Genomic DNA, 115343 nt, shown 5'->3' with positions numbered 1-115343 from the left:
CCTGGAGCTTTTGAGGTGCCTTTTATTGCGAAACAATTAGCAGAGACAAAAAAATATGATGCGATTATTGGTTTAGGAACGGTTATTCGCGGTTCTACAACACATTATGATTATGTATGTAATGAGTCGGCAAAAGGTATAGCAAATGTATCGTTAACGACCAATGTGCCAGTTATTTTCGGTATTGTTACAACAGAAAATATTGAACAGGCGATTGAACGTGCGGGGACAAAATCAGGTAATAAAGGGTATGATTCGGCAATATCGGCAATTGAGATGGCGAATCTACAAAAAATGATTGGCTAAGAACATACTGAATAGGTTATCACCGTACTGGTTGCTTGAATAATTTTTATATCCATGGGAAAAATATGCCTAAGTATATTTATTAAACGTCCAAGTTTTCATAAATGTACTAAATTTGAGCAGGCTCAGTAGGAGATGAGAAGTATTTCAATGGAACAAATGATGAATTTGAAAATGTTGAAATCACTATTTCAACGCTCTGCTGATGTGATATTCCAACAGTATAAATTTCAGCAACATACCGTCCATATGATAACCTGTGACGCCATGATAGACGAAGAACTTCTTCAAACCGTTGTAGTCGAACGTGTCCAATCCTTATTTAATAGTGGTTCTGATGAAACGTTAGAAGAACTAATTGAACAGCATCTTCATGTTCCTTATTTACAAAAGGTCATGAAGAAAGAGGATATTATTACAAGAGTCTATAAAGGCCACGTCTTATTATATTTTGAGGAAGATCACTTGATTTATTCCAGTGATATTTCAAATAGACCTAATCGTGAGCCTGGGGAAACAACGCTTGAATTAGTTGTGAAAGGGCCAAGAGATGATTTTATTGAAGATGTATTTATTAATATAGCTTTACTACGAAAACGTTTACCTACAAATTCATTTAGTGTAGAAACATTAGAGATTGGTCAACGCTCTAAAACAACGGTAGCTGTGTTATATATGGAAGACATTGTGAATTTGAATATGCTAGAACAAATCCGTTTACAATTACAAAAAATTGATACAGATATTGTCGTTAATGGCGATTTGCTGATGGAGGCAATTGAACAAACGGCTAAAGTTCTCCCTAGACATGATTATACGGGAAGACCAGATTTTGCTCTTCAGGCATTAATGAGAGGACGAATACTAATAATGATCGATGGCGTTTCGTATGCCATGATTATTCCGGCCAATATTATGCTGCTCTTTAAAACAGCTGAGGACAATGAATATCCAATCATCGTCAGTTCAATGGAACGGGTGCTCCGAATATTTGGAATACTGATTAGTATGTTACTTCCTGGTTTTTGGCTTGCCGTAACCACCTATCATCAAGAACAGCTTCCATATCTTCTTCTTGCGACAGTGGTCGAGTCAAGAACGGGATTACCATTTCCGACAGTACTTGAAATAATGATGATGCTATTTATGTTTGAAATGTTTCGCGAGGCCAATTTGCGTTTGCCTAGTGCGATTAGTGGTTCAATCAGTGTTGTTGGAGGATTAATCATTGGAGATGCTGCGATTAAAGCTGGTGTGACAAGCCCTTCGATGATTGTTATCATTGCAATTTCAAGCATTGCTGCATTCACACTGGTCAATCAAGCCTTTGTGACAGCAATGAGTATTTTCCGATTAATCATCATTTTATTTTCAGCTTTTTTGGGTCTGTTTGGATTTTTTATTTCGGTCTTTTTCATTATCCTTTATGCAGCAAATATGCGTGTTTTAGGTGTGCCCTATATAAATTTTAGTGCTGATTACGAAAGTGGTGGAAATATCGGCAAGTCCTTACTACGTTTATCGCCAAAGGGCTATAGTCTACGACCGTCCTTCCTAAAACCACAAGATCGGACACGAACTGCTACTAATAAGGCAAAAAAAAATCAGGGTGTTTGACCGTTTCCTAATATTTGGCTGTAGACAAGCTCAAAAAGTCTGTTTTCTTTCTTTTTCATGGAAATAACATGAGGTCGTTGGTTTTCATTTCTGAAGGGGTCTAGCTGCATCTCTCGCTATTTCCGAAAAAGTTGTTATGCCGTGCTGTACTTCTATTACTATGCGTACGAGGATGAGAAAAAACAAAGGCCATTGAGAATCATTTTCTCAATGGCCTTTGTCTAATGGTCTCTACATTTTGTAGCTATTTGAACGGAATATGGACGATGGCAGTCGTTTCAAGATGTTTCGATGATTCAATCGAAATATCTCCATGATATTTATGGACAATTTCTTTCACGATAAATAAACCTTGCCCTCGAATTTTACCATTTTCATGCTTTTTCGTAGAGAATCCTTGTTTAAAGATTTGATTCTCATCTACAATATTCGGTCCTGTATTCGTAATTTTAAATTCATATTGTGTTTCATTTGCTTGACAACAAATCATAATTTTACGTTGCCCCTCAGGCAATTCATTGGCAGCATCAATCGCATTGTCAATTAAGTTCGATAGAATCTTGATTAAATCTGTTGTTTTAATTTTATTAAAGTCGCCCTGAGAGATGGTAAAATCCATATCAATATTATGATTCTGTGCAGTTAGCTTTTTTGTTTGTAATAATATGGATAAACCTGGATGATCAATATTTAATTTTAAAGATTTAATCGCTTGTACTTCTTTAGACAGTGATGCTAAATATTGTTTTGCTTGATCTGTTTTTTCTAATTGTAAAAGGCCATGTAAAACTTGAATATGGTTCGTGAAATCATGACGTAACGAAGACACCGAGGTAATCAGCGTTTTGATTTCTGCTTGGTAAGTATCTTCTGTAGCGCCTACTTCCTTCGCTACCTCTTTTTGGTACCATCTTTGTAAAAATAAAAAAGAACCAGCAACAATTAAAATAAAAACACCATTGAAAATAAAAATAAATAGGTTATCTTCAATGACTTTCCCTTTAATACCATTTAAAGTATCTGCGCTTATATCAATACCTAGATAACCAATTATTTTGCCTGTATCATCTTTAATGGGCGCACCAACAGATAAATAAGAACCGTGGACTGAATCATGGATTACCTCTGTAACATAGGTTTCACCATGATAGGCTTTTTCTACTTGTTGAGCAGGAACAGTACAAACCTCACCTATTTCAAATCCTTTTTTTAGTTCACTCGGCATACCCATTACCATTGCTTTTGATACTTTTGGGTTATCCACCTGTAATGTATAAACAAATAATGCACCTAGCTTTACCCTTGCATCATTTAAGTAACTTCTTACTTCCCAATAATAATCATTCTTGTGCGGATTATCTAAAAATTGCTGATAGGCAATGGTATCGATGGAAGATGCAATGGTAGTGGCAGCCTCTAGACTTTGATTAGCAATTGATTCTTCAACGGTCTTTTTAATTTTTACATAGGATGTAATGATGTTTAAACTTGTAAACAAACATAATAAAATTGTTGATAGAATTAATATAAGCTTTATTTTTGGATTTTTCATATAACTCGGGACTTCCTCATCTATTAATATTCTAGAATATTAATTAACTCTATTTTTTGTTTGTAAACCAAACAATGCTTGTTTATCCTACATAAAATAAAACACAAAATCAATATGACTTTAAAATTACACACCGTAAACACTAGTTTAATAATCCTTTACAAGAAAGTAAACTAAAAAGGTGAAATAGCACATTTTATGTCTCAGTTCCTATACTCAAGGAAAGTTCATAAAATTCCTGAAACAAAGGTCGCATAAAAAAATCCCTTGCCTGTCATACATCATCTGTTCCATATTTTTGGTAGATAAAGTACTTTATCGAAAAATTAATTGGAACGAGGAATGCAAATCCTGGTGAGGGTGTCTGCCAGAAGTGGAGATCGACAGCGTTACTTTATTTCCCTGAAAAAGAAAGAAGTTTCCTAAAAAATAGGGAGCTTTTTTCTATTTGTAAGACATACATTACAAAGAATAAAGTGATAAAATGAAGGGGATGAAAGAATTGGAAAAGGATCTCCTGCAATTATTAAAAGAAGGAGGACTTATTTTATATGCAAGGCATGGGACTGCAACAGTAGGTGTAGATCAAGCGAATGCTCTATTTCAAAGTTGTCAGTATCAAAGAAATTTATCAGAACAAGGTCGTCATGAGGCTGTATATTATGGCCAGATGCTACGTTATTGGCAAATCCCCATCCTTGCGCCTATCACAGCTAGTCCTTTCTGTCGAACGATTGAAACAGCTCAGTTGGCTTTTCCAAATGTTCAGGTACAGATCGATCCTTTTTTGTTTGAGATCTTTATGTTAGGTGGAAATTTGTCGACTGTTCAACAAAATACAATTTTAATGGCTTTTCAATCTATGATGGAAATGCAACCACCGAAGGGAATCAATAGAGTCATGATTGGCCATAGTTTTCCGAAAGATATGGGGCTAGGGGATATTTCGAGTATGGGCACCGTTATTGTAAAACCTAAGGGCTTAGGTCATGGGTATGAAATTTTGGGAAAACTGACATTAGAAGATTTAGCAAAATTAGATACAATTTGAGATGAGGGAAATGATGAATATCAAAACAGTTTCTCAATGTACATTTGAGGAAGTATTGCGGGCGTGGAACAAAGGCTTTGAAGGATACTTTGTGCCAATTGACATGTCGACAGAAATGTTTTTGCAGCGACTTGTTGGGGAGGGGCTGTCAGCTGAGCACTCCTTTGTCGTTTTTGACCATGATGAACCGATTGGTATTGTTATGAACGGCTTTCGCATTATTAATGGTAAGAAAGTGGCTTGGAATGGCGGCACAGGCATTTCACCCTTTTATCGTGGGAAAGGCGTTTCACGATTACTAATGGAGGAAACACTAGCAATCTATGAACGTGAAAATGTTGAAATTGCTGTACTGGAAGCAATAAAGGAAAATTCAGTAGCGATTGCTTTGTATGAGAAATATGGCTATGCTATAACCGATCAACTTCAATTTTTAAGTGGGGAATATGCAGCGAGAGTAGAACAAACATCAGCTATTCGAGCAGAAATAATTCGTCCAGAGCAATTACCTCATGTGCCATTTTATCAGGAAGATGTCCCTTGGCAATGTAGCTGGCATAGCGTTAAGCAAGGAGAAGCTCGGGTTTTCTATAACGAAGCAAATGATGTGCTGGGCTATATGTTATATAAAACAGTTTGGGGTAAACAGGGTGAGTTGGAGCGGGTTATTCTTTATCAATTAGAAGTATTAGACGTGAGTAATGTCAAATTACTGCCGCATTTTTTAGCCAGTTTGACAGCTCAGAAGGTGAATATATCAGCTGTTAATTTCTTAGCAAGTAATCCAGCAACAAGCTATTTAGTGGCAAATGGACTAAAGGTGACGACAGAGCAGGTACAGATGAAAAAGCAATGCTACCCATTGTTGTCAACCTACTGAAAATCCAGTATACTAATGCGATAATGAATGGGAATAGAGGATGAAGACATGACGTTTGAAGAAATATTACCACGCTTAAAAGCAGGAGAAAAAGTAATTCGTAAAGGCTGGGGCGGGGCTGAACTATATGTGAAGCTAGTCGGCCAAAGTCAACACGATGGAGAGACTTTGAATCCTTATTTTTTGATTAATGTACGTGGAGAAGGCTACACAATGTTCACGCCTACAGTATGTGATTTATTAGCGGAAGATTGGATAGTAGTTGAATAATAATAGGAGAAGTCATCTCAATTTTGAGGTGGCTTCTTGTTGTAAGGAGACATGTTATGAGATTCGAAGAATATACAAATAAAACGATTTTTATTACGGGGGCTGCATCAGGAATTGGATATGCTCAAGCACTTGCTTTTTTAGAAAATGGCGCGAATGTATTTGGTTTTGATATAGAAGCGCAAGGGTTAGTCCAATTACAGCAGCAATATCCAGAGCATTTTGCCTATATGGTTGGTAGTGTTTGTAGCCAACAAGATGTGGAACAGTCGTACGAAGCTGCTATTTCTTCATTTACACAAATTGATATTTTATGTAATACAGCAGGTATTTTAGATGGCTTTGCAAAGACGTTGGATACGGACGAAGCATTATGGGATAAAATTATGAACACCAATGTTAAAGGAACGTTTTTTGTGACGAATAAAATCTTGCCTCATATGGTTGCAAGAGGAGCTGGTACGATTGTCAATATGGCTTCTATTGCTGGACTTGTTGCTGGTGGTGGTGGAGCGGCCTACACAGCCTCTAAGCATGCCATTGTTGGCTATACAAAGCAGTTAGATTTAGATTATTGTAGAGCGGGAATACGAGCAAATGCAATTGCACCTGGAGCCATTCAAACTCCGATGAATCAGGCAGATTTTGAGGGTGACGGAGAAATGGCGAAATGGGTAGCACAGGAAACGCCGGCTGGTCGCTGGGCACAGCCTCAGGAGGTTGCAAATTTAACCTTATTTTTAGCAAGCTCAGCAGCAGATTATATGCATGGTACTGTATTACCAATCGATGGTGGCTGGTTGACTAAGTAGGATTGTTCATCAAGTTATTCTTCTGCTATAATACGCAAGTAAGCAAAATTGCTTGCACTACGGCACTTCAGATAGGGCGCTAAGCTCTCTTCCTTTGGTCGTAGTTATTACTAAAATAGCGATTAGCTATTTTACAAAGGAGAATAAAATTGCATACATCGATTGTAAAAGATTCAAGCCGTATGTCAGTGAGTGAACTGACAAAGACGGCTCTTGTTGCAGCACTATATGTTGCTGTAACGGTTTTATTGTCAGTCATTAGCTTTGGCGCTGTTCAACTACGATTGTCAGAAATGTTTAATTATCTGGCCTTGTACAATAAGCGTTATGTATACGCAGTGACATTAGGCGTCATACTAGCAAATTTTATGTCGCCCACATGGATAGTAGATGTGCCAATTGGCGGGATTGCCACCTTCCTAGTACTAGTACTTTGTAGAAGCATTACAAAGCATATCGCCAATGATATCGTAAAAATGGTAGTGACGGCATTGATTTTTGCTGTATCCATGTTTACGGTTGCAGGGCAATTAACCATTCTTTATGACCTTCCTTTTTGGGCTACATGGTTCACAGTGGGGGTTGGAGAATTATTGTCTATGACAGTTGGTGGACTATCAATATATTTATTAAATAAAAAAATAGATTTGTCCAAATAATTTATTATAGCATGATCCATACAGCAAGAAGGGACTCCCATTGGTCGATGAAGACCATTGGGAGTCCCTTCTTTATAAACTATTTGTCTTATGGGTTAATTTGAGCGTCTTGGGACGCCGCACCACTAGTATTATCAGGCTTTTCCAGAAGCATCACTGAATTGGACGTAGTTGATAGATAATTTCCTTTGCCCACAGCTAAAACCTTAGCCACATATTCTATGGATGCTGTGAGTGGTTTTCCAAATGCATCTAAATCTATATTTAGACTTTGACTTACATTGGGGAGACCATTCTGATAAATTCTAGTACTATAATTATTGTTAATGGCATCACTATCTTTGAAACCATCTGCGGCATCTTTAGGTAGCATAAACACTCTATATTCCGTTACGTTTTGTCCGTTTTTGACATCGAAGCTAATGGTAATATCGGAATATCTATTTTGTTGACCTTGAATACTCAGTTGTACATTCTCTACCGCTACAGGTGCTGAATGATCCACTAAAGTAATAGAAGAAGATGGGTAGGATAAGTTATACATTGCCTTTGACGTGCCATTACCTACAGATAATATATAGATGCGATATTCTTCGCCATTCGTTATCAGTCTTCCTTCTGTATCTTTACTACCAGTTCCCAAACTTATACTAGATTGACCTTTATTTATATCCATAAAATTAGTGGCTTTAATAGCTGCGTTCACATCAAATCCATTTGCTTTTGATGCGGGTACGACAAGTATACGGTAGCTACCAATATTGGATTCATCAGAAGGCTTCGAGAACGATATTTGTAAATCTCGACCATCTCCATAATCACCAACATCGCTTACATTAATATTACTTACCGCCTGAACAGCTTTACTTTTACTAAGTGTAATGACAGGCGAAGCAGAGGATAGAGCATAGGTATTTGGAGAATTTCCATTGGATACAGTCAGTACATAGACGCGGTAGCTAGTTCCTTCCGTAATAAAATTACCACGTACATCCCTAATCCCATCCAACGTTCTCGTTGTAGTTATATTCCCACCTTTGCTTTCAGTGATGTAATAATTACTACTATTGGCTTGTGAAAGATTAAAGCTACTGTAATAAGCTGTCGGTACAATTAGAATTCGATAATGATTGACATTTGATTCATTCGAAGGCTTTGTAAACGTTACTTGCACATCACGGCCATCTCCATTATCGTCTATATCTGCCACATTTAGATTGGATACAGCTTGCACATTAAAGTTCTTATTTAGCGTAATCGTAGATGTCGGCGCAGATAGTGCATTGCTTCCTATTCCATTCGCTACAGTTAAAACATAAATGCGGTAGCTAGTACCTTCTTTGATTGTATTACCGCGCACATCTCGAGTATTTTCAGATAACGTTTGCTCGTATGTGGATTTTCCAGATTTGTATACAGTTGTATAATTGCTGCTGGATACATTATTTGCTTCCGTCAGACTGAAGCTATTGTAATAAGCTGTTGGTACAACTAGAATCCGATAGTGACTAATAATGGACTCGTCTACAGCTTTATTGAAAGAGACAAAGAGGTCGCGTCCGTTGCCATAATCACTTACATCGTTAGCATATAGATTCGATACTGCACCCGCATTGCTGCTATATAGCGTAATCGTATTCGAGGCTGAAGATAGCGTATTATTCGCTGAGTTATTTGTTACGGCCATAACGAACACACGATAGCTAACGCCATTTTGAATGGGATATCCGTCAGTATCTCTTGCTCCTGAAGAGAGTACCTGAGTAATATTGTAGCCTGTTTTGTTTACTTGTGTGTAATAAGTGCTAGATAAGCTGTTTGCCTTTGTCAATGTAAAATTTGAATAGTTGTTAGCTCTTACTACAAAAATTCTGTAAGCGCTAAGAGTAGATTCATCGGACACTTTATTGAAGCTAACTCTTAAATCACGCCCATCCCCAAAGTCATTGATATCACTCACTTGTGTAATAATCGGAGTAGACATTGTATTTTGACTAAGTGTTACGGATGATGAGCCCGATGACAGCTTATTTCCTAATGAATTCGTGTTACTTACAGACATAACGAACGCTGTATAAGGTACGTTATTCTTAATGAGATCACCGGCAGTATCACGTGCTGTGGAAGATAAAGTTCCTGTCAAAATACTGCCGTTATTTCCCGATTTATTCACGGTTGTATAGTAGCTGCTTGATAAATTATTGGCAGTAGTAAGACTAAAATTGCTAGCATCCCTAGACTTTACGATATACATACGATAATTGGAAATATTGTTATCATTTTGCGGACGAGTGAAGCTAACTGAGATATCGCGTCCATCGCCAAAATCGTTAATATCATTCATTCTCACATTTGTTACCTCTGTAACAGACGACAAATTCGTTAAGGTAATCTTTGCGGAAGAACTCGATAAAACGCTAGAATAAGAACCTTTCCCAACCGCAAGTATACGAACTACATAAGGCTGATCATTTCTAATGAAGTCTCCATCCACATCCCTTGAATTCTGCGATAAAGTAACAGCACGATTCGAATTTGATGTAGATACTACTGTATAATTAGAAGGGGAGACCTTCAAGGCAGATGCCAAATTGAAGCTTTTGGATGCCTTCAAAACCATTACCCGATAATGATCGACGTATGATTCTGTAGACGATCTGGAAAAGCTAATCTCCATGTCACGCCCATCTCCCTGATCATTAACATCGCGTACAGATACATTGCTCGCAGGAGAAATACTGATATAGCTTGGAGTGTCAGATATAATAGTGACAGTCTGATTTTTTGAGTTCCAGTCAACCTCCTGACCAAGCGCTTCACTAACGAAGCGAACTGGTACCATAGTTCTGCCTCTTAAAATTTGTGCTGGTACATCAAGCGTAACTGACTGGCCATCAATAGTAGCTACCTTCGATTTCATTTTGAGAACTACTGTAGTATCTCCTTTATACCCTGTTACAGTTTGACTCCTTGAATCCCAATTTACATTGGCACCCAATGCCTCAAAGATTGCTCTAAGTGGCAGCATCACACGCCCTTGAATCATCGCTGGCGGCTGATCGGTCTTCAATTGAACCCCGTCCACAGTAATTGTGATGGCTTTTGCCGCTTGTGCGGTTGCCGGTTGCAGCAATAGCGGTACAATAAGCATTGCTGCAAAAAATAAAGTCCATATTTTTTTCATATATTCCACCCTTCTTCATGCCATATAACTGACGCAGCATGACAACTTATTTAACGTATCAAAGGCCTAAAAGTTTCACCATTTTACCTCTAAAAGAAAATTTAACCATTAGTTGCTATGTCGCAGTATTTCCTTGTCTACATATCGTAGAAGCTGTAAGAGAATTTTAAGAGGGAAGGTGGTAGGAGGATTAGCAAAAATAGTGGATGACACTGGCTTTATACAATAAAGAAGGCAACTCTCTCACCCATAGTCGCTTCCACTGAATGAGAGGTTGGTGACTATAGATAAAAGAATTGCCGAGAAATTAGAATGGCTTACTTTTTGGTGTTATTCCACTGTTACAGATAGTTCATTTACAAGTAGCGATGAGGAGCCATATCCTCCTGGTAGGAAGTAAAGCTCAGAGCTAGTTTCTTTAATATCCTGTAAAAACTCGAAAAAATTACCTGCTATCGTCATTTGCTTAACAGGGGAGGAAATTTTACCATTTTGAATTTGAAATCCTTTAGCAGCGACTGAAAAATCACCTGATACCGTATTCGTACCAGAATGAAGCCCAGATAATTCAGTAATTAATACACCGTTACCAACCGACTGAATTAATTCATCTAGAGATTTCTCACCAGTTGAAATATATAAAATTTGGGGCGCAATCGTTAAGGCTCCTTTATAGGAATCTTTATGGGCATGCCCTGTTGTTTCACAGTTATCTTTTTTGGCCGTTTTTCTATTATGCAGAAGTGTTTGGAGTGTCCCCTCTAAAATAATTTCCTGCTCTTTTGTTGCAACACCCTCACCATCAAAGCTTGCTCCAGACAATGCGGCAGGATGGAATGGAGTACTTAGTAGGGAAACTGCCCCTGATGCCACCTTTTGTCCCACCTTTCCCTTTAATAGAGATTGATCTTTTTGAGCATTTTCAGCTGACAGTATTGGCATAAATGTTTCTAATAATGATGCTGATGCATCAGAGCGAAGAATGATTGGATATTTTCCACTAGGAATCGATTTTTCACCTAAATTCGCAAGAGCCTCCTCAGCTGCTTCCTTGGCAATATCATCAGCATGCAGAGAAGGAAAATCACGTGTCATTTTCAAATAACGTCCTGTTTTCATCTCTTCACCCTCTTTTACAACAGTGGAGAGGAAAATCACGAGGCCGTTCTCCTTATGTGATAAGGCAAGATTTTTACTATTCACTAATGAGCGTTCAGTCGTATATTCTTGCAGGAAACAATAATCAAGAGCAATGATACGTGAATCGTATGCGCGAATTTTTTCTTCGATGGAACGAAGGAGCTCTATTTTTTCTGGAATTCCGATAGTCTCTAATTCTTCATTGTAATAGTCATAGGATGGGTATTTAGCGCTGCCATGGAAAATGGCTACGCCCTCATCTTCATCAAGTATGTTTGCATTTGCTTTTGCGCTATTAATTAAAAAGGAAATCGAATCATCGTCTAGTTTTTCTGTATAGGAATAGCCCATTTTTCCGTTGTAAAGCCCTCGTAGACTTAGCCCTCCGTCCTCAGACGTTTCGTAGCTATCTATCTCGCCCTTGTAGAGCATGCATCGAATTGATTTATTTTGTTCATAATAAACCTCCGCTTCTATAAATCCCGCTTCTTGTGCCTTGTCTAATAGTCTTTCCTGGTATTTAGCAATGTTCATTCATCATTCCCCCTTCGTTCCACCAACTGTTATTTCGCTTACCCGAATCATTGGCTGACCAACATTGACAGGAAGACTTCCGCTTAGAGAACCACACATACCTGCTCCATGAGCGAGATTATTACCTACTCGATCAACGAGCTGCAATGTTTTTGCGCCATTGCCAATGAGTGTTGCGCCCCGTACAGGGCGGTCAATTTTTCCATTTTTAACGATATAGGCCTCCATTACGGCAAAATTATAATCGCCAGTAGAAGGGGAAACTTGTCCACCTCCCATATACTTTGCGTAAATACCATACTCGGTCGATGCAATAATATCGGCTGGCGTAGATGTGCCTGGGGCAATATACGTATTTGTCATACGTGATGTGGGGTTAAATCGATAGGATTGTCGACGAGAAGAGCCAGTTGGCTGTGCATCCATACGGCGAGCATTAAATTTATCAATTAAATAGCCCTTTAAAATCCCATTTTCAATTAAAATGTTCTTTCTAGTTTTTTCTCCCTCGTCATCAATATTTAATGATCCCCACTCGTTCGGAAGTGTACCATCATCAATATATGTAACAATTTCAGGAGCGACTTGTTCACCGATACGATTGGCAAATACTGAATTATTTTTAGCAACAGCAGTTGCCTCTAAACCATGTCCACAAGCCTCATGGAAAATGACACCACCAAATTCATTATCAATAATGACAGGGAATTTACCGCTTGGACATTCATCTGCATGAAGCATTGTGACTGCGATACGTGCAGCTTCTCCTGCATAATGGTTTAGGTCTAGCTTTTCAATAAATTCAAAGCCTGCATGTGCACCTGGGCCATAGAAGCCTGTTTGTACCTCAGTACCCTCTGTAGCTGTCGCTTGCATACTAAGTCTACTGTGAACGCGTGTATCCTCAACAAGCTTACCCTCTGAATTTGCAATCAGTACGTTTTGTTGTTCATCAAAATATCGAACTTTTACCTGATGAATTCGGGGATCATAATGTCTGGCAATAGAGTCTGCTTGTCGCATAATAGCTGTTTTTCTTGCGTGTTCCACTGTATGAGGCATGCGGAGAATTTGATGAATAGGAGTGATGATTTCTTTATGCAAAGGGTGAATGGTACCCGATTTACCGCCTTTGATGGCTAGGGCTGCACGCTCTGCCGCTGCTAATAAACCTGCCTCAGAAAAATCATTGGTGTAAGTATAGATGCTTTGAAGTCCTGAAAAAATGCGGATACCAATTCCAAAATCACGCCCAGTAATACTTTGTTCAATTTTGCCGCTTTGTAAGACAAAGTCATTGACATATTTATCTTCAATAAAAATTTCTGAAAAATCCCCACCAGTTGCTAGCGCTGCTTCAAGGACATTTTCAATAATGGATTGTTTGATCATATATCTTCCTCCTTTTCTTGATTATACCAAATAATTAAAAAATTCTGCATTATTCTATTTTCCTAGATTTGAAGATAGCTTCACATAAATTTATGTATATTACGTAAAAAAATTTTTTATGACATATTTCTCTAACCATTTCACCACACTAACAGAAAGACAGAGGAAGGTGAAAAGATGCAACAACCATATAATGTCGGTGATATCGTTTATATTTTTTATCGGAATCCTCATATTCAGGATGTAGCGAATATACAGGAAGCCGCGGTGGTTAATCATCCAGAGCAACCAGAGGAGCTAGCCGTATTCCTATTTGAAACCTATTATCCGATAACGAATGATATGTTAATTTTTTCAAGTGAAATGGCGGCTGAGCAAGCCTACCACCAGTATTTTCATTGAGGGAGGATAACGATGAATAAACCATTTATCCCTCAGCTCGTCTATTTTGAGCCTGATGCGCTCCACTATCCGTTAGGTCAGGAGTTAAAAGAAAAGTTTGAGCAGATGGGAATCGAAATACGCTATACAACTTCGCATAACCAAGTAAGAAATCTCCCTGGAGACAATGATTTTCAAAAGTATCGAGTAGCCAAATCTACTTTGGTAGTGGGCATCCGGAAAACGTTAAAGTTTGATACATCCAAGCCTTCCGCTGAATATGCCATTCCATTTGCCACTGGCTGTATGGGTCATTGCCATTATTGTTATTTACAAACAACGATGGGTAGCAAGCCTTATATTCGTACGTATGTTAATGTGGATGAAATATTGGAGCAGGCTGATCATTATATGGCTGAACGTGCTCCTGACATTACACGTTTTGAGGCATCCTGTACGTCCGATATTGTAGGGATTGACCATCTCACACATACATTGAAACGTGCTATTGAGCATTTTGGACAAAGTGAATTAGGTCAATTACGATTTGTGACGAAGTTCCATCATGTGGATCACCTATTGGATGCTAAACATAATGGTAAGACAAGATTCCGTTTTAGCGTCAATGCGGATTATGTGATTAAGCATTTTGAGCCTGGAACTTCTCCATTAGCAAAAAGAATTGAGGCGGCTGGGAAAGTGGCAAGGGCTGGCTATCCGCTCGGTTTCATCGTTGCCCCCATTTATCTACATGATGGATGGCAGGAGGGGTATTATCAGATGTTTGAGCGGTTAGATGCTGAATTACCAAAGGATGTGCGTGAGGATATTACTTTTGAGTTTATCCAGCATCGCTTTACGAAGCCAGCTAAACGTGTGATTGAAAAAAATTATCCGATGACAAAGCTAGAACTTGACGAAACCGTGAGACGATATAAATGGGGGAAATATGGAATAGGTAAATACATTTATCAAAAAGATGAGGAAGAAGATATTAAAGAACATTTATATGGCTATATGAAAAAGTTCTTCCCGCAAGCGAAATTAGAATATTTTACGTAATGAGAGAGAGAGCCTTTGTCGTTCTCTCTAAATTTTTATTTATGCTACATATAGTTCATGACATTGTTTGTGACTGTTCCTATTGTATAATCCCCCCTTCAATGGTAACGCTAACAGAGAACGACAAGCAGAAGGGGAGAACAAAGATGGACTCATTTCAAGTAAATTGTTGGTCGGAGCATGAGGAACTAAAGGTGGTCATGCTTTGTGCACCTTCGATAGTAGATGTAACTGATTCAAAAATAGCTGAGCAGGTTGGGTGGAGTGAGCCTGTCAACCATCATAAAGCTATGGAAAATTTCCTGGCATTGAAGACAACGCTTGAAAACGCTGGGGTAAGAGTAATTGATTATGCCAAAGAATTAACAAAAGAACAGCAGCTGTTAAGTGAACAGCTCATTAATCGTTATTTTGTGCGCGATTTAGCCTGTGTTGTGGGGCAGCAGCTTTTACCTGGTAACGCTGGAAGCTCGTTAAGACGCCCTGAGTATCCATATGCTCATGCTATTTTAGCCAAGTGGTTTCCCGAACAATTTATAAGCAATGCACAGCCTTCTCAATCCCTTGAATGTGGGGATGTCATGCTATTAAATAAGGATGCAATCCTCATGAATCTAGGGATGAGAACTTCATTAGAGGCTGTTGAAAGCTTGAAGGAGCGCTTCTTTCAACAAGGATTTTCAGAAATTGCGGTTATTGATTTACCGAAAGGCAATGATACGCTTCATTTAGATATGAATTGTAATGTTGTGAATCATAACTTAATGATTGCTAAAAGCTTTGTGCGTTATTTTCCTGTACAGGTGTTTACAGCCCGGGGAAGTTATTTTGATATGCCCGCACCATTTTTACAGCGTCATGGTTTTGATGTTTACTGGCTGGAAACCTATAAAACCATTCCGGACATTAACTTAATTAATCTTGATCCAGAAACGTTAGTAATCAGTAAGCAGGCATCTAAGCAGCAGTTATTGAAGCATCCAATATTAAGTAAAAAGAAATTACTGGAAGTGGACATCACAGAGCTTGAAAAAGGTGGTGGAGGCATTCGATGTATGACATTGCCTTTAGTAAGAAAGTAGTGAAGGGTTGATTACATGACATCAAATACAAGTAAGGGCAGGTTGTCCTGGTGGCAGCTTTCGCTTATCGGTATAGGCTGTACGCTAGGAACAGGTTTTTTTCTTGGAACAAGTATGGCCATTCATAAAAGTGGTCCGGCTGTTTTAATTCCTTTTTTATTAGCGGCTATTTGTACGTATATTGTTTATGATGCACTTGTTAAAATGTCTGTTGAGAATCCTGATAAAGGTTCATTTCGTACTTATGCTAAACAAGCATTTGGCAGGTGGGCTGGATTTAGTAATGGTTGGGTCTATTTAATCTCTGAAATTCTTATTATGGGGAGCCAGCTTATGGCGCTCGGTATTTTTACAAAGTTTTGGTTTCCCGCATTGCCATTATGGGTTGCAGCCTCTATCTATGCTGCTATAGGGTTAGTTGTGATTCTCACAGGGATGAAGGGTTTTGAAAACTTCCAGAACATATTTGGAGCTTTAAAGGCGGCAGCGATTGTGATGTTTATTATCGTAGCCATTGTCATCATCACGAAAGGGTCACAAGCCTCTACATTGGATTCACTCTATGCGAATTATGAAGAATTTTTCTCACAAGGTATAAAAGGAATTTGGCTCGGGCTATTGTATGCCTTTTACGCCTATGGAGGCATTGAAGTAATGGGGTTAATGGTCATTGATTTAAAAAATCCAAAAGAAGCACCAAAAGCAGGCAGAATAATGTTAGTAGTTATTACGATCATTTTTTTAATGGCCATTGCACTTGCGTTAGCGCTTGTCTCTTGGAAGGACTTTACGATTGATGAGAGTCCCTTTATTACAGCCCTTCAAGGTTATCACATTCCCTTTGTGGCAGATATTTTTAATGGTGTTTTAATCATTGCTGGATTTTCAACAATGGTAGCTTCTCTCTATGCGGTGATTACGATTCTTATTACACTGGCAGAGGATCATGATGCACCCAAAATACTAGCGAAGAAAGGGAAAAGAAAAGTTCCTATGCCTGCCTTTATATTTTTAACTGGTGGCTTAGTCATAACAATCGTTATTGGCTTTCTCATGCCTGAAAAAATCTTTGAATATTTGATGACAGCAGCAGGTTTAATGTTGATTTATAACTGGCTCTTTATTTTAATAACCTATATGAAGCTTATGGAGTTATCTAAGTGGGAGCATGTGAAAAATGGGTTGGGGATGCTGCTCATAGCGGTTACAGTATCAGGTACGCTAGGAGAAAAAACAAGCAGACTCGGCTTTTTCGTGAGCCTGCTCTTTCTTGTCCTTATAGGGATGGCAACCTGGATTGTTGTGAAAAGGCAAAGTCATAAGGAAGCCTAATGGTTTGGACGTTATTTTTGCGACCTTCGTAAGAACGGACATTTGGACGGACTTTGATGATCATCACTTAAAAAATATTGCTTCCATTCATAACTATCTTCTTGACCGTACCATTTTAAATCTGGATGTCCAGGGAGTGCATCATAATGGGCTATGCGTTGACGGATGAGCTTCTTTAATTTTCGCCCAAATGCAGTAGAGTCGTTTATTTCTTCAAAAATCCAGCGTGGCTGAATGGCCATGAGCAAAGTAGAGAAATGGCGACTCCTGCGCATTTTATGTGCGGGTGTTGCGCAGGAGATAAAATAGGGCTCACCGTTAAAACAAAACTCCCATTCATTGTGTGCGGGGTCGGTTGGTATTTGTTCAGGCCAATCGAGATCGTCGATGTTAGTTAATTGGTTAAGTATGGTCCAAAACAATTGCTGATAATCCTCGACTTTATAATTACCGAGCATATCTTGAGGGGTATGAAAGAATACAGTGAGTGTTGTATATTTACCAAAAGTTTGCGAGGATTTTGTGAATTCCTTTAAACAGTGTGCTAGCTCATGAATGGATTGCTCCTTCCGTGGATCTCCAATAAAACTATAGCGCAGATGATTCGATAAAAACCCCATTCTGGCAGGTACACACGGAAAGGTATTTTCTTCATCAGCAATCGTGTTGGCAAAATCCATGTAGGCAGACTGTTGCCAAATTGGAAGTGTATCCAAATTTTCCTCAATCCACTTCCTGTCAAATATTCCTACGTCCACTTGAGTCTCCTCCTTCTATACACCTTTATTCTATTAATGAAAAAGCCAATAGGTTACGAAATCATGATGAATATGTAAGGACATATGGATCAATTATTAATTACTCAATGGATGGCATGAAGAGTAGAGTCTTGCTTAATTTAGATTGTTTTGAGCATGGGAGGAGCGGCATATAAACTAAAGATATTTGTTTTGAAAAATAGTGCAGCTTCAATGGCTGACTGATAAGAACATTGAAGCTGCACATATTATTCTTTTCGTTGAAAGACCTTTTGTTCCAGGATAGTTAGGGCAAGTTGAATATCCTTTATATCCTCCTGTGAAGCATGTTGAATAAGCTGTAAAAAGCGCTCCTCAATGCATGCAAAGGCCTCCTCCATCATTTTATCTCCCTCAATGGACAAGCGAATGTACTGCTTTCTTCGGTCCTCCGTGTCGTTATATTTTTCAATAAGGTTTTGGTCTTGTAATTTTCGCAATTCACGACTTGTGTTGGGTAAAGACATATGCTGACATTCGCTTATTTCGGTAGGCGTTACGGGCTGGCTTACTTTAATATATTCAAGAATTTTATATTGAAGCGGTGTTATATTGGCAACGGTCACGTTTTGTGACAGCTCGTGTGTCACTTGATGGACACTTGCTGTAAACGTTACGAATTGATGAAATAAACTGCTTTTATCCATTTGGATCACCTCTTATTGTCAAGATAACAAATAACTTATCTTAAAACAATTATCATTTGACAATAAAAAATGAATCGATTATTATTTAGTTATCAAATGATAAGTAATGGAGGCGTAATATGAAAACATTAATTGTCTATACATATCCAAACCATAAGAGCTTAAATTATGCATTTTTACAGGAAGTGATGAAGGGTTGTCAAGAGAATCCTGCCATTGATGAGATACAGCTACTAGATTTATATAAAGAAGAATTCGATCCGCGTTTAATTTTCCATGAGCATAAACGACGTCGGGATATGTATCGTGATCCGCAATTGGAAAAGTATCGTCAACAGCTGATTTGGGCAGATCAGATTGTATTTGTCTATCCAATATGGTGGGGGAGACCACCTGCTATGCTGTTAGGCTATATCGATCAATTGTTTGCATCGAATTTTGCGTATCGAGATACTAAAGGATTATTCCCAGAAGGACTCTTGAAAGGGAAGTCGGTTGTATGTGTGTCCACGATGAAGGGACCAACCAATTATCCGCTGCTATGGCTGAATAATGCGCATAAAATTTTGATGAAAAGAGCGCTATTTAGTTTTGTGGGAATGAAGAAAGTGAAGTTTTTTGAGTTTGGTAACATGGAAAGTAAAAAAGGGAAGCACCAGCAAAAGCTGAACAAAGTGTATCAATATTTTAGAAAGGTGGCTTACTAATAAAAAAACTCGTGCAGACATCTCTAGTCGTTTGCACGAGTTTTTGTAGTATCAATGGGCAATGTAATCAAAAAGGCTGTAAATTCACCAAGCTTGCTTTCAACGATGATGGTCCCGTGATGCATATCAATAATTTTTTTAACGATGGCTAAACCAAGCCCACTCCCACCATTTGTAGCTGTCCGTGATTGGTCGGCCTTATAAAATCGTTCAAATATATGCATTTGCTGTTCTTCGGATAGGCCTATGCCAGTATCTTGGACAATGATGGTAATGGTATTGTCATGCTGCGTCATAGACAAAGTGATTATTCCATTGTCGGGTGTGAATTTAATACTATTCGTTAGCAAATTCATCCAAACCTGATTCATTAAATCCTCATCTGCGGTAATAGTTATATTGTCTAGCTGGAGATCAAAGTCCAGTTGTTTAGCTACCCAATTAGGTTCAAGAGCCAGAATGACATTTCGCAATTGTTTATCCAGTCGATAGGTTGTTGTTTCAAATGGATGATGCTGTGATTCTAACGAAGTCAGCTTCAGTAAATTATCACTAATCTTGGACAACCGATTACTTTCCAATTCTATAATGTCTAAGTAATGTAGCCGCTTTTCTTCCGGTAGATGTATGTTCTTAAGAGCCTTCGCAAAGCCATTAATAGACGTTAAAGGTGATTGGATTTCGTGGGAGACGTTTGAAATAAATTCTTGTCGCATTCTTTCAAGCTCTCCTAATTCAATAGCCATATGATTGATGCCATGGATTAATTGACCGAATTGGTCTTCCTCATTGCCTTTTACATCTAATTGGATATTAAAATCTCCTTTCGCCATCTGTCTTAATGCTTCCACAATAGCGTCCCAGTAGTTCCGTTGTCGATTGAGCCCAATTAGGAAGATAATAGCGGCCGAACAGGCAAAGAGTACGAAAACACCGAGGACGGTGCCTAATTGCTGCCAAAAATCATGGGGTTCTGTACCTAACTGACCATACAGCCATTCCATTACATGATAAGAAATAAAAGCAAATAGAGTATTGGTAATGAGAAAGAGGAATAGAACAAATAGAACTCTGACAAGAAATTTTCGTTTTCTCATGAGGCTAGTTCCAAGCGATAGCCAAGACCGCGAAGAGTGCGGATGGCAAAGCCGCTGATCTCCTGAGGAAAACGCTCGCGTATTCTTTTTATATGGACATCTATTGTGCGTTCGTCTCCTTCATAATCATAGCCCAAAATTTCTTCAATCAATTGTTCGCGTGAAAATGTTTTGCCCACATAGCTCGCTAATGTAAATAGTAGTTCGAATTCCTTTAAACGAAGGACAATGATTTCTCCATTCAGATCCACTTCAAGTGTATGACGATTGAGTTTAACGTTGCCAGCTTCTACTACTTGAGAGAGCGCAATACGATAGCGTTTTAATATCGATTTTACACGTACAATTAGCTCGGCAGGCTCAAAGGGTTTTACTAAATAGTCATCTGTCCCTAAATGGAAACCCTTGACCTTTTGGGCGGTTTCTCCGTTTGCAGTGAGCATGAGAATAGGGAGGTCTGTATGATATGAACGAATTTCCTCACATAAAGCCCAACCATCCATTTTTGGCATCATAATGTCCATGATAACCATATCAACCTTTTCAGAGGCTAGCTTGGACAGTGCATCGACACCGTCCGTTGCTTCAATCACCTCGAGACCTTCATTTTGAAGAAATACTCTTACTAATTCTCGAATATGGGCATCATCATCTACCATTAATAGTTTGGTCATTTAAATAATTCCCTTCGTTAGTTCTCTTTAATTCGTAATTGCTGCATGGCAAACTCACGATACATGGCATGCGTCTCAAAGAGTGTTTCATGTGTGCCACACCCTGTAATCTGTCCTTTTTCTACAAATAGTATTTGATCGGCATCTACTACCGTTGATAGGCGGTGAGCAATGACTAATGTTGTGCGACCTTGCATTAAATTATCTAACGCTTTTTGTACATATATTTCAGATTTACTATCTAAACTTGATGTAGCTTCATCCAGCATTAAAATTTGCGGGTTCCGTAATAGCGCTCTCGCAATAGAAATGCGCTGACGTTGCCCTCCTGAAAGCTTGATGCCTCTTTCGCCTACTTCTGTATCAAACTTATCGGGAAGATCGTTAATAAATTGATCAGCATAAGCCATTTTGGCCACTCTTTCTAGCTCATCATCCTGTACTTCACGGTCAACACCATAACAAATATTTTCTCGAATCGTTCCAGACAACAGGGCACTTTCTTGAGCTACATAGCCAATTTGACTACGCCAGGAGTGAAGTGAAAATGTCTCGATGGGCGTTTTTCCTAGCGTAATAGTACCGCTAGTTGGTTGGTAATACCGTTCTAATAGAGAGAATGTAGTTGTTTTACCGCCACCACTTGGACCTACAATGGCCGTTACTTTGCCGGGCTCTATTGTGAAGGTTATATTGGATAAAATCGGATCCTCACCGTATGAAAAGTCAACATTGTTAACATAAATAGGCTGATCTATTTTATTAACTGTGATGCCTTCTTCGATATGCTCCTCTTCATGCTCCAATAAAGCACTAATACGTTCAGTGGCACCCATTGCTTTTTGAAGTTGAGTAAAGAACATGGTCAATTGTGTCATGGGCATGATGATTTGGATTAAATATAAAATAAAAGCCACCATATCACCAGCAGTCAGTTCACCAGAGGAAACACGAACGCCTCCATAGCCAATAATAGCAACTAGAACCGACATCAGAACGAATGAAATTAATGGTGAAATAAGTGCATGGATTTTAGCTTCTTTTAAACCAAAGTTAAAGAGATTCGTAATGCCCTTTTTCCCACGCTCATATTCTACTTGCTCCGCATTAGAAGCTTTAACTAAGCGTGTTTCAGGTAAAACTTGATTTAATACCGAAGTAAACTTAGCAGTTTCGTCTTGCATCCCTTTCGAAATCACAAACATGCGTTTTCCTAGTAGCATTAAAATAACCATCGCTAGGGGCACAGCGATTAACATCACTAATGTCATTTTCCAATCTAAAAATAAAAGAATGATAATGGAGCCGATGATGGAAATAACACCCGATAAACAGTTTGCTAGATGCTCTGTAATGAGCTCTTTAACGACTGCTGTATCATTTGTTACACGACTTAATGTTTCACCTGTATCGTTTTCGTCATAATAGGGGATAGGTAAATGCAGCAGCTTGCGCCAAAGTTGATCACGTAATTTTGCTACTACATGATGACCTACACGATTCAAATAATAGATCGATAATCCACTTGCAATGGCTTGAGCGATAAAAGCAATACCAAGCAAAATGATTTGCCAATAATTAAGCGATTCTAATGAAAAGCCGTCCACTAATTGTTTTGTAAATAATGGGACGATAAAACCTACGCCCGTAGTCGCTAAACTCATAATTAAAGCGATAACTAGGAGCCAAATAGGTGGTTCAGCTTGTTTTACTAATTGTATAAATCGTCGCCAATCTGGTTTTTTTGTAGTTTCTTTTGATGTTTCTTGCAAAGCAATAAGCCTCCTTCAATGTCTTCAAACAACGTAAATCGTTCCTATGGCTTTTACTATAGCACGCGTTTATGAACTGAATGTGAAATGAAATAAAAGGTGATGTTCAAATCATCATCACCTTCAACATAGGGCTAGTGAGCGAGGCATAGATGTTTTAGAAGAAGCGGTTTTAAGATCAGCTTTAAACAACTAGCATTATACGGGACTAAGTTTTATCAGGAAGTTTAAAATATAAAAGAGTGTTTTGCAATAGGGGAAGCCTGATATAAAAATTATTGGTGGAATAATAGTGGCTATGCCTAGTAATTAAAGGTGTTTTCTCTTGAGTATCCGATCAAGGAGATTAAAAGAAGAAGAATTGATAATCTTTGAAAACAATTTAGATATCCAATTTACAAACCAAGAAGAAGCTAAAAGAATAGCATCTTTAGCAAAAAAGTATATCTATAGCCATGCGTTGGAGCCTATTGAAAATATTGATGTAACTGCGCCTTATGAAAGCATATTTGTTAATCCATACGCGGAGTGGGTAGCGGAATTGAACAGGATCCTTAAACAAGGAGATATTGATTCCTGGACACAATTATTTAAACAGGATGTTTTTCAAGAATGGTATAGTCGCCAGGACGTAAAAAACTCCCCTGAAGCATTCTTATCATCCTACTTACAAAAAAATATTCCAATATTAAAAGATTTGACTATTATTCATGGCGAGACGAGCATTATATACGTATTAATTATAAAGATGGCCAAAGTGAAGAAAAGGTCTTACCACTCATCAAACGTGATAATCATTTTGTCATCGACATGACCATAGAAGAGTGGGAAAACTATATAAAAAGAACCGGCAGTGACTAATTGTTCCTGTCGGTTCTTTTCCCATTCTATAGATAAATAACGTTTATTCTTGTCAGGATTGCAAAAGCAAATATGCTCCTATTCTTGATAAAGATACTCTCTTCAAATCTTTACACAAAAAACCATGAGGGGTTACCTCATGGTTCAAAGTTACATTTTTATACTAATTACATGGTCAAAATAAGAACTCCATGATATCCAATAATCTTTTACTGTACTATCCCATGTGTCATGAACAATTATTTGTCGTTTCCATGATAGTGAAGACGTATCATAATATTCTTCAAATCCTACCCCAGTTACTGCATGATCACCCCAAACAGGGTGACTAGCAGTCGTAATCCAACTTGGTCTTCCTGCATTTATTTCCGCTTTGTGATAAGCAAAAGTAGCGGAATCGCCAATCGTAGGTGAATAGCCTCTATCATTCATATATTTTTTCATACCAGATTTCATATTACTTACCGAAGTTCCACCTGAACTATTAGTAGACATATACGAATCTGCTAAAACATCAATTAAATGTGAGACTGTAGTAGTACTTTGTACTAAACCACTGTATCCATTATCTCTCCAATACTTAATAATGTTTGCTCCAGATGTAGGGGCACAGCCTCTATACCAACTATAATCGGGAACTCCAGAGATTAGTTTATAAGAATAGTCAGTAGCAGCAAAGGGTGCAATCATATCTTGGCCGATAGTCCGATTAGTTTCTTCAACTAATTCCTCTATATTTTGATTATTTAATGTCCCTAGACTTCTCAATTCACTTTCTTCTAAGACTTCATTACTCTGTAAATCTTGAATGCTATCTCCAATTTTAGCGTATGAAAGCAATGGTCCAACGTAAATACCATCACCATTATTAACATTTTTATAAGGACTTGAACCTTCTCTTGTAGATTCAACTACTCCAGGGAATTCAGGGAATGCACTTACAATAATATAACCTTGATCATTACCGTTTTCATTAGTAACTTCAAATACATATGAAGTTAAATTACCATCAAAATCAAATAGTTCTACACCATCGTGTAATTTTGCCTGTTTCCATTCATCAAAAGAGTTCTCTGAAACAATATGTAAGTACTCTTGAGCACTGTCTTCTGCCTGAGTTATAGAAGTATATTCTTGCTCGGCAGCTTGTGCAGATGAAAAATGCAGAAATGCAAAAGCTAAACAAAATAAAAAAGTAAGTAATTTTTTCATTTTTTCCCCTCCTTTGTTATATTATATACATTACCATACTCTTTTTTAAAAAAATAGCAAAAAAAGAAATAATTGGATAATTTGTTACCTATTGTTTTATCTTTTCAACTAAACTATTAATCAAAGGAGAAAAAAGATGAGAAATATTTCAAAGATAATCATTGTTATTTCATTATTTTTATTATCAGCATGTAGTTCAGAGGATGAAGGGAGCGTAAGTAAGCATATTAATCAGGATGTCGAAAAAGTAAATATTGTTAACGGTGAAAATGGAGAACAAGTTGTTATCACTAATGTAAGTGAGGTTAATGAAATAGTTCAGTACTTAGACAGCATTAATGTAATTCCTACAAATAATAAGGATTTAAAAGGATATAGCTATAAAATAGACTTAATAAATGAAAACGAAACAGTAAATACTATTATTTTAGTAGGGGATTATTTGAAAATAGATAGTCAATATTTCGAATCAAAGAATGAGATAAATACAGATATATTGAAAGACTTAATGACGAAGTAAAAAAATTATAGGAATTTAAAAACTATATTATAGTACCAAATTGTTCTTGAATAATAGTTAAGTTTAAGACATTCTTTTACTTGAAACTGAAAATGATATAATTGTAATAAAAAATATTTAATTATAAAAGGGAACACCCCTAACACATGGATTTCCATCCTACTGTTAGGGGTGCTCTATTTTGATTTAAATGTAAATAAAACACAATTTGAAAAGGAAAGTGAGGAAACTATAACTGTAGAATAAACGCACTCTTAATTTTCTCAAGTTTATGTAGAGATATTTTCCTAAAATTAGGGTATTCTGAGGTGAAATGCTCTATAGCATCTTCTATTGCTTGTTTGTTCCAAATAGGATTACTTTTAATTAAATTTATATAAGTTATTCCACTAACATACCCCAAAGCCAAATTAGTACTAGTATCTTTTATCTTACAATAATTTGTGAAATAGTCTTCAAGTACCTCATGATTACGATCTAATTTTTCATGAGCTATTGTGTTAGCTCTTAATTCCCGCATAGCATATTTTAATGAGACTGCAGGGGGAATTAAAAATGGGAAAGCAATATAAAAAGGATTTTTTAACTCTTTAAACTTCCCATGAACAAGCTCATGGATAATAACAAATTTTGTACGGTGAGGATTTGTTGTCCACTGTTTTACAGTTATATTGTCTATAATAATACTGTTAAACATTGTATACATTCCACTATCACCGATGCCCTTAAAAGAAAGAGTGATTTCCTCATGTATACCTAACTTATTTTTATATAAATAAAATTGTTCACTAATTTCTTCTTTGATTAGTTTATTTTCCATTTATCCATCTCATTTCATATATAATGGCTCCTAAATTAGCATTAGTAACTACACTCTATAGTTATTTATTGTGCTTTGGTTTGTCCATTCGAGTAACTACATCCTTTTGTTCTTTCATAGATTCAGTAGTGTACAAAGAAGTTGTTTCTATATTTTGATGTCCAAGCTGATAACGTAACCCTATAAGAGTTCCACCTTCCAATTGATACTGCTTTGAAAACGTATATCTTGCTTTGTGAGGTGTGATTTCTTTTCCATAAGCATTTGTGTACTTCTTAACTAATCTAATTAATGTTTGGTTAGACATTTGCTTTACGGTGCCATTTGGAGACTTAGCAACAAAAACAAATGGATAATTTGTTTTCACACTATATAATTTAGAACGTTGCTTCAAGTATTCTTCTAGGTAGGTTAGGGCAGAAGGACGAATTGCAACTGAATCGGCAATATCACCTTTACGAATCACATCTAAGTAACAATCTTTCATGTAGACATCCTTTATTTTAAGTCCGACTAATTCATTCCCGCGTATACCGCTCCCAAAAAGTACAGCTAGTATAGCGAGATCCCTAATCTTATTCATTTCAAAATAGGGCAGTTCTCTTGATGACAAAGTGGCTGCATACTCTTCATCGATAAAATGTAATAACTCATCAATTTCATCTGATTTATAAGTTTTCTTTTCAATACGTTTACTTCTTCGAGATTTAGATTCCAGCTCTAAATCAACTGAAATTTTTAACATCACATTTCGATTAAAATAGGGCTCTTGAGTAACTATATCTTCTGTTTCAACTGTCAAATAACGAAAGAGCGATTTTAAAGCCTGTACAGCCCTCGCTACACTGGTCTTACTGCGCCGCTTTGGTTCATTATCATCCTCTCCTGAAAGTATCTCAGAAGCCATTTTATCAACGAATAACTCCACATCTAATTTTGCTAACGTAGATAATGATTCATAGTGAATATCACGTATATTTTTAGCATCTACAATACCTTCTTCAAGTAGCCAATTTAAGAATTTTTCAATATTATATAAATAACCGCTCAATGTGAGTGGTGAATATTTGGATTTCTTTTTTCGTATATACTCCTGTACATAAATAGGGAAGAGAGGAGTTGCGTCCTCTATATGTTTTTCTGCTTAACAACTTAAAGAAAGAGTAGAGGAGTAGCTATGTCTACTCCTCTTTGTTTTTTTGACGTATAATTTTATTCTTTGATTGGAGGGTATTTAATACCTTCATTGATACTTCTTCCGTCATCTAATACAATCAAATTAATTTTTTTGGTTTTGGCATTATAAAAATACTCGTATACATATGAAGACGGTTCATCTTTATATGTCACAGTAATATCATAACCTCCAAATTTATAATTTTTATTAAATTCTTTAGATTTAATATTATTTTCAATAACCCCTTGAGCCTCTATATAATTTTCAAATGCACTTTCTGCTTCCTTTAATTTTCCAGTTAATTTACTAAAATACATATATATGGTTATGATGGAAAAAGGTAAAAATAAGCAAGATTGCTAATATCTTTTTCATCCAATGCTCCTTTCTTTTTTATGTAATATATAAAAACAATAGTAATTTGGAAACTTTTACAATGTTTTCAATTTAATACATGATCGGCAAGGGGCCAAGTTTGCGGGTTATATTTATCGGAATGAAACAGGCAACAACATAACGTTTCCTGTTTTAGAAATTATTCACTTGCTTATATAGAGTAGGTTTATCGAATGAAACAATATCAATTATATGGTCTAAACAAACAATCTGATAATGGAATAGCTCTTTATAGGAGTATATATCTAAAGCTATAGTCCCTTTGCTTATAAAATCTAAATAAGCTGATTTTGTAAATAAACGTACGGAATTACCTATGAATTCATCCTCCTCACTTACAAAATGAAATGACTCATCATAAATAGAATAGGATACATAAGAATCGAATTCTATATTTATGACTGGGAGGGTCGTATCAATTTCAATAGGATAGACATCGTTAAATGTAAATTCATCAAAGCTTACATCATCACTTTTAGAACTAATGGCAGCTCTATTAATAGATATTCTCAAAGAGTTTGTCCCTGGCTCTACTATATTATCTAAAAACAAATAACCTTTCCATTGCATTAAATCTTCATAGCTCATAAAATCACCCTTCCAAATTTACAATAGAGCTTTATGGTCATTCTATCGTTAGGGTTTTATAATGTCAATTAAAAACAAAGTGCATAAGAATAAAAATTTATTGTTTTTCGATAAAAAATGATTGACTTAAAATATATCCGTGATGTATCCTATTAACGAAATCATAGGATGATTGCGGTAAAGGTTAAAAAAAGTTTTGTACAGGAATATTAGTAATTTAAGGAGAGTTATAATAATGAAAAAATACATTTTAGCTTCAACCCCATTTATTTTAGGGTTACTTAGTTTTTTGATCTTTATGATAAAAGGAAGTAGTGTAGCATCAGATGGCACACTAGAGGAGCCATTCTTTTTAATTCCTATTGGATTTTTATTATTATTTATTGGGGTAGTTTGTGTAGTAGGGCTAGCATTAATTTCACTAATAAAGAAAACTCAACATATTTAAATATTTGGTTATATAGTAGAAACAAGGACCGTTCTGTTCATCAAAAATTTCCACGGGTAAATCATAAAATCCTTGCTTCTATTGATATCATGAAGCAGATGAATAGGGACGAATGTTTTCTAGTTCGTGCGAATATAGGGCTACGGGCAGCCGTATCTATTAATTCAGCAAATGAATGATTCGTAATTGCGTATCATTCGTATGATAGATGCTACTCCTAGTCTAAGTGCGTTTCATTATTTACCGAGTGAACCGCTATGTAAGTCATGCCATGACAGCTTTTATTGACCAAATAAACATTTAGTCAACAGAGGAATTTTGAAAAATTATTAAAATAAGTTCCTTTTTTTGGAGAGTTCCCATATACTAATCATAAACCGACAGTCGGTCTAAAAGTGTGGTATAAGTTTTAGTCACAACCAAAATCTAAACTTATCACTACACTTTTTTTATACAAAAACAATGACAGACAGTCGGTCTAATTAGGGGGGAGTCATTACATGGAAACATACGTAAAAGGTAAAGGATTTTCAAAAGATTTTAAAATCCTTGTATTTGGGCAGATTATCTCTATTTTAGGTTCTGCCTTATTAAGATTTGCACTATCCCTTTTTGTTTTAGATGTGACGGGTAGGGCAGACCTTTTTGCCGTCCTTTTTGCTATTTCAAGCATACCTATACTTCTCACGCCATTCGGAGGTGCCCTTGCCGATCGTTTTAATCGACGTCATTTAATGGTGTTATTTGATGCCATTAGTTGTGTCGTTGTATTGATTTTCTATATTACATTGTGGACAGAATATCATTCAGTTCTAGGGATAGGGGTAGTTATGGTGCTCCTGTCCATCATTAGCGCTATGTATTCACCAGCGGTAATAGCTAGTATTCCATTATTAGTAAAAGAACAGCACCTTGAGCAGGCAAATGGGATTGTGAATGGGGTGCAAGCTTTAGCTGGTGTGGCTGCACCTGTCCTAGGAGGAATACTTTATGGAATGCTTGGCATCAAAATTCTTGTCCTAGTAAGTGGGCTATTATTTTTCTTTACAGCAATTGTAGAAATGTTTTTGACCATCCCTTTTGAGAAACGGGATGACGATGGACAATTAGTTTTGACTTTATTCAAGGATATAAAAGAGGGATTTAAATATGTTGTGAAGCAATCCTTTATTTTAAAATGCACGATACTGGCGGCTTTCTTAAATTTATTATTTACACCGCTCTTTATCGTAGGAGTCCCCATCATCCTTCGTGTCACATTAAATGTTAGTGATTCATTATACGGAATAGGGATGGGTATGATTGATTTAGCAACCATATTTGGAGCATTAACGATGGGCTATTTTGCTAAAAAGCTAAAAATTAATAGGCTATATGTTTGGGTATTGCTAACTGCTATTTTGGTCATTCCTATGGCTATAGCCGTTATTCCACCAATGCTTCAAATAGGCTATTATGCTTCATACTTATTATTTATTGGCTCTGCTCTTGTCATGGCAATGATGATGACTATTATTTCAATTTACGTAATGACCCTTGTGCAAAAGGAAACACCCAATGAAAATTTAGGTAAGGTTATGGCTATTATGATGGCTGTTTCACAATGTATGGCCCCCATTGGGCAAATGGGATATGGCCTATTGTTTGAGACCTTTCGCGTCAACATCTTTATACCGATTCTAATGATTTGTATGATGATGCTGCTATTAGCGCTCCTCACGAATAGATTATGGCGTGTACACACTTGAAAACAAAAAAACTACCGCTTACACGGTAGTTTCAGACTGTGGACAAACTCAATGAATTTCGAGTTTACTTACAGTCTTTTTTCTTTACAGTAAAATAAAGTAAAACCGTTGATTTCCTTTACGGCCGGGGGCGAGCTGCTTCCCAAGCTTCGTTGCTGCCGCTTCACTTTCGTACAGAACACATCCACTCCATCCAGCATCTCGACTTTCTAGCTTTTCCTGCAAGAGTCGCCACCCTTCGTTCCCATCAACCTCTACATAAAAACTCCTTATTCCTACATATATCTACCCTTTTGTAGAAAACCTCTACTTTTCAATGGTTAGTGACTAAAATCTTCTATGTCCACGTCGTCTTGGCCTACTCGTACCCGCAGGTGTGGACTTAGTTGGGAAAAGCAAAATGGGCCTGTGTTGAACATTATTTCCGATATGCACAGACTCCTCTACTAATGATTCCTTTATTTCCTCTTCCTCTGTGGAAGGAATTTGAGAAGTATTTAATAATGGTACGGGTGACTCATTATGATGTGTCGTACTAGTATTTGTTGTAGGTGTAGAAGTGGTAGTAGTAGTAACCTCATGATGGGGTGACGGCTCTATTTCAGCATGAGGCTGTTGAACAGCATGGACATCTTTCATCACAAGAATAGGTCGCATCATATCATGGTCTTCGTGCTCAAGGAAGTGACAATGCCACATGTAATTCCCCACATAATCCTTCCAATGCATAATAATTGTCGTAATTTTGCCCGCATCTACTTTCACTGTATCTTTCCAACCACGCTCATAGTCCCGTGGTTCCTCAGGGGGGCCTGTAAATGATACTATTCCCTCATTTTGATAGAGGTCTAAATCAAATGGGCGACGTTCAAGAATTTTAAATTGAATGAGATGCAAATGAATAGGATGAATAAAAGGCGTTGTATTAATAAAACTCCAAATTTCAATACTATCTAAAGAAGGTTTTTCTGTCGCTGGGTCATGGTACATTCGATTGTTCAACAACAACATAGGTCTTCCGAATTCATCAGTTGTTGCCGTCAATGGTAATTGTCTTTCAATATGTGCATGATGTGGGTGTAAATCCATTGTGACTGCCAGCCTCTCTGGAACTTCACTCGTATCTTCATATTTTAAGGGAAGTGATACTCTAAATTGCATAATGACGTTCGTATGCTCATCGATAAAATCTGTATCGGTGTTAAGTAAGGTGATTTCCTGACCCTCACAAGCTGAAAAATCGATGATGACATCTGTGCGTTCAGCAGGTAGTAACTCTACAGATTGAATCGCTTGTGGGGTTGATAAAAAACCGCCATCTGTCCCTATTTGTATCATAGACTGCTCATTTGACAAGCTGATGACATAGCCTCTTCGATTGGAGCCATTGAGGAACCGGAATCTATATTTACGTGGCTCGACGTCTAAATAGGGCCATAGCTTGCCGTTGACAACAATCGTATTACCTACGAAACCTGGAGTAATGGACGGATGTACAGTAACTGGAAATGGTGGCTCATCAGGATAAAAAAGGGAGCCATCCTCATTAAATGATTTATCTTGAATTAAAATAGGATATTCGTATTCACCACATGGCAAATTAGAACGTTCCTCAAGAGCATCTCTAAGTAAATAAAAACCTGCCAAGCCAGCATAGACATTAAGGCGTGTTAAAGCCATAGCATGGTCATGGTACCACATTGTAGTACCAGGCTGGTGGTTCGTATATTCATGAATTTCTTTATTGAACTTTGGACCGGTATGTCGATAATCTCTTGTGTACCATGCCTCAGGATGACCGTCGCTCTCCCAATCCACATTGGCACCATGTAAGTGAGTGACAGTTCTTACCTCTTGGGAATCGTTGGCGGCATGAAGTGTAAAATCCACTGGTAAAAAATGCTGTAGTGGTAATTGATTTTTATATTTGACATAAATGGTTTTATCTTTCGTCGCTTCTATAGTGGGTCCTGGATAAAGGCCGTTGTACCCCCATATTAATGTATTAGGAAAATGCTTGTGAAAGCGGTGCTCGCCCTCCATCATGACTAGCTCGTAATAATCATGTTTCTTTTGTCCTCTACAGTATTTTGGTTTTGCGGTCACCGGCTTCTGTAGAGCATCTACAAATTTTGGAATGGTAGCTGGGTCAGAAGGGTTAATTGGTAAACTCAAAACATCACATCCCTTTTCAATGTCTTTAAATGCCTAGTTATCACATCATATGGGTAAAAACAACAGTTGACTGGGACAAAAATGGAGAAAAATGTGTAATGGTATAAAAATTTAATGGAAGGGGAAAACAAAAGGACATTCAATAGCTGTCTTATAAAAGTTTTTTTTGAAATCGAGGTAATAGTTGGGATATTGCTAAAAAGTCGAACGAAGTGAATGAATATGTCTTATAATTGTTACAGAACAAAGTGAAGGATTAAATAGGGGCTTGGAAAAGTGGTGAGACAGTGGAGTTAACATTAGAGGAATTAAATAAGACAATCATGGAAATGCGCATAAAGGGGTTTTTAACAGAGGCGTTGAAACTGGCAGATCAAGGTCTTTTAGTAGCTTTAGAGGGAAAAAACTATGAAATTGTATTGGACTTGTACTATCAGAAAATTTTAGTACATCATTCTTTGGGCGATACGCTAGCCATTGTCAGCCTTATTTTCGAGTATGAGGCTATTTGTGAAAAATATGGTACTAGCAAAGATTTGATGCATTATTATTTGGCCATGTCGTTAATATACGATATGGTAGGAATTCGTGAAAAAACAGCAGAGATGACGAAACAGTCAATTGCTTATGCTCAAGAATTACAAGATTTTATGATGCTTGTTCGTTGTCATAATAATTTGTGCTATATAGAGGTAGAGAAGGGCTGTACGAAGGAAGCCCTTCAAGCGGGGTTGTTAGCAAGAGAGTATAATAAAACGCTATATGAGACACAACCAGATTTAGCAAGATTATTAGATATTCGCATCAATAATAATTTAGCAGATGTATATATTTTGGAAGGGGATTTTTTAGCAGGAAAGGCATTGCTTGATGACTCATTAACGTCTAGCATAATTTCTCAGCATAAACCTGAAAAAGTAGCAGCCTTGTTTGGCTATGGCTTTTTATATGAAAAGCAGCAGAAGCTTGAGGAAGCAGTGCAATATTATCAACAAGCAATAGATCTAGCCAAATCCTATGGTGATAAGCCCATTATGAAAAAAGTGATGCGCTTATTGTTGAATGTCCTGTACCAATTGAATTGGCGAGATGAAATTTTTGATGTCCAAAAAGAGTATATTGACCTTTCGGAACAGATGAGCGTTGATAATTTACTACAGCAAGTGTTGAATTTGGAGTTTAAGCGTCAAAAAGAGAGATTAGAAAGAAAAGCACATTATGATCCTTTAACAGGTGTCTTGAATCGCCACTTCTTAGATCAAGAGCTACATGAATGGTTACATGCTGCCAAAATAGCAGAATCCTATGTATGTATTACAGTTTTGGATATTGATAATTTTAAACTATTTAACGACAGGCATGGTCATTTGTTTGGCGATAGGGTCTTACAACTTTTAGCTAATGGCTTAAAGGAATTTTTGCGAGATGAAGACGTCAAAATTATCCGTTATGGTGGAGATGAATTCATTGTCTGTATTCGTCACCCCAAAAAGGCATACATCAAGGCACTTGTCCAAAATACACACGCCCATTTGCTAACGTTAACATTAGAAAAAGACCAGAAAAGCTATCCACTAAAAGTAAGTATGGGGGCTTGTATAAACAATCAAAAAAATTATTATTATAATGATTTATTTGAGCAAGCTGATCGTTGTTTATATGAGGCAAAAGATAATGGCCGTGCCACCCATATTTTATACGAACTATCATCATTTGAATGATTCCTATTTACTGTGTTGAATAGGAATTTTTCTATTGTTTCAGTAAATATTCTTTACAGAAATTGAAGTGCCATCACAATTTACAACGAGGCAGAATGTTACAGAATAAAATTTACTGTACCAATCATTTGAAAACGTTATTCTAGCAACGTACAATATATGAAATTAAGAAACACGACAGCATAAAATTGTTGTATAATGTTGTGGTATGAGGAAAGAAAGCAGGTTGACAAAATGGAAAGCAAAATGAATTGTAATGTAGTTAAATACACACACAAACATCCGCTATGTGTTGTGCCAAAAAAGCACGATGTGAAACAACAGGTGAATAGATGAAAAACTGGTTAATTTTCATTTCTGTCTTTATTGTTTCGTTGTCACTTGTCATTAGCATTTTAGTACTCTGGAAAGCCGAGGCTCCGTTCCGTTCAATTGAAGAGCAGGCTGAACAGTTGGCACTCGATGCCAAAGCCCTCGCAATTGTATCGGAGTCCTACACATATAATGGCAAACATTCGTATGTTACTGTGTTCGGGGTAGACGAATACGGTGATAAAAAGGCTGTCTTTGTTCCGACGAATCTAGACAAGGATTCCATGCAGGAAGTGTTATTAGAAGATGGTATTACGGAAAAGCAAGCATTATCGGTTTTTAAAAATGAAGGAAATGTACAGAAGGTCCTCCACATGAAATTGGGCTATGAGGAGCCAGGCGTTGTTTGGGAGATTACATATCTAAACGACCACGACAAACTCAACTATGTCTATATTATGTTTAAGGATGGCGACTGGTGGAAGCGCATTACGAATTTATAAGAGGAGTAGATCCCGGATGAAAAACTTATTAGCAACACGTGTAAAAACTTTAACACCATCTTCAACATTAGCTATTACTGCGAAAGCAAAAGCACTAAAAGAGCAAGGTATTGATGTCATTGGCCTTGGTGCTGGTGAACCAGACTTTAATACACCTCAAAACATTTTAAATGCTGCCATTGATTCAATGGAAAAGGGCTATACAAAATATACACCTGCTGGTGGACTTCCAGTTCTAAAAAAAGCCATTATCGATAAACTACAGCGCGATAATAACCTTTCTTATCAGCCTAATGAAGTGATTGTGGGTGTAGGTGCAAAGCATATTTTATACACGTTATTCCAAGTCATTTTAAACGAGGGCGATGAAGTTATTATTCCAATCCCTTATTGGGTGTCTTATCCTGAGCAAGTGAAATTAGCGGGCGGAGTACCTGTATACGTTGAAGGTACACGTGAACAAAGCTATAAAATTACTGCCGATCAATTAAGAGCTGCTGTAACTGATAAAACAAAAGCTGTCATTATCAACTCACCTAGCAACCCGTCTGGTATGATATATTCACGTGAAGAGCTTGCAGAACTTGCTGCAGTTGCAGAAGAAAAGGATATTTTAATCGTGTCAGATGAAATTTATGAGAAGCTTGTATACAATGGTATTGAGCATTTTTCAATTGCACAACTTTCTGATGCAGTGAAAGCACGTACAATTGTTGTGAATGGTGTGGCAAAATCTCACTCTATGACAGGCTGGCGTATTGGTTATGCTGCAGGTGATGCGGACATCGTTAAAGCAATGACTGACCTTGCATCACACTCAACATCTAATGCGACAACAACTGCACAATATGCAACTGTTGAAGCGTATAATGGCCCACAGGACGCTGTAGAGGAAATGCGCCAAGCATTCGAATCTCGTCTTGAGAAAATTTACCCACAGGTAAGTGCAATTCCTGGCTTCCATGTCTTAAAACCACAGGGTGCATTCTACTTATTACCAGATGTAGCAGAAGCTATGGCTCACACTGGCTATGATTCAGTAGACGCATTCGCTGCGGATATTTTAACAGAAGCAAACGTGGCTGTGATTCCAGGCTCTGGCTTTGGTGCACCAACTACTATGCGATTATCTTATGCTACATCTTTAGACTTACTAGAAGAGGCAGTCCGTCGTATTGATACATTTGTAAAATCAAAATGGCAAGACTAATCCCTCTAGACAACTTTGGAGGATTTCTATGAAAAAAATTATGATTAAAGATATGCCACAGCATATCGGTGAAACAGTCAAAATTGGCGCTTGGCTAGCTAACAAACGTTCAAGTGGTAAAATCGCCTTCTTACAACTTCGTGATGGTTCTGGCTTTGTTCAGGGTGTTGTCGTGAAAGAAGAGGTGGGGGAAGAAATTTTTGCAACAGCTAAGGGACTAACGCAAGAAACTTCTATGTATATTACAGGAGAAGTGAAAGCTGACGAACGTTCAAGCTTTGGTTGTGAACTAGCTGTAACAGGAATTGAAGTTCTACATACAGCGACAGATTTCCCAATTACACCAAAGGAACACGGTCCTGAATTTTTAATGGATAACCGTCATTTATGGTTACGTTCTCGTAAACAACATGCCATTATGAAAATCCGTAATGAAATCATTCGTGCTACTTACGAATTTTTCAACAATAATGGTTTTACAAAGATGGACCCACCAATTTTAACAGGGTCTTCACCGGAAGGTACATCTGAGCTCTTCCATACGAAATACTTTGATGAGGATGCTTTCCTTTCTCAATCAGGACAGCTTTATATGGAAGCGGCAGCTATGGCACTAGGGAAAGTATTTTCATTCGGTCCAACTTTCCGTGCTGAAAAATCTAAAACACGTCGTCACTTAATCGAGTTCTGGATGATTGAGCCTGAGATGGCCTTTGTAGAATTTGAAGAAAATCTAGAGGTACAGGAGCAATATGTAACGCATATTGTACAATCGGTTCTGGCTAACTGCAAATTAGAATTAGAGCGACTTGACCGTGATACATCGAAACTTGAAAATATTAAAGCACCATTCCCTCGTATTTCATATGATGATGCGATCAAGCTTTTACATGAACAAGGTTTTGACGATATTGAGTGGGGTGACGATTTTGGTGCACCTCATGAAACAGCCATTGCTAATTCATTCGACAAGCCCGTATTCATTACATGCTATCCAGTAGGCATTAAACCATTCTATATGCAACCACATCCAGATCGCGATGATGTTGTATTATGTGCTGATTTAATTGCACCTGAAGGCTATGGTGAAATTATTGGTGGTTCTGAGCGTATCCATGACTATGATTTATTAAAATCTCGTCTTGAAGAACATAACCTATCTTTAGATGCATATGCATGGTATTTAGACCTTCGTAAACATGGTTCTGTTCCACATTCAGGCTTTGGACTTGGATTAGAACGAACTGTGGCATGGATTTCTGGTACAGAACATATTCGTGAAACCATTCCATTCCCACGTTTACTGAACCGCTTATATCCATAAGCAAATCAATTTCAAAGTCGCGTAGTGAAATATCTACGCGGCTTTTCTACTTACTTAAAGAAGGAGTCAAGAGAAATATGAATGCAAATAATCATCGACTCCGTACATGGACTGAGCAGAGAATGATTCCCATCCCTCAGCTTTTTTTTCAGTTTTATAAGGAGTTAAATATAGAGGATGAAGAGGCGCTAATTGTCATGCACTTATTAGCCTTTCATATGGAAGGGTATGACTTCCCTACACCGAATGATCTAAAGAATCGTCTCACAATGCCAGAAAATGAACTAACATCCCGTTTACAACGATTAATGCAAAAGGGCTTCCTTGAAATTACTCGTGATGTGGATACAGGTGGCAAGCTCTATGAAAAATATTCGGTTTATCCACTCTGGGAGCGAATTGTGCAGATGATCGAGATGAAAGAGCAACAAAAATCTACCACAACACTTCAACAAGAAGAAGGAGAGATTTTTCGACTCTTTGAAGAAGAAATGGGACGTCTTTTATCTCCTTTAGAGCTTGAAAAAATAGGATGTTGGCTTGATGAGGACAACCATAGTCCAACACTCATTAAAGAGGCATTAAAAGAAGCTGTGTTTGCTGGGAAACTGAGTATTCGTTATATTGATCGGATTTTGTTAGAGTGGAAGAAGAAAAATATTACGACACCACAGGCTGCACAAAAGCAAAGTGAGCAGTTTCGTGAGAAGCAAACCTTTAGTAGAAATCCAGCACGCACAGTTCAGCAAGATGCACAACCAACCAATAAAGTACCATTTTATAATTGGTTAGAAGAGAGAGAATAGGGGGCGTCCGGTTTGTTAACAAAAAAACAGTGGGAGCATTGCCTAGAAGAAATGGATCGAATGTTTCCTAATGCGCATTGTGAGCTTGTGCATGACAACGCCTTTGAGCTCACAATTGCGACATTATTATCTGCACAATGTACGGATGTACTTGTTAATAAAGTAACAAAAACATTATTTCAGAAATATAAAACGCCTGAAGATTATTTGGCTGTCCCATTGGAAGAATTACAACAGGATATTCGCTCTATTGGCTTATATCGCAATAAGGCGAAGAACATCCAGGCTTTATGTCAACGTTTACTAGATGAATATAATGGCGAAATACCCGCAACCCGAGAAGCACTTGTAACATTGCCAGGTGTGGGGCGGAAAACAGCCAATGTAGTGCTATCAGTAGCCTTTGATATTCCTGCACTGGCAGTCGATACCCATGTAGAGCGTGTTTCTAAACGTCTAGGTCTTTGCCGATGGAAAGATTCCGTGCTTGAAGTCGAAGAAACGATTATGAAAAAAACACCTATGGATAAGTGGTCGAAAACGCATCATCAGTTAATCTTCTTTGGCCGTTATCATTGTAAGGCTCAAAATCCTGGCTGCCATGCCTGTCCTTTACTCAGCGATTGTCGTGAAGGTCAAAAGCGTTTGAAGAAAGGTTTGGTGAAGGAAGCATGAATAGTGAAGCTATTGCAAAAGATCAGGTAGATGCTTGGTTTGCCCAATGGACAACCCTTCAAGCGAACATCCACGAAGCCCATGATGCTCGAAACGGTACAGCAAAAGGCTTAATGGAAGAAGCAATTAAGTTGTTTGAACAACTTGTACAGGCGGCAGGAGACGAGGTGCTGCCGATTAATGGAGTTGAACGGCTTGCCTTTATCAAAGCTAAGCCAGGACAATACGCTTGTTATCGTCAGCTTGATGAATTGTTTAAGGAAACGAAAAAACGGACAGCACGTTTGCGAATTCAAGCTAGTAAAAAATAGAGTGGGTAGGATAGTTTAAGCTCTTTATAGAATGAAAAAACCGAGAAGCATCCTGTGCTTCTCGGTTTTTCGTTTATTCTGAGCTTTGTTCTTCATCATTTGGGTCTACAGGATCAGTAGGCGGCGTTGGTTGCTGACTTCCATCTGAACCACCGTTATTGCCACCGTTGTTGCCGTTATTCCCATGCCCATTGCCATTATTATTATTGCCACCGTTGTTGCCATTTCCGTTGCCGTTGCCATTATTATTACCATTATCTTGATCTCCTTCACCAGGATCTGTTGGTAAATCAATGTTTGGCTCTTCCGGATTTTCTGTTTCTACATCCTCTTCTTCCGTTGTACTAGTAATTTGGAAAGTAGTGGTACCAGGTTCACTTCGTGCACCATCCACAATGGCTACGACTGAAATCGTGTAATTGCCATCTTCCAGCGTGTTGGCCACTGTTAAACCTTTACTCTCTGTTTTACCAAGGTCAAACTTTTTACCGTCATCACGGGTTGCAGTTACTTCAAAGGAAGTCGGTAATGGTTCGTCTGTCTCTGGATTCAAGCTAGCATCATGTTCCCAAGAAATGTTGATGGACTGTGCACCTAAATCTAAGCTTGCAGATACGTTGTATGGCGTAGCCAATTCTGGTGCCTCATAAACACTCGACACTTCTGTTGGCTCAGTACCACGAACGAATAGCTCTGTTTGACGTAATTCACTTGGTGTAAAGTCACTTGCCAATTTCAATGGCTTAGACCCTACTTCAATCGTTGCTTCTACAACTGTACTTGGCTTTTTAAAGCTTTCTGTTTCAACGTTTGCTGAAATATCTTGCATAATCGATTTAAATAGATTTTGTGGTAAACGTCGTTCTTCCCACGTTGTAATTGGATCAAAATGTTTTTCATAGCCACTCCATATAGCAATGGAATAGTTTGTCGTATAACCAGCAAACCATGAATCTGGAACGCTTGTGTTCGGTAAATTATATTTATTAAAATCTTCAGCTGAATAGTTGGTTGTACCTGTTTTACCTGCGATATCTAGTCCAGGGACGTTAGCTGCAGTACCTGATGCGTCAGGTTTGTTGCCAACTACATCACGTAGCATATCTGTTACCATATAAGCTGTAGCTTCACTCATCGCTACATTAGGCTCAGGTGTATAATTTTTAGATGTTTTCCCATCACGGTAAACAATTTTTGTAATAGCGTGTGGGTCCGTATAAACGCCGTTATTTCCGAATGCTGCATAGGAAGCCGCCATTTGAATTGGGGAGATAGTAATCGCTCCACCACCAATTGCGTCTGATTCGTAAAGGTTTTCTGTTTCAATCCCTAAACGTCCAACAAACTCCTTCGCATTTTCAGTACCTACTTCTTGTAATGCTTTGACAGCGGGTACGTTACGTGAAGCATATAATGCCTTACGAGCGGTCATGGCACCCATATATCTGCCATCCCAGTTTGTAATAGTTTGTTTTGAATTGGAATAGTTCATAGGTTCATCTACAAGTGTATGGCCTGTAGACCATTTTAAATATTCAATGGCTGGACCGTAGTCCACTAATGGTTTCATGGTAGAACCAGGTTGATTTTTTGTTAAATCATCTGCATAGTTCCAGCCACGTTCGGCACCATAATGTCGACCGCCACCAACAGCTTGAATAGCACCTGTTTTCGTATCAATGACCGCTACACCTGACTGAATATCTTCTGTCGGGAAATTGCTGTCATCGTTCATGACATTTTCAACAACTTTTTGGGCATTTGGATCAAGTGTTGTATACACTTTAATACCTTCTGCCATGGCTGAACCATCACCGTTATTTTCCAATTCATTAATAACGACATCTAGGAAGGCATCGTATTTCGAACCAGCAAAGGATTGACGCGTTGCATCGTCTGCAAGACCTGCTTGGACATCAACGTTTTTAGCTTCTTCCATTTCTGTTTTCGAAATTTTTCCGTGTTGATACATTAATCCTAAAACCGTATTTCGACGTTGCTTGGCAAGATCAGGGTTTTTCAATGGATTATAAGCATTTGGTCGTTGTACTAATCCTGCTAATAATGCTTCTTCATCTAATGTTAAATCTTTTAATTCTTTTCCATAGAAATATTGGGCTGCTGTACCAAATCCATAAATACGGCCTGACATTAGCATTTTATTGAAATACATTTCAAAAATTTCTTCTTTTGAATATTTACGTTCTAATTGAAATGCTAGCCAAGCTTCCTGTGCTTTACGCTTTAATTTCTTTTCATTTTGTAAAAATGAGTTTTTGACCACTTGCTGTGTTAGGGTAGAGGCACCTTGTGCACCAAAGCCATCACGGAAGTTAGCAAGTATGGCACCACCTAGACGGTAGAAGTCCATGCCGTGATGTTTAAAAAAGCGTACATCTTCCGTTGCAAGAATAGCGTTCACCATGTCTTCGGGTATATCTTCATATTTTATATATTTGCGGTTTTCAGCACCAATTGTTGCAAATATTTCACCGTTTTTATCGTAGAACTCTGAAGACACAGGGTCTTTCAATAATTCCTCATCAAGCTTAGGAGCGGTGCTCGCATAGTAAGCAAATAAACCTGCTCCTCCAATGAAGCCTACAACACCGATGACTAATAGAGTTAAGAAAATACGTTTTATCCACATTTTAGCGGGTGTTGACGATTTTGTTGTTGTTTTCTTACCTTTTTTATTTTTTTCAGCGAGAGCCTTTTGATGCTCTCCACGTGTTCGACGACGTTCAGTCATTCTATTTCTCCTCACTTTCAAACCTGTAGCATTTTGCATCGATCAGTTGTTGGATGATGGGTAAATAATCGATACGTGGATAATAGCTAGTAGGAATTTCATACGCCTCTTCTACAATTGTTGAAAAGGGTATGGATTTACGATTGCCACTTTCCATTGCTTTCCAGGCCTTTTGTAAAACTTCATATGGCACAATAAAATATCGTTCAAAAGCTGAAAAGCGAACGATAATAAAAGCCACACCATTTTGTTCAGTCACTTGCTGCATATGGGTCATTTGATGCTCATGAATGTTTTTTAAGGGGAAACTGGTTTTGGAAGCAGTTTCCTTTGCATCAAAATCAATATAATGCCCATTCCAAACACCATTGTAGTCGGTTGTAGAGGGTGTTCGAAAATATGCTTCACGAATGACAGCAGCACTTCGTGAAGGGTACTCTACTTTGACGATTTGTACAGGGACAGGTTTCTTGTGAATAATAGCAAGTCGTCTTTTTATATAATAGTCGTTTGCTTCATTAATTTCATCTTCTAGCGTCTTTCCACGATTACTAAAAGACAAATCTTTACTTTTACTCTTTTTTTCTGTTTTCTGTACAGAAGTATTGGGGGTATACAATTTCCCATTTGGATAGCGAATTGTCATTTAGCTCACCCTTTATCAAACTGCTTTCCTATATAGTAGTTTACCATGATTTGATGGCTCTTCTCTACCTACATCCGTGTTGTCTTTGTTACAAGACTAGTAGACAGTGGATGCAATGAATAAACAAATTGCGTCGAAAAAAAGCTCATGATTGTCTTCCTCGAATCGTCAAAATAACTGATAAATTTAAACATAAAAACGTTTGAAGAGTGGTGAAATATCTACACCTTTCATTCAGGACGCCTTTTTAGTTGGAAGGTTCATTTTTAAAAATTTATCGAAAATCTTCTTCTTTCAGCTAACTTACGCTTATTTTGTCACGCATGAAGGTAATTTTATACATGCGAGGAATACTTAAGTAAAGCAAAGGGGGCGTTATTTTGAACAAGTTAGAACAATTAGTTGCGCAGTTAGATCTGGTCAATCAATTACTTTTCACGAGAGTGTCTCTGGAGAACAATGCTCAGAATATGCACTTTTTTTTGCAGCTCAAAGCAGTTAGCCAGAAAGTAAGCTTAGCAGAAAAGAACTGGCAAGTAAAGAATGCTTGTTCGCCTATTAGTAGTGAAAAATGATAGACTTTGGTACACTTATCTCATAAGCAATTGAACTAACTCAATAGCATTAAAATTGATACAGTATTTACCACAAAACAAGTAGGTAAAGGTAAGGGTATCAAGAGATGCCATATTTTCGTAGTTGAAATGATGGACAAGACATACTCATCATATATATGTACTTGCTACGAAAAATATTTGCTTACGTGTAATTGATGAGAGATGAGGTGCAAAATTGTTAGTTATTCAGCAAACATCCAAATTATTAGATGAATGTGATCGATGTGTTTCACGTTTTTGGCAAATGCGTGAGGAGGACCGTACACCTGATTTTTTTCAAGAGGTGAAACCACATGCTGATAAAATTCACCAACTGTTGAAGGAATGGCAGCAAGAGGCCAATAAATGGATTCAAGAGAATCGACCGAAATATATGCATACACAACAAATTGCTTCAACGGTAGAATCGATGGAGCAATTTGTTGTGCAATCTTTTTATAAGGAAACAAGTAAAAAACGTTTTTTAGATGCTATTCATTCTACCTCCTTTACAATGAAAAACTTCGAACGACTGGTTAAGGAGGAGGCAGTAAATGCTATCGAAGAAACGAACGATTAGCGAGCTTTTACATGAATGGAGATATGATGAAGAATTAAAAGAACGCATTCTTCATTGGCAAACACTTGAAGCCCGTCCTGCTAGTTATGCTTCTTTCCCAGAAAATTTACATCCTTCTTTAGTGAAGGCTTTAAAGGCAAGAGGGATCGAGCAACTTTATACGCATCAGCGAGAGGCCTTTGATTTGGCACAGAGTGGTACATCTTTTACGGCTGTTACACCAACCGCATCAGGTAAATCGTATTGCTATCATTTACCTGTGTTGCAAAAAATAATAGAGGATAACAACGCACGTGCCATTTATTTATTTCCAACAAAGGCTTTAGCACAGGATCAAAAAAATGACTTGAATGAACTTATTGAACAAAGTGGTGAAGAAATTTTAAGTTATACTTATGATGGTGATACGGCTCCAGGCATTCGTCAGAAGGTTCGTAAAGCAGGACATATCGTTATGACGAATCCTGATATGCTTCATTCAGGAATTTTGCCACACCATACGAAATGGGTATCGCTATTTGAAAATTTGCAGTATATCGTTATTGATGAATTGCATACATATAAAGGGGTATTTGGTTCTCATGTTGCTCATGTTATTCGTAGATTAAAACGCATATGTGAATTTTATGGTAGTAACCCTGTGTTTATCTGTACTTCAGCCACGATAAAAAATCCTAAGGAGCTGGCAGAGCTGCTAACAAATGAATCACATGCGCTCATCGCAGACTCTGGAGCACCTGTCGGTAAGAAAACATTTCTTTTCTATAATCCGCCCATTATTCACAAAACTTTTGGGGTGCGTAGAAGTGCCGTATTAGAGGTAAGTGATTTAGCAAAGAGGCTTTATATAGCTGGTATTCAATCCATCATTTTCGCTAAAAGCAGGGTACGGGTTGAAATGATTGTCACTTATTTAAAGGAACTCACACGCAATAAGCTGCTTGATGAATCCGTGCGTGGCTACCGAGGTGGTTATTTGCCATCTGAACGTCGGGTCATTGAAAAAGGCTTGCGTGATGGAACTATTCAAACCGTTGTCAGTACAAATGCGTTAGAATTAGGGGTCGATATTGGCCAGTTACAAGCATGTATTATGACAGGTTATCCAGGTAATATCGCAAGTGCCTGGCAACAAGCAGGACGTGCAGGAAGGCGGCAAGATGAGGCTTTAATTATCTATGTTGCACAATCGACTGCTCTTGATCAGTATGTGGTTAATCATCCTTTATTTTTACTTGGTAGTGCACCAGAGGAGGCACGTATTTATCCAGAAAATATGTTAATTCTAATGGATCATTTAAAATGTGCCGCTTTTGAATTACCTTTTTCTATAGAAGATACTTATGGTGAATATGACATACAAGAGTTGTTAGATTATTTAGCCGAAGAAGGCGTTGTCTTTAAGACGAGTGATAAGTGGCATTGGATGAGTGATCGTTTCCCAGCACATGATATTAGCTTACGGTCTGCTTCGCAGGAAAATGTGGTAATTATTAATCTATCTATTCCTGCCCAAACAAAGGTAATTGGAGAAATGGATCGTCATAGTGCCATGACATTATTACATGAGGAAGCGATTTATTTACATCAAGGGATTCAATTCCAAGTAGAGAAGCTCGACTGGGAAGAAAAGAAAGCCTATGTCCGTGAAGTCGACGTCGATTATTATACAGATGCCAATCTTGCCGTTGAAATGAAGGTATTAGAGGAAGATCGAAGCCGAGGATATAATGGTGGTACGATTAGCTTCGGGGATGTAGGATTAGTCGCACAGGCAACTATTTTCAAAAAAATTCGCTTTGGTACGCATGATAATATCGGATCGGGGCCCATTCATTTACCTCCAGATGAAATGCATACAAGTGCATCATGGCTTTCACTTCATCTAACAGAGCAATGGTCAGAGGCGGAATTGACAGAGGTAATGATTGGAGTAGCCTATGCCATGAATGCGTTTATTCCTTTGTTTATTCAATGTGATAGCAGTGATGTAGCAGTTGTCCCACAAGTTAAAGCATCCCATAATGAGTTGCCCACATTTTTTGTTTACGATAAATATCCTGGTGGGATTGGTTTAAGTGAAAAGGTCTATGACTTATGGGAAGATCTATTAATGAAAACCTTAGAGCATGTTTCAAAATGTCCTTGTGAATCTGGATGTCCATCATGTATTGCTCCACAAGACTCAATATTTAATGTGAAAAGTAAAGTCATTAAATTGCTTCAAATATTAAATTATCAGTATTAGTTAAATACAGCGAGGGAAGGGAGTAGACTAAATCTTCAATCCCTCTTTAATTAATTTATAAACAAATTAGGTGAATGTAAGATTAATCACCAATAATTTTTATCTAATGGTAAAATTGGTAATTAGTATGGAATGGAATTTTAAAAGGTGATTTAGAAAATTTGAAAAGTTTTTATAATTGAATACTGTAATGATCGACAGTCATATGATCAATAGTGGGCAATTTACATTGAATATAATATGTTCAAAAAAGTATTTAAATGAAAACGGTGAATTAAGGAGTAGACAGAGACTGTCATAATTTTGTCGATTTTTTATTGAACAGGGAAAGTGAATGTAATGAATATTACAAAAACAAAAAGTACTGTTTAAAGTCAAATTTTCTAATTTTATTTCATATATCTAGTTATTATGCTTGTGAAAATAAGGTCATTAAAGGTTTGTTGACATATAAATAGTGCATCGATAAAATTATTCTATCCGTGCAGCATAAAGAGGTGGAAAAATGAAACTTTATCCAATTTATGAATTTCCAGAATCCTTATATGACTTATTAATGATACTAACCAATATAGAAAAGCTGCAGCCTATGCCAATGACTGAAGTTGAAAATTTATTCAAAAAATATATTGGTAAAAGGTCTTCTAGAATAAAAATAACGATTAGAAATTTAAAATCTTTAAATATGATTATGGGAACAAATTCTATTAGTTTATCATATGAAACACAAGTATATATTGATACTAATAGTGACTTGGATGATTTACTACTTTTGTTAATTTATGAAAAAAAAGATTTATTTAAGCAGTGTAAAGACATAAGTAATATAACTGATTTTAATAAATTGAATAATATCGCTTTGGCACATACTTTATGGTCCCAGGGATATATAGAGGAAAATATAAGAACAGCTATAGAGAAAATTTACGCATTAAAAAGACTTATAAATTGTTGTTATACAAATAAAAATAAGAAGATTAATATTTTTTTAGAATATGAGAAATATATAAAGTTTATAGAAGATCTTCAAAGAGAATATCTTAATATGGCTAATTTTGGTGAAACTGTTATTATAGTTGATATAAGGGATCAGATGAAGAAATCTGAGGAATATTCATATAACCAATTTGATAAGTACTTAATAATGCTATTTAATGACCCAATATATTCTAAATTTATAGCATTTACTACTGTTAATAATATCTTTGCTCACAAAGGTTATTTTAATATTAAAATGAAAAACTATTACTATATGAAAATTTTGGATAAAATAATATATAAAGATACCCTTCTCTAAAGAAAGGAGAAACAATAATGACAGAGTCATATGTACTAAAATATATAATGGGAATGTTTGATGATATTAGTAAAGAATGTATTACACAAAATGTTGCCTTGAATGAAATTAATTCAATGAGGAATACACAGCCGCCAGAAAACCCTACATTCATTTTAAATCAAACGGAAGCTAAGGAACGTATAAAAAATAAATTCATTTCATCATATAAAGAAAATGCTTTTATGCCAATTTTATTATCTGGACTTGTTGGAGATGGGAAAACTCATTTTTTAAATAGAATTTATTCTTATTTTAAGGAAAATAATAATTTTTATATAATTAAATTTAGAGTTGAAGATACTGAGAGATCAGATTATAACTTTACTAAAATGATAATGTCAGAAATATTTTCGAAATATTATAGGGATTTTAGAATTACTTTTAATAATATTATCAATACTATCCCATTTAGTAATGATGATGAAGAAACTTTAAGTTATTTCCGTGAAACTCTAGATATTTCAGATAACTTATCTAAAGTTTTATTTAGTATGAAAAGTTCTAATGATTTAGAGGGGCCTGCACTAAGAGTACTCGGATCACGGCACGGGAAAACGGAGTTAAAAAAACTGGATATAGATTTATTAAGTACAGATGATTACTTAGAAGTATTTAAATTATTTATTCAAAATAAAACAAGAAATGGTTTGTTTATTATTATGCTAGATGAATTCGAGCACGCCCATACATCTTTAAAGCCAAACGCTAAGAAAGGGTTTTTCCAGAGTTATAAAAATTTTATTGATAAAGCTGCAACTGAAAGTAATTATAAAGAGCTAGTAATAGTGACTGCGATTACTGAACAATACGAAGGAGAGTTAAAAAATGGATTGACTAATGAAACTGCTTTATGGACAAGACTTGAGCCTAATTCTATTAAATTAAAATCATTTTTATTAAGTCAAGAGGAGTTAAATAAATTACTTGATGAGTTAAGTTATAGGTATTCACTAGCGTATGATTTTCCTATAATTGAAACTCAATATACAAAAATAATTAAAGCTTTGAGAATTAAATTTAAAGATTCCCAACCAAGAAGTTATAGGGTTATAGTTTCTTCAATATTAAATATTATGGATGATATTAGATACAATAACTTTGATTTAAAAAATTACTCGCAGGATGAAATAATTCTTAATACTGTAGAAATAGAGTCAGAAGAGTATGATTTGTTTAATTTACCAGAATTAAATCCGTTAGATAACAATAAAAGTAACTATGAATTGTTAATTGAACAAGTCAAAGAAGATTGGGGACTTTCTAGTGTTAAAATGAAAAGTTCCAAATTGAAAACTTCAATTGAATTAGCATTAAAAGAAATAGGACATAGTATTTCAATCGTAAAACACCCAAGTGTATTTAGTTCTTATTTTGACGAAAAAATTAATCAAATATTTATTGGATATGGACAAAGTAAGCGGATAGTTACCAGTAAATTTAATAATTTTTTAGATTATCTAGATAACATGGATGAAGAAGAAAAGCAAGGAATTACACCATATTTTATATATCCTTTGGAGAATTATAGTGAAGGTTTTGAGTTAAAATTGAGTAGACATCCACAAATTGTTGCTGTAGGCGTAGAATTGACTTTATTGTATTCTTTATTAGCTCTTAGATTGGTGGATGATGAGAGTCTGAAAATCAAAATAAAGAATAATTTAAAAGGTTTTTATAAATTTTTTGAAGAAGATGCTGGTGGGGAATAGAATGAGTAAAACGAAATGGAGAATAATAGAATTTATTAATCAATCGGAACATCCAATTAACATAAACAATCATCTAAATATAGTAGGACTACAAGCGAAATTTACTTCGGATGATATAGCAATATTAAATTATGAAGAAAATGTATCTTCTGAAGTAATAGAGTTGCTAAAAAAAAGTATGATAAAAGAAATTATTGATAATGATATGATTAGCTTGGATTTGGATGAGGAAGACTTATTTATACTTAATTCGTATTCTTGTGAAGAAATCATGTTTTCTTTTTGTGTAAATGAAGAGTGCAAATCTGAAGAAATGTTATTAAATTTCCTTACGAATATTGGTGAAATTTCGGAATATGATTACGAGCATAATCATTTTGAGCGGTATGAGTACTCTAATTTATCTAAATATCCATTGTTTCATAATATTCGATTAAAAAATATTGCAATTTTCCATGTAGACTCTTTAGAATGTGGGATTGCTCTAATTGGATATATGTTAAAAGGGAATAAAATGCATTTTACTATAAAGGCATTTCAGTATGAGGTATTGGAATATATAATCAATAAGTTTAAAATAGAATATCCTATGATAGAATTAGTAGATAATTTATTATGGAACCTGATTATGAGTAGGAAAGTATTACAAGGATATCGTCCAACGGATTCATATCTTATTAATAATCCTCTTTCACAGCAGTTTCTTAAAACTTCAAAAAGTAGTAAGTTGGCAGATAAGTTTGAATTTATTTTAAAAGAATTATTAAATAAAGGTTTTTTGAAAGAGGAAGAATACTTAGAAGTATCTAAAGATAGTAGTATTACAAAATTTTTGCATCCATATTTAATCTATAACAAAAATAGTGAAGGCAGGATTTGGTTTGGAGAGTCTACAGGACTTGTTTATTCTGAATCAGATAAAACAAATCCTAAAAAAATAACACCGCTTAAGTTGGAAAGAGTATATGCACCACATCATGATTTACTTTACTATATAAGAGCGTTTTGGCATCAAAATTTTATTGAACAAGCAATTGAAAAGATTAAAAGTGATTGGGATGATACTAATCATTTATTAAGAATTATAGATATTGTAGTAGATTATAAGTTCGACTTTCTTTCAGAAACAAAACCAAGCAAAGAATCTAGAGATATTGATTGTTTGATTAGGGTTAAAAATATTAGAAATAATGAAGAATATATAATTTCTATAGAAGCTAAAAGAAATTCTGATGAATATAATAATGTGATAAATGATAATAGAGATAAGATTTCTTCAACATATGCTAAGGCTTTTACTGCTTTTGTAATGGTGTCCTATTTTAATATTGGAGTGACAAATAATAAAGAGATAATAACTTGGGAAGATAGAGGTGAGCAAGTGAAGAAAGAAATTTTTCCGTGTGTAGAGCATAAGTTTGCTGGCTTAGTAAATAGTTTAAAATATAATCTTCATGTTATTTGTGGGATAGAAGAACACGGAGCGTAAAATAAAATTATTGGATGTTAAAAAGATGACTGATAAAGAAATTGAAAAATATATTGATGGTGGAGTACAGCTGTTACAAAGAAAAGAATGTTTATCATCTAATTTAATTGACTTTTTTTTAATATATACTATTGCTTTTTGTAATAATTATATAAATATAGAAAGTTGGGAAGCTAGTGAAGTTAATTTATATAACTTAAAAAGTGAAGCGAAAAGCAAATTAAATAAATTCTTGTTTGACAAATTAGATGAAAGTAATAAGGAAATTGTTGATTATATCGAATGGATTAAATTAAACTCCCCTAAATATATCAAAGAAGATATTTTAGGAAGCATTTATATATTAACTTTAGAGAAAGAAAAAAGAAAACGTTTAGGAGAACATTATACTAGGTATGATGTGATTGAGTTAATAACTGAAAAATGGTCTTTTTCGGGATTACATGAAAAAAAAATAATTGACCCAGCATGTGGATCAGGGAATTTTCTAATTAATATTCTTAGCCAAACATTTGCAAACAATCCTATCGAAAAAAGAAAACGGATAATAGAGAACATAGAAAATATGAATTTTTTAATAGGGGTAGATATTCAAGAACTACCTTGTATAATAACAAAATTAAGAATGTTGATGGAGATAGTTTATTATAATAATGAAATAGACCCTTTGTTAAAGTATCCAGTTTTTCAGTTAGATAGTTTATTAAGTGAAAATCCGATATTAGAAGATAATTTTTATGATTTAGTGATTACTAACCCACCATACTTACGTTACCAGTTAATTGATGAAAATAAGAGAAGCTTATTAAAAAAGCTTTATTATGCAGCTGTGGGAAGATTTGATTTATATACATTATTTATTGAAAAAGGTATTAAATTAGCAAAAGAAAATGGACAAGTTATTATTTTGTGTTCGGATAAATTTATGGGTGCAGATTATGGAATTGGAATTAAAGAGTACATAGAAAAAAATGCGAAGTTAATAAGCGTTATTGATTTGAGTACAATTTATCCCTTTAGAGCGGCTGTTTTATCAGCTGTATATCAATTTGATAAAGTGAAAAATAAGAAACCAGAAAATGCACTTTGGTTGAAACCTTTTCCTTGTGATGACAAGATGAGTACTAATGTACAAGGAGAGGTTATTATAGGTAATGAATGGAGATATTCTAATAAAAAAAGTGAAGAAATATTAAATAAGATAGTTTCAAATTCAAATGTTTTATTAGGTGATATTACTTTAAGTATTTCAATAGGTCTTCAAACAACTGCTGATAAAGTTTTTTCAAAGTTTATGACATATGATTTTGTAAAAAAAAATAACTTCGAATCTCAACTTGTATTTCCATTGTTAAGAGGAAGAAATCTCAAAAAATGGGCTTATGAATGGGAAGGAAATAATAATAAGGATACGTTTGTTTTATATCCTTATACATTTGAAAATAATAAAACAATACCTATAATTCTTTCTGACTTTCCGAATGTATCTAGTTATTTACATAAGCATAAAAAGGAATTAGAAGGTAGATCTTATTTTCAAGGCAAGTCTAATAAACAGTGGTTTGAACATTGGACGCCCCATTCGTTTAACTTTTTTAATGAAATCAAGATATTGACTCCTGATATTGCTTCAGAATGCATGTTTTCCTTGGATGTACAAGGATTTTTTTATAACGGAACAGCGTACTCCATAAAATTAAAGAAAGATTATAGTGTAGATGATTATAAATATTTACTTGGGTTATTGAATAGTAAAGTTATTGAATTTTTTCATAAAAAAATCAATACGACACATTTAGAATCTGATAAATATAGGTTTCGTCCTTCGGTTTTGAAAAAATATCCCTTAGTTATGTTAAATAAAGATGATGAGAGGTATAGAGAAATAGTAAGTCTTGTTAATGAGATTCTTAATGGAGTACGAGAAAAAGATTTAATAGAAAAAGAGATAAATGAAATTGTTTTTCGAATTTATGGATTGAAAAAGAAAGAAATAGAAGATTTATAATGTGATATTAAACCCTTGGAGTAGAAAATGTTAAAAAGCCCACAGTATCCTATTGATAACATTTTATTAAAGGGGAGCATTACATCTTTTGCAAGAATTTAAGCCCAAAATATAAAAAAGACGCACCTTTTTGGTACGTACAACTAATAGTCGTTTATCTGAAAATGTTTCAGATAAACGGCTATTTTGCACATGTTGCTTGGATAATTTTTCACCAAGACCTGTAATTAAATTTCAGACTGCTGATAAAGCGGTAAAAATAGAACGCTGTCATTAACTTCACTAGGTATTAATAAAAGTTGATACTATCCGCTATAGCACCAGCTTTACTAAAAGTAGATTTGTATTTTAGACATGAAAGATGTATCTCTACTAGAATCGCTTAAACATAGCTTAATGAAAAATAAAATTAGAAGTATAGAAAGTAAATTTTATCAAGATATAAAAATATTAAAGGCATACATTCTTTATATAAATAATGATAAAGATAGTGTTCATATTATAATTGATAGACTCGGATTTTCAGACAAAACAAATAAGAGTTTGCGAGCTATTTAGATAATTTAAAAATAAGAAACAATGTTAACGAATTTTCTCTTTAACCTTTTAAATGGAAAAGTAATAGAAAAAGTTTACCAGTCATCATTATGCTTGGGAAGCACTTTGTTTAAATCTTTTAAGATAGTACCCAAAAAGGAAATACGTCGGTGTAAGTTTTCTAAGCTGTCTTCATTACTAAAGGTTCATTAGTTGAGGAAAATTTCTTTCTTAAATTATATAATAATTCAAAACCACTTCGTTGACAGATTAATATTTGTCATTTGCTAACTTACATCAACTTTATCACGAAACTGAAACTATACATTTTAAATGTTAGACAATTTTAAAATGGATCTAATCGTGTATTTACATACTTTTCTAGTGAAATAAAATTCGCTTTGGTACGCATGATAATATCGGATCGGGGCCCATTCATTTACCTCCAGATGAAATGCATACAAGTGCATCATGGCTTTCACTTCATCTAACAGAGCAATGGTCAGAGGCGGAATTGACAGAGGTAATGATTGGAGTAGCCTATGCCATGAATGCGTTTATTCCTTTGTTTATTCAATGTGATAGCAGTGATGTAGCAGTTGTCCCACAAGTTAAAGCATCCCATAATGAGTTGCCCACATTTTTTGTTTACGATAAATACCCTGGTGGGATTGGTTTAAGTGAAAAGGTCTATGACTTATGGGAAGATCTATTAATGAAAACCTTAGAGCATGTTTCAAAATGTCCTTGTGAATCTGGATGTCCATCATGTATTGGAGCGCAGGACAGTTTGCAGGAAGGAAAAAAGAGGGTCATTATACTTCTTCAGAGATTAAATCAAATTAATTAAAAAAGAAAAGAGGGCTTGTGGTATATCTGAATGATTTCCTCAAACTCTCTTTATCTATCTATTAATGTATATACCTGACAATTTTTTTAGAAGGATTCAATTCTTTTTTAGTATGGAACTAAGTCCTTTTACACTTTTTCCTCTACGTTTATTGGCAATGCAAGAGGTATATTAATAAATTTGTGAAGACAATACTGTTCTGATTCGAGTGCTGAACATTTGGTGTAGTAGAATAGTCAAAAATTAGTCGATAGAAATTTTGTGTTTCTCATGAAGTAGTATTGTACCATTTACTTTAACGACGATATTTAAACTGAGTAATCCACCTATTTTTACTTTTACTGTTGATACTGTTCCATTAGTTTCTGTAATTTCACCTTTCAATTTTACAAAGGGATAAACTTGTTTGAACATACTGTCTCTACTCTTTTTATCTACTACTTCATTATTAATATAAAGAACCTCTTCCGTCACAGCATTTACAATGCGAATAATATGCCCCTTATATTCTAACTGCCATACTTTAAATACTTCTTTTTCTAAATCCTCTGTTGTGTTTTTCCATTCTTTTTTTAGTTCTTCACGAAAATTTTTAAACAATGCGTTTCCTCCAAGAAAAGTTATTAATGATTACATAAATATTTTTACTTCATTTCAAAGTAAGTGGTGGCATTCATCTAACGCACCTTTTATATGTAATTTCATTTTATAGAAAATACTTGCAATAGTACAAGCGAATTAGATAAAAGTGTTAGTTTTCTAGAAATAAAATTATTTAAATGGTCAACCAACAAGGATGCCGTAACTTTATGGAGAATGGACTTTTTAAATAATAATTCAATGTATGATTACACAATAATTAGAATTAAAAAGGAGTTAAGGCTAAATAAACTTTATTCAAACATGTTCGTGTTGATTAATTCGGGGCTTTGTCTCGTTTGTGTGACTTACACCAACAATTAGAAAAGTAAGGTAAAGAAAATTTTAAATATACAAATATTTGTTGAATGTTAACTTTAAGTAATATATAAATAAATAGGAATATATGGTTTTTAACTAGGAGGACAATTATTCTCTCCTAGTTAATCTGAAATGGGACATAATTTTATAGGTTTAATGACTATTTGATGAAATGGTGGTGGAATATGGTACAGACTCGAAATGTTGTATCTCAAGATGATGCGTTTCTTTACGAGTTATATATTTCTACACGAAAGAACGAGTTTTCGATGCTTGCCCTAGATGAACAACAATTACACGCGCTTTTACTAATTCAATACGAAGCGCAAAAGAGATTTTATCAACAAAATTTTCCGCAAGCAAAGCATGAAATTATTTTTCATGAAGGTTTGGAAATTGGTAGGATGATGACTGAATGTAAAAGTGGGAATATTCATTTAATTGATATTTCTTTATTGCCTGATTTTAGAGGTAAGGGCTATGGAACCAAGTTATTAAAGCAATTACAAAACAGTGCGGCTAGTCAGAATTTGTCTGTTACACTCCATGTATGGCATGGAAATCCTGCAAGGCGCCTATATGAAAGATGCGGATTTTACGTTACCGAAGACATTTCTCCGTATATTGCCATGAGGTTTGAGTCACTCGGTTAAAAGACTGAATTTTCAATTTATTCGAAAGGAGGTGAGAGTCAATGAGTGAGTCTTATTTAGGAGAGATTCGTATGTTTGCAGGAAACTTTGCTCCTCAGGGATGGGCTTTATGCAATGGACAACTTCTTAGTATTTCAGAAAATGAGGCACTTTTTGCTTTACTTGGAACAACATATGGAGGGGATGGTCAAACTACTTTTAAGTTGCCAGATTTAATGGGACGTGTTCCTATTCATGTTAGTCCACAGTACGGTATAGGTGTTGCTGGTGGTACAGAATTGATTACGTTAACTGCCAATCAACTGCCAAATCATACACATACTGTTCAAGCGGCTACAGCTGTTGGGAATACCTCAACACCGACTAATAAGCTGTGGGCAACGACAAGTGGATATTCTAATTACTCAAATGATAAAGATGGAGCTGGCAATCCGTTAACGCCAGTTACAATGAACGCTAATGCTAGCTCGGTTGTTGGTGGCAATCAGTCACATGACAACATGATGCCAACAGTAGCAATTTCTTTCATTATTTCGTTATATGGAGTATTTCCTACCCAGCCATAAACATATGTACAAAGGAGGATGAAAATGGCAGAACCATATTTAGGTGAAGTTCGATTATTTGCGATGAATTATGCGCCAAGATACTGGTTATCTTGTGAAGGGCAATTGCTTCCTATTAATCAGTATCAAGCTTTATACGCGCTGTTAGGAACGGTTTATGGAGGGGATGGGGTAAAAACATTTGCCTTACCAGATTTGCGAGGACGTGTCCCAATCCATGTAGGTCCTTCATTACCTTTAGGAACAAAGGCGGGTGAAGTGACACATTCTTTAACAGTTAATGAAATACCTCAACATACTCATCAAGTGTACGGCTCATCAAACCTTGCAAGTGTACCCTCCCCTAAAGGAAATGTATGGGCACAAAAGGATAACTTATATGCAGATGGTCCGACTGTAACGATGAATTCAGCTGCATTATCTTCTGCTGGAGGAGGACAGGCCCATAATAATATGCAGCCTTATTTAGCCGTACATTTTTGTATCGCTACTCAAGGTATTTTTCCAACAAGAAATTAAGTAAAAGGAGTTGGTATGAATGGCAGATGCGTATATCGGTGAAATCCGAATTTTTTCAGGAAACTTTGCGCCAAAGGGGTGGGCGTTATGTAACGGTCAATTGATGAACATTCAGCAAAATACAGCACTTTATTCTATATTAGGTGTTCAGTATGGTGGCGATGGGAAGACAACCTTTGCATTACCGAATTTAATGGCGTCAGCACCTATGAATCAAGGATCAGGAATGGGATTAACACCGCGAAAAGTTGGTGAAGCGGTAGGAACACAAACAGTGACGCTTTTGGAGTCCCAAATACCTGCTCACTCTCATACTCCAGTAGCTATACAAAGTGTTGGAACATCAGGTAATCCGATTGGTTTATTTTGGGCAGAGGGAGTAGGGGCCGGGAGACCACCCAAACAACCACATTTGTATGATACCAATTTGGATGTTCAAATGAACACGCAAGCTTTAGGTTTGACAGGTGGGAGTCAGCCACATAATAATATGCAGCCCTTCTTGGTGATGAATTATATTATTTGCTTACAGGGTGAGTTTCCATCTAGAGGGTAACAGGAAATTTAAAGGGGTGGAACTATGAATCGATCGCAGGCTTTCAAAAATGGCAGGAATGGGATTAAAATGGTCCGTAAAAAAATGAGATTTTATGTCCGTATTTTAATAGTCTTAATTTTAATGATGGCATCGATTGGCTATATCCCTGCCATAGAGGTAGAGGCTGCTGTGAATGGAACTGCTGATGGTACATATGATTTCGGTGGATCTGTCAGTGGTGATAACAGTGCGGGTGCAGGATTTTCAACCTTTTCGGATAAGTTTATAATAAGCAACGGTTTTGTAGTTGATCCAGCAACATCACAATTGTATACACAAAATTATACACCTAAGGCTCAGGAAACTCTGATTATTAAAGCAGAGGGAGGGAATATATGTAAAACATTCACGTTTAAAGACTTAGGGATAAGTATTGTTCCAGATCTTCCTAAACTCACATTTAGTAAGCTTTCCTTAGTTGTAAAAGATTCGAATGGAGCTACGTTAGGCTCTCACTCAATTGCTAATAAGGAGATTTCTGGGAATGGAATGATCTATCAATTAAGTACTCTCTTAAATAATGGTAATGAATTTGATTACAATGGTGCTGAATCCTTAGAAATTACGTGGCAATTTGATTTCCCTACTAATGATCCAAATACAGAGCCATCAAACTTAAACTTTGATAATATAACAATTGCCAATGTGAGCGACAGTTTTTCTGATACTCAAACTCCTACAATATCAAACAAAACAATTACATCTTCAAATGTCAGTACAACAGGTGTAACGCTTGGGTGGGAAAAGGCAACAGACGATGTGACACTACAGGGCGATTTAGAGTATCGAGTCTATCAATCTAGCAGTAATAATATGGATACTGTTAGTGATATCGAAGTAAACGGTTTAGCATTAGGAACTGGATTTTCAAAAGATTTAGAAGTATTTAATGTGACGGGGTTATTACCAAGTACGACATATTATTTTAATGTCATTGTAAAAGATGCTGCAGGCAATAAAAGTGCTTATACAATGAAGTCAGTGACGACCTCTATTCCTGCTAATGCTCCAACTGTAACTACAAATACTATCCCATCTAATGTGACAACAACAGGAGCAACGGTTGGTGGGTATGTTACAGCTGATGGTGGAGCGATAGTTACAGAAAGAGGAATTGTCTATGCAACGACTGCCAATCCGACGACCATTAATAGTAAAATAACGATAACAGGGACAACAGGTACTTTTACTGCTGACCTAAGTGGGTTAAATCCAAATACGACGTACCATTACAGAGCATATGCGACAAACTCTGTAGGTACAAGCTATGGAAGTGATCAAACCTTTACAACAGGGTCATTAAGCAATAATGCAGACTTAAGCAACTTAACCCTTTCAACAGGAACGTTAAGTCCAGCCTTTGCTTCAGGTACGACAGATTACACTGCAAATGTAGCTAGTAATGTAGGAAATATTCAGGTTACACCGACATTAGCTGATAGTTATGCAACGCTAACGCTGAATGGGGCAGCTGTCACAAGTGGAATTGGTAAGGATATTGCCTTAAATGTCGGATTAAACACCATTACTATTATTGTAACTGCACAAAATCAAACAACAAAAATTTATACGATTACAGTTACTAGAGCAGCACCAACATATACAATTGATACAATCAGTAATCAAATGTTCCCAGCACTAACAGCTGGATACACAAGCGGCACTCAAGAAACAAAAACGTTAACAATCGCAAATACAGGAACAGGTAGTTTAGCGAATGTATCGGTAGCGATCAGTGGTGCTAATGCGGATGATTTTGATATTACGCAACCATCAGCGACGAGCTTACCAAGTGCGGGTAATACAATATTTACCGTGAGGGCAAAGGATGGCTTGGCGGTAGGAACCTATACAGCAACGGTAACGGTAAGCGCGACAAACCTAACACCAGTGACGTTTACAGTTACGCAAGAAGTCCAAGCAAATTCAGTAACAGCTCCAGATGTGCCAACGAATGTATTGGCAACGCCAGGTGATAGTTATGTAAGGGTAAGCTTTGATGTCCCGACCAATAATGGAGGTAGTACGATTACTGGATATACAGTTAAAGTGTATGTAGGCGGAGTGGAGCAGCCGATGTTAGCGAAAATAGGGACGTTAAGTCCAATCATAGTAACGGGATTAACCAACGGGACAGCCTATACATTTAAAGTGTTAGCAACTAACATTGCTGGAAATAGTGGAGAATCTATGGCATCAAATGTGGTGACACCAGTAGCTCCTACTGCCCCAGGTCAGCCAACCATACCGGTGCCAACACCAAGCTCACCAACAACATCAACGAAAATTCAAGTTGGTCTAGAAATAGATGGTGATAACCCACTGGAAAAAACTACGATTGAGATTGAACGCACAAAACATGCCAATGGTGAAATTACAGATTTCGTAGCTTTAACTGAATCGAGTGCCAAGGCAGCCATTGAAAAAGCGAAGCAAATTGACAATAACATTGTTCGTATTGTTCTCCCTGATGTTAATGATGAAATAGATAAAGTAACAGTAGAAGTTCCAAAGCAATCTCTACAATTACTACGTGAAAACGGATTATCGCTGGAAATTGCTACAGAGAATGGACTTGTTACAATTCCACATAGCTCAATGAAGGGGATAGAAGATAATTTCTATTTCCGCTTAGTACCAGTTAAAAAGAATAGTGAGCGTCAAGCCATTGAAGAACGTGCCCGTGTAGAGCGCGTAGTACATGAAGCTCTTGAAAGCAATAATGTGCATGTAGTGGCGCGTCCAATGACCATTGAGACTAATATGCCAAATCGTCCTGTGCACGTAACTTTGCCATTAAAAGGCGTGAAAATCCCTGTAAATATAGTAGAGCGTAAGGCGTTTCTTAAGCAATTAGCTATGTTTATTGAACACTCTGATGGAGAGAAAAAAGTGGTTCTTCCTGAAGTTGTAACAATGGTGAAGGGGGAGCTAGGTCTTCGTTTTACCGTTGAGAAGTTCAGTACGTTTACCATCATTCAGGTGAATAGGACAAAACCACCTTTAGAAGTAAATAAACATGAAGCCTATATTAATGGATTCCTTGATGGTACATTTGGTCCTGAAAAAAATGTAACGCGGGGGCAAGTGGCAACGATGATTGCCCGTATACTAGGCTATACAGATGGTACAGTGGACACAACACCATTATTCCGGGATATTCCAAGTGATTATTATGCAGCGGGTCCCATTGCCTTTATCAAAGAGCGGGGCATTATGAATGGGGATATCTATGGTAATTTCCGTGCAAGTGATAACATTACACGTGCGGAAATGGCAACTGTAGTGGCAAACTTTAAGCAACTTCACATTGAAGAGAATCAAAATATTACATTCAAGGATACAAAAGGTCATTGGGCACAGTGGATTATAGAAGCGATACGTACAGCAGGTATCATCAATGGTCAATCAGACGGTAGTTTTGCGCCAAACGAACCTGTAACCCGTGCTCAAGCAATAGTGATGATGAATCGCATGTTAGAGCGTGGTCCACTACAAGGTGTAACATCACCAAGTTTCCAGGATGTTAAAGAAACACACTGGGCGTTTGAAGAAATTGAAGAAGCGGCCAAAACTCATACGTATGTTATCGATCAAGATGGTAATGAAAAACTTTCAAAATAACAAATAGCAAAAGCAGACTAGGGAGAGAGAGCCTTGGTCTGTTTTTTTGTATATGAAAAATTGCACGGACAAACTGGAACTCGTCATCACCCTTAATTTCAGATAGAAGAGAGAAACTATTGGTAAGACATTATAATAATTACTGCACAGCGTATTGAATTTGTTCAGATGCCATTAAAGAAATATTAAGTAAGAATTTCCTGTGAAGAAAATTTTGAATGAGTCAAGCAATCGTGGTAATCTTGCAGAGAGTCTTATATTATAAGCAGAAAATGAGTGAACTACATGTCTTACGAGAATAAAATACTACAAATGAAAAAAATGCTTAGTAAAAAACCAGCGGTAGCTCAACAAAAGGTAGAGGAACCAGCTTTTCAGAAACCAGTCAAACCAAGCTATACCAAGCGATGGGAAGAGGCTGGGCTTAAGGTTGTGGAAAATGACTTTGGTATTGTATTTAAGCGCCATGTACAGTATCCATTTTCTTTTCAGCATGGTCATTATCGGCTACAGTCATTTTTTGATGCTTTGAAAAAATGGCAGGATGCTTCATTTGATCATCCATATGCACTGGACTTACATGAGCCTGTATTATTTTTTGATACGGAAACGACAGGCTTAAAAGGTGTGGGCACACATATTTTTTTACTTGGTTTTTTAGAGGTAGACGAAGAATGTTTTAGTTTGACACAATATATTCTAGCAGACCCTGCACATGAGGCGGCATTTTTGTTTGAATCGAAACTGTGGCAAAAATCTGCAACAGTCATCACATATAATGGTAAAAGTTTTGATTGGCCGCAGCTTGAAACTCGCTGGACACTGCATCAAAAAACATTACCAAAATTACGATCACAACGACAAATTGATTTATTGCATAGTTCGAAGCGTTTATGGAAAAATGATATGGAGCGCTTAAAATTAAAATCTGTGGAGGAAGAGAAGCTTGGTTTCTCTCGGAAGGGAGATATTCCTGGTCATCTTGCGCCAATTATTTATTTAGATGCTGTGAAAAGTGGCGGACCAGATGCTCTTATGAAGGTTTTGCTTCACAATGAGTGGGATTTACTGTCGCTTATCACGCTTTATAGTCACTCCACTCAGCTCTTGTTTGAAGAGGGGCATGAAGAATCTGCAAAAACCTTTACCAACATTGGGAAATGGTATGGTGATTTAAAAGAAAGCACACAAAGTGTTAAGGTGTTAGAAAGGGTGACTACGCAATTTGATGCGCTGGAAGCGGGTAATGCGCACTATTATTTAGCACTACAGCACAAAAAGAGTAAACGCTACAGTGAAGCTATAGATGCGTTTGTAGCCTCTCTCCATTTTGTTGAAGCAAGAACAAAGTTGCATGTCCTTGAGCAGCTAGCCATACTTTATGAGCACAAAATGAAAGATTATAAGCAGGCCCTTTATTATACGCAACAAGGCATACATCTCATTCAAAGGAATGAGCAATGGAGAGCAGAACAAAAACAAAAATGGGTAATTTCTTGGGAAAAGAGGTTGCTCAGATTAGGAAATAAGAAATAATTTCCCAGGTAATCGCATAAAACGACAAGTTTAGCTTACAATTGGAGTTTTCAGACGATATAATGTGATGAAGTATGCTATAATGTATTCGTGTATGTAGTGTGAGGAAGGGCGATGTGAATGGACATTAAATTAACGTCAAAAATGATCCTTGAAAAGGAATTTAAAAAGAACTTTAAAGGCTATAATGTGGAAGAAGTAGATTCATTCCTTGATGAAATAATTCAAGACTATGAAACGTTTGAAAAAGTGATGGCCCAACTACGTGAAGAAAATAGACAGTTAAAAGAAGAAATTGATAGTACACCAAAGAGACAACCGGTTGCTTCTGCAGCAGCTGGTACAACAAATTTTGATATTTTAAAACGTCTTTCAAATTTAGAAAAACATGTATTTGGTAGCAAGCTATACGAATAATTTTAGTCAATTATATTGTATTTAACATAAAACTCTAGTATAATCTTTCGTATCATCATGAAATTCTGGTAATCGCTGCGGCGCTAGACGTCGTAGAGGAAAGTCCATGCTCACACGGTACTGAGATGTCCGTAGTGTTCGTGCTTACTGAAAAAATAAGGTAAGGCAGCTGTTAAAGCTGACGGCGGAAGGAAAACCTAAGTTCTTGGATATGGTTGACACTTCCTGAAAGTGCCACAGTGACGAAGCTTGCTTGGAAACTTGCAAGGTGGAACGAGGTAAACCCCACGAGTGAGAAACCCAAATTATGGTAGGGGCACTCTCTAGAAGGAATTGAACGGATAGAGGGACAGAGCTAGCTCTGTAGATAGATGATTACTACCTGGTTGTACGAGGCGCAAGCTGTTTGAGTACTCAGGAACAAAACATGGCTTATGGAATTTTTTTGATGCTTATTTATGAAATAACAAGCGCTCTCCAACTCGGTGGAGAGCTTTTCTTTTGAGTTTATGAGGAAAAAGTAACCTAGTTAATCAAGTCTTGGTATGCGCGATACGTTTGAGAATGGCTACTTGCTAGCCTAGCCTCTATCGCTACCGCTTCTAAGTCACAATATCTGAAAACGGTGATTGCATCAATGTGTATTTATCTTGATTCAGCAAAAGTTTTGGTACCTAGCAAAATGTTAGATACACTTGACTCTACTCTATAGTAGCGAGAGTTTGCACATTTTCTTTTCCATTCAGGTGGTGATAGGACGACTGCTGAATCAAGTTCAAACCTCTAAGGATGTCACAGGTTTTTAAGACGAGTTTACGAGTTACTCGAAAAACTGTACACCATCTTTTTGGGGTGTCATTGATTTACATACGAGTTGGCCTGGCGTAAGTGCCCTTTAAAGGGGAGTATAGAGAGATAGGATGGGGCGGAACATGAACGGAGTAAATAATTGGGAAGGTATGGATAAATTGAAGTTGATTTCTCAATATCCTACTGCCTTAATACTTAAAATCTTCGAAAATGTATCTGAAGGTATCATGATTACTGATGAATACAAAAAAATAGTGATGGTTAATCCTGCCTTTGAATTTGTCACGGGTTATAAACGTGATGATGTGGTTGGAAAAACACCTGCCGTTTTACAATCAGGTGTACATGAATTACCGTTCTATTTAGAAATGTGGGAACAGATACGACAAGAAGGAATTTGGCAAGGAGAAATATGGAATCGTCGTAAAACTGGAGACGTATATCCTGAATGGTTAACAATTGTTTGTGTAACCAACGATGAGGGGAAGGTTACAAATTATTGTGGTATTTTCACAGATTTGTCTGAAAGAAAAATAGTAGAAAACGAATTAGAAAAACGTTTACTGACTGATTCCTTAACAGAAGTATCTAATCGTTTTGCTTATATCGAGAGAATGGATAATCTTTTAGAATCAACTTCTGCTATTTCTCATTCAGTACAGCATGCGGTCTATTTTTTAGATTTGGATAGATTTAAGCAAATTAATGATACATTGGGTCATGCTGTTGGAGATTCAATTTTAATAGAAGTTGCCAAACGACTAAAACAGTTACTGAAAAACAAAGATATTATTGCAAGATATGGCGGAGATGAATTCGTCATTACATTAACGAATGTAAAAAATGTAAAAGAAGCTGCAAAATTTGCTGAACAAATAATAAGTAATATAGAAAAGCCAATGATGATAAACGGTCAGGAAGTTTTTATTTCTACAAGTATTGGCGTTAGTGTCTATCCAGTAGATGGAAGAAATACAGAAGAACTGATTAATTGTGCTGATAGAGCCATGACTTACTCTAAGAAGAATGGATTGAACGGCTATTCTTTTTATTTTGATGAGCTGCAAACAGATGCACAGCGTGTCTTATTGCTAGATTCAGAGTTAAGAAGAGCCATTGATAATCGTGAGTTTGAACTGCATTTCCAACCGAAAATTTGTATGGACAATGAACAAATTCAGGGGTTAGAGGCATTGGTCCGCTGGAATAATGAAAGACTTGGCTTTGTCTCACCTGGAGAGTTTATTCCTTATGCAGAGGAAACAGGGTTAATAATACCTTTAAGTGAAGTCATTCTGGAAAAGGCGTGCGAGGCAGTTATTCAAATGCAAAAATATGGGTGGAAAATACCAGTGGCCATTAACATATCAAGCATTCACTTTAAACAGCATAATTTTTTAGATTCGATACAAACAATATTAGAACGCTATAATATGCCAGCAAACAATTTTGAAATAGAAGTGACGGAACGAACAGTGATGAATAGTGCTAACGAAACTGTTAGTAAGTTAGTTCGTTTGAAACAATTAGGCTTTAAAATCTCCATAGATGATTTTGGGACAGGTTATTCGTCCTTGAGCTATTTAGTGCGCTTTCCACTCGATTGTTTAAAAATTGATCGAAGCTTTATTCAACATATTGGCTCGCTCGATGAAAAACAGGCAGTTGTAGATGCTATTATTCAAATGTCCCATCGCCTAAAAATGAAAGTTGTGGCAGAAGGTGTAGAACAGGCACAACAAGTGGATATACTACGTAAAATGAACTGTGATATTATTCAGGGCTATTATTACAGCAAACCATTACCATTAAACGACCTCATGGAGTTTATGGAATATTGGGAAATTGAGCATCAAGGAAGGAAATAATCTATGGCAAATTATCAATTAGTAGCAACTTCAGCAATGGGTTTAGAGGCAATTGTAGCCCAAGAAGTAAAAGCACTTGGTTATGAAACAACTGTTGACAATGGTAAAGTATATTTTCAGGGTGATGAAACAGCGATTGCGCGTGCTAATCTGTGGCTACGAGTAGCCGATCGTGTCAAAATTGTCGTTGGACAATTCCCTGCAAAATCATTTGAACAATTATTTGAAAGTGTAAAAGCTTTACCTTGGGAAAAATATTTACCTGTGGATGCTGCCTTTCCTGTTTCAGGGAAATCGGTTAAATCGAAATTATTTAGTGTGCCGGATTGCCAAGCTATTACTAAAAAAGCGATTGTTGAACGAATGAAGCAGCATTATAAGCGACTTGGCTTTTTAGATGAATCAGGTGCCACTTACAAAATTGAGGTTTCGATTTTAAAAGATGTGGCGACACTAACGATTGATACATCAGGCGCTGGTCTTCATAAACGTGGCTATCGTCAAGCACAAGGAGAGGCGCCGTTAAAAGAAACATTAGCGGCTGCACTTATACAAATTTCAAAGTGGAATCCAAATCGTCCGTTTGTTGATCCATTCTGTGGTTCGGGGACAATTGCTTTAGAGGCAGCCATGTTTGGACAAAATATAGCACCAGGCTATAATCGTGAGTTTATTTCTGAAGACTGGCCATGGATGAAAGCGCAAATCTGGGATGCAGTCCGAGATGAGGCAGAAAGTTTGGCCAATTATGACCAACCGTTAGAAATAGTAGGTTCTGATATTGACCATCGCATGGTAAGCATTGCACAAGAAAATGCTACAGAAGCAGGATTTGGAGAGCTGATTACATTTAAGCAAATGCAAGCACGTGATTTCACGACTCAGTTAACAGATGGTGTCATGATCGGTAACCCACCATACGGAGAACGTATTGGTGATGTGGACGTTGTAGAACAGGTTATCCGTGATTTAGGAAAAGTTATGAAAAACTATCCAACCTGGTCTGTATATATGCTATCCTCCATGAAAAATTTTGAAGAATTATATGGACGCCAAGCGACGAAAAAACGGAAATTATTTAATGGGTTTATCGAAACAAATTATTATCAGTTCTGGGGACAAAAGTCTAAAAGAGATTAACGAATAGTAACGGAAGATAAGATTTTTTCTTATCTTCCGTTTCGTCGCGTATAATAGCACCAGATAGTAAGAGGGGGAACATCAATTGCGTAAATCTTTACCATTTGCATTATCAAAGGACCGATCATTTTTCGATTCACTAGGTGACTGGATGGGTGACGTCCTTTATGATGAATTGCCTGAAAAAGGCTTTGAATGTCGTGATGAGCAAATCTTTATGGCTTATCAAATAGAACAGGCGCTAAAAGAAAAAAACGTACTCTTTGCAGAAGCGGGTGTTGGAACTGGGAAAACAATAGCCTATTTACTTCCGGCTATTTCTTATGCACGCTATACAGGGAAACCGGCACTTATTGCATGTGCTGATGAAACATTAATCGATCAGCTCGTTAAAGAGGGCGGAGACATCTATAAGCTACAAAAAACGCTTGGTCTTGAAATTGATGTTCGCTTAGCCAAATCACGGGACCAATATTTATGCTTAAAACGCTTTGAGGAAGCTGAAAAAGTTGAATCAGATGAATGGATCGATGATATTTCGTTCTCCATTCCGGATGGTGTGTATGCCCAAGGTTCCATGATTGCTATTCATCCATATGGAGAACGTAGTAATTATCCAACTGTCAGTGATGAGGATTGGCAAAAAGTTAATTACAACTCGATTATGCAATGTTCTGTTTGTGATCTCCGTAATCGTTGTGGGCAAACTTTGCATCGTTCCCATTACCGCAAATCAACGGATCTAGTTATTTGTTCCCAAGACTTTTTAATGGAACATTTAGCTACCAAGGAATCTCGTGAGCGTGAAGGACAGCTTGCCTTACTGCCAGAAGTATCTATGATGGTTTTAGATGAAGGACATCTGTTAGAATACGCTGCGCAAAAGGCTATGACTTATAAAGTACAGGCAACAACAATTGTCCAACTTTTAGAGCGATTAATGGTGGATGGTGTACGAGAACGGACATTGTATGCCATGGAAAAATTACAAGATGATCACGAGCTATTTTTTGATCAACTTCGTGATGATATCGTTGCTTCTGATGAGGATCGTAAACGTATCAATAAATCCAAAACATTGCTTGCTTATGGCAAACAATTAATAAATGATGTGGAAGTATTGATGGAGGAATTTGTTTTTGAATCTGAAATGTATATGATTCCTGAATATGAGTTAAATATGGCAGAAGAATATTTAGAACAATATGAGGCTTCTTTACGTATTTTCATAGCACAAGGAGATGCAGTGGATTGGCTTGAGGAAACAGACGGTGAGGAAACGTTGGTGATAATGCCTCGATTGATAACAGAAGTTTTAGCAGAAAAACTATTCTCTAAAAAGCTTCCAATCGTTTTTTCGTCTGCCACTTTATCCGTCAATAAAGACTTTTCTTATATCGCGTATAGTTTAGGTATTCGAGAGTCCCAATCATTTTCAGTCCCTTCGCCATTTGATTATGAGGAAGTAATGAAAATCTATTTACATGAGCTTCATCAACACGATAAAACCGCACGTGTACAGCAATTACTGCGAGATGGTGAGCAAACATTAATTCTATTTAAATCCAAGCAAGCCATGTTAAAATTTAAAGCAGAATTGCCATTAATGGAGCGTATGCATGTCGCATTCGAAGGTGATCGAGAGCTATCAGCCATTGTTCGAGATTTCCAGCAGGGAACCGTTAAAACATTATGCTCATATCATTTATGGGAAGGCTTAGATTTACCTGAAGAAGCATTAACACGTGTTATTATTTATGATTTACCGTTTCCTCCAAAGGATCCGTTATTTGATGCGAAGCGCACGTTTGCTGAAAATCCATTTGAAGAAGTGGAGTTACCGTTTATGCAATTACGCTTGCAGCAAGGAATGGGTCGTTTAATTAGGACGTCAAACGATCATGGTGATATTCATATTTTGTTGAATGAGGAAGAACAAAAACAACGCGCAGCCTTTGAAAATATATTAGCTGTTGCACCTGAAATAAAGTAGAAAAAAGAGAGTTTGCTGAATCAGCAAGCTCTCTTTTTTGATATATTAAAATAATTATTTTTCTGTTGCTGTATAATGTAATAATAAAAAACTGTTGAATATTTCTCTTTTAAGCTATATAGTTCTTTGTAATGCAACGAATTTTGATGAAAGAAAATATTTTTTGTATTGAAAATAATTTCACAAAAGGTTTATAATAATGACAAGAATTTTTAAGAATAGTCAAACTGATTGTTGATTATTCAGTGATAGGGGGCTTTAACCTGTCGAACATTCAATCATTGTGTAGAAACTATACCAATCTATCGGCAACGGATATTGACAAGTTAATAGAAATAGAAGCGACGCTAAAGTATTATGCAGAGCTTACTGATTGTTATATGTTCATAGATTGTATGATGGATAATTTATCACATGCAATTGTCGTGGCAGAAGCGTTCCCTAAAAAGGAAAAAGGTTTATATGAAAAATCGGTAATTGGAAAATTTGTTTTTGAAAGTTTTGAACCAGCTGTATTCACTGCGTTTAAGCAAAAAGAAAAATCATCGATTTCCAGAGCCGTTACACAAGAAGGCATTACAGTCGAACAAAATGTGATTCCGATCTTCAATGAACAACAGCGAGTAATTGCTGTATTGATTCAGGAAAAGATGGTGAAGATGCAAACGACACCAAAAGATGACTTTCAAAATATGCCTTTTGCATTAATTGAACATATTGTAGAACCTAATTCTCAACCGATACCAGTTGTTTCTGATTTACTTGTAGAGTCAATTATTCTTACCAATCACGAGAACAAAGTAATCTACAGTAATCCCGCTGGCTATCATTTTATTTCGGAACTTTCGGGATTAGAAAACTTTGACAATGTTGCATTGGATAAAATCTTACCGTTTTTACAGGAGGTCTATGATAAAGGCGATGATGTCTTTTTCCTAGAAATTACAATTGAACGTAAATCCTTTATCGTGAAGAAAATTCCAATTCGCAGTCATAGTGACAAGGTCACACTTCTCATTATTCATGATCTAACAGAGTTAAAGCTGAAAGAAAATGAACTTATGATGAAAACATTTGCGATACGAGAAATTCACCACCGTGTGAAAAATAATCTTCAAACAGTGACAAGTCTGTTGCGTTTGCAAATGCGCAATGAATTGTCTGCTGTCAATGCAAGTGCTTTTCAAGAGGCGTTAAATCGAATATATAGCATTTCATCTGTATATGAGCTTATTTTAGAAAATGAGGATAACGCTGAAGAAAAAGTAGACGTTATTGCATTGGCTAAAAAAATTGGACATAAAATGATTGGCACGTCCAATACAGCAACTATTCAACTAGCATTTCATCACGATCATTTGCAATTATTTTGCCATTCGAAAAAGGCAGTATCCCTTGCACTCATTATTTGTGAGCTACTACAAAATGCATTAAAGTATGCTTTTGTTGGTCGCGATGAAGGAGCCATTGATATTCATTTCATGCAGGAGGCTTCAAGTATTTCACTTCATATTTCTGACAACGGCGTTGGAATGCAAGAGGTGAAGGCATCATTTGGCATGGAAATTATCACAAGGCTTGTGGAATATGATTTAGCTGGCTCATTTTCAATTATCCCTAGTGAAGAAGGTACACATACTCAAATTCAGTTTCCTGTAAGTGAGGAGGTATTTATCGTAAATGACTAGGAAAGTTATGATTGTCGAAGATGAATCATTGATTGCGATTGATTTGAAGTTTATGCTAGAGGATAATGGTTACGAAGTCGTAGCTCAAGCTAATAATGGAGAGACCGCCATTGAGCTAGCCTTTTTGCATAAACCACAATTAATTTTAATGGATATTAAAATGCCTAAACTAGATGGTTTAAAGGCAAGTAAGATTATTGAACAACAGCTTGGCATACCTGTTCTCTTCATCTCGGCATATAGTGAAAAAGAATTATTACTATACATGAAGCAGGATAATATATTAGGATATGTTATGAAACCGTTTTCCGAAAAGAATGTGTTGCCTGTGTTAGAGGTTGCTTTTCATCAAATTGATAAGTTCAATCGTCTCAATGGGGAGATTTTACATAAGCAAACACAATTGGATAAGCGAAAAATCATTGAACGAGCTAAAGGATTGCTGATGCAGGCTGAAAATATAAGCGAGGACGAGGCTTATCGCAAAATTCGCAATGAAAGCATGCAAACACAACAAGAAATGGTGCATATTGCGGAGCAAATTATTATAAACTTACAAGTCAATAGTTGAAGCAAAGGCGCTTTAAAGAGATTTCTTCTTTAAAGTGCCTTTTTTTATATAAAAATTTATTAATCATAAAGGGGTGATGAGTAAGATGGCAATGATAGGAACGATTATCGTTTATATTATTATGATTTGTGCTGTTTTAGGGGCAATCGGAGCAATTCGAGATGCTGAGTATGGAATTGGTAAAGAATTTATGAATGGTATCCATACAGTTGGTCATATTTTCGTCCCAGCAGCAGGGATCATGGCAGCTATACCTTACTTAACATGGTTTATTAGTCATTTTATTAGTCCGATTTTTGAGTTAATTGGTGCAGATCCTGCGATTGCAGCGACCACTATTTTAGCTTCGGACATGGGTGGCTACCAATTAGCCAATGCGTTAAAAGAGTCTTATGAGGGATGGGTAATGGCTCTAGTCGTTGGATTTATGTCAGGTGCTACTATTGTATTCTCGATTCCAATGGGTCTTGCGATGTTAGATAAACGTGACCATAAATATATGGCGCTTGGTATTATGGCTGGCGTATTAACAATTCCGATTGGTGCATTTATTTCATCGATTATGATTGTACTATTTAACACAGAAGTGCGTGAAGTGATTAGTACAACAGAGGCGCCTACATATGTATTTGCCATTTCTGTTTTACAAATTTTAATCAATTTACTGCCTTTGTTCATCTTTGTTGTGTTAATTGCGTTAGGCTTAAAGCTTATTCCAAACGGCATGATTGCAGGCTTCATGCTATTCGGCCGTGTGATGGATGCAGGAATCAAATTGGTATTGGTGTTCTCGATTGTTGAAATTTTTACAGGTATTTTTACAAAAATATTTGGTGCATGGGGCTTCGATCCGATTATGGCTGATGAGATCGATCAATTCCGAGCATTAGAAACGGCTGGTTATATAGGTATTATGCTAGCTGGTGCATTCCCAATGGTTTATTTAATTCGAAAATATGCTTCGAAACCACTTGAAGCGGCTGGTAAAAAATTAGGACTATCATCTGTTGGTAGTGCGGGAATTTTAGCAACAATTGCTAATATCTTGGCGATGTTCACGCTTGTTCGTCATATGCCACCAAAAGATAAAGTGATTAATATTGCATTTGGTGTTTGTTCAGCATTTTTATTAGGCGATCACTTATCATTCACAGCTAATTTCCAGCCAACTATTATTTTACCTGTTATTGCTGGTAAGTTTTTAGCGGGTGTGATTGCGATTATTTTAGCGTATAAGCTTTCTGTACCGACGGCATTAAGGCTAGAAATAGAAGATCGCAAGGCTGGCATTATAAAAGAAGGCGAATATTTAGATCAAAAATCTTAATGGATTAAAAAGTGAGGTGATGATGTGTGAGTGAAGAAAAGAAACGATTTATTCAGGAGTTTGTGCCGGGTAAACAGCTAACATTGAGTCACCTTATTGCGAACCCTGACCCAGAGATGTTTCAAAAGCTGGGTATTCAAGAATCGGGTGCGCTAGGTATTATGACGTGTACTCCAAGTGAAACGGTCATCATCGCAGGGGATTTAGCGACCAAGGCTGCGAATGTAAAATTAGGATTTTTAGACCGTTTTACAGGCAGTCTTGTTATTGTCGGTAGTGTATCAGAGGTGGAAATGGCGATGTTAGAAATTAATCGTTTTTTATCCGAAGTATTAGGCTATACACCATCAAGAATAACAAAATCATAGGATGTGTCGTATGAAAAATCGAGTAATGATAATAGGCGGTGTGCAAGCAGGAAAGTCAACATTGATGAATACTTTGTTGGGCAGAGAAAGCAGTGCTAATAAAACACAAGCACTCGTTTATGAAGACTGGATTGTCGATACACCTGGTGAATATATTGAAAATCCCATGTATTACAGAAACATTATGGCCACTTCGTTGGAAGTAACACATGTCATTTATTTGCAGGATGCCACATCTTCAAGAAGTGTGTTTCCTCCGCAATTTAGTCTAGGGATTCCGAAAATACAAATCGGTGTCATTACAAAAATTGATGCACCTGATGCAGATGTTGAAAGAGCTACAGGTTTATTAAAAAATGTGATGACACAGGGCCCTATCGTGAAAACTTCTTCGTGGAAAAAGCTTGGCGTTGAATGGATTGCTCCACTTATTCAGCTTCATACAAACGAAGAAATTCAACAATTCGTGAAGGATTGCGATAGTCCATATCTCATGTATTGCTCACAGTAGCGAGAGGGTGGTGTAGGGTGAAGACTGAAAAAATTTATAGTGCTGGTATTGATATTGGGACAAGCACGACAAAAATGGTAGTTAGTAGCTTTTTGTTAAAGAATGTGGCTGGCGTAACCCATGTGCCAAGGATTGAAATTATTGAGAAGACGGTGTTACATCAAAGTCCCATCATCAAGACACCTTTTATCAATAAAGACATCATCGATATGAAAAAAATTGAAGAATTCATTTTTCAGCAGTATCAATTGGCTCAAATCGCACCAACTGATATTTCAACAGGCGCCATTATTATTACTGGTGAATCTGCCACGAAGGAAAATGCAAGAGAGGTTGTCCATACCATTGCAGACGGCGCTGGTCATTTTTTAGTTGCTACTGCGGGTCCTGATTTAGAGGGCATTATTGCGGCTAAAGGGTCAGGTACATTACAGCAATCTAAAAATTCTTCTAAAGTGATCGCCAATATTGATATTGGTGGAGGAACTGCCAATATTGCTGTTATGCAATTTGGAGAGGTCATTGGTACATGTACCTTACATGTTGGTGGTAGATTGATTGAATTTAACAATGGGAGGATTCAATCAATTTCTCCGCCACTCATGGAACTAATGAAAAAATGGACTAATCCATTATCCGTAGGTGATGCGGCAGAAGATCCTCGAGTAACGCTATGTATAGAAGAAATGGTCGCCACACTTGCTTTAATCTTGCAGGGGCAATTTACGGATGACAGGCATCCATTATTACTTGGGCACTTGCCAAACTGGCATAAACCAGTAGATGCCATCGTCTTTTCTGGAGGGGTAGCCTCCTGTATTTATGAAAATGAATGTACACTTCGTCAATATGATGATATTGGTGAGCGATTAGCGAAAATGCTAGTACAGCACGAGCAACTGCAATCATTTTTATGGCTACAACCTAAAGAAACAGCTCGTGCGACAGTCACTGGGGCAGGGACACAAACTACTGAAATTAGTGGGGCAACCATCCAGGTGGATGCCGAGGTGTTACCGCTTAAAAATGTTCCTGTTTTTAACTGCCATATGGATGCAACAGCAATCGACTTTAATAGTACGGTGAAAACAGCGGTGCAGCGAGCAGATGATTTATTTGCGATACAGGAAAATCGTGCACCATTTGCACTCTATTTTAGTGAATTGCCGTATTTAAGCTTTCAGGATGTACATGCATTGTGTGAGGCTGTATTGCGACACTTGGCAACTAGATGCTCCAAGGACATACCAATTATCATAGTCATTCAATCAGATTATGCAAAGATTATTGGACAAACCATACAAGCAATCAATCCGGCAGTCCCAATTATTTGCATCGATCAAATTAAAGTGGAGACGGGGGATTACATCGACATTGGAGAGGTTCTGCCATCAGGCGTTGTTCCAGTTGTTGTGAAAACTCTTGCCTTCCACTCAAAGTAAGGAGGATGAATGTGAATTTATCGGTGATATTTGGTGGAGAGAAATATAACTTTAAATCATTAAAAGATGTCATGGCTAAGGCCAATGAAGAAAAATCAGGTGATCAGCTAGCGGGAATTGCAGCTGAAACCGTTCAACAGCGTATAGCAGCAAAGGCTGTACTAAGTGAGCTTCTAGTCAAAGATATTCGAGAAAATCCATTAGTGCCGCAAGAAAATGATGAGGTTTCACGCATTATTGAGGGCGACATTAATGAGCAAATATATGGAGAAATCAAAAACTGGAGCATTGAGCAGCTACGCGAGTACATTTTGTCGAATGATACTGGTGATCGCGAGCTAAAGCGTTTAAGCAAAGGGATGAATTCTGAAGTGATTGCGGCTGTCACGAAGCTAATGTCAAATCTAGATTTGGTTCATGCAGCCAATAAAGTAGAGATTTTATCCACATGTAATATTACTATCGGTCAAAAAGGTACGCTGTCTTCACGACTACAGCCAAATCATCCCACAGACAATATAGACGGTATTATTGCTTCCCTAAAGGAAGGTTTGTCCTATGGTATTGGTGATGCTGTCATTGGCATTAATCCTGTGGATGATTCAGTTGAAAGTGTCAAAAAGGTATTAACTGCCACAAAAGAATTTATTAATGATTGGTCAATTCCTACGCAGAATTGTGTATTAGCCCATATTACGACACAGATGAAGGCCATTAAACAGGGCGCACCCGCTGATATGATTTTCCAAAGTATTGCTGGCACTGAAATTGCCAACCGTTCTTTTGGGATTTCAGCAGATTTAATACGAGAAGCAGAAGAGCTCATTAAAAAGCAGGGGACGGGTACGGGTCCGAACCTATTCTACTTTGAAACAGGGCAAGGCTCGGAACTATCAGCAGAAGCTCATATGGGCATCGACCAAGTAACACTTGAATCTCGCAATTATGGATTTGCTAGACATTTCAATCCTTATATCGTGAACACGGTAGTTGGTTTTATCGGCCCTGAGTATTTATATAACAATAAACAAGTAATACGTGCAGGTCTTGAGGATCACTTCATGGGCAAAATGCATGGTATCCCTATGGGGGTAGATATTTGTTATACCAACCATATTAAGGCAGATCAAAATGATGTGGAAGATTTAAGTGTGTTACTGACAGCGGCTGGCGTTAATTTTATTATTGCGGCGCCAATGGGTGATGATGTCATGCTCAATTATCAATCAATGAGCTTCCATGATGTAGCTACATTACTACAAACATTTGGAAAAAAACCAGCACCAGAATATTTAGCGTGGCTTGAGAAAATGGGCATTTATGAAAATGGTCGACTTTCAGCTAGGGCTGGCGATTTATCCATTTTTGAAAGGTAGGTGAGTCGAGTGAATGATCAATTAGTCTCTATGATTACACAACTTGTCATGGAAAAGATGGAGAAAACTACGGAGGGGCAAGCTTCTGAGGTAACCACAACACCAACAGAGCCGCTTATTAAGTTCTATGATACAACAGCTACTAGTGGAGCTACAGAAATAGCAGAACCTATGTCTACGTCTACAAAAAGTGAACCATTAATTCAACTGTATCAGCACGGAACGCCTCAGCAGGCACATATAGCTCCTGTAGCTTTTGAACAACCGTTAAATGTAGCTGTCCCGATTAAGCCTTTTCAGTTTGAGGCTGACACATTAACAGAAAGTATACAGGCGGCTAAAAAACATACACCAGCTCGGATTGGCGTAGGTAGAGCGGGAACAAGACCAAAAACAAAAACATGGTTAAAGTTCCGTCTCGATCATGCGGCTGCAGTGGACGCTGTGTATGGTGAAGTGACAGAAGACCTTTTACAAAAACTTGATGTCTTTCAAGTGACAACGAAAGTAACAGATAAAGAGGAATACATTACAAGACCGGACTTAGGTCGTCGTTTATCAGATGAAGCCAAGTCATTAATTCAACAAAAGTGCAAGCAACAGCCGAAAGTACAGGTCATTATTTCCAATGGCTTAAGTGCGAGTGCGATTGAGGAAAATGTACAAGATGTTTATTTAGCGCTTCAGCAAAGTCTTAGCAATTTAAATATTGATTTAGGCACAACCTTCTATATTGATAAAGGCCGAGTGGCTCTCATGGATGAAATCGGGGAGTTGTTACAGGCAGAGGTTATTGTTTATTTAATTGGTGAGCGACCTGGACTAGTATCGGCTGAATCGATGAGTGCTTATTTATGCTATAAACCTAGAATCGGCACAGTAGAAGCAGAGCGCATGGTCATCTCTAATATCCATAAAGGCGGCATCCCTCCATTAGAGGCGGGTGCGTACCTTGGAACCATCGTACAAAAAATCTTGCATTATCAGGCAAGTGGGGTAGAGCTTGTCGCAAAAGAAGGTTAGGAGGCTGTAATATGAATCCTCAAAAAATAATGGCCCAAATTTTAGCGATGCAAACTATTCCTAGAGTCAACAGTGAATTAGCAGAGCAGCTAGATTTGAAGCCGCATCATCATAGTATTGGGCTCGTGACCCTCACAATTGATGATGTAGGATATGTTGCACTAGATGAAGCAACAAAGAAGGCAGATGTTGAAGTTGTCTATGCGAAAAGTTTCTATGCGGGGGCGGCACATGCATCTGGTCCCTTGTCAGGGGAGGTCATTGGTATTATTGCTGGGACCTCGCCTGATGAAATCCGTAGTGCTCTAGATGCCATTCAGCAAAAAATAGAGTTTGACACGTACTTTGAAGCTATTAATAACAATGACAACCATGCCTTATTTGCCCATACCGTGGCAAGCTGTGGGACGTATCTTGCTGAGCTGGCAGATGTAAAGGTGGGCACACCCCTTGCGTATTTAATCGCACCGCCATTGGAGGCTGTTGTTGGTTTAGACGCAGCATTAAAGGCAGCAGATGTAGAGCTAAAGGTTTTCTTTGGCCCTCCCTCGGAAACCAATTTTGGTGGCGCTTTATTAAGTGGCAGCCAATCATCCTGCGAGGCTGCGGCACAAGCTTTTAGAGAAGCCATCGAAAATTTAGCAAGAAACCCAGTGATTTAGAAAGGAGGCGGCTTTATGGCCACATTAGACAAAGACTTATTAGCTATTCAAGAAATGAGAGATGCCGTTAGACATGCTAATACAGCACAAGCTGCCTATATGCAATTTTCACAGCAACAAGTAGACAGCATCGTGAAAGCTGTTGCGGATGCTGCCTTTAAGGAAGCTGATCGCTTAGCAAAAATGGCTGTGCAAGAAACAGGGATGGGTATCCCTAATCATAAAAAAATGAAAAATGAAGTTGCTTCACGAGATGTCTATGAAGATATTAAAGAATTAAAAACGGTCGGTATCGTAGGCTATGATCGAATGAAAAAAGTGGCGGAAATTGCAAGTCCTTTTGGGGTCATTGCAGGAATTGTGCCAACGACGAATCCAACATCTACCGCCATTTTTAAAACATTAATTTCTTTAAAAACAAGGAATGCCCTAGTGCTAAGTCCTCACCCATATGCTGTGAAGTGTACAAAAGAGGCGTTAGACGTTTGCCGAGTAGCTGCAGAACAAGCAGGTGCACCAGAAGGTTTACTGCAATGTTTAACAATGTCTTCAATGGAGGCAACACAGCAGCTAATGAAGCATCCTGATATTCATTTGATTTTAGCAACAGGTGGCGGCGCATTAGTGAAGGCGGCGTATAGCTCAGGAAAGCCTGCTTATGGGGTAGGACCAGGAAATGTCCCAGCCTACATCGAAAAATCAGCAAATATTCAAAAGTCTGTACGTCAATTGGTGCACAGTAAATCGTTTGATAATGGGACAATTTGTGCTACTGAGCAGGCTATTATTGTAGATAAAGCCATTGCAGACCAGGTACAAACAGAATTAAAGAAAAACGGTGCTTATCTATTAAATGCTGAAGAAAAAGCTAAAATGGAGAAATTAATTTCACCAGTTCCTGGAAAGGTGAATCCACAAATCGTCGGCAAATCAGCATCCTGCTTAGCAGATTCTGTTGGCATCACTGTCCCAGATGAAACCAAAGTACTTGTTGGCTTGGAAACGATGATTGGTAAAAATATTCCGTTTTCTCTGGAAAAGTTATCACCTATTTTTGCTCTCTATATTGTCGAAAACAGTACAGAAGCTAAGCAAGTGATGATTGACCTTTTAAATATTGGCGGACGCGGACATACATGCTCGATTCATACTGAAAATGCAGCTTTAGCAGAGCAATTCTCCGTTGAATTACCAGTATCTCGTATTGTAGTAAATACACTATCCTCAATTGGGGCAGTAGGTGGCACAACTGGATTAGCACCATCCTTTACATTAGGCTGTGGTACATTTGGCGGCAATATCACGTCGGATAACATTACTGCAAGACATCTTTTAAACATTAAACGTATGGCTTATGGCATTAAAGATGTAGAGGTGCCAAAGCCAGAGTTTGAAGTGCAGTCTGTTGTTGAGTCGGTTGTATCACAAGAGCCTTCTTTAGACACAACAATGGTTCAACAAATCGTTGATCAAGTATTAAAACAAATCACATTACAAAATAAATAATTTGGAGGAATGACAAATGAGTACAGCATTAGGAATGGTAGAAACAAAAGGTTTAGTAGGAGCAATTGAAGCAGGAGATGCAATGGTAAAAGCGGCAAGCGTTAATTTAGTAGGTAAAGTACATGTTGGTGGCGGTATCGTAACAGTTCTTGTTCGTGGAGATGTAGGTGCCGTAAAAGCAGCAACAGATGCAGGCGCAGCAGCAGCACAACGTGTAGGAGAACTTTTATCTGTTCATGTAATTCCACGTCCACACCATGAATTAGAAATGATTTTACCAAAAGCAGAAGCTTAATAAATCAGCAATGAGAGCTGATCCAACTAAAGGACAGCTCTCATCTTGTCATCAAGAAACAACAATCCATTTAATATAGAGGTGGCTAACGTGACAACAGCGACAAAAACATTTCCAGTGGCCATTTCGGCTCGTCATATCCATCTAAGTGAAGCGGATTTACAAGCGCTTTTTGGTCCACATGCAACGTTAACAAAGGATTTTGACTTATCGCAGCCAGGACAATTTGCTGCAAAGGAGCGTGTCTCCATTGAGGGACCGAAAGGCATTATTCATAATGTCCGAATACTTGGTCCAGTAAGAGCAGCTACTCAAGTGGAAGTCAGTCGAACAGATGCGATGAAACTTGGGGTAACTCCTCCGCTGAGACAGTCAGGAGATATTGACAACTCAGCAGGCATTAAAATTATTAACCAAGATCATGAATTGGCCATCGAGCAAGGGGTCATTATTGCACAAGCACATATTCATATGACTGAGGAAGATGCGAAAGCATTAGAAGTTCAAAACAATGAATTGGTTTCTGTAGAAGTAATCAGTGACCGTCCAGTTACATTTCGCGGTGTAGTGGTACGAGTTTCCAATGATTTTAGTTTGGAAATGCATATAGATACGGATGAAGCAAACGCTGGTTTTATTGAACAACAAGCACAAGGAACAATAGTAAAAGTAACATCGTAAGGAGGAGGCAAGATGCAAGAAAATTTAGTGCAAAAAATTGTAGAAGAAGTTCTGCAGCAAGTTTTAAAAAATCAATCTTCCCCTCCACATGACGGTAAAATTCCAATTGGTGTATCTGCCCGCCATGTCCACCTTGCACAAGCAGAAGTGGAACAGCTCTTTGGTGAGAATTATCAGCTTACACCAAAGTTTGAGCTTTCACAACCTGGGCAATTTGCTGCGGAGGAAACCGTGGTCATTGCTGGTCCAAAAGGATCGATTGAGCGTGTACGTATACTGGGTCCAGCTCGTTCATTGTCTCAAGTGGAAGTCAGTTGGACAGATGCCATGAAACTAGGGATAAAACCACCATTAAGAATTTCAGGTGATATACAAGGCTCTAGCCCTGTTACATTGATTGGTCCAAAGGGGAGTGTCGTGCTAAATGAAGGACTCATTATTGCACAAGCACACATTCATATGTCCCCTGAAGACAGTGCGAAATTCAATGTAGTAGATGGACAGTCTGTACAAATCAGGGTAGATGGTATTCGCCCAATTATTTTATCGAATGTGGTGATCCGTGTATCAGAGCGTTATCGTTTAGAGATGCATATTGATACAGATGAAGCCAATGCAGGTTTAATTCAGCAAGGAACATTAGCAGAAATCGTTCAGCATCAAGTGAATGAGCAACCGATTCCAGTGAAAGAGCAGTCTCCAGTCGTAGCAAAGGTAGAAAAACCAGCTATCTATCATTATGACAAAAAGCTACTTTCACAATTGGAAGTGTTAGAAATAGATGCGCAAGAAATTGTCGTGCCAAAGAAAACCATTGTAACGGCGTTAGCTTATGATAAGCTGCGAGAGTTAAATAAAACTTTAACGATCTGTTCTGAGTAGCAAATTAATCTGTGTAGCATAAAGAGGGTGAAGTTCATGCAAATGGGAAGAGTGATAGGTAGTGTATGGGCAACACGCAAAGAGGAAGGGCTGAATGGTTTAAAACTACTAATCATTCAACCAATTGACTCCAATCAACAGCCGATTCGCACTGAAATTGTAGCAGCTGATCGTATCGGCGCAGGGATTGGTGATGATGTCCTAATAACAAGCGGTGGTTCATCACGCTATATTATGAAAGAAAATCCGTTACCAATCGATGCAGTTGTCATTGGTATTATTGATTCTACTGAAGTGATGAGAGGTGAGGACAATGAGTAGTGCAATTGGCATGATTGAAACAAAAGGATTGGTAGGTTCTTATGAAGCGGCTGATGCGATGATTAAAGCATCTGATGTTACAATCGTCAAGCAGGAATTCGTAGATGGTGGCATTGTGACAGTGGTCGTGAAAGGTGACGTAGGTTCTGTACAAGCAGCAGTAGAAGCCGGAAAAGCGGCTGCTATGCGTGTTGGAGAATTATTAGGCGCTCACGTAATTCCAAGACCTGATGAAGAGGTATTCCAAATGATTAAAGGACCAGAGGCACCGAAGAAAAAGCCAGTTTCTACATCTACATCAACACGTGCTAAAAAATCAACCGAAGCCACACCAGCGACAGATAATCGAGGTGAAGCATAATGGCATTTCGTAAAAATAAAATCGCTGTGATTGGTGCAGGTCATACCGGTTCTACATTGAGTTTATTTTTAGCACAAAAGGAACTAGGCGATGTCGTTCTTGTCGATATTCCCGAAGCAGAGAACCCAACAAAAGGGAAGGCATTGGATTTACTACAAACAGGCCCAATAGAAAAGTTTAATGTATCTATTAAAGGAACAAGCAATTATGAGGATATTGCTGGTGCAGACATCGTAGTCATAACAGCAGGAATCCCTCGTAAGCCAGGCATGAGCCGTGATGATTTAGTGACAACGAATGCGAAGATTATTCAACAGGTTTCAAGACAAATTAAACACTATGCTCCAAATAGTATTGTCTTAGTTTTAAGTAATCCGGTTGATGCTATGACGTATGTCTGTCACAAGGAAACAGGCTTTGCTAAAAATCGTATTATTGGTCAGTCTGGTGTGTTAGATACAGCTCGCTTCAACACGTTTGTTGCACAGGAGCTACAAATTGCACCTGAAGATGTCTCTGGCTTTGTGCTAGGTGGACATGGTGATGAAATGGTACCATTAATCCGTTATTCCTATGCAGGAGGTATTCCGCTAGAAAAACTCATCCCCCAGGATAGACTCCAGCAAATCGTCGAACGTACACGCAAAGGTGGCGGTGAAATTGTCGGTTTATTAGGAAATGGTAGTGCGTATTATGCACCAGCTGCTGCATGCGCGCAAATGGTTGAAATCATTATCAAAGATCAACGGAAAATAGTCCCTTCTATTGCCCTATTAGAAGGTGAATATGGGTACCAAAACCTGTATCTAGGGGTACCAACAATTTTAGGAGGCAATGGCATTGAATCTGTCATCGAATTGCACCTAACAAATGAAGAACAAGCAGCGCTTCAGCATTCTGCCGAGGCTGTTAAACAAGTAATTGCCATTTGCCAAAACATAGAGTGATCAGACTCTACTTACGATGAATAGAAAGAATCCCCATCTTTCTTTAAATTGAAAATGAATGGCAGCTCCTACAAATGTTTGATTGGAAACCGAACATTACTCGAAAGCTAGTGAAAATTCTCCTAAATATATACCTCACTTTGAGTAAGAGAGGACGAACTGTAGCAAGCGCATAGTTTGCTACAGTTTTTTTATTTCCTAAAAATAAGCTAAAGGAAGTTGACTTTGCCCAAAAGGGAAAGTGTATAACGGATATAAGCCATAGATAAAAGGGAGAAGGACTGGTGTGAGATCAATTGTGGTGTATCAACGAAGAGGAGGAAGATTTAGTTCCTTATGCTGCAGTTGGCGATGGCGGCAATGTGATTTGTTGTATTCCAACGCTGAACACAGCAGTTGCTATCTCATCACTCTTTATGGTCAATGCACCAGATAGAGGGCTGTTTATCAAAGAACATATTATTCCAACATTAATGCGATAATAACACAACCTATATCATAACAAACCATATCACCTCTACTATAATCAAAGGAGGAGGGATGAGGATGAATAACATCATACAGGAGATGATTGATTGGATTGAATATCATCTCTTAGAAGGCTTTTCATTAGAACATTTAGGGAAGCATATGGGCTATTCCCCGTATTATTGTTCGTTTAAATTCCACCAAATAACGGGAATCACCATTAAAAAATATGTTTCATTACGAAAGATATATTTGGCCTCTGAAGCGTTAAAAAAGTCGGAAGAAAAAATAATCGATATTGCCTTACATTATGGTTTTTCAACACAGGAATCCTTTTCTAGAGCCTTTAAAAAGGCCTTTGGTATAAGCCCTCATGAATTCCGAAAGACCCCACAACCTTTGCAAATATTTGTAAAAAAGAATTTAAAGGATGAAGAAGGATGGTTTACGATGGATATTTCTTCAAAATTAAAAATTGAAGCATTGCAAGAGAAAATACATGCGCAATATGATCAAGCGATATTGAATGTTTTAAATGGTCAAATGATGTACGAGGAGTTTTCGAAACAGCAATTAATGGGGAACAGTGATTATGTACCTTTCAATGAAGCCATGTGTAGCAATCAAACAGCAAGCCCGATTTTGGGCGAAGAATTTAACAAAATTCGTGCCGCTGGACACCAAGTAACAGTACAGGACTATGAGCATATAACAGTAAATCCTTTGAAGTTATTGTGGACCAAAAACTACCAATGTATCGTTTTATGGTTTGGGGATGATATGTTTTGTCAAATGAACTTGCTAACTGTACTTGCTTTTCTGGAGCAGCAAAAATACGAAGGCAAAGTTTATTTCCATATGGTACAGGAAGCGACCTATGATGTGGATGAAATGGAAATTGTGCTTGGAGACTATTTAAAGATTTATCAAGACGTTTTGATCCGCCATCGTATCCCGGAGGCAACGCTTTTACCAGTAATGTATCAGGGGATTCAATTATATTTTGACTATTTAAAAGAAGAAAATGATATTTCTTCTTATATTAAGAAACATGTTGATCAGTCCCCACAGGAATTGTTAACACAATTATTTCGCCTCTTTCCTCAATATGGGCTTGGAGATACTCAGTATTTAAAAATAATAGATAAAGTGAAAAATGAAAAATCTGAGTAAAACTACTAAATGGTCCACAATATACAAAATTTTCGAAAATATGATAAACTTATAGCACAAGGAGGATGAAAGCATGACTATTCAACAATTTACTGACTATGTTAAGAAGATGCAGCATTATGAGGAAGCACTCAATGTGATTTATTGGGATATGCGAACGGGAGCACCTAAAAAAGGATTAGCACAACGTTCAGAGGTAATAGGTACATTATCAGCCTCCTTATTTGATATGCAAACGAGTGAAGAATTAGGTGAGCTTCTATTAGCATTAGAGGCAAAAAAATCAGATCTTGATTATGTGACACTTCGTTTAGTAGAAGAAGTAAGAAAGAATTACGATCAAAATAAAAAAATTCCTGCTGAAGAGTATAAAGAATTTGTTATTCTACAATCGAAGGCGGAAACGGCTTGGGAAGAAGCAAAGGAAAGCAATAATTTTGAACTATTCCTACCATATTTAGAGGAAATCATTCAATGGCAAAAAAAATTCATTCAATATTGGGGTATTAAAAATGGATCTCCATATAATACATTGCTCGATTTATATGAACCTGACATGACGACAGATGTATTAGACCAAGTATTTGGTGATTTACGAGAATCTATTGTAACGCTTGTACAAAAAATTGCTGATTCATCGAATAAACCAGATACAAGCATGTTATTTAAGCATTTTCCACGTGAAGCTCAGCGTGAACTATCACTAGAGATGCTAGCTCAACTTGGTTACGACTTTGATGCTGGCCGTTTGGATGAAAGTGTGCATCCATTTATGATTGGTTTAAATTACGGAGATGCTCGTATTACAACAAAATATGATGAAAATGATTTCCGTTCAGCTATTTTTGGTACCATTCATGAATGCGGTCATGCCATGTATGAGCAAAACATTGATGCAAAGCTTGCAGGCTTGCCGCTAGCTACTGGTACATCGATGGGTATTCATGAATCACAATCATTATTTTATGAAAACTTTGTCGGTAGAAATGAAAAGTTCTGGGAGCATAACTATGAGCGACTTCAACACTTCTCACCAGCTCAATTTGGCGATGTTGCATTAGGCGATTTTTTACGTGCCATTAATATGGTAGAACCATCCTTCATTCGTATTGAAGCAGATGAACTAACGTATCCACTACATATCATGATTCGCTATGAAATTGAACGTGACTTATTCAACGGGGATTTACAAGCGAAGGATCTTCCGCAAGTATGGAATGATAAGTATGAGGAATATTTAGGCATTCGTCCTGAAACAGATGCAATGGGAGTATTACAAGACATGCACTGGTCAGGTGGTATGTTTGGTTACTTCCCGTCCTATGCATTAGGAATGATTTATGCAGCGCAATGGAAGCATGCGATGGACAAGGATATCCCTCATTTTGATGACTTACTAGAAAAGGGAGAGCTACTGCCAATTCGAGAGTGGCTAACTGAGAAAGTTCATCAATATGGAGCATTGAAAAAACCATTTGAATTGCTAAAAGAAGCAACAGGGGAAGGCTTAAATGCCAAGTATCTAGCAGATTATTTACAAGAAAAATATACGAAACTGTATCAATTATAACGTGAAAAAAGAGATTTCTCGGAAATGAGAAATCTCTTTTTTTATGTTTACCACAATTGATAGCCTTTGGAGCCAGCCGGTGAATTCGAAATAATATCGAAAATTGGCACGGTGTAAGCGAATAAGATTAAGGCTACTAAAATGACAAGCCATACTTTAAAGTTTTCTAAAATAGCGGGTGTTGGACCACTAAGCTCATGTACATCCCCAATAGGGAACTCCTCTTCACCCTTAGGAGCAAACCAAGCTAATTTCACGACGATATAAATAATGATTAGGATGGCGATAAAGAGAATCGTTCCGCCCACAGCTTGTGCAATTTGATAAGGAATCCAATCATATGCCTGTGAAGCACCACCATATTCTGAGTAATCTGAACGACGAGGTGCACCGATAAGACCAGCAATATGCATAGCAGAAGACATAATAGTCATACCGACTGCCCATAAGATACCAGCGAAATTACTAAGATTATTTAAAGCCTTTGTTAAAGTCCGTCCTGTTAAATGTGGTATTAACCAGAAGGCCGCACCAAAGTATGTTAAAACAACAGCAGTTGCAATCGTTAAATGGAAATGCCCAGTCACCCAAATAGTGTTATGGATTAATTGGTTCATTTGATAGGAGGCATTGACAATACCGCCAGCACCACCAGGAATGAATGCCACCATACCGATAAATGGAACGAAGAAACGAGAATCCTTCCAAGGTAATTTTTTGAACCATCCGAACAGTCCTTTTCCACCTAATTCTCGACCACGTAATTCGAACATGGCAAACATCGAGAAGGCTGTCATTAGAGAAGGAACGATTACAGCAAATGTTAAAACAACTTGAATGAACTTCCATGTACCATCAATACCAGGCTCTGTTAACTGATGGTGAATTCCAACAGGAATAGAGAACAGTAAGAATAGCATAAACGAAAGTCTTGCTAAAGAATCGGAGAAAATTTTTCCACCAATTACTTTTGGAATAATTACATACCAAACCATATAAGCAGGTAATAGCCAGAAGTATACAAGTGCATGACCGAAATACCAGAAAAGAGTACGGGATAATGCAACATCGACACGTTCAATTAAACCTAATGACCATGGTAATAGTTGAATTAATACTGATGCTGCTACACCAAGTGTTGCAACGAACCACATTAAATTATTGACAACTACCATAAACGATAATAATGGGCTACGTTCACCGCTACCTTTATTTTCTTTACGCCATTGAGCATAGCGTAAAATTTGACCTGCGCCGCCAACCCAAGAACCGACTACGACTAATGTAAGGCCTAGATAGAAAATCCAGTGTGCCTTTAGTGGTGCATAGAACGTATAAAGAACAGTTGCTTTATTTAATAAAACCATCGTTGCCGCAGCAGCTGTACCGATTGTCATTAACCAAAAGCCGACCCAGCCAAGTCTACGTTGACCATTCGTAAATGTACCTGATGTACGACTTACACTAGCAATTTGGAAACCGTAAATAAAGAAAGTAGTTAAAATAAGACCGAGTAATACTCCGTGTACGGTTAATACTTGATAATAGCCAATGCCCGCTGGTAATGTAAATTGACCAGAACGTACAAATACTTGTAATAAACCTGCAAGACCACCTAATAACAATGCGATAAATGCTACATATATATGCGCCATAGCTAGCTTTGCATCGCGACGATCTACTTTTGTCATTGAATTAGTGTGACTCATTTGAATCCACCACCTTTAGCATAGAGTGCATCATCGTATGTCCTGTACCACAATATTCATTACAAACGATTAAAAACTCGCCTACTTTGTTGACTTCTGTTACATATTCTGAAATATAACCAGGCTCAAGCATCATGTTAATATTCGTACCTGCAACCTCAAAACCGTGCATGACATCCTCGCTTGTCGCGATGAATTTGACCTTTGCACCCAGTGGAACCTCAATTTGTGGAGGATTATAATTGAATGCAGAAGCGATGACAACCACCTCGTAATCCCAATCTTTGCCCTCTACCTTATGGACTCCTGGATTATCGAAAGGTGCTGTCTCTTTCACTTTCTCGTAATCTAGTGTTTTTTTACCATTATTCGGGTGGGAGCCTTGATGAAATGCTCCGATACCGAGAATAATGAGGAATGCGACTAAAGTAGTAACTCCGAACACAAGCCAATACTTCTCATACTTATGTATGTGCATATGTTTCTGTCCCTTCTTCGTAGATTAAAACCTTCCAATGAACAAATCAAAGCAGTACACCCAAAGTAAAATAATGATGATACCTACTCCAAAAACTGCATAGAGTGAACCTTTTAAATTCTCATCTGACTTCTTTTTGTTTGCCATTTTTGCTCCTCCTACGCTTTTTATAGTTGGTGTTTCTTACAGACATCATATATAAATCCGATGCAATTTGATGTGAAAAAAATCACACTTCTATAGAAAATATGTGAAGAAAGTGTGAAGAATTCAGGGGAGAAAAAAACAAGCCATCTCAAAAGTCATCGAGATAGCTTGTTTCATTATTATATTTAGCTTTTTTTTAATAAAAAAAATAGATTTTAAAGAAGTCCTACCAATTTTTCTAGGAGCAAGGCAAAATTAAAACATATATGGTATTTACTCTTGCATATAATGTCTTATTGGACATAGACTTTAAACCTAGCTTTCTATTCTGCTTCTTCTTCAATGGTTAATAGAACTGTTAGAGCTCCGACGCTCGGGATGGAAACTGGGAGAGCGAAGGCCTTTTCAAAGCCATATAATTTTGTATTGCCCACCATCACAGTTGGCGGAGTGATATCAATTTCTAAGTTTTCTTGCCCAACAGCCGTACATAAATTTCCTGCAATCATGTTACCAAATTCCCCTGTAAAGGATTCTAGCATTTCTCCTTCAAGCGGCATACCGAACATGGTACTACCGATTCCGCTGAATACTTCGGGAGTGGAGTCAATGATAACGCGACCCTTTAAATCTCCTATTAAGCCAATCAATACACCCATTTGCTGTTGTTGAAAGGGTTCAGAAATAATACTAGGCGACTTTACTTCAATATCCATAGGAAGAATTGATTTTAAAGCGTGAATAGTCCCGTTTAAAATAGTTTGAAAGTACTTCGAATTACTCATCATTACCGCATCCTTTTTCCGACTTTTCTACATCTTACCATGTAAAAAGGGTAAGATGAAAGTATGTCTTGACGAATTAACAGGAAATTTATAATATATTAGTGAGAATGATTTTCAAATTCAATGTATGGGTCTGAAAAACAATAGAAAAACACTTAATTTATATGAAAAGGAGCGGTCAGCAATGACATTCGTATTGATTGGAACAGCTGTAGCGATCTATATTGGAGTAGGAAAATACGTCATGAAACAGGCGACTGCACATTTGAAATAAGAAACTATACGAAAAAAAAGATAAGCATGGTCCGAGCACTCGGATCCATGCTTTTTTTGTATTTCTCGAAAGATAGGAAGATTTCTTGGGGAATTACAAATAAAAATTAATTGTTTTTTCGGAATAATTACAGTAAATAGAATTTTTATTTTTTTCTGAAAACTATTGAAATATCCTATTAATCTCTGATAAGATTTTAAAAAATGGAATCGCGTTTCATAATATGGAACGGAGGGGGAAAATGGGATTGAATATTTTAGAAGTAAAGGATTTGAAAATAGGTATTCAGCACAATAAAAAGGATATTTCCATTGTGAATGGGGTGTCATTTCAACTTGAAAAAGGAAAAACATTGGGGATTGTAGGGGAATCTGGTTGTGGAAAGAGTATGACGTCATTATCTCTTATGGGGCTGTTGCCATCTGGGGTTGAATGGCAAAGCGGCGAGATTTACATAGATCAAAAACAAATTCATAAAAAATTAAAGAAGGAATGGCGAAAGATTCGTGGGAAAAAAGTTTCAATGATATTTCAGGAGCCAATGAGCTCCCTTAATCCAGTGTATAAGGTAGGCTCCCAAATCATTGAAATGATTCATAGCCATGAAAATATTTCAAAAAAAGAGGCGCATGAGCGAGCGGTTGATATGCTTCGCCTTGTTGGTATTCCTCGACCCGATAAAGTGGTTAATGAATATCCACACCAATTATCTGGCGGGATGAGACAACGGGTGATGATTGCCATGGCATTGGCTTGTGGACCAGAAATATTAATCGCAGACGAGCCTACTACTGCATTAGATGTAACTATTCAGGCACAAATTCTAGAGTTAATGAAAGATATACAAGAAAAACTGGACATGTCCATTATTTTAATTACTCATGATCTTGGAGTTGTTGCTGAAATCTGCGAGAAAGTGATTGTGATGTATGCGGGTGAAATAGTTGAAGAAGCGAATGTGTTGGAATTATTTGATCATCCACTCCATCCCTATACGAAAGGGTTACTAAACTCATTGCCGGATATGGAGACAGAACAAGAATATCTTCCGTCTATTGAGGGGGTGGTACCATCACCATCCGATATGCCAGCAGGCTGTAGATTTTTCGATCGATGTGAATTTGCAACTGAAAAATGTAAAAGTAAACCAGAACTATTTACTACGTCCATTGGTAGCACGGTTAGATGCTGGTTATATGAAAAGGATGATGTGGGAGGAGGAAATGTCAATGAGCAGTCCATTGTTAGAAGTTAAACACTTAAAAAAATATTTTCCAGTGAAAGGATCACGTTCGGGAAATTTAAAAGCAGTAGATGATGTTTCATTTTTTGTAAACGAGGGTGAAGTTTTAGGAATTGTAGGGGAATCTGGTTGTGGAAAATCCACAATGGGTAAAACACTTATTCAACTGCTAACACCTACTGAGGGCGAAATTTTGCTGAACGGAGAAAATATAGCCACACTTAGCGCCAAAGAGGTCCGTCAAAAACGGCGTGATATGCAAATCATTTTTCAGGACCCTTTTTCGTCCCTTAATCCGCGTATGAAGGTTTTTAAAATCATTGAAGAACCTTTAGTGAATTTTGGAATCGGTACTAAGGAAGAACGGAAACAACGTGTTTATGAGGTCGCTAAACAGGTGGGGCTTACAGAAAAGCAGCTCGATCGTTTTCCACATGAATTTTCAGGCGGCCAAAGACAGCGCATTGGAATTGCAAGAGCATTAGTATCCCATCCGAAATTGATTGTGGCAGATGAACCTGTATCTGCACTCGATGTATCCATTCAGTCTCAAGTGCTTAATATTATGAAAGATTTAAAAAGGGACATGAACCTTACCTATATTTTTATATCCCATGATTTAAGTGTCGTGCATCATTTCTGTGATCGTATAGGGGTGATGTACTTAGGGAAGCTAGTGGAATTGGCTGACAAACATGAGTTGTTTAACAATCCGAAACACCCTTACACGAAAGCATTGCTATCTGCATTACCTAAGTCTCATCCTTCAAAGGTTAAAGAACGAGTTGTCCTTAGCGGAGATGTGCCAAATCCAGCAAATCCCCCTTCAGGATGTACCTTCCATACACGGTGTCCAAGCTGTATGGAGATTTGTAAAGTGACACCTCCGAAATTAAAAAAAATTAGTGATCAACATGAAGTTTCTTGTTTACTTTATGAAGAACAAATGGAGCGATTAACATGAGCAAAACATTGGAAAAAGGAATTAATATTTTAACGCTATTTACAGAAGAAAAACCTTCTTGGCGGTTAGATGAACTAGCTATAGAAACTGATATTCCTAAACCGACCTTACATAGATTTCTAAAAACATTTACGGATTTAGGCGTATTAAAACGACCATATGTACAAAGTGGAGGACAGGTGGTTTTAAGTGATCATTATTTACTAGGGAATAAACTAATTGAATTAGGGGCAATAGCTGCTAATTCCATAGAGATTCGTTCGTTAGCCATTCCGTATATGAAAATGTTACAACAGAAATTTGATTTGGCTGTTCAATTAGTAGTATTGGATGAAACGGATGGCCTTTATATAGAAAAAATAGAAAGTCTAAAACCGGTTCTATTATATACAAGAGTTGGAAGAAGAGCACCACTATACGCAGGTGCCTGCTCACGTATTCTTTTATCTTTTCAATGTGAAGAGAAAATTAACGAGGTCCTCCAGAAGCCTCGAAAAAAATATGCGAGTGGAACCCCTCATACGGATAAAGAGATTGATGAATTAATTGAATTTGGTAAGAAAAATGGCTATGCCTACAGCGTATCAGAATTGGAAGAAGGAACTGTATCAATAGCGGTGCCGATTTTTAATAGTGATCGAAAAGTAGAGTACTCCATTAGTATTGCTGGTATAGAATCACTACTACCACAGGAAAAAATAAATACGTTTTTAGAGGGACTGTGGGAAACTGCTGCGTTAATTTCGGCTGAACTAGGTTATTCGATGCCATATCCTTATGGCGTATAAATAGCACAAATATAAAAGGGGATGAACAATAATGAAGAAACAAAAATGGCTAGCACTATTACTAGTGTGCATGATGATTATTTTGTCAGCATGTAGTGGCGGTACATCAACAAAAGAAGACAGTAAAAATAGTAGCAAATCTTCTGGTGAAAACGCAGCACTCACAAGAGGAAATGAATTAGTTATCCGTGTGGCAGGAGATCCTCAAAACTGGGATCCCATTGATACGTTTTTACTTTCTTGGAGTACGGTAGCAACATCGGTCTTTGAAGGATTAGTTAGTCGTTCTTTAGATTTAGAAATTCAACCTGGATTAGCGGAATCTTGGGAATATAAAGATGACAAAACAATTGTCTTTCAATTACGCCAAGGCGTTACCTTCCATAATGGTGAACCATTTAATGCGGAAGCGGTGAAATTTACTTTTGATCGTTTGCTAGGAGATGAAGGTCAAAAAGGTCCTCAATATTCCAATTACACTTCTATTGATCATGTGGAAGTAACGGGTGAATATGAAGTAACTATGCACTTAAATTCTATTGATCCGGTATTACTCACAAAACTATCAGGGTATGGTGCTGTAATCGTGCCACCTAAATATATTCAAGAACAGGGTGCAGAGAATTTTGATATGAAACCTGTTGGTACAGGTCCGTTTAAAATGACAGATTATCAACGAGATAAACAAGTTGTGATTGAACGTTATGCAGATTATTGGAATAAAGATGCTATTAAACTAGATAAAGTTACATTTAAAGTAATCCCAGAAACAGCAACAGCACTTGCAGAGTTACAAACTGGCAATATTGATATTATGACACGTTTGGAAGTTTCCCAAGCTGCAACAGCAGAAGCAACTGACTTTATTGAATTAATGGAAGTATCTACACCTACAGCTTATTCAATTCGTTTTGATACGGCGCAAAAGCCAGTTGATGATGTACGTGTTCGTCAAGCTATTAACTATGCTATCGATAAAGAAACGATTGTCAAAGAAATTTTAGGTGGCTATGGGAATCTTATAAGCTCATTCCAAAGTGATTTATCATTTGGCTATAACAACGATTTAGAGCCATATCCATATGATCCTGAGAAGGCAAAAGAATTATTGGCTGAAGCGAATGTTCCAGAAGGTACTACATTAGATTTCTATATTCCAGGTACTGACGGAACATTTAAAGAGATTGCTCAAGCAGTAGCGTTTTACTTAGAGGAAGTTGGCTTAAAAGTATCTATTAATAGTGTGGAAAATACGACATTCCAATCTGAGTTAATCCCTCAAGGAAAAGCGGGACATATGTATAAAAATGGCTGGGGCGGATGGACGCTGGACTTTGATAATACAGCTTATTTAATGTACCACGAGGGAGAATTCTGGAACCCATCCTATAAAAATGAAAAAGTGGAACAATTATTAGCAGCAGAGCGTGCCACTATTGATAATGACGAAAGACAAAAGGTTTTTAAAGAGCTTACAGAAGTATTATATGAAGATGCAACTGAAGTCAACTTATATTCGGAAGTTGAAATATACGCAGTGAATAAACGAATAAAAGGTTTCCAACCACCACATGATGGCCGCTTTAATTTTGCAGGTGTCACTGTCGAGTAAGTAAAAAATTATGAGATAGTATGCTAGCATACTATCTCTTTCATTTCACATTAGGAGGATGGAATTATGCTTTCCTATATTCTACGACGTTTGTCGCATACCGTGCTCGTGATTATTGCGGTTTCATTAATTATATTTTTCTCCATTCGTTTAACAGGTGACCCCGTAAGTATAATGTTTGGGGCTGGTGAACCTTCACAGCAGGCAATAGAAGAACTGACAGCCAAACTCGGTTTGGATAAGCCTGTTTGGGAGCAATACTTCATATTTATGAAGGATTTAGTAACACTTGATTTTGGTACTTCCTATCGTTCCAATAGCCCAGTTTTAGAGATGTTACTCGAACGAGCGTGGCCGACAATTGCACTTGCTTTAGGTGGAATGGCAGTGGCATTGTTTATAGCTGTTCCGCTAGGTATTCTATCAGCTATTTATAAAGGAAAATCCATTGATGTGTTTAGTCGTATTTTTTCTTTGTTAGGCATTTCTTTCCCCAATTTTTGGTTGGCGTTTATGCTAATTTTAATTTTTGCTGTTCAACTAAAGTGGCTGCCAGTATCCGGATTTGATGGGTTTAGCTCATTAATTTTGCCATCTGTTGCCTTAGGGCTCATCCTATCTGGTATTTTAGTTCGATTAATTCGTACGTCTATGCTGGAAGTACTTAAAATGCAATATGTCACAACTGCACGGGCGAAAGGCATAAGAGAATGGCTAGTTATCATTCGACATGCTTTCCGCAATGCCTTATTGCCAACTGTAACATTTGTTGGTTTACAGTTTGGAGGGCTATTAGGAGGTGCAGTTATTGTCGAGCAAGTCTTTTCTTGGCCTGGAATTGGAAGGTTAATTGTTGATTCTATTAATCAACGAGACTATCCAGTAGTCCAGGGAGGAATCATCCTTTTAGCACTGATGATGATTTTAGTAAATCTAATTGTTGATTTATGCTACTCCTTGATTAACCCAAAAATTAGAACTGGAAGAGGTGAGCAATAATGACTCAAATAATGGAAACAGAAGCAATCGAAATAAAAAAAGCCAATAAAATCGTAACCGTTCTGAAATTCATGAAGAATAATCCAACAGGCATAATAGGCTTATTATTGGTTGTCACTACAATACTGTGTGCTATATTCGCGCCTTATATTGCTCCCTATGATCCGGGGGCGGCTAGCTTAGGACATCGACTTGACCTACCCAAATGGCTAGATGATACAGGTAAATCTCAATACGTTCTCGGAGGAGATCAGGTTGGGCGTGATTTGCTAAGTAGAATTATTTACGGAGCACGTATATCTCTATTAGTCGGGATTTGTGGCGTCATCATTTCATTAGTGCTTGGTACATTTCTAGGCATTATTTCAGGTTACTTTGGGAAATGGATGGATGATTTAATTATGCGGCTAGCCGAAGTTCAAATGGGGTTACCGTTTATTTTACTAGCCATCGTGATTATGAGTGTTTTTGGAACAGGTATTGAAAAAATTATTATTATCCTTGGACTTACATATTGGGTTAGTTTTGCGCGATTAATTCGAGGAGAGATTTTAGCTTTAAAGGAACAAGAGTATATCCAAGCAGCAAAGGCAATTGGTGGGACACATTTCAAAATAATCATGAAGCATATACTTCCTAATGTTGCTTCCTCTATTCTAGTGTTAGCAACGATGTGTATTGCAGAGTTTATTTTATTGGAGGCCTCTTTAACATTTTTAGGGCTAGGCGTGGAGCCTACAGTACCTTCGTGGGGAGGAATGTTAGCGGATAGTCGAAATTATATGACCTCTGCTTGGTGGATATCTGTTTTCCCAGGCGTTGCCATTATGTTAACGGTTTTAGGCTTTAATTTATTAGGAGATTGGTTGCGAGATCGCTTAGATCCAAATATGAAAGTTTAGGTGATATGATGAACTCTATAATTTTTTCTAGTTTATTTCAAAAGAACGAAACGAAAAAAAAACCTTCTTTATTTATCGATTTACCTAAAGATTTAATTCCATTAGGATTAATTGATTTTTGTTTACGCTTAGGCTTTGAATCAAATGAAATAGACTTTGATTTATTTCAGCCAGCCAATCAGTCCTATACAATGAAGTTTTTACCACATACTAGCACATTTATTTCAGAAAATAAGTCAACATGGATTATTTATTATGAGAGTGAATCAGCACTTTCTACATTGTTAAGTACTATAGCCAGTGATGGCATAGTCGAAACCCAAACAGTCAGCTCATTCACGTATTATGAGAATTTAAGTCATCTTTGGACAGCCTATGGCACGGGTGAAAAGGATGAGGCCCATCCCCAGCAACATGTAAGTGTGAAAATGGATATACAAGAAGAATTGAAGACAAGTGCTCTGTTAAAAGAGGCTTGCTATCTTGCATTGCGTTTAGGTTTATATGCGACATCTATTTCATTACCAGCTATAACAACAGAAGAGCGACATGTATCTATTTCCTTCAAGCAAGAACTCGAAAGTTATATGGAGTTGACCGCCAAAAACACCATTCAAATTTGTGGTACGAAAGAAAGCCTACCAGCCGTTGTCCATTCGATTGTAACAGCAAAGCATGTGTCAGAGGGTGGACTGCTTGGAGTTTGGGAGTTAAACGAAAAACAAGTGAATGAAGCGGCTATTTTAATGGAAGAAAAGTGGACTGATGAATCGGAAGCTTCTTACATCATAAAAGCACTGGAAGAAGAACCAGATACAGCGTTAGAGGCTGAAATTTATATGACAGCCGATAAAAAAAATCGTGACCAATTCAGGTTAGATGTATATGAAAAATTTTCTAATTTAACAACCATTAAAGTTCGCTCTGCCTTTAAAACAGGGTTATACTGGATATTAGAGGAAGTACTCCCATCTGTCGAGGGGGGCTTTGAAAATATCAAAATAGTTTGTAAGGATGGGGTAAGTGAAGACGGTTTAGAGCAACATAATCGCTGGATTATGGAGCTATACCCAGTAGATGAGATGATCGAAATGCAATATGGCTTACCTAAAGAGCATGTGCAATTTGAGCTTTCAAGCACGCAACAACATGTGTATAGAGTATTTGTTAATGATCAACTAATTGCTGAGCTCAATCCCCTTATGAGTGAAGTGGATTATGTGGACGGTCAGAAAAAAGCTTATCCGACTACCGCTGGATATCGATTATTGAACAAGACGGAGAGAGTGCAAGAGAATATCATATTTTCAGATCGTGAACGGTTCTATAAATTTTATGTGAAAGAATTTTTGCCACAAATGGTGAAATTGTTAAAAATAGATACCCATAATGTTAATCAAGGTCAGCTATTTCCATTGTTTGATCGAATAGAAATTGATTTTACTTCTTCTGGAATTGAAGAAGAAATCGGTGTTCAGCAAGAAGCGAATTCATCGTTTGAGGCGCTATACGAGGATTTATATTTTAATACATTAGACTATTTTCATGAGCTTGGCCGTCAGTTAGTAAATCAGCCATACAAAGCTCCGGGTGGCGTTATTCCTTATATTCATATAGAACAAGATCTGTATAAGCCTATCAAAGGTGTCATCAAGGTTTACCAGTGGAATGACAAACGAATGACTGATCCCATTACAAAGCGAATCTTGTTTAATCAAGAAGGGCAGTTTGACACTGTAGAAATGTCTATAGGTAATGAACTGAAGGTAACTGAGGCAAAAATCTATTTAAAGCACAACATGAAAAATATTTTTCCATTGTTAGAGCGTTTTAAACAATACTCAGAGGTCAAATTAAATTATGGAGATATATCTTATAAGGGTCATGTCATTCCCTTTATTGAAGTGACTGAACCGATTACGAGTGAATATTATTCAGGGCTAAAAAAAACAGATGAAAAACATACGATTGTTTTTGAAGCTGGTCATCATCCAAATGAAGTGTCTAGCACGCCTGCTATATTGGAGCTAATAGAGGATATTATTGGTCATCATCCAGAAATATTACAAAAAATGAATGTTATTATAATCCCTTTAGCCAACCCTGATGGTTATGAAATAATGGAATATTTGACAAAGGAACATCCGAAGTGGAAGCATCATGCGGCACGATTTAATGCGGTGGGATTAGAATTTGCGCATGTGAAATTCTTGAAAAGTGCGTTCGGTGAGGCAAATGTATTACCACTTATCTTAAAGAAATGGGCCCCAGATATTGTTGTAGATGACCATGGAATACCTGCTCGTGAATGGGTTCAACCGTTCGCAGGTTACGCCTGCCCACCGATTTTCCCAGTTTCTTATACGCTTCCGAGTGCCAAGATTTATGGGATTGGTCGATATGCAGATGATGATGATACGAAAGAAATTCAAGCCCGAAACTTGGAGCTAGTAGCCGAAAGAGTTAATAGGCTGTTTGAAGGATCGACGTTTGCTCAAGAAAATGACTATTGGCGCGATCGATATTATAAATATGGAACAAAGTGGGATCCAGATAAATACCCCATTGAGGAGATGGGGAATATTAACTTGTATCGAAGTATGGAAGTAACTCCATCGTATTCATCAGTTAGTATTTTACGTTATCCACAGTGGATCGCTTTAGATATAATTTCCGAAGTTGCAGATGAAATTGTTTATGGTGAAGAATTAATTTCGTGTATGGCAGCACATAAATTATTTAATCGGGCAATTTTAGAAGCTGCAATAGCTACTCCAGTAAATAAATATAAACAATCTGGACGTTACATAAAAAAACGTCCGATAGAAATTAGGTGACGAACACATGACAAAAATTTTATTAACGGGATTTGAGCCATTTCTTGATTACAAGCTCAATCCAACTATGCAAATTGTAGAAAATTTAGATGGTGAAAAGATAGAAAACTATCATATTATTGGAAGAATTTTATCTGTCGACTTTCAACAATCTGCCGAGCAGCTAAAGCGACATATAGAAGAAATAGAACCGCAAATCATTATTTCCTTAGGACTGGCAGGAGGGCGTTTTAAAATAACACCTGAGCGAATTGCTATTAATATTAAAGATGGGGAGCCTGATAATAACGGCTACTCACCCGTTGATGAGAGCATTCAAGAGGAGGGGGCAGATGCTTATCTGACGAATTTACCCATTCGCCATATGATTAATCGCTTGCAAGAAGAGGGCTATCCGGCTGAAATCTCTAACACAGCAGGTACTTATTTGTGTAATAACATAATGTATGAAGGGCTTGTATATGCACAGCAACATGAAGGGGTACGTGCTGGTTTTATTCATATACCTGCTTCTTTTGAATTAGCCATTCAACATGGCAAAATTCCAGGTTGGCATATTCGTGATTTAATTGCTGCTGTAAAGCTTTGCATTGAGGAGACAGTACGTGCAGGTAATCATTGAATTTCCTCATTCAATGTGGATTAGCAAACATACTATTCGCTTTTCCTTTAAGGAAGAAATATCCGACACAAACTTTTATGCAGTACAAACATTTACTCGATTTCTGAAAAAACAGCTACGACACCATCTTGTCGAAAGTGTTGCAAGCTATCATACAGTTACAGCCTATGTGAAACAACGAATAGATGTCGATCTTTTAAGAATGCAATGGCTTGCTATTCAAGCATCAGCAGCCGTTGATGACAGAACAAATAGACGATTAAAAATCCCGGTTTGCTATGATGAAGAATTCGCCTTAGATAGGCAACGAGTGATGGACTATACGGGTCTATCATTTGAGGACATTAAAATGCTACATATGTCAAAAAGCTATTATGTTTATTTAATTGGCTTTTTGCCAGGCTTTCCTTATCTTGGGGAACTTGATTCTAAGTTATTTATGCCACGTTTAGAGAAGCCGAGGGCATCTGTGTCTGCGAGTTCTGTTGGGGTTGGAGGCGGACAAACAGGAATCTATCCTGTCGATTCACCTGGTGGCTGGAATATTATTGGAAAGACGCCATTAAAACTATTTAATGTCAATGGTAAAGAGCCCTTTCTATTTGAACTGGGTGATGAAGTTCAGTTTTATGAAATAACTAAGCAACAATATTGGGAAATGAAAAGCAAAGGAGTGTAGCGATTGAAGCCACTTCTGCTCATAACAAAACTAGGGGTTTATGGTAGCTTACAAGATAAAGGCAGGTTTGGCTATCGGGCATTTGGTATTCCGTTATCTGGACCAATGGATCAAGTATCGTTTCAAGCAGCCCAACTGATTTTACAAAATCATCCTAATCAAACGTCTTTCGAAATGTTCATGGGTGGCTTTGAATTTGAGGCATTGGCTGATGGGGTCTATGTTTTAACAGGGGGGCATGGTGTATGCATGGTTAATCATGCAGCCATTGAAATGTGGAAAACATTCCACCTAACAAAGGGAGATAGGTTGACGATTAAGAGCGTGAGTCAAGGCTCTATCATTTACTTGACACCGCTTGGAGGGTTTACTTCAAAATTGGAGCTGGGCAGTAGCTCATACCTCTCACAGGGGAATCTAGGTACGGAGATGACAAAAGGAAGTATTTTATATGGACAGACAGCCTCTCCGTTACAAGCTAATAGAGGTCTTTATGCTCCGTATCGTCCGACTTTTGACAGTGCTATTACTGTTAGAATTTTCAAGGGCCCTCATTTTCATTTATTTACGGAAGAGAGTCAGCAACAATTTATGCAAAATCCTTTCCAGTTTAGCGGTGGAAATCGAATGGGCTATTATTTAAAAGGCTCTGTTTTACAGCTAAAAGAAATGAAGGAGATTCTATCTGAAGCAACCCAGTTTGGCTCCATTCAAGTACCTCAGAATGGGAATCCAATTATCTTAATGGCCGATGCTCAAACAGTAGGAGGCTATCCTATTATGGCAACTGTACATGAAGATGATTTACATAAAGTAGCCCAAATGCGTATGTTTAACACAATACATTTTACACTGGAGGAAATGTGATACGAATGGATATTAATTGTGATCTAGGAGAAAGCTATGAAGCTTTTTTGACGGGAAGAGACGAAGAGATACTAGATTATGTGACATCAATCAATATTGCGTGTGGCTACCATGCGGGCGATCATTCCATTATGCACCAAACGGTACGTAATGCGATTCGTAAACATGTTCATATTGGTGCACACCCTGGGTATCCTGATCGTGAAGGATTCGGACGAAAAAATATGGTGTTTAGTCCAGCAGAAATTTACGATATGATGGTCTATCAGGTAGGGGCACTGCAAGCATTTGTCCGTGTCGAAAAGGGGACCCTACATCATGTCAAGCCACACGGAGCACTCTATAATCAAAGCGCGAATGATCAGGAAAAGGCTTCAGCCATTGTTCAGGCGGTGTATGATCTCCATCCTCAGCTTATTTTATATTGTTTAGCAGGAAGCCAAATGGCGGAAATCGCAAGGGATAAGGGTCTTCAAGTATATGAGGAGGTTTTTTCAGATCGCCGTTATCATTCTGATGGGACATTAGTGAGCAGACAGGAACCGAATGCTTTAATTCAAACTGAAGAAGAAATGCTTAAGCATGTAAAAGGTATTTTAACGGTAAAAGAAGTATTGTCTGTACAGTCTCAAAAAATAAAAATAGTAGCACACACCTTATGTATTCATGGAGATGGTCCACATGCCTTGGACTTTGCTAAAAAGATTGCTGCGCTTAGACAGCAACTACATTAACAATAAAGTAGATGATTTCATGCATACCCAATTGAAACATAAAAAAGTTCGCATAAATGGCGAACTTTTTTGATTGGAAGAGCTTTATTATTTTACATACATTTTCCTGTGATGCCTAGAGTTTTCAACAAGATGAATTAGCCACATCACTATGTAGGTTACCCCTAATCCGATACAAGCACCTGCTAACACATCTAGAGGGTAGTGTACACCGATAAAAATTCTCGAAAGTGCCATGAGGCAGGCCATTACTAGGAGTACAGCTCCGATTTTTTTTCGCTTCCAAAGCAAAGCAAATGCTAAAGCAAATGCCCCTGCCGCATGATTACTTGGAAAAGATGGGTCTAAATTTGATTTTTCAAGTAATAATATGACGCTATGATTGACGAATGGCCGTGGTCGAAAATATATCATTTCTATCATTTTATCGATACCAAGTGTAAGAAAAGCGATCGTTACGGCATATATGACTATTTTTCTATTTTCATGCTGATTTTGAGCGTTTGAAAACCATAGCCATATCAATATTAATCCAAATAGGATAGGGCCATATTTTGAAAACAAGAGGACAACTTGATCTAAAGTAGAGTATTGTCCAGCAAATTGGTTGAGTAGTTTAAAAAGTTGATAGTCTATTGTCATGTTTTCTTAAGAGGAAACTCCTTCTAGTTTAGACATTTGTACATCATCCTCGGTGGATAAAAACTTTTCTAATTCACTTTTATTTTTTTCCAAATCAATATCTAGAACTGCGCCTACATTTACATGTTTGTTTTCAAAAGAACTGGCAACAGGAATCCGTAAAGTATCTACCCCATTAGAGTGTCCATCCATTAAACCTTTCCCAATCGCCAGAATTGTTTTTTTGTCAACATTAGTATCGATGTATGCCTCTGCAACACCTAATATTTTTGGTAAATTCATTAAGCTGTGAAAACTAATTTGTTCTTTAACCTTTGTCAGAATTTCCTGCTGTCGTGCCACTCGTCCGAAATCGCTTAAACGATCGTGACGGAATCGAGCATATGCTAGTAACTGGTCACCATGTAACGTTTGTTCTCCAGGAAATAATGTCATGCCAATGCCATATGACATTTCATACGGGATGTCCACATCAATTCCATTGGGGGCTAAAAGATCTACAATTTTAGGGAATCCTTCAAAATCAACGATCGCATAGTAATTAACATCAATATTAAAGTTTTGCTTAATCGTTTTTCTAACAAGTTCGGGACCTCCAAAAGCAAACGCAGCGTTTATTTTATTCTTTCCGTAATCGGGGATATCCACATACGTATCTCTCATAATGGAAACAATTTTTACTTGGTTCGTCGTTTGATTATAGTGACCAATCATTAACGCATCCGATCTACCTTCATCACCTCTAGTATCACTACCTATCAATAGGACATTAATCTCACCAAATTGTAGGTCTGCGCCTTGGAATGGCTCAAAAATTTCCTCAGCTTCAGCTTCATTGTTACTGTCGTCTTCTGCCATGGCCAATCCACTATTGTACTGATAAAACCAATAAACAATCCCCAATACAATCATCAATGCGAATATGAAACATGAATTTTTTAGCCATCTACGGCTTGTTTTACTACTTTCCATAAATTAATAAATCCACCTATCCGTTATTTTTCAACAAAGATTTTCCGGTAAGTTGTACTGCTATTGCATCATCTAAATAACCAATAGGGAATACATAGTCCGGAATTACATCTACAGGAATAATAAAATATAATAATGTGCTTCCAATTATTGTTAATTCAAATAATGTACCTTTATCTGAAGTAAATTTTTCATATAACTCTTTTAACTTATTGATAAATGGTCCGACACTACCTACTTTTTGAATCTTTTCGTTAAAACTCTTATGAATGGTATGTTTGCCTTCTTCCGTTTGAGAAAATAAACCATAATCGTCTAATTTCTTTTCAACATCCTGCACTGAAAACTGGTTGTTGTACACATTAGATGCCTTAAGAAAGGTTTGTATGGCATCAACAGAGGTATGAATATCAGATTGTAAATCTTCCTGTCTTTGTTCCAGTGGATATCCCGCTGCTTCAAATAGCTGAATGAATGGAACACCAAGGCAGTCAGCAAATTTTTCTACATGTTGTGGTGTAGCTTTTCGTTTATTATTAATTATCCGTGAAATCGTAGCCGTATCAATTCCTGTCAGTTCACTAAACTTCCGCATGGATAACGAACGCTCTTTCAATAGCTCTTTCAACAATAAACCGAGAGTCACATTTTCTTTTCTTTCCGTCATATTCGATTCTCCCTTCTTCATTAAAAATAACTGTTGAACAGAAGTGTATAATGTTGTTGACAAATTGTCAACACTTGGCCATTATCATGTGGCCATATGGAAGTAATCACACCAGCAGCCTTGTGTGATTAGTTAAAAGATTTATTAGCGCATTGGCGTGTCTTCAATGGTGGTGATAGGCTGATATATCTAGGTAGAATGCAATTAATAGTAAGAAGCGGATAGGTCTTGTATTCAGACTTTTCGAAAAATAAAAAGTTTTTTTCATCGGATTTTGTCGGATTTTATAAGTATCTCTTATTATTAGGCAAGTCCCAAAAAATAATAGTAGGAGGTACGAAGGATTGAAAAAGAAGTTTAAAATTAGTTTAGCCAGTCAAATTTTAATTGGTTTGATTTTAGGGATTATTGTTGGGGGTATTTTTTACGGAAACCCCAAAATTGAAACCTATTTACAACCTTTAGGTGATATTTTCCTGCATCTAATTAAGATGATTGTTGTTCCCATTATTATTTCGACATTAATCGTTGGTGTTGCTGGTACTGGAGACATGAAGCAGCTTGGGCGATTAGGCGGGAAATCCATTATTTATTTTGAAATTATTACAACAGTAGCTATCGTAGTTGGATTACTTTCCGCGAATATTTTCCAGCCTGGTGCTGGAATAAACATGAACGAATTATCTCAAGGGGATATTTCGAAATACGTGACAACTACAGAAGAAGTACAGCATGAAGGACCGTTTGATATTATTGTAGGCATAGTACCAACCAATATCATTCAGTCAATGGGTGAAGGCGACATGCTTGCAATCATATTCTTCGCTGTTATTTTTGGTTTAGGTGTTGCGGCTATTGGTGATCGAGGTAAACCAGTCTTAGACTTCTTCCAAGGAGTTGCCGATGCGATGTTCTGGGTAACTAACCTTGTGATGAAATTTGCACCACTTGGGGTATTTGGTTTAATTGGTGTAACCGTTTCCAAATATGGTTTTGCCTCTCTCATACCATTAGCTAAATTGGCTATCCTTGTTTACGCAACCATGCTATTTTTTATATTTGTCATACTTGCACTTGTTGCAAAATTCGCGGGTGTTAATATATTGTTCTTAATTAAAGTATTAAAAGATGAGCTTATTTTAGCATTCTCAACCGCAAGTTCTGAAGCTGTATTACCGCGTATTATGTTAAAAATGGAGAAATTAGGGGCTCCGAAGGATATTGTATCCTTTGTTATACCTACCGGTTACTCCTTTAACTTAGACGGATCAACGCTATATCAAGCGATTGCAGCATTATTTATTGCGCAAATGTACGGTATTCACCTTAGCATTGGTGAACAAATTACGTTAATGCTTGTATTGATGGTTACTTCGAAAGGGATTGCAGGTGTTCCGGGGGTATCCTTCGTCGTACTGCTAGCCACTTTAGGTACTGTTGGCATTCCATTAGAAGGACTAGCATTTATTGCTGGTATTGACCGTATCCTTGACATGGGACGTACAGTTGTTAACGTAATTGGTAACTCATTAGCGTCATTAGTGATGGCAAAATGGGAAGGCCGTTTCGATCGCGAAAAAATGAAGAATTACTTTAATGAAAATGAAAATTTAGCATAAGCTTTATCGCAATGTTTAGCATTCGTTAACATAAAAACACCTTTCGTTGATGAACCATAGCCCATCAACGTAAAGGTGCTTTTTTTATACTACTAGAATCATATTGTCTATAGGCAAGAATTAAACTTAATCCTCTTTTTCAATCGTTGGGCTTCCGATATATGTGTATAAATCATCTGCTACATTCCTTTTTGCATTCACTGGAATTACTTTATTGGAAGAGAAGGTACCATATTTCTCTACATATTGGCCAAATCGTATTTAGCCGTTCATGTCTTAGGTGAGTACTCCTTTATATTTCACTTTAAGTGTCTCAACATTTGCTTTGTTAAAAATGGCTTAGGTCTTCACTTTACATATTTCTTGATGTTCGTCAGTTCACTACTTCCAAAATGGAATAACATTTTTGAAAATCCTCCTAGACATAAATCCCAATTTATGTCGACCTTCTTTTGTTTCAACTGCGTTTGTGGTAGCTCATGTTGGAAATTTTAGAATATGACTCACGTAAACTCCCTTATATCTCTAGATAAAGTTTTCACTCACTTCATATTAACTCCAGATAGGTCAAATATATTTGAACTACGAAGGAGGTAAGGAAATGAATTTTATCAAACGTGCATTTTTAAGTGTGAAAGCGAGGAAAGGGAAATCGATTATATTATTTACTGTATTTTTAGTAGTTTCTAATCTAGTATTAGCCGGATTTGCCATACAAAATGTGTCACAAAAGGCAAATGATCATGCTAGACAAACATTGGGTGTAGACGTAAGTCTTCGAATGGACGAAGAAAAGCTTATGGAAAACGTGGCAAAGCAGCGACAAGAAAATCCAAATGGGGAAATACAACACCCTGAACTTTTTACAGAAGATGCAGATTTGTTAGCTAAATCACCTTATGTAATAGACTACAACTATCTTAAAAGTGACATGGTTGTAGCAGATGATTACACACCTATTAACGATGCTGAAGGTGATGATGGAGTAAGCGGTGCGGTAGGCAGTAGTAATTCTGGAAATATGAAAATGCCTAATACGTTTCTTCAAGGCGTGAGAAGTTCTGAATTATTGCAGGAATTTACCGATGGAACGCATGAAATAATGGAAGGTCGTTCAATTACACCTGAGGATAAAAATAAGAAAGTAGCGCTAGTTGAAAAACGATTAGCAGAGCAAAACGAGCTTCAAGTTGGTGATATGTTAAAGGTTCAATCAATGGAAGGGACATCTGAAGTAGAGTTAGAAATCATAGGGATATATAAAAACTCAGGTATTACTGACTTCGAGGGAAATTTACCAGCTATGATGCATCCATCTAACAAGCTATACACAAATTATGACGCGACGAAAGATAGTGATGAAGAGGGTTCAGTCATTAATGAAGCTATATACTACTTAGACGACCCAGAAAATATTGAAAACTTCAAAACGGAGGCAAAGAAAAGCAATATTGATTTTGATCTGTTCAAGTTAGATGCACATGATGCTTTATATCAGAAAATGGTTGGTCCCATTGAGAATATTGCTGCTACTTCAAAATGGATGGTCTATTTAGTATCCATTACAGGATCAATTATTTTAGCTCTTATTATTATGTTAACAATAAAAGAGCGACGTAAAGAGTTAGGCATACTCTTAGCAATCGGTGAGAAAAAGAGAAAATTAATTGGTCAATTATTAGTAGAAGTATTGTGTATAGCGGTACTAGCATTTGGTATTTCTACAATTACGGGTGAAACAGTGTCTCAAAAAATGGGAGATAGCTTATTACAGCAAGAAGTTATAGCCTCTCAAGAAAATCAAGAAGAATCAAATAATTTAGGATTCTCATTTGGAATGATGAATAAGCAAGATCATGACGTGAAGCCTATTGATGATATTGATGTAAGTATAACTTCACAAGATGTGTTGAAATTAGGTGGATTAGGACTGTTAATTGCCATTTTATCGACACTTCTTCCAGCACTATCAATTCTTCGCTTAAATCCAAAAGAAATACTTTTAAAAGATGAGTAGGGGGAGTCACACATGGACACTATATTACAATTTAAAAACCTATATTATTATTATGTAAATAATAACAGGAAGAATACTTTACTAGAGAATGTTAATTTTACCTTTGAGAAAGGCTGTTTCTATAGCATTTTAGGTCCTTCAGGTGCAGGAAAAACAACAGCACTGAGTTTGGCAAGTGGCTTAGATAACCCCAAAGAAGGACATGTGCTCTATAAAGGAAAAGATATAAAAAAAATTGGATTGGATAAATATAGAAATAAATTTGTTTCAATTATTTTTCAATCCTATAATCTGATTACTTATATGACAGCCCTACAAAATGTAGTAACGGCTATGGAAATTACAGGAGTTAAAGCAAAAGATAAAAAGAAACGAGCGCTTGAATTATTAGGAATGGTAGGTTTGACAGAAATAGAAGCAAAAAGAAAGGTTTTACAGCTTAGTGGTGGCCAACAACAACGTGTCGCTATTGCTCGTGCATTATCTAGTAATGTCGATTTATTAATTGCGGATGAGCCGACGGGTAATCTAGATGAGAAAACCTCAGCTGAAATCGTTGAACTATTTCAGGAATTAGCTCATCAAGAAAATAAATGTATCATTGTTGTGACGCATTCACAAGAAGTAGCCAAACAATCTGATCAGATAGTTTATCTTAAAAAACGCCATTTAGTTTGTGAAAATCTGAGTAATTAAACGAGGCTATTTTAACTGACAATGTATGTGCAATGTGATGGAATAAAAAAATGGGAGTGGTATATAATGTGGACAAAAATAGCGACCTCATTAGGTTTAGTCTCTCTTGGAATAGCAATAGGTATGTTTACTAATTTAGTGGATTTCAATCGAGACTTAGGTGACACTGAAGGCAATATGTATCAGGATTATAATTCGTATTTAGATGAAAGGAATCCGTCTCAGCGTGATTGGGAATCTCCAAATCCGAGAGGTGAGCTGACCCCAGAACAATGGGAGGAATTCACTGGTGGACAAATGCCTGAGCAATGGGATTCGTCCACATCTAATTCAGAAGAAAGTATTCAGGGTTCAACATCTCCATATTAATTTTCTTTCATAACTATAGTGAAAAATACTATAACACCCCCAAAGATCTGTAAATCTAACTATGGATCTTTGAGGGTTTTTTACTTGAAGATTACCCTTTTCTTATGAAATGAATGTAAGACTTTGATCGTAAGGGTCATATAAAATTTTTTAGGAATAATGTAGGTATCTTCACATAAACTACAGATTGCGTGGTTATAATGGCTAACTAGGGGGGATATCTTAATGAACTATAATATTTTAGTAGTAGAAGACGATTTAGAAATTCAAGAATTAATTAAGCAGTTTTTGATGACACAAAATTATAATATAGAGGTGGCATCTGATGGAGTAGAGGGAATAAAGAGATTAAACACGCAATCATTTGATTTAATTCTCCTTGATGTTATGATGCCCAATCTCAATGGATTTGAAGTGGCCAAAATGCTACGAAATCATTCTAATATACCCATTATCTTTTTAACTGCGTTAGAAGAAGAACAAGATCAAATGAAAGGCTTTGATCTTGGTATTGATGATTATATAACTAAGCCGTTTTCATTTCATGTGTTGATCAGACGAGTGCAAGCGGTTCTTAGAAGAAGTAATCATAAAAGTTGGGGAAATCATTTGAATTTTAATGAACTGAATGTCGACTGCGACGGATATAAAGCATATGTAAATAAGGAAGAAATACCATTAACTACAAAGGAATTCGAAATTCTACAACTACTACTCCATAATGAAAAAAAAGTGCTTACTAGAGAGATCATTGTAGAAAAGGTTTGGGGATATGATTATTCCGGAGAAACACGGATGATTGATACTCATATAAAAAACTTACGAAAAAAATTAAATTTACCCTATATTAAAACAGTAAAGGGTATCGGATACAAAATCGATGAATAGGATTGTCAACATCTTAAAGATGAAAAAAATAACCTATAAGCTCTTTATGATTACTTCTCTTATATTGCTATCGTTTGCGGTATTAATTTATTTAACTTTATACTTCTTCCTTCCAACATTCTACGAGCAATATAAAACAAATCAGCTCCAATCTGGCATAACGGAAATAATTGATAAATCTAAGAATTTAACATTAAAAGAAGCGAAAGAGCTTTTGGATGAGTACTCCTTAGAAAATAATGCAATCATTTATCTACAAGAAAAGAACGGACATATTTTATACTCTCCTTCTTTTAATTTTCAGGGAAATACACAATCACCGACGATTACTGGAAAAGCATCATCACCAACACAAAATGAAGACACTGTTAATGCATTTAATCAATCTTTGCCCATACAATTTCTGAATGGACACCATTTAATAGTTACTGTATTTGCGACATTTCAACCAATCGATGAAGCTTCTCAGGTCTTAGTACGTTTTCTTCCTTATATTAGCATCATTGTTGTATGTATTAGCCTAGGAAGTGCCTATTTATATTCAAGGTTTATTACAAAACCACTCCTTTATATAAATGAGCGAGCGCAAAAGATGGCTAACCTCGATTTTTCAGAAAATATAATCGTTCGTTCTAATGATGAGTTAGAGGAATTATCGAATAGTTTAAATGAGATGTCGAATAATTTGCAAAAGACAATGAATGATTTACGAATAGCAAATGAACAATTAAAAGATGATATTGAAAGAGAAAGAAAAGTCGAAACAAAACGGAGGGAATTTTTTGCTACAGTTGCACATGAATTAAAAACGCCACTCACTGTAATGAAAGGGTATATAGAAGGAATGATTTATAATATTGGACCTTATGAAAATCGTGACTTCTATTTAGAAAAAAACCATAAAATTATAGAAAGAATGGAACAACTTGTTCGTGAAATTTTGAGTATGTCCCAACTAGAGCAACATATATTCAAAATCCAAATGAAAGAAACAAATCTCTCAGATTTAATTGAGACTATAACGAAAGACCTCGTTTTTTTTGCATCTCAAAAGGATATTACGATTATTAATAAAATTCCCCCAAATCTGTACGTATTTACAGAAAATGTTTTACTAGAAAAAGCATTTAAAAATATTATCCATAATGCAATTATGTATTCACCACAAGGAGAAACAGTATATTTAGGGTTGACGAAGGATTCAAAAGAAAATCAGATTCAAATTCAAGTCATGAATACGGGTGTACAAATTAAAGCAGAGGAACTACAACAATTATTCCAACCTTTTTATAGAATCGAAAAATCAAGAAATAGAAATACTGGTGGGAGTGGATTAGGCTTATATATCGTTAAGCAAATATTTATATCACTCTCTATTCATTATTCTGTGAATAATGTTGAGAATGGCATTCAATTTTTAGTTACATTTCCTAAAAGTAAATAAATGCTTTAAAGATTGAGTTTTTTGAAGGCTACAACCGAATACACAGACGACTCAATAATCAATTTAGATTTATTGAGTCTTATATTAGATAGGAGATTGACTGAAAATGAAGATAAGAACAAAGTTAATTATTATTTCTTTGAGCCTATTATTAATTCCAGGTTTGATTATAGGGGTTAGCAGTTATCACTCTGCTAAAGAGCACTTGGATGATTTGGGAGAGAAGATGTTAAAAAATAATGTTGAAATGGCACTGCAATTAATTGATTCAATGAATTATGCGGTTCAAACTGGAGAAATATCTTTGGAGGAAGCCCAAGAAAAAGTAAAACAAAAATTAATTGGGGATTTACAAAGTGATGGCACCCGTAAAATAACGACACACGTTGATTTAGGTGAAGATGGCTATTTTGCTATTTATGGAACGAGTGGAGATAGGGTAGCTCATCCTTTCTCGGAAGGAGAAAATGCTTGGGAAAATGTAGATAGCCATGGCGTTTATATGGTGCAAAATATGATAACCGCAGCACAAAATGGCGGGGATTTTACCTATTATGCTAGAGCCATGCCTCAAGACCCTGATGCCGAAGAAGACAAAATAGCCTACTCTGCTTTAGATCCGAACTGGGGTTGGGTAGTAAGCGCTAGTAGCTTAATGACATCATTTAATCATGGAATTCATTTAATCCAATATACGATTATGATTACCTTGGGCATTAGTATTTTAATAGGTTTAATCGTTATATTTTTATTTTCCAGACACTTAGCCGTTCCTGTTCAAATGGTTACTGAAAGTGTTGAAAACATTGCTAATCAAAATTTAACCTTTACATATTTAAACGTTAAAAATAAGGATGAGTTAGGCATTTTAGCGACAGGCATAAATACGATGACGACAAATTTACGAGGTATTATTGAATCCGTTTCGAACTCAGCCGAACATGTTGCTGCTACATCCGAACAACTCACTGCGAGTAGTGAACAGACAAGCACCGCTTCAGATGAAATTACGAGGGCTATTCAGGAAATTTCTATAGGACAAGAAAAGCAACTAGTTGGAATGGAAGAAGCAAATCATTCTGTTTTGCAGATATCATCGAGCATTACTGCCATTACTAAAAATATTAAAGAATTAAATGACCTTTCCGTTGAAACCTCTAAAGTCTCTCTTTATGGTAATGAAGTTATTAATCAGTCTGTTGAACAAATGAATCACATTAATAACCAAAACATAGTGACAACTGAAGCAATGCGATTGCTTGAAAGTAAATCACAAGAGATTGGTGAGATTATTACGGTCATTACTAACATTGCAGCACAAACAAATTTACTTGCTTTAAATGCAGCGATTGAAGCAGCGCGTGCAGGAGAACAAGGTAAAGGTTTTGCTGTTGTAGCGGATGAGGTTAGAAAACTAGCGGAGGAATCGGGTAATGCAGCAAACAATATTTCTTCACTCATAGGTGAAATTCAACTTAATACACAGCATACAGCACAAATGGTCAATGAAGGAAAAAGTGTCGTTGAAACGGGTATAGGTTATGTGGCAAACGCTGGAAAAACTTTTGAAGAAATAGCAGCCGATGTAGACATGATTAACCATAAACTTTCATCTGTCTCAACTGAAATTCAAGAAATTAATACGAATACAGAGATTCTAGTAAATGAAATACTGAAAACCAAAGAAGTTACCGATCAGTCATCGAGGTACACACAACAAGTTGTTGCAGCAGCGGAAGAACAGTCTGCTACGATGACTGAGATGACATTTGCTTCTCGTTCTTTAGCAGAGATGTCGCAGGAGCTTCAAAATCTAGTATCAAACTTTAAAACCAACGAATAAATAATTGCGTTTGATTAGAATTATAAAATAGAAACATACTCTCATCGAAGCTACGAAGAATATAGAGCTAGCAAAATGATGAACACATAAATTTGTTAGCTTTTTTATAGCTTCGGAATGGTATCTTTTGTTGATGCTTCATATAAACTTCATACAGCATCTATACTAACTACAGATATGCTTTATAAAACAATAAAATAGTAATTTTTTAATAAAAGATGGAGGTTGAAACGACCCTATTGGAGGAATTAGGATGGAGACGGGGATATTTGAATCAAATCGTAAATCTGTATTAAAAAGTATTGAACGTAAAAAAACTTTTGCATTAGTATATATTACGATTATAAGTTGGCATGACTTGAATACTTCTAAACACATAGACGTGGTTGAAAGGAAGCTAACTTTGTATCAACAAGAAGTGGAATGGTATAGAGTATTTGATAAGGAATATATTTTAATCTGCCATGCTCAGTCACAAGCACAGTTGATTATGCAAGAATTATCGAATATTGAATTTTTGAAGATACAGTATCTTTATGTCCAAGATAGAAAACTTCCAGCGTTAAATTACGTTAGACAAGTCTATTCGCAAAACACGAAAAGTAGTGAGATAAAAGAGTGCATGTCACAGAAAGATTTAGCAACGGAAGAGTTTGAAATAGTTTTCCAACCGATATTACACAATAATAGACAAATATCCTTTGAAGCACTAAGTAGATGGCAGTCGGAAGATATGGGCTCTATGTCTACGGGTATATGTATTCCAATTTTACATATAGAGAATTTGATAGAATTAACCAAGAACATTATAAATAAGGCTGTTGAATTATTGAGTAGATATAATGAAATTATTTATGTTTCGATTCATTTATCAGCGCCCTTAATCAAGGATATTACTTGGCTAATTCAACATTTAGACGAAATTAGTTTTAATAACAATCATCGAATTGCTTTTGAAATAACCGAAGAAACTATAATGGGAATAGAAGCAAGAGCCAATCTAAAAATTATTCATGATCGAGGTCATAGTATATTTATTGATGATTTTGGTACTGGAAACTCGAATTTTCAATATATGACCTTGTTCCCCCTGGATGGGGTGAAACTAGATAGGCTATTTATAAGTGGGAAATCAAATAAAAAAGTAATGGAGCTACTGACAAAATTTATCAAAGCTATGGGTCTAGAAGTAATCATAAAAGGCGTCGACAATGTTGAACAGCTTAATTCCTTATCGAAAGCCCAATATGATTCCATACAAGGCTATTACATATCGAAACCTCTAACAATAAATGAATTGACAAAATTTATATGTGAGAATAGTTAGGCTATTGAGATCATTTTTAGTGTAAGGAAAGTAAAGCAACCTCTATAGAATAAAAGGGATTTTTACATAAAAAATACCATAAAAAAACGCAATACCCTTAATGTTAGAAAGGGGTTGCGTTTTTTGCTTCATAAAACCAAGAAAAGGTGAAGGTATGAATAAGAAAGAAGGGAACTCCAGATTATCTTCAGGAAATCTCTAGAAAATCTCCATACTGTTCCCATATGAACTACAGATAATGCCTTTATTATAAAACCTGTAAGACAAAATACATTTTAAAAGGAGAATAAAAACATGAAAAAGAAAAAGAGATTGGCTGCTACTACTTTAGGTGCTGTATTTGCACTATCCACTTTGGGGTCTGCATTCGCAGCAGAAGTTCCGACTCAAGTGAGTGTGAGTAGTGAATATGTGGTAGGGCAAGCAACTAAACCAGCGAACTTTGATGAAATTTCAAAAGAAAAGGTGCAGGCTATTTTTGACCAAGTAGAGGCAGGCACACTAACGAAAGAAGAAGGCATGAAGCAACTTGATGCAGCGCTAGGCATAAAAGGAGATAAAAAAGCTGTAACTAAACCAGCGAACTTTGATGAAATTTCAAAAGAAAAGGTGCAAGCCATTTTTGACCAAGTAGAGGCAGGCACACTAACGAAAGAAGAAGGCATGAAGCAACTTGATGCAGCGCTAGGTATAAAAGGAGATAAAAAAGCTGTAACTAAACCAGCGAACTTTGATGAAATCTCAAAAGAAAAAGTGCAAGCTATTTTTGACCAAGTAGAGGCAGGCACACTAACGAAAGAAGAAGGCATGAAGCAACTTGATGCAGCGCTAGGCATAAAAGGAGATAAAAAAGC

The 115343-nt window shown here is 36.9% G+C and carries 104 protein-coding genes, 1 other RNA gene and 2 pseudogenes (1 of these 107 cut by a window edge); 81 read left to right on the top strand and 26 right to left on the bottom strand.

The annotated features are described in order from the left end of the window. Together ribE and ACOZBY_RS14620 are read left to right on the top strand one after the other, a co-directional pair. Positions 1–306 carry the 3' portion of a 6,7-dimethyl-8-ribityllumazine synthase gene (gene ribE, locus ACOZBY_RS14625; RefSeq protein ID WP_008176574.1) on the top strand. Its footprint begins 162 nt before the window's first position, so 306 of the gene's 468 nt are visible here — the last part of the coding sequence; the start codon falls outside the window, past its left edge; the stop codon is at positions 304–306. A gap of 150 nt (positions 307–456) precedes the next feature. After that, entirely contained in the window at positions 457–1923 is a 1467-nt protein-coding gene (locus ACOZBY_RS14620) for a spore germination protein (RefSeq protein ID WP_031417199.1), read from the top strand. A 244-nt stretch (positions 1924–2167) separates the two neighbouring features. Here the strand turns inward: ACOZBY_RS14620 and ACOZBY_RS14615 are convergent, their stop codons facing one another. After that, positions 2168–3475, bottom strand: coding sequence for a GHKL domain-containing protein (locus ACOZBY_RS14615; RefSeq protein ID WP_012293715.1), 1308 nt, complete (start codon positions 3473–3475; stop codon positions 2168–2170). Between the two features lie 484 nt (positions 3476–3959). On the opposite strand from ACOZBY_RS14615, the gene ACOZBY_RS14610 reads away from it, so the two are divergent. From ACOZBY_RS14610 to ACOZBY_RS14590, 5 genes are all read left to right on the top strand, one after another. Next, entirely contained in the window at positions 3960–4526 is a 567-nt protein-coding gene (locus tag ACOZBY_RS14610) for a histidine phosphatase family protein (protein WP_012293716.1), read from the top strand. A gap of 10 nt (positions 4527–4536) precedes the next feature. Beyond that, positions 4537–5406 carry a GNAT family N-acetyltransferase gene (locus ACOZBY_RS14605; RefSeq protein ID WP_422762509.1) on the top strand — a complete coding sequence of 290 codons (870 nt, stop codon included), beginning with the start codon at positions 4537–4539 and terminating at the stop codon, positions 5404–5406. A gap of 48 nt (positions 5407–5454) precedes the next feature. Further along, entirely contained in the window at positions 5455–5676 is a 222-nt protein-coding gene (locus ACOZBY_RS14600; protein WP_012293718.1) for a DUF2829 domain-containing protein, read from the top strand. 56 nt (positions 5677–5732) lie between these two features. Further along, a complete protein-coding gene (locus tag ACOZBY_RS14595; RefSeq protein WP_031417195.1) occupies positions 5733–6488 on the top strand; it encodes a 3-oxoacyl-ACP reductase in 756 nt (251 codons plus the stop codon). Between the two features lie 149 nt (positions 6489–6637). Continuing rightward, positions 6638–7147, top strand: a complete 510-nt coding sequence (locus ACOZBY_RS14590; RefSeq protein ID WP_227256869.1) for a QueT transporter family protein — start codon at positions 6638–6640, stop codon at positions 7145–7147. Between the two features lie 88 nt (positions 7148–7235). Here the strand turns inward: ACOZBY_RS14590 and ACOZBY_RS14585 are convergent, their stop codons facing one another. The 3 genes from ACOZBY_RS14585 to ACOZBY_RS14575 all read right to left on the bottom strand — a co-directional run bounded on the left by ACOZBY_RS14585 (position 7236) and on the right by ACOZBY_RS14575 (position 13397). Further along, positions 7236–10331: a copper amine oxidase N-terminal domain-containing protein gene (locus ACOZBY_RS14585; protein ID WP_099806419.1), complete on the bottom strand. Its 3096-nt coding sequence runs from the start codon at positions 10329–10331 to the stop codon at positions 7236–7238. Positions 10332–10661: 330 nt separating this feature from the next. Continuing rightward, positions 10662–12005, bottom strand: coding sequence for a TldD/PmbA family protein (locus ACOZBY_RS14580; RefSeq protein WP_422762508.1), 1344 nt, complete (start codon positions 12003–12005; stop codon positions 10662–10664). A gap of 3 nt (positions 12006–12008) precedes the next feature. Next, positions 12009–13397: a TldD/PmbA family protein gene (locus ACOZBY_RS14575; RefSeq protein ID WP_012293723.1), complete on the bottom strand. Its 1389-nt coding sequence runs from the start codon at positions 13395–13397 to the stop codon at positions 12009–12011. Positions 13398–13574: 177 nt separating this feature from the next. Here ACOZBY_RS14575 and ACOZBY_RS14570 point away from each other — a divergent pair, with 177 nt between their 5' ends. From ACOZBY_RS14570 to ACOZBY_RS14555, 4 genes are all read left to right on the top strand, one after another. Next, positions 13575–13799, top strand: a complete 225-nt coding sequence (locus ACOZBY_RS14570; protein ID WP_012293724.1) for a transcriptional regulator SplA domain-containing protein — start codon at positions 13575–13577, stop codon at positions 13797–13799. A gap of 12 nt (positions 13800–13811) precedes the next feature. After that, on the top strand, positions 13812–14840 hold the full coding sequence (splB, locus tag ACOZBY_RS14565) for a spore photoproduct lyase (RefSeq protein WP_012293725.1): 1029 nt from the start codon (positions 13812–13814) through the stop codon (positions 14838–14840). Positions 14841–14986: 146 nt separating this feature from the next. Continuing rightward, complete coding sequence (locus ACOZBY_RS14560) at positions 14987–15922, top strand: arginine deiminase family protein (RefSeq protein WP_031417191.1); 936 nt, start codon at positions 14987–14989, stop codon at positions 15920–15922. Between the two features lie 15 nt (positions 15923–15937). Further along, complete coding sequence (locus tag ACOZBY_RS14555; RefSeq protein ID WP_031417190.1) at positions 15938–17254, top strand: amino acid permease; 1317 nt, start codon at positions 15938–15940, stop codon at positions 17252–17254. Positions 17255–17265: 11 nt separating this feature from the next. On the opposite strand, the gene ACOZBY_RS14550 is transcribed toward ACOZBY_RS14555, so the two are convergent. After that, the gene (locus tag ACOZBY_RS14550; RefSeq protein ID WP_031417189.1) at positions 17266–18012 is read right to left on the bottom strand and encodes a YqcI/YcgG family protein; all 747 of its coding nucleotides are present in this window, start codon (positions 18010–18012) and stop codon (positions 17266–17268) included. Between the two features lie 248 nt (positions 18013–18260). After that, the gene (locus tag ACOZBY_RS14545; protein ID WP_031417188.1) at positions 18261–18698 is read right to left on the bottom strand and encodes a MarR family winged helix-turn-helix transcriptional regulator; all 438 of its coding nucleotides are present in this window, start codon (positions 18696–18698) and stop codon (positions 18261–18263) included. Positions 18699–18817: 119 nt separating this feature from the next. Here ACOZBY_RS14545 and ACOZBY_RS14540 point away from each other — a divergent pair, with 119 nt between their 5' ends. Beyond that, positions 18818–19405, top strand: coding sequence for an NAD(P)H-dependent oxidoreductase (locus ACOZBY_RS14540; protein ID WP_031417187.1), 588 nt, complete (start codon positions 18818–18820; stop codon positions 19403–19405). Between the two features lie 23 nt (positions 19406–19428). On the opposite strand, the gene ACOZBY_RS14535 is transcribed toward ACOZBY_RS14540, so the two are convergent. Genes ACOZBY_RS14535 through ACOZBY_RS14525 form a run of 3 tightly spaced genes read right to left on the bottom strand, consistent with a single transcriptional unit; the run spans position 19429 to position 22948 of the window. Then, positions 19429–20502, bottom strand: a complete 1074-nt coding sequence (locus ACOZBY_RS14535) for a sensor histidine kinase (protein WP_289449238.1) — start codon at positions 20500–20502, stop codon at positions 19429–19431. Beyond that, positions 20499–21176, bottom strand: coding sequence for a response regulator transcription factor (locus ACOZBY_RS14530; protein ID WP_422762507.1), 678 nt, complete (start codon positions 21174–21176; stop codon positions 20499–20501). Before ACOZBY_RS14530 ends, ACOZBY_RS14535 begins: the two co-directional genes overlap by 4 nt. Positions 21177–21193: 17 nt before the next feature. Continuing rightward, positions 21194–22948, bottom strand: coding sequence for an ABC transporter ATP-binding protein (locus tag ACOZBY_RS14525; RefSeq protein WP_031417184.1), 1755 nt, complete (start codon positions 22946–22948; stop codon positions 21194–21196). A gap of 325 nt (positions 22949–23273) precedes the next feature. On the opposite strand from ACOZBY_RS14525, the gene ACOZBY_RS14520 reads away from it, so the two are divergent. Next, complete coding sequence (locus ACOZBY_RS14520; protein ID WP_036166036.1) at positions 23274–23762, top strand: hypothetical protein; 489 nt, start codon at positions 23274–23276, stop codon at positions 23760–23762. A 197-nt stretch (positions 23763–23959) separates the two neighbouring features. Here the strand turns inward: ACOZBY_RS14520 and ACOZBY_RS14515 are convergent, their stop codons facing one another. Next, positions 23960–25021 carry a C39 family peptidase gene (locus tag ACOZBY_RS14515; protein WP_036166039.1) on the bottom strand — a complete coding sequence of 354 codons (1062 nt, stop codon included), beginning with the start codon at positions 25019–25021 and terminating at the stop codon, positions 23960–23962. Positions 25022–25157: 136 nt separating this feature from the next. Between ACOZBY_RS14515 and ACOZBY_RS14510 the strand changes: the two genes are divergently transcribed. Then, positions 25158–25541 (top strand): hypothetical protein, encoded by a 384-nt coding sequence (locus ACOZBY_RS14510; RefSeq protein WP_036166042.1) that lies wholly within the window; start codon positions 25158–25160, stop codon positions 25539–25541. Between the two features lie 229 nt (positions 25542–25770). Here the strand turns inward: ACOZBY_RS14510 and ACOZBY_RS14505 are convergent, their stop codons facing one another. The 4 genes from ACOZBY_RS14505 to ACOZBY_RS14490 all read right to left on the bottom strand — a co-directional run bounded on the left by ACOZBY_RS14505 (position 25771) and on the right by ACOZBY_RS14490 (position 28522). Beyond that, positions 25771–26361, bottom strand: coding sequence for a hypothetical protein (locus tag ACOZBY_RS14505; protein WP_036166044.1), 591 nt, complete (start codon positions 26359–26361; stop codon positions 25771–25773). Between the two features lie 61 nt (positions 26362–26422). After that, positions 26423–27493: a tyrosine recombinase XerS gene (gene xerS, locus ACOZBY_RS14500; protein ID WP_422762521.1), complete on the bottom strand. Its 1071-nt coding sequence runs from the start codon at positions 27491–27493 to the stop codon at positions 26423–26425. Between the two features lie 80 nt (positions 27494–27573). Beyond that, positions 27574–27861: a DUF3139 domain-containing protein gene (locus ACOZBY_RS14495; protein WP_373561639.1), complete on the bottom strand. Its 288-nt coding sequence runs from the start codon at positions 27859–27861 to the stop codon at positions 27574–27576. Between the two features lie 205 nt (positions 27862–28066). Then, a complete protein-coding gene (locus ACOZBY_RS14490; RefSeq protein ID WP_422762506.1) occupies positions 28067–28522 on the bottom strand; it encodes a hypothetical protein in 456 nt (151 codons plus the stop codon). Positions 28523–28757: 235 nt separating this feature from the next. Between ACOZBY_RS14490 and ACOZBY_RS14485 the strand changes: the two genes are divergently transcribed. Both ACOZBY_RS14485 and ACOZBY_RS14480 read left to right on the top strand, forming a co-directional pair. Beyond that, positions 28758–28970 (top strand): DUF3955 domain-containing protein, encoded by a 213-nt coding sequence (locus tag ACOZBY_RS14485; protein ID WP_012293735.1) that lies wholly within the window; start codon positions 28758–28760, stop codon positions 28968–28970. A 500-nt stretch (positions 28971–29470) separates the two neighbouring features. Further along, positions 29471–30718 (top strand): MFS transporter, encoded by a 1248-nt coding sequence (locus tag ACOZBY_RS14480; protein WP_031417177.1) that lies wholly within the window; start codon positions 29471–29473, stop codon positions 30716–30718. Between the two features lie 84 nt (positions 30719–30802). Here ACOZBY_RS14480 and ACOZBY_RS14475 read toward each other — a convergent pair whose 3' ends face one another. Then, a complete protein-coding gene (locus ACOZBY_RS14475) occupies positions 30803–30943 on the bottom strand; it encodes a hypothetical protein (RefSeq protein ID WP_012293737.1) in 141 nt (46 codons plus the stop codon). 102 nt (positions 30944–31045) lie between these two features. Continuing rightward, a complete protein-coding gene (locus tag ACOZBY_RS14470) occupies positions 31046–32893 on the bottom strand; it encodes a multicopper oxidase family protein (RefSeq protein ID WP_422762505.1) in 1848 nt (615 codons plus the stop codon). Positions 32894–33180: 287 nt separating this feature from the next. Here ACOZBY_RS14470 and ACOZBY_RS14465 point away from each other — a divergent pair, with 287 nt between their 5' ends. The 7 genes from ACOZBY_RS14465 to ACOZBY_RS14435 all read left to right on the top strand — a co-directional run bounded on the left by ACOZBY_RS14465 (position 33181) and on the right by ACOZBY_RS14435 (position 39755). Continuing rightward, positions 33181–34614: a diguanylate cyclase gene (locus tag ACOZBY_RS14465; protein WP_422762504.1), complete on the top strand. Its 1434-nt coding sequence runs from the start codon at positions 33181–33183 to the stop codon at positions 34612–34614. A 332-nt stretch (positions 34615–34946) separates the two neighbouring features. Beyond that, on the top strand, positions 34947–35429 hold the full coding sequence (locus ACOZBY_RS14460; protein ID WP_012293740.1) for a DUF5590 domain-containing protein: 483 nt from the start codon (positions 34947–34949) through the stop codon (positions 35427–35429). 16 nt (positions 35430–35445) lie between these two features. After that, positions 35446–36639 (top strand): pyridoxal phosphate-dependent aminotransferase, encoded by a 1194-nt coding sequence (locus ACOZBY_RS14455; protein WP_012293741.1) that lies wholly within the window; start codon positions 35446–35448, stop codon positions 36637–36639. Between the two features lie 28 nt (positions 36640–36667). Beyond that, positions 36668–37963: an asparagine--tRNA ligase gene (asnS, locus tag ACOZBY_RS14450; protein ID WP_031419396.1), complete on the top strand. Its 1296-nt coding sequence runs from the start codon at positions 36668–36670 to the stop codon at positions 37961–37963. 77 nt (positions 37964–38040) lie between these two features. Then, positions 38041–38769 (top strand): DnaD domain-containing protein, encoded by a 729-nt coding sequence (locus ACOZBY_RS14445; RefSeq protein WP_031419397.1) that lies wholly within the window; start codon positions 38041–38043, stop codon positions 38767–38769. A gap of 12 nt (positions 38770–38781) precedes the next feature. Continuing rightward, positions 38782–39444 (top strand): endonuclease III, encoded by a 663-nt coding sequence (gene nth / locus ACOZBY_RS14440; protein ID WP_012293743.1) that lies wholly within the window; start codon positions 38782–38784, stop codon positions 39442–39444. Beyond that, positions 39441–39755 carry a YpoC family protein gene (locus ACOZBY_RS14435; RefSeq protein ID WP_012293744.1) on the top strand — a complete coding sequence of 105 codons (315 nt, stop codon included), beginning with the start codon at positions 39441–39443 and terminating at the stop codon, positions 39753–39755. Before nth ends, ACOZBY_RS14435 begins: the two co-directional genes overlap by 4 nt. 73 nt (positions 39756–39828) lie before the next feature. Here ACOZBY_RS14435 and ACOZBY_RS14430 read toward each other — a convergent pair whose 3' ends face one another. Both ACOZBY_RS14430 and recU read right to left on the bottom strand, forming a co-directional pair. Beyond that, a complete protein-coding gene (locus ACOZBY_RS14430; protein WP_012293745.1) occupies positions 39829–42507 on the bottom strand; it encodes a penicillin-binding protein 1A in 2679 nt (892 codons plus the stop codon). Between the two features lies 1 nt (position 42508). Beyond that, positions 42509–43153 (bottom strand): Holliday junction resolvase RecU, encoded by a 645-nt coding sequence (gene recU / locus ACOZBY_RS14425; protein ID WP_012293746.1) that lies wholly within the window; start codon positions 43151–43153, stop codon positions 42509–42511. A gap of 380 nt (positions 43154–43533) precedes the next feature. Between recU and ACOZBY_RS14420 the strand changes: the two genes are divergently transcribed. From ACOZBY_RS14420 to ACOZBY_RS14385, 8 genes and pseudogenes are all read left to right on the top strand, one after another. Continuing rightward, complete coding sequence (locus tag ACOZBY_RS14420) at positions 43534–43728, top strand: hypothetical protein (protein ID WP_008176489.1); 195 nt, start codon at positions 43534–43536, stop codon at positions 43726–43728. Between the two features lie 217 nt (positions 43729–43945). Next, positions 43946–44329, top strand: coding sequence for a YppE family protein (locus ACOZBY_RS14415; RefSeq protein WP_031419398.1), 384 nt, complete (start codon positions 43946–43948; stop codon positions 44327–44329). Beyond that, a complete protein-coding gene (locus ACOZBY_RS14410) occupies positions 44304–46577 on the top strand; it encodes a DEAD/DEAH box helicase (RefSeq protein WP_422762503.1) in 2274 nt (757 codons plus the stop codon). The genes ACOZBY_RS14415 and ACOZBY_RS14410 overlap by 26 nt, the downstream gene beginning before the upstream one ends. A 505-nt stretch (positions 46578–47082) precedes the next feature. Then, positions 47083–47874, top strand: a complete 792-nt coding sequence (locus ACOZBY_RS14405; RefSeq protein ID WP_422762502.1) for a hypothetical protein — start codon at positions 47083–47085, stop codon at positions 47872–47874. A gap of 17 nt (positions 47875–47891) precedes the next feature. Further along, the gene (locus ACOZBY_RS14400) at positions 47892–49625 is read left to right on the top strand and encodes a BREX system ATP-binding domain-containing protein (protein WP_422762501.1); all 1734 of its coding nucleotides are present in this window, start codon (positions 47892–47894) and stop codon (positions 49623–49625) included. Position 49626: 1 nt separating this feature from the next. Next, a complete protein-coding gene (locus ACOZBY_RS14395; protein WP_422762500.1) occupies positions 49627–51114 on the top strand; it encodes a hypothetical protein in 1488 nt (495 codons plus the stop codon). A 25-nt stretch (positions 51115–51139) separates the two neighbouring features. Then, a complete protein-coding gene (locus ACOZBY_RS14390) occupies positions 51140–53122 on the top strand; it encodes an Eco57I restriction-modification methylase domain-containing protein (RefSeq protein ID WP_422762499.1) in 1983 nt (660 codons plus the stop codon). A 928-nt stretch (positions 53123–54050) separates the two neighbouring features. Further along, a pseudogene (locus ACOZBY_RS14385) lies at positions 54051–54509 on the top strand (Zn-binding domain-containing protein); the annotation flags it as partial. Positions 54510–54752: 243 nt separating this feature from the next. Here ACOZBY_RS14385 and ACOZBY_RS14380 read toward each other — a convergent pair. Continuing rightward, the gene (locus ACOZBY_RS14380) at positions 54753–55109 is read right to left on the bottom strand and encodes a hypothetical protein (RefSeq protein WP_012293749.1); all 357 of its coding nucleotides are present in this window, start codon (positions 55107–55109) and stop codon (positions 54753–54755) included. A gap of 545 nt (positions 55110–55654) precedes the next feature. Between ACOZBY_RS14380 and ACOZBY_RS14375 the strand changes: the two genes are divergently transcribed. The 30 genes from ACOZBY_RS14375 to ACOZBY_RS14230 all read left to right on the top strand — a co-directional run bounded on the left by ACOZBY_RS14375 (position 55655) and on the right by ACOZBY_RS14230 (position 86365). Continuing rightward, on the top strand, positions 55655–56122 hold the full coding sequence (locus ACOZBY_RS14375; RefSeq protein WP_036170245.1) for a GNAT family N-acetyltransferase: 468 nt from the start codon (positions 55655–55657) through the stop codon (positions 56120–56122). 41 nt (positions 56123–56163) lie between these two features. Next, positions 56164–56688, top strand: a complete 525-nt coding sequence (locus ACOZBY_RS14370; RefSeq protein ID WP_012293751.1) for a phage tail protein — start codon at positions 56164–56166, stop codon at positions 56686–56688. A 24-nt stretch (positions 56689–56712) separates the two neighbouring features. Next, complete coding sequence (locus ACOZBY_RS14365) at positions 56713–57207, top strand: phage tail protein (RefSeq protein ID WP_031419402.1); 495 nt, start codon at positions 56713–56715, stop codon at positions 57205–57207. Between the two features lie 19 nt (positions 57208–57226). Further along, entirely contained in the window at positions 57227–57763 is a 537-nt protein-coding gene (locus tag ACOZBY_RS14360) for a phage tail protein (RefSeq protein ID WP_012293753.1), read from the top strand. A gap of 24 nt (positions 57764–57787) precedes the next feature. Continuing rightward, a complete protein-coding gene (locus ACOZBY_RS14355) occupies positions 57788–61429 on the top strand; it encodes an S-layer homology domain-containing protein (RefSeq protein WP_422762498.1) in 3642 nt (1213 codons plus the stop codon). A gap of 285 nt (positions 61430–61714) precedes the next feature. Further along, positions 61715–62965: a ribonuclease H-like domain-containing protein gene (locus tag ACOZBY_RS14350; protein WP_422762497.1), complete on the top strand. Its 1251-nt coding sequence runs from the start codon at positions 61715–61717 to the stop codon at positions 62963–62965. 120 nt (positions 62966–63085) lie between these two features. Continuing rightward, entirely contained in the window at positions 63086–63382 is a 297-nt protein-coding gene (gene gpsB, locus ACOZBY_RS14345; protein WP_031419413.1) for a cell division regulator GpsB, read from the top strand. 60 nt (positions 63383–63442) lie between these two features. Then, positions 63443–63822, top strand: an RNA gene (gene rnpB, locus ACOZBY_RS14340) — RNase P RNA component class B. Positions 63823–64314: 492 nt separating this feature from the next. After that, entirely contained in the window at positions 64315–66060 is a 1746-nt protein-coding gene (locus ACOZBY_RS14335) for a putative bifunctional diguanylate cyclase/phosphodiesterase (protein ID WP_012293757.1), read from the top strand. A gap of 3 nt (positions 66061–66063) precedes the next feature. Then, positions 66064–67200 carry a THUMP domain-containing class I SAM-dependent RNA methyltransferase gene (locus ACOZBY_RS14330; RefSeq protein ID WP_012293758.1) on the top strand — a complete coding sequence of 379 codons (1137 nt, stop codon included), beginning with the start codon at positions 66064–66066 and terminating at the stop codon, positions 67198–67200. Positions 67201–67285: 85 nt separating this feature from the next. Beyond that, complete coding sequence (locus ACOZBY_RS14325; protein ID WP_012293759.1) at positions 67286–69193, top strand: ATP-dependent DNA helicase; 1908 nt, start codon at positions 67286–67288, stop codon at positions 69191–69193. 281 nt (positions 69194–69474) lie between these two features. Then, the gene (locus ACOZBY_RS14320) at positions 69475–70881 is read left to right on the top strand and encodes a sensor histidine kinase (RefSeq protein WP_230584368.1); all 1407 of its coding nucleotides are present in this window, start codon (positions 69475–69477) and stop codon (positions 70879–70881) included. Further along, positions 70874–71452, top strand: coding sequence for an ANTAR domain-containing response regulator (locus ACOZBY_RS14315; RefSeq protein ID WP_031419416.1), 579 nt, complete (start codon positions 70874–70876; stop codon positions 71450–71452). Before ACOZBY_RS14320 ends, ACOZBY_RS14315 begins: the two co-directional genes overlap by 8 nt. A gap of 85 nt (positions 71453–71537) precedes the next feature. Next, entirely contained in the window at positions 71538–72779 is a 1242-nt protein-coding gene (eutH, locus tag ACOZBY_RS14310) for an ethanolamine utilization protein EutH (protein ID WP_012293762.1), read from the top strand. A 26-nt stretch (positions 72780–72805) separates the two neighbouring features. Then, positions 72806–73147, top strand: a complete 342-nt coding sequence (gene eutS, locus ACOZBY_RS14305; protein WP_012293763.1) for an ethanolamine utilization microcompartment protein EutS — start codon at positions 72806–72808, stop codon at positions 73145–73147. A 10-nt stretch (positions 73148–73157) separates the two neighbouring features. Then, entirely contained in the window at positions 73158–73658 is a 501-nt protein-coding gene (locus tag ACOZBY_RS14300) for a EutP/PduV family microcompartment system protein (protein WP_012293764.1), read from the top strand. A gap of 17 nt (positions 73659–73675) precedes the next feature. After that, the gene (locus tag ACOZBY_RS14295) at positions 73676–75100 is read left to right on the top strand and encodes an ethanolamine ammonia-lyase reactivating factor EutA (protein ID WP_012293765.1); all 1425 of its coding nucleotides are present in this window, start codon (positions 73676–73678) and stop codon (positions 75098–75100) included. A 5-nt stretch (positions 75101–75105) separates the two neighbouring features. Continuing rightward, the gene (locus tag ACOZBY_RS14290; RefSeq protein ID WP_012293766.1) at positions 75106–76476 is read left to right on the top strand and encodes an ethanolamine ammonia-lyase subunit EutB; all 1371 of its coding nucleotides are present in this window, start codon (positions 75106–75108) and stop codon (positions 76474–76476) included. A gap of 9 nt (positions 76477–76485) precedes the next feature. Further along, a complete protein-coding gene (eutC, locus tag ACOZBY_RS14285) occupies positions 76486–77499 on the top strand; it encodes an ethanolamine ammonia-lyase subunit EutC (RefSeq protein WP_036215424.1) in 1014 nt (337 codons plus the stop codon). An 11-nt stretch (positions 77500–77510) separates the two neighbouring features. Then, entirely contained in the window at positions 77511–78161 is a 651-nt protein-coding gene (eutL, locus tag ACOZBY_RS14280) for an ethanolamine utilization microcompartment protein EutL (protein WP_012293768.1), read from the top strand. A gap of 15 nt (positions 78162–78176) precedes the next feature. Beyond that, complete coding sequence (locus tag ACOZBY_RS14275; protein WP_012293769.1) at positions 78177–79667, top strand: aldehyde dehydrogenase family protein; 1491 nt, start codon at positions 78177–78179, stop codon at positions 79665–79667. Positions 79668–79683: 16 nt separating this feature from the next. Next, positions 79684–79962, top strand: a complete 279-nt coding sequence (locus ACOZBY_RS14270) for a BMC domain-containing protein (protein ID WP_008176438.1) — start codon at positions 79684–79686, stop codon at positions 79960–79962. A 90-nt stretch (positions 79963–80052) separates the two neighbouring features. Further along, positions 80053–80643 carry a phosphate propanoyltransferase gene (locus tag ACOZBY_RS14265; RefSeq protein WP_031419421.1) on the top strand — a complete coding sequence of 197 codons (591 nt, stop codon included), beginning with the start codon at positions 80053–80055 and terminating at the stop codon, positions 80641–80643. 12 nt (positions 80644–80655) lie between these two features. Continuing rightward, positions 80656–81525 carry a phosphate propanoyltransferase gene (locus ACOZBY_RS14260; protein ID WP_012293771.1) on the top strand — a complete coding sequence of 290 codons (870 nt, stop codon included), beginning with the start codon at positions 80656–80658 and terminating at the stop codon, positions 81523–81525. Positions 81526–81561: 36 nt separating this feature from the next. Next, complete coding sequence (locus ACOZBY_RS14255; RefSeq protein WP_008176433.1) at positions 81562–81846, top strand: EutN/CcmL family microcompartment protein; 285 nt, start codon at positions 81562–81564, stop codon at positions 81844–81846. Further along, on the top strand, positions 81839–82207 hold the full coding sequence (locus ACOZBY_RS14250; protein WP_031419423.1) for a BMC domain-containing protein: 369 nt from the start codon (positions 81839–81841) through the stop codon (positions 82205–82207). The genes ACOZBY_RS14255 and ACOZBY_RS14250 overlap by 8 nt, the downstream gene beginning before the upstream one ends. After that, positions 82207–83154, top strand: a complete 948-nt coding sequence (mdh, locus tag ACOZBY_RS14245) for a malate dehydrogenase (protein ID WP_012293774.1) — start codon at positions 82207–82209, stop codon at positions 83152–83154. The genes ACOZBY_RS14250 and mdh overlap by 1 nt, the downstream gene beginning before the upstream one ends. 296 nt (positions 83155–83450) lie before the next feature. Continuing rightward, the gene (locus tag ACOZBY_RS14240) at positions 83451–83636 is read left to right on the top strand and encodes a hypothetical protein (RefSeq protein ID WP_012293775.1); all 186 of its coding nucleotides are present in this window, start codon (positions 83451–83453) and stop codon (positions 83634–83636) included. Between the two features lie 64 nt (positions 83637–83700). Then, positions 83701–84795, top strand: coding sequence for a helix-turn-helix transcriptional regulator (locus ACOZBY_RS14235; RefSeq protein WP_422762496.1), 1095 nt, complete (start codon positions 83701–83703; stop codon positions 84793–84795). Positions 84796–84868: 73 nt separating this feature from the next. Then, on the top strand, positions 84869–86365 hold the full coding sequence (locus ACOZBY_RS14230) for a carboxypeptidase M32 (RefSeq protein ID WP_031419426.1): 1497 nt from the start codon (positions 84869–84871) through the stop codon (positions 86363–86365). A 47-nt stretch (positions 86366–86412) separates the two neighbouring features. Here ACOZBY_RS14230 and ACOZBY_RS14225 read toward each other — a convergent pair whose 3' ends face one another. The 4 genes from ACOZBY_RS14225 to ACOZBY_RS14210 form a co-directional block, all read right to left on the bottom strand. Beyond that, the gene (locus ACOZBY_RS14225) at positions 86413–88074 is read right to left on the bottom strand and encodes a b(o/a)3-type cytochrome-c oxidase subunit 1 (RefSeq protein ID WP_031419427.1); all 1662 of its coding nucleotides are present in this window, start codon (positions 88072–88074) and stop codon (positions 86413–86415) included. Then, on the bottom strand, positions 88061–88552 hold the full coding sequence (locus tag ACOZBY_RS14220; RefSeq protein ID WP_016991924.1) for a cytochrome b5: 492 nt from the start codon (positions 88550–88552) through the stop codon (positions 88061–88063). The genes ACOZBY_RS14225 and ACOZBY_RS14220 overlap by 14 nt, the downstream gene beginning before the upstream one ends. Before the next feature lie 24 nt (positions 88553–88576). After that, positions 88577–88699 (bottom strand): hypothetical protein, encoded by a 123-nt coding sequence (locus ACOZBY_RS14215; RefSeq protein ID WP_009370491.1) that lies wholly within the window; start codon positions 88697–88699, stop codon positions 88577–88579. A 323-nt stretch (positions 88700–89022) separates the two neighbouring features. Next, positions 89023–89484, bottom strand: a complete 462-nt coding sequence (locus tag ACOZBY_RS14210) for a chemotaxis protein CheX (protein ID WP_036161243.1) — start codon at positions 89482–89484, stop codon at positions 89023–89025. 515 nt (positions 89485–89999) lie between these two features. Between ACOZBY_RS14210 and ACOZBY_RS14205 the strand changes: the two genes are divergently transcribed. From ACOZBY_RS14205 to ACOZBY_RS14155, 11 genes are all read left to right on the top strand, one after another. Beyond that, complete coding sequence (locus ACOZBY_RS14205) at positions 90000–91013, top strand: ABC transporter ATP-binding protein (RefSeq protein ID WP_031419429.1); 1014 nt, start codon at positions 90000–90002, stop codon at positions 91011–91013. Next, on the top strand, positions 90988–91965 hold the full coding sequence (locus ACOZBY_RS14200) for an ABC transporter ATP-binding protein (RefSeq protein ID WP_422762495.1): 978 nt from the start codon (positions 90988–90990) through the stop codon (positions 91963–91965). Before ACOZBY_RS14205 ends, ACOZBY_RS14200 begins: the two co-directional genes overlap by 26 nt. Continuing rightward, the gene (locus ACOZBY_RS14195) at positions 91962–92753 is read left to right on the top strand and encodes an IclR family transcriptional regulator (protein WP_012293782.1); all 792 of its coding nucleotides are present in this window, start codon (positions 91962–91964) and stop codon (positions 92751–92753) included. The genes ACOZBY_RS14200 and ACOZBY_RS14195 overlap by 4 nt, the downstream gene beginning before the upstream one ends. A gap of 31 nt (positions 92754–92784) precedes the next feature. Further along, complete coding sequence (locus ACOZBY_RS14190; RefSeq protein WP_197150528.1) at positions 92785–94365, top strand: ABC transporter substrate-binding protein; 1581 nt, start codon at positions 92785–92787, stop codon at positions 94363–94365. A 66-nt stretch (positions 94366–94431) separates the two neighbouring features. After that, positions 94432–95364: a nickel ABC transporter permease gene (nikB, locus tag ACOZBY_RS14185; protein WP_031419433.1), complete on the top strand. Its 933-nt coding sequence runs from the start codon at positions 94432–94434 to the stop codon at positions 95362–95364. Then, a complete protein-coding gene (locus tag ACOZBY_RS14180) occupies positions 95364–96266 on the top strand; it encodes an ABC transporter permease (protein ID WP_080720003.1) in 903 nt (300 codons plus the stop codon). The genes nikB and ACOZBY_RS14180 overlap by 1 nt, the downstream gene beginning before the upstream one ends. A gap of 5 nt (positions 96267–96271) precedes the next feature. Beyond that, the gene (locus ACOZBY_RS14175; RefSeq protein ID WP_422762494.1) at positions 96272–99103 is read left to right on the top strand and encodes a M14 family metallopeptidase; all 2832 of its coding nucleotides are present in this window, start codon (positions 96272–96274) and stop codon (positions 99101–99103) included. A gap of 7 nt (positions 99104–99110) precedes the next feature. Further along, positions 99111–99725: a pyroglutamyl-peptidase I gene (gene pcp, locus ACOZBY_RS14170; RefSeq protein ID WP_012293787.1), complete on the top strand. Its 615-nt coding sequence runs from the start codon at positions 99111–99113 to the stop codon at positions 99723–99725. Then, positions 99709–100404 carry a 5-oxoprolinase subunit PxpB gene (gene pxpB / locus ACOZBY_RS14165; RefSeq protein ID WP_036161247.1) on the top strand — a complete coding sequence of 232 codons (696 nt, stop codon included), beginning with the start codon at positions 99709–99711 and terminating at the stop codon, positions 100402–100404. The genes pcp and pxpB overlap by 17 nt, the downstream gene beginning before the upstream one ends. 3 nt (positions 100405–100407) lie before the next feature. Next, positions 100408–101271, top strand: coding sequence for a biotin-dependent carboxyltransferase family protein (locus ACOZBY_RS14160; protein WP_012293789.1), 864 nt, complete (start codon positions 100408–100410; stop codon positions 101269–101271). 5 nt (positions 101272–101276) lie between these two features. Then, complete coding sequence (locus ACOZBY_RS14155; protein ID WP_012293790.1) at positions 101277–102005, top strand: 5-oxoprolinase subunit PxpA; 729 nt, start codon at positions 101277–101279, stop codon at positions 102003–102005. A gap of 87 nt (positions 102006–102092) precedes the next feature. Here the strand turns inward: ACOZBY_RS14155 and ACOZBY_RS14150 are convergent, their stop codons facing one another. From ACOZBY_RS14150 to ACOZBY_RS14140, 3 genes are read right to left on the bottom strand one after another with little or no spacing between them, the layout of a single operon-like run. Then, on the bottom strand, positions 102093–102647 hold the full coding sequence (locus tag ACOZBY_RS14150; RefSeq protein WP_012293791.1) for a phosphatase PAP2 family protein: 555 nt from the start codon (positions 102645–102647) through the stop codon (positions 102093–102095). A 6-nt stretch (positions 102648–102653) separates the two neighbouring features. After that, positions 102654–103619: an LCP family protein gene (locus ACOZBY_RS14145; RefSeq protein ID WP_197150648.1), complete on the bottom strand. Its 966-nt coding sequence runs from the start codon at positions 103617–103619 to the stop codon at positions 102654–102656. Between the two features lie 16 nt (positions 103620–103635). Continuing rightward, positions 103636–104286 carry a helix-turn-helix domain-containing protein gene (locus ACOZBY_RS14140; protein ID WP_236249623.1) on the bottom strand — a complete coding sequence of 217 codons (651 nt, stop codon included), beginning with the start codon at positions 104284–104286 and terminating at the stop codon, positions 103636–103638. A gap of 344 nt (positions 104287–104630) precedes the next feature. Between ACOZBY_RS14140 and ACOZBY_RS14135 the strand changes: the two genes are divergently transcribed. The 9 genes and pseudogenes from ACOZBY_RS14135 to ACOZBY_RS14095 all read left to right on the top strand — a co-directional run. Then, a complete protein-coding gene (locus ACOZBY_RS14135; RefSeq protein ID WP_012293794.1) occupies positions 104631–105905 on the top strand; it encodes a cation:dicarboxylate symporter family transporter in 1275 nt (424 codons plus the stop codon). Positions 105906–106506: 601 nt separating this feature from the next. Further along, positions 106507–107922, top strand: a complete 1416-nt coding sequence (locus ACOZBY_RS14130) for an ABC transporter permease (protein ID WP_036167799.1) — start codon at positions 106507–106509, stop codon at positions 107920–107922. Between the two features lie 12 nt (positions 107923–107934). Further along, entirely contained in the window at positions 107935–108618 is a 684-nt protein-coding gene (locus tag ACOZBY_RS14125) for an ABC transporter ATP-binding protein (RefSeq protein WP_422762493.1), read from the top strand. 66 nt (positions 108619–108684) lie between these two features. Then, positions 108685–108987, top strand: a complete 303-nt coding sequence (locus ACOZBY_RS14120) for a hypothetical protein (RefSeq protein WP_422762492.1) — start codon at positions 108685–108687, stop codon at positions 108985–108987. Between the two features lie 225 nt (positions 108988–109212). Continuing rightward, positions 109213–109875 (top strand): response regulator transcription factor, encoded by a 663-nt coding sequence (locus tag ACOZBY_RS14115; RefSeq protein ID WP_012293798.1) that lies wholly within the window; start codon positions 109213–109215, stop codon positions 109873–109875. Next, entirely contained in the window at positions 109868–111319 is a 1452-nt protein-coding gene (locus ACOZBY_RS14110) for a HAMP domain-containing sensor histidine kinase (RefSeq protein WP_036161251.1), read from the top strand. The genes ACOZBY_RS14115 and ACOZBY_RS14110 overlap by 8 nt, the downstream gene beginning before the upstream one ends. Positions 111320–111425: 106 nt before the next feature. After that, positions 111426–113162: a methyl-accepting chemotaxis protein gene (locus ACOZBY_RS14105; protein WP_031419456.1), complete on the top strand. Its 1737-nt coding sequence runs from the start codon at positions 111426–111428 to the stop codon at positions 113160–113162. A gap of 253 nt (positions 113163–113415) precedes the next feature. Continuing rightward, the gene (locus ACOZBY_RS14100) at positions 113416–114489 is read left to right on the top strand and encodes an EAL domain-containing protein (RefSeq protein ID WP_198695957.1); all 1074 of its coding nucleotides are present in this window, start codon (positions 113416–113418) and stop codon (positions 114487–114489) included. 294 nt (positions 114490–114783) lie between these two features. Next, positions 114784–115343 (top strand): annotated as a pseudogene (locus ACOZBY_RS14095) (hypothetical protein); the annotation flags it as partial.

The organism is Lysinibacillus sp. NPDC056220 (assembly GCF_049315265.1).
Classification (GTDB): Bacteria; Bacillota; Bacilli; order Bacillales_A; family Planococcaceae; genus Lysinibacillus; species Lysinibacillus pinottii.
The sequence above is the reverse complement of the archived record's forward strand: the minus strand, read 5'-3'. Positions and strand labels throughout refer to the sequence as shown.

What these genes read in the sequence shown, in the direction of transcription:
- ACOZBY_RS14215 (WP_009370491.1), bottom strand. Translation starts at nt 88,699, where the DNA reads ATGGCAAACAAAAAGAAGTCAGATGAGAATTTAAAAGGTTCACTCTAT.
- ACOZBY_RS14510 (WP_036166042.1), top strand. Translation starts at nt 25,158, where the DNA reads ATGAGAAATATTTCAAAGATAATCATTGTTATTTCATTATTTTTATTA.
- ACOZBY_RS14330 (WP_012293758.1), top strand. Translation starts at nt 66,064, where the DNA reads ATGGCAAATTATCAATTAGTAGCAACTTCAGCAATGGGTTTAGAGGCA.
- ACOZBY_RS14395 (WP_422762500.1), top strand. Translation starts at nt 49,627, where the DNA reads ATGAGTAAAACGAAATGGAGAATAATAGAATTTATTAATCAATCGGAA.
- ACOZBY_RS14370 (WP_012293751.1), top strand. Translation starts at nt 56,164, where the DNA reads ATGAGTGAGTCTTATTTAGGAGAGATTCGTATGTTTGCAGGAAACTTT.
- ACOZBY_RS14230 (WP_031419426.1), top strand. Translation starts at nt 84,869, where the DNA reads ATGACTATTCAACAATTTACTGACTATGTTAAGAAGATGCAGCATTAT.
- ACOZBY_RS14190 (WP_197150528.1), top strand. Translation starts at nt 92,785, where the DNA reads ATGAAGAAACAAAAATGGCTAGCACTATTACTAGTGTGCATGATGATT.
- ACOZBY_RS14410 (WP_422762503.1), top strand. Translation starts at nt 44,304, where the DNA reads ATGCTATCGAAGAAACGAACGATTAGCGAGCTTTTACATGAATGGAGA.
- ACOZBY_RS14610 (WP_012293716.1), top strand. Translation starts at nt 3,960, where the DNA reads ATGAAGGGGATGAAAGAATTGGAAAAGGATCTCCTGCAATTATTAAAA.
- ACOZBY_RS14580 (WP_422762508.1), bottom strand. Translation starts at nt 12,005, where the DNA reads ATGAACATTGCTAAATACCAGGAAAGACTATTAGACAAGGCACAAGAA.
- ACOZBY_RS14300 (WP_012293764.1), top strand. Translation starts at nt 73,158, where the DNA reads ATGAAAAATCGAGTAATGATAATAGGCGGTGTGCAAGCAGGAAAGTCA.
- ACOZBY_RS14555 (WP_031417190.1), top strand. Translation starts at nt 15,938, where the DNA reads ATGACATCAAATACAAGTAAGGGCAGGTTGTCCTGGTGGCAGCTTTCG.
- ACOZBY_RS14585 (WP_099806419.1), bottom strand. Translation starts at nt 10,331, where the DNA reads ATGAAAAAAATATGGACTTTATTTTTTGCAGCAATGCTTATTGTACCG.
- ACOZBY_RS14620 (WP_031417199.1), top strand. Translation starts at nt 457, where the DNA reads ATGGAACAAATGATGAATTTGAAAATGTTGAAATCACTATTTCAACGC.
- ACOZBY_RS14490 (WP_422762506.1), bottom strand. Translation starts at nt 28,522, where the DNA reads ATGAGCTATGAAGATTTAATGCAATGGAAAGGTTATTTGTTTTTAGAT.
- ACOZBY_RS14390 (WP_422762499.1), top strand. Translation starts at nt 51,140, where the DNA reads ATGACTGATAAAGAAATTGAAAAATATATTGATGGTGGAGTACAGCTG.
- ACOZBY_RS14250 (WP_031419423.1), top strand. Translation starts at nt 81,839, where the DNA reads ATGAGTAGTGCAATTGGCATGATTGAAACAAAAGGATTGGTAGGTTCT.
- ACOZBY_RS14260 (WP_012293771.1), top strand. Translation starts at nt 80,656, where the DNA reads ATGCAAGAAAATTTAGTGCAAAAAATTGTAGAAGAAGTTCTGCAGCAA.
- ACOZBY_RS14150 (WP_012293791.1), bottom strand. Translation starts at nt 102,647, where the DNA reads ATGACAATAGACTATCAACTTTTTAAACTACTCAACCAATTTGCTGGA.
- ACOZBY_RS14140 (WP_236249623.1), bottom strand. Translation starts at nt 104,286, where the DNA reads ATGACGGAAAGAAAAGAAAATGTGACTCTCGGTTTATTGTTGAAAGAG.
- ACOZBY_RS14535 (WP_289449238.1), bottom strand. Translation starts at nt 20,502, where the DNA reads ATGAGAAAACGAAAATTTCTTGTCAGAGTTCTATTTGTTCTATTCCTC.
- ACOZBY_RS14180 (WP_080720003.1), top strand. Translation starts at nt 95,364, where the DNA reads ATGACTCAAATAATGGAAACAGAAGCAATCGAAATAAAAAAAGCCAAT.
- ACOZBY_RS14130 (WP_036167799.1), top strand. Translation starts at nt 106,507, where the DNA reads ATGAATTTTATCAAACGTGCATTTTTAAGTGTGAAAGCGAGGAAAGGG.
- ACOZBY_RS14595 (WP_031417195.1), top strand. Translation starts at nt 5,733, where the DNA reads ATGAGATTCGAAGAATATACAAATAAAACGATTTTTATTACGGGGGCT.
- ACOZBY_RS14175 (WP_422762494.1), top strand. Translation starts at nt 96,272, where the DNA reads ATGATGAACTCTATAATTTTTTCTAGTTTATTTCAAAAGAACGAAACG.
- ACOZBY_RS14570 (WP_012293724.1), top strand. Translation starts at nt 13,575, where the DNA reads ATGCAACAACCATATAATGTCGGTGATATCGTTTATATTTTTTATCGG.
- ACOZBY_RS14605 (WP_422762509.1), top strand. Translation starts at nt 4,537, where the DNA reads ATGATGAATATCAAAACAGTTTCTCAATGTACATTTGAGGAAGTATTG.
- asnS (WP_031419396.1), top strand. Translation starts at nt 36,668, where the DNA reads ATGAAAAAAATTATGATTAAAGATATGCCACAGCATATCGGTGAAACA.
- gpsB (WP_031419413.1), top strand. Translation starts at nt 63,086, where the DNA reads ATGGACATTAAATTAACGTCAAAAATGATCCTTGAAAAGGAATTTAAA.
- ACOZBY_RS14115 (WP_012293798.1), top strand. Translation starts at nt 109,213, where the DNA reads ATGAACTATAATATTTTAGTAGTAGAAGACGATTTAGAAATTCAAGAA.
- ACOZBY_RS14375 (WP_036170245.1), top strand. Translation starts at nt 55,655, where the DNA reads ATGGTACAGACTCGAAATGTTGTATCTCAAGATGATGCGTTTCTTTAC.
- ACOZBY_RS14485 (WP_012293735.1), top strand. Translation starts at nt 28,758, where the DNA reads ATGAAAAAATACATTTTAGCTTCAACCCCATTTATTTTAGGGTTACTT.
- ACOZBY_RS14600 (WP_012293718.1), top strand. Translation starts at nt 5,455, where the DNA reads ATGACGTTTGAAGAAATATTACCACGCTTAAAAGCAGGAGAAAAAGTA.
- ACOZBY_RS14615 (WP_012293715.1), bottom strand. Translation starts at nt 3,475, where the DNA reads ATGAAAAATCCAAAAATAAAGCTTATATTAATTCTATCAACAATTTTA.
- ACOZBY_RS14365 (WP_031419402.1), top strand. Translation starts at nt 56,713, where the DNA reads ATGGCAGAACCATATTTAGGTGAAGTTCGATTATTTGCGATGAATTAT.
- ACOZBY_RS14145 (WP_197150648.1), bottom strand. Translation starts at nt 103,619, where the DNA reads ATGGAAAGTAGTAAAACAAGCCGTAGATGGCTAAAAAATTCATGTTTC.
- mdh (WP_012293774.1), top strand. Translation starts at nt 82,207, where the DNA reads ATGGCATTTCGTAAAAATAAAATCGCTGTGATTGGTGCAGGTCATACC.
- ACOZBY_RS14120 (WP_422762492.1), top strand. Translation starts at nt 108,685, where the DNA reads ATGTGGACAAAAATAGCGACCTCATTAGGTTTAGTCTCTCTTGGAATA.
- ACOZBY_RS14315 (WP_031419416.1), top strand. Translation starts at nt 70,874, where the DNA reads ATGACTAGGAAAGTTATGATTGTCGAAGATGAATCATTGATTGCGATT.
- ACOZBY_RS14350 (WP_422762497.1), top strand. Translation starts at nt 61,715, where the DNA reads ATGTCTTACGAGAATAAAATACTACAAATGAAAAAAATGCTTAGTAAA.
- ACOZBY_RS14105 (WP_031419456.1), top strand. Translation starts at nt 111,426, where the DNA reads ATGAAGATAAGAACAAAGTTAATTATTATTTCTTTGAGCCTATTATTA.
- ACOZBY_RS14430 (WP_012293745.1), bottom strand. Translation starts at nt 42,507, where the DNA reads ATGACTGAACGTCGTCGAACACGTGGAGAGCATCAAAAGGCTCTCGCT.
- ACOZBY_RS14335 (WP_012293757.1), top strand. Translation starts at nt 64,315, where the DNA reads ATGAACGGAGTAAATAATTGGGAAGGTATGGATAAATTGAAGTTGATT.
- ACOZBY_RS14255 (WP_008176433.1), top strand. Translation starts at nt 81,562, where the DNA reads ATGCAAATGGGAAGAGTGATAGGTAGTGTATGGGCAACACGCAAAGAG.
- ACOZBY_RS14435 (WP_012293744.1), top strand. Translation starts at nt 39,441, where the DNA reads ATGAATAGTGAAGCTATTGCAAAAGATCAGGTAGATGCTTGGTTTGCC.
- splB (WP_012293725.1), top strand. Translation starts at nt 13,812, where the DNA reads ATGAATAAACCATTTATCCCTCAGCTCGTCTATTTTGAGCCTGATGCG.
- ACOZBY_RS14270 (WP_008176438.1), top strand. Translation starts at nt 79,684, where the DNA reads ATGAGTACAGCATTAGGAATGGTAGAAACAAAAGGTTTAGTAGGAGCA.
- ACOZBY_RS14400 (WP_422762501.1), top strand. Translation starts at nt 47,892, where the DNA reads ATGACAGAGTCATATGTACTAAAATATATAATGGGAATGTTTGATGAT.
- ACOZBY_RS14110 (WP_036161251.1), top strand. Translation starts at nt 109,868, where the DNA reads ATGAATAGGATTGTCAACATCTTAAAGATGAAAAAAATAACCTATAAG.
- ACOZBY_RS14545 (WP_031417188.1), bottom strand. Translation starts at nt 18,698, where the DNA reads ATGGATAAAAGCAGTTTATTTCATCAATTCGTAACGTTTACAGCAAGT.
- ACOZBY_RS14200 (WP_422762495.1), top strand. Translation starts at nt 90,988, where the DNA reads ATGAGCAGTCCATTGTTAGAAGTTAAACACTTAAAAAAATATTTTCCA.
- ACOZBY_RS14405 (WP_422762502.1), top strand. Translation starts at nt 47,083, where the DNA reads ATGAAACTTTATCCAATTTATGAATTTCCAGAATCCTTATATGACTTA.
- nikB (WP_031419433.1), top strand. Translation starts at nt 94,432, where the DNA reads ATGCTTTCCTATATTCTACGACGTTTGTCGCATACCGTGCTCGTGATT.
- ACOZBY_RS14460 (WP_012293740.1), top strand. Translation starts at nt 34,947, where the DNA reads ATGAAAAACTGGTTAATTTTCATTTCTGTCTTTATTGTTTCGTTGTCA.
- ACOZBY_RS14225 (WP_031419427.1), bottom strand. Translation starts at nt 88,074, where the DNA reads ATGAGTCACACTAATTCAATGACAAAAGTAGATCGTCGCGATGCAAAG.
- ACOZBY_RS14480 (WP_031417177.1), top strand. Translation starts at nt 29,471, where the DNA reads ATGGAAACATACGTAAAAGGTAAAGGATTTTCAAAAGATTTTAAAATC.
- ACOZBY_RS14575 (WP_012293723.1), bottom strand. Translation starts at nt 13,397, where the DNA reads ATGATCAAACAATCCATTATTGAAAATGTCCTTGAAGCAGCGCTAGCA.
- ACOZBY_RS14210 (WP_036161243.1), bottom strand. Translation starts at nt 89,484, where the DNA reads ATGAGTAATTCGAAGTACTTTCAAACTATTTTAAACGGGACTATTCAC.
- ACOZBY_RS14235 (WP_422762496.1), top strand. Translation starts at nt 83,701, where the DNA reads ATGAATAACATCATACAGGAGATGATTGATTGGATTGAATATCATCTC.
- ACOZBY_RS14560 (WP_031417191.1), top strand. Translation starts at nt 14,987, where the DNA reads ATGGACTCATTTCAAGTAAATTGTTGGTCGGAGCATGAGGAACTAAAG.
- ACOZBY_RS14195 (WP_012293782.1), top strand. Translation starts at nt 91,962, where the DNA reads ATGAGCAAAACATTGGAAAAAGGAATTAATATTTTAACGCTATTTACA.
- pcp (WP_012293787.1), top strand. Translation starts at nt 99,111, where the DNA reads ATGACAAAAATTTTATTAACGGGATTTGAGCCATTTCTTGATTACAAG.
- recU (WP_012293746.1), bottom strand. Translation starts at nt 43,153, where the DNA reads ATGACAATTCGCTATCCAAATGGGAAATTGTATACCCCCAATACTTCT.
- ACOZBY_RS14290 (WP_012293766.1), top strand. Translation starts at nt 75,106, where the DNA reads ATGAATGTGAATTTATCGGTGATATTTGGTGGAGAGAAATATAACTTT.
- ACOZBY_RS14275 (WP_012293769.1), top strand. Translation starts at nt 78,177, where the DNA reads ATGGCCACATTAGACAAAGACTTATTAGCTATTCAAGAAATGAGAGAT.
- ACOZBY_RS14155 (WP_012293790.1), top strand. Translation starts at nt 101,277, where the DNA reads ATGGATATTAATTGTGATCTAGGAGAAAGCTATGAAGCTTTTTTGACG.
- eutH (WP_012293762.1), top strand. Translation starts at nt 71,538, where the DNA reads ATGGCAATGATAGGAACGATTATCGTTTATATTATTATGATTTGTGCT.
- ACOZBY_RS14445 (WP_031419397.1), top strand. Translation starts at nt 38,041, where the DNA reads ATGAATGCAAATAATCATCGACTCCGTACATGGACTGAGCAGAGAATG.
- ACOZBY_RS14455 (WP_012293741.1), top strand. Translation starts at nt 35,446, where the DNA reads ATGAAAAACTTATTAGCAACACGTGTAAAAACTTTAACACCATCTTCA.
- ACOZBY_RS14515 (WP_036166039.1), bottom strand. Translation starts at nt 25,021, where the DNA reads ATGAAAAAATTACTTACTTTTTTATTTTGTTTAGCTTTTGCATTTCTG.
- ACOZBY_RS14125 (WP_422762493.1), top strand. Translation starts at nt 107,935, where the DNA reads ATGGACACTATATTACAATTTAAAAACCTATATTATTATTATGTAAAT.
- ACOZBY_RS14100 (WP_198695957.1), top strand. Translation starts at nt 113,416, where the DNA reads ATGGAGACGGGGATATTTGAATCAAATCGTAAATCTGTATTAAAAAGT.
- ACOZBY_RS14220 (WP_016991924.1), bottom strand. Translation starts at nt 88,552, where the DNA reads ATGCACATACATAAGTATGAGAAGTATTGGCTTGTGTTCGGAGTTACT.
- ACOZBY_RS14505 (WP_036166044.1), bottom strand. Translation starts at nt 26,361, where the DNA reads ATGGAAAATAAACTAATCAAAGAAGAAATTAGTGAACAATTTTATTTA.
- ACOZBY_RS14530 (WP_422762507.1), bottom strand. Translation starts at nt 21,176, where the DNA reads ATGACCAAACTATTAATGGTAGATGATGATGCCCATATTCGAGAATTA.
- ACOZBY_RS14360 (WP_012293753.1), top strand. Translation starts at nt 57,227, where the DNA reads ATGGCAGATGCGTATATCGGTGAAATCCGAATTTTTTCAGGAAACTTT.
- eutL (WP_012293768.1), top strand. Translation starts at nt 77,511, where the DNA reads ATGAATCCTCAAAAAATAATGGCCCAAATTTTAGCGATGCAAACTATT.
- ACOZBY_RS14355 (WP_422762498.1), top strand. Translation starts at nt 57,788, where the DNA reads ATGAATCGATCGCAGGCTTTCAAAAATGGCAGGAATGGGATTAAAATG.
- ACOZBY_RS14540 (WP_031417187.1), top strand. Translation starts at nt 18,818, where the DNA reads ATGAAAACATTAATTGTCTATACATATCCAAACCATAAGAGCTTAAAT.
- ACOZBY_RS14205 (WP_031419429.1), top strand. Translation starts at nt 90,000, where the DNA reads ATGGGATTGAATATTTTAGAAGTAAAGGATTTGAAAATAGGTATTCAG.